At 63.3% G+C, this 84,184-nt stretch carries 77 protein-coding genes, 1 tRNA gene and 5 pseudogenes; 42 read left to right on the forward strand and 41 right to left on the reverse strand.

The genetic code is table 11. The features are described from left to right. Positions 1-132 precede the first annotated feature (132 nt). The 4 genes and pseudogenes from OKC30_RS01315 to rsmC form a co-directional block, all read right to left on the reverse strand. Positions 133-218 (reverse strand) — tRNA-Leu (locus tag OKC30_RS01315). Between the two features lie 116 nt (positions 219-334). Then, positions 335-1,795: a glycogen synthase GlgA gene (gene glgA, locus OKC30_RS01320; RefSeq protein WP_160836670.1), complete on the reverse strand. Its 1,461-nt coding sequence runs from the start codon at positions 1,793-1,795 to the stop codon at positions 335-337. Further along, positions 1,785-3,005: pseudogene (glgC, locus tag OKC30_RS01325) on the reverse strand (glucose-1-phosphate adenylyltransferase); the annotation flags it as partial. The gene glgA and the pseudogene glgC, both read right to left, overlap by 11 nt. A 147-nt stretch (positions 3,006-3,152) precedes the next feature. Next, entirely contained in the window at positions 3,153-4,181 is a 1,029-nt protein-coding gene (gene rsmC, locus OKC30_RS01330) for a 16S rRNA (guanine(1207)-N(2))-methyltransferase RsmC (RefSeq protein ID WP_160836666.1), read from the reverse strand. A gap of 277 nt (positions 4,182-4,458) precedes the next feature. On the opposite strand from rsmC, the gene dapA reads away from it, so the two are divergent. From dapA to OKC30_RS01345, 3 genes are all read left to right on the forward strand, one after another. Beyond that, on the forward strand, positions 4,459-5,331 hold the full coding sequence (dapA, locus tag OKC30_RS01335; protein WP_039040606.1) for a 4-hydroxy-tetrahydrodipicolinate synthase: 873 nt from the start codon (positions 4,459-4,461) through the stop codon (positions 5,329-5,331). Positions 5,332-5,426: 95 nt separating this feature from the next. Beyond that, positions 5,427-7,073 (forward strand): sensor domain-containing diguanylate cyclase, encoded by a 1,647-nt coding sequence (locus tag OKC30_RS01340; RefSeq protein ID WP_160836664.1) that lies wholly within the window; start codon positions 5,427-5,429, stop codon positions 7,071-7,073. Between the two features lie 182 nt (positions 7,074-7,255). Next, positions 7,256-7,846 (forward strand): HAD family hydrolase, encoded by a 591-nt coding sequence (locus tag OKC30_RS01345; protein WP_128341788.1) that lies wholly within the window; start codon positions 7,256-7,258, stop codon positions 7,844-7,846. Between the two features lie 136 nt (positions 7,847-7,982). Here the strand turns inward: OKC30_RS01345 and hfq are convergent, their stop codons facing one another. After that, a complete protein-coding gene (gene hfq / locus OKC30_RS01350) occupies positions 7,983-8,342 on the reverse strand; it encodes an RNA chaperone Hfq (RefSeq protein WP_039040603.1) in 360 nt (119 codons plus the stop codon). A gap of 176 nt (positions 8,343-8,518) precedes the next feature. On the opposite strand from hfq, the gene OKC30_RS01355 reads away from it, so the two are divergent. The 3 genes from OKC30_RS01355 to OKC30_RS01365 are packed head-to-tail and all read left to right on the forward strand — an operon-like array spanning position 8,519 to position 11,998. Then, a complete protein-coding gene (locus OKC30_RS01355) occupies positions 8,519-9,790 on the forward strand; it encodes a paraquat-inducible protein A (protein ID WP_160836662.1) in 1,272 nt (423 codons plus the stop codon). After that, positions 9,783-11,429, forward strand: a complete 1,647-nt coding sequence (gene pqiB / locus OKC30_RS01360) for an intermembrane transport protein PqiB (RefSeq protein ID WP_160836660.1) — start codon at positions 9,783-9,785, stop codon at positions 11,427-11,429. The genes OKC30_RS01355 and pqiB overlap by 8 nt, the downstream gene beginning before the upstream one ends. Beyond that, entirely contained in the window at positions 11,429-11,998 is a 570-nt protein-coding gene (locus OKC30_RS01365) for a PqiC family protein (RefSeq protein ID WP_160836690.1), read from the forward strand. The genes pqiB and OKC30_RS01365 overlap by 1 nt, the downstream gene beginning before the upstream one ends. Before the next feature lie 55 nt (positions 11,999-12,053). Here OKC30_RS01365 and ompA read toward each other — a convergent pair whose 3' ends face one another. Together ompA and OKC30_RS01375 are read right to left on the reverse strand one after the other, a co-directional pair. Further along, positions 12,054-13,085, reverse strand: coding sequence for a porin OmpA (gene ompA, locus OKC30_RS01370; RefSeq protein ID WP_160836658.1), 1,032 nt, complete (start codon positions 13,083-13,085; stop codon positions 12,054-12,056). Between the two features lie 279 nt (positions 13,086-13,364). Next, a complete protein-coding gene (locus OKC30_RS01375; protein ID WP_160836656.1) occupies positions 13,365-14,372 on the reverse strand; it encodes an SGNH/GDSL hydrolase family protein in 1,008 nt (335 codons plus the stop codon). A 234-nt stretch (positions 14,373-14,606) separates the two neighbouring features. Between OKC30_RS01375 and OKC30_RS01380 the strand changes: the two genes are divergently transcribed. Further along, positions 14,607-14,987 (forward strand): YgiW/YdeI family stress tolerance OB fold protein, encoded by a 381-nt coding sequence (locus OKC30_RS01380; protein WP_039040598.1) that lies wholly within the window; start codon positions 14,607-14,609, stop codon positions 14,985-14,987. Between the two features lie 57 nt (positions 14,988-15,044). On the opposite strand, the gene mltC is transcribed toward OKC30_RS01380, so the two are convergent. The 5 genes from mltC to OKC30_RS01405 all read right to left on the reverse strand — a co-directional run bounded on the left by mltC (position 15,045) and on the right by OKC30_RS01405 (position 20,116). Continuing rightward, the gene (gene mltC / locus OKC30_RS01385) at positions 15,045-16,148 is read right to left on the reverse strand and encodes a membrane-bound lytic murein transglycosylase MltC (protein ID WP_010675743.1); all 1,104 of its coding nucleotides are present in this window, start codon (positions 16,146-16,148) and stop codon (positions 15,045-15,047) included. A gap of 119 nt (positions 16,149-16,267) precedes the next feature. After that, on the reverse strand, positions 16,268-16,540 hold the full coding sequence (locus OKC30_RS01390) for an oxidative damage protection protein (protein WP_010675742.1): 273 nt from the start codon (positions 16,538-16,540) through the stop codon (positions 16,268-16,270). Further along, positions 16,537-17,622 carry an A/G-specific adenine glycosylase gene (gene mutY, locus OKC30_RS01395; protein ID WP_042014850.1) on the reverse strand — a complete coding sequence of 362 codons (1,086 nt, stop codon included), beginning with the start codon at positions 17,620-17,622 and terminating at the stop codon, positions 16,537-16,539. Before mutY ends, OKC30_RS01390 begins: the two co-directional genes overlap by 4 nt. A gap of 167 nt (positions 17,623-17,789) precedes the next feature. Further along, positions 17,790-18,473, reverse strand: coding sequence for a GspB family T2SS assembly factor variant ExeB (gene exeB / locus OKC30_RS01400; RefSeq protein ID WP_042882413.1), 684 nt, complete (start codon positions 18,471-18,473; stop codon positions 17,790-17,792). After that, positions 18,473-20,116: an ExeA family protein gene (locus OKC30_RS01405; protein WP_160836654.1), complete on the reverse strand. Its 1,644-nt coding sequence runs from the start codon at positions 20,114-20,116 to the stop codon at positions 18,473-18,475. Before OKC30_RS01405 ends, exeB begins: the two co-directional genes overlap by 1 nt. A 229-nt stretch (positions 20,117-20,345) precedes the next feature. Here OKC30_RS01405 and OKC30_RS01410 point away from each other — a divergent pair, with 229 nt between their 5' ends. Further along, on the forward strand, positions 20,346-21,584 hold the full coding sequence (locus tag OKC30_RS01410) for a multifunctional CCA addition/repair protein (protein ID WP_045522083.1): 1,239 nt from the start codon (positions 20,346-20,348) through the stop codon (positions 21,582-21,584). 320 nt (positions 21,585-21,904) lie between these two features. On the opposite strand, the gene OKC30_RS01415 is transcribed toward OKC30_RS01410, so the two are convergent. Then, positions 21,905-23,170: an inorganic phosphate transporter gene (locus OKC30_RS01415; protein WP_010675737.1), complete on the reverse strand. Its 1,266-nt coding sequence runs from the start codon at positions 23,168-23,170 to the stop codon at positions 21,905-21,907. Positions 23,171-23,195: 25 nt separating this feature from the next. Continuing rightward, positions 23,196-23,876, reverse strand: a complete 681-nt coding sequence (locus OKC30_RS01420; protein WP_010675736.1) for a TIGR00153 family protein — start codon at positions 23,874-23,876, stop codon at positions 23,196-23,198. A gap of 169 nt (positions 23,877-24,045) precedes the next feature. On the opposite strand from OKC30_RS01420, the gene OKC30_RS01425 reads away from it, so the two are divergent. After that, the gene (locus OKC30_RS01425; RefSeq protein WP_160836652.1) at positions 24,046-24,999 is read left to right on the forward strand and encodes a CYTH domain-containing protein; all 954 of its coding nucleotides are present in this window, start codon (positions 24,046-24,048) and stop codon (positions 24,997-24,999) included. Positions 25,000-25,076: 77 nt separating this feature from the next. On the opposite strand, the gene OKC30_RS01430 is transcribed toward OKC30_RS01425, so the two are convergent. From OKC30_RS01430 to hslR, 7 genes are all read right to left on the reverse strand, one after another. After that, positions 25,077-25,547, reverse strand: coding sequence for a glycine zipper 2TM domain-containing protein (locus tag OKC30_RS01430; RefSeq protein WP_010675734.1), 471 nt, complete (start codon positions 25,545-25,547; stop codon positions 25,077-25,079). Positions 25,548-25,678: 131 nt separating this feature from the next. Further along, the gene (locus OKC30_RS01435; RefSeq protein WP_041211723.1) at positions 25,679-26,131 is read right to left on the reverse strand and encodes a GNAT family N-acetyltransferase; all 453 of its coding nucleotides are present in this window, start codon (positions 26,129-26,131) and stop codon (positions 25,679-25,681) included. A gap of 137 nt (positions 26,132-26,268) precedes the next feature. Then, on the reverse strand, positions 26,269-28,071 hold the full coding sequence (locus OKC30_RS01440; RefSeq protein ID WP_160836650.1) for an aminopeptidase P family protein: 1,803 nt from the start codon (positions 28,069-28,071) through the stop codon (positions 26,269-26,271). A gap of 33 nt (positions 28,072-28,104) precedes the next feature. Continuing rightward, positions 28,105-28,770: a GntR family transcriptional regulator gene (locus OKC30_RS01445; protein WP_270666064.1), complete on the reverse strand. Its 666-nt coding sequence runs from the start codon at positions 28,768-28,770 to the stop codon at positions 28,105-28,107. 173 nt (positions 28,771-28,943) lie between these two features. Then, complete coding sequence (gene pckA / locus OKC30_RS01450) at positions 28,944-30,569, reverse strand: phosphoenolpyruvate carboxykinase (ATP) (RefSeq protein ID WP_069784268.1); 1,626 nt, start codon at positions 30,567-30,569, stop codon at positions 28,944-28,946. Between the two features lie 149 nt (positions 30,570-30,718). Beyond that, positions 30,719-31,603, reverse strand: a complete 885-nt coding sequence (gene hslO, locus OKC30_RS01455) for an Hsp33 family molecular chaperone HslO (protein ID WP_160836648.1) — start codon at positions 31,601-31,603, stop codon at positions 30,719-30,721. A gap of 104 nt (positions 31,604-31,707) precedes the next feature. Then, complete coding sequence (gene hslR / locus OKC30_RS01460) at positions 31,708-32,106, reverse strand: ribosome-associated heat shock protein Hsp15 (RefSeq protein WP_010675728.1); 399 nt, start codon at positions 32,104-32,106, stop codon at positions 31,708-31,710. Positions 32,107-32,322: 216 nt separating this feature from the next. Between hslR and exeC the strand changes: the two genes are divergently transcribed. The 12 genes from exeC (at position 32,323) to exeN (ending at position 43,928) form a co-directional block, all read left to right on the forward strand. Beyond that, a complete protein-coding gene (exeC, locus tag OKC30_RS01465) occupies positions 32,323-33,171 on the forward strand; it encodes a GspC family type II secretion system variant ExeC (protein ID WP_420359757.1) in 849 nt (282 codons plus the stop codon). 21 nt (positions 33,172-33,192) lie between these two features. Further along, positions 33,193-35,247 (forward strand): GspD family T2SS secretin variant ExeD, encoded by a 2,055-nt coding sequence (exeD, locus tag OKC30_RS01470; protein ID WP_010675726.1) that lies wholly within the window; start codon positions 33,193-33,195, stop codon positions 35,245-35,247. Continuing rightward, positions 35,247-36,752 (forward strand): GspE family T2SS ATPase variant ExeE, encoded by a 1,506-nt coding sequence (exeE, locus tag OKC30_RS01475; RefSeq protein WP_041211720.1) that lies wholly within the window; start codon positions 35,247-35,249, stop codon positions 36,750-36,752. Before exeD ends, exeE begins: the two co-directional genes overlap by 1 nt. A 1-nt stretch (position 36,753) precedes the next feature. Continuing rightward, entirely contained in the window at positions 36,754-37,974 is a 1,221-nt protein-coding gene (gene exeF / locus OKC30_RS01480) for a GspF family T2SS innner membrane protein variant ExeF (protein ID WP_045522076.1), read from the forward strand. A gap of 151 nt (positions 37,975-38,125) precedes the next feature. Next, the gene (exeG, locus tag OKC30_RS01485) at positions 38,126-38,557 is read left to right on the forward strand and encodes a GspG family T2SS major pseudopilin variant ExeG (RefSeq protein ID WP_010675723.1); all 432 of its coding nucleotides are present in this window, start codon (positions 38,126-38,128) and stop codon (positions 38,555-38,557) included. A gap of 47 nt (positions 38,558-38,604) precedes the next feature. Further along, entirely contained in the window at positions 38,605-39,168 is a 564-nt protein-coding gene (gene exeH / locus OKC30_RS01490; protein WP_160836644.1) for a GspH family T2SS minor pseudopilin variant ExeH, read from the forward strand. 74 nt (positions 39,169-39,242) lie between these two features. After that, entirely contained in the window at positions 39,243-39,587 is a 345-nt protein-coding gene (exeI, locus tag OKC30_RS01495) for a GspI family T2SS minor pseudopilin variant ExeI (protein WP_010675721.1), read from the forward strand. Between the two features lie 44 nt (positions 39,588-39,631). Further along, positions 39,632-40,273 (forward strand): GspJ family T2SS minor pseudopilin variant ExeJ, encoded by a 642-nt coding sequence (exeJ, locus tag OKC30_RS01500; protein WP_160836642.1) that lies wholly within the window; start codon positions 39,632-39,634, stop codon positions 40,271-40,273. 89 nt (positions 40,274-40,362) lie between these two features. Continuing rightward, entirely contained in the window at positions 40,363-41,388 is a 1,026-nt protein-coding gene (gene exeK / locus OKC30_RS01510) for a GspK family T2SS minor pseudopilin variant ExeK (protein ID WP_104452241.1), read from the forward strand. 112 nt (positions 41,389-41,500) lie between these two features. Beyond that, entirely contained in the window at positions 41,501-42,685 is a 1,185-nt protein-coding gene (gene exeL / locus OKC30_RS01515) for a GspL family type II secretion system protein ExeL (RefSeq protein ID WP_080767872.1), read from the forward strand. After that, on the forward strand, positions 42,682-43,173 hold the full coding sequence (gene exeM, locus OKC30_RS01520) for a GspM family type II secretion system protein ExeM (protein WP_010675717.1): 492 nt from the start codon (positions 42,682-42,684) through the stop codon (positions 43,171-43,173). The genes exeL and exeM overlap by 4 nt, the downstream gene beginning before the upstream one ends. Beyond that, positions 43,170-43,928, forward strand: a complete 759-nt coding sequence (exeN, locus tag OKC30_RS01525) for a GspN family type II secretion system protein ExeN (RefSeq protein WP_160836640.1) — start codon at positions 43,170-43,172, stop codon at positions 43,926-43,928. Before exeM ends, exeN begins: the two co-directional genes overlap by 4 nt. A gap of 48 nt (positions 43,929-43,976) precedes the next feature. Here exeN and OKC30_RS01530 read toward each other — a convergent pair whose 3' ends face one another. Then, complete coding sequence (locus OKC30_RS01530) at positions 43,977-44,786, reverse strand: helix-turn-helix transcriptional regulator (protein WP_128312964.1); 810 nt, start codon at positions 44,784-44,786, stop codon at positions 43,977-43,979. Positions 44,787-44,931: 145 nt separating this feature from the next. Between OKC30_RS01530 and tyrS the strand changes: the two genes are divergently transcribed. After that, positions 44,932-46,197: a tyrosine--tRNA ligase gene (gene tyrS / locus OKC30_RS01535; protein WP_160836638.1), complete on the forward strand. Its 1,266-nt coding sequence runs from the start codon at positions 44,932-44,934 to the stop codon at positions 46,195-46,197. On the opposite strand, the gene OKC30_RS01540 is transcribed toward tyrS, so the two are convergent. After that, the gene (locus OKC30_RS01540) at positions 46,192-47,097 is read right to left on the reverse strand and encodes a LysR family transcriptional regulator (RefSeq protein ID WP_270809515.1); all 906 of its coding nucleotides are present in this window, start codon (positions 47,095-47,097) and stop codon (positions 46,192-46,194) included. The two genes, tyrS and OKC30_RS01540, sit on opposite strands and share 6 nt — an antisense overlap. Before the next feature lie 116 nt (positions 47,098-47,213). Here OKC30_RS01540 and OKC30_RS01545 point away from each other — a divergent pair. Continuing rightward, positions 47,214-48,318 (forward strand): annotated as a pseudogene (locus OKC30_RS01545) (NADH:flavin oxidoreductase). A 79-nt stretch (positions 48,319-48,397) separates the two neighbouring features. Here the strand turns inward: OKC30_RS01545 and yrfG are convergent. After that, on the reverse strand, positions 48,398-49,066 hold the full coding sequence (yrfG, locus tag OKC30_RS01555) for a GMP/IMP nucleotidase (protein WP_160836636.1): 669 nt from the start codon (positions 49,064-49,066) through the stop codon (positions 48,398-48,400). Between the two features lie 147 nt (positions 49,067-49,213). Between yrfG and nudE the strand changes: the two genes are divergently transcribed. The 3 genes from nudE (at position 49,214) to OKC30_RS01570 (ending at position 52,359) form a co-directional block, all read left to right on the forward strand. Further along, positions 49,214-49,822 (forward strand): ADP compounds hydrolase NudE, encoded by a 609-nt coding sequence (nudE, locus tag OKC30_RS01560; RefSeq protein WP_160836634.1) that lies wholly within the window; start codon positions 49,214-49,216, stop codon positions 49,820-49,822. A 44-nt stretch (positions 49,823-49,866) separates the two neighbouring features. Further along, positions 49,867-50,679 (forward strand): 3'(2'),5'-bisphosphate nucleotidase CysQ, encoded by an 813-nt coding sequence (cysQ, locus tag OKC30_RS01565; protein ID WP_270661784.1) that lies wholly within the window; start codon positions 49,867-49,869, stop codon positions 50,677-50,679. 411 nt (positions 50,680-51,090) lie between these two features. After that, a complete protein-coding gene (locus OKC30_RS01570; protein ID WP_029314815.1) occupies positions 51,091-52,359 on the forward strand; it encodes an aromatic amino acid transport family protein in 1,269 nt (422 codons plus the stop codon). Positions 52,360-52,750: 391 nt separating this feature from the next. Here OKC30_RS01570 and OKC30_RS01575 read toward each other — a convergent pair. The 3 genes and pseudogenes from OKC30_RS01575 to metJ all read right to left on the reverse strand — a co-directional run. Beyond that, positions 52,751-52,999, reverse strand: a pseudogene (locus tag OKC30_RS01575) (tRNA-binding protein); the annotation flags it as partial. Between the two features lie 84 nt (positions 53,000-53,083). Next, positions 53,084-53,842, reverse strand: coding sequence for an AraC family transcriptional regulator (locus OKC30_RS01580; RefSeq protein ID WP_160837677.1), 759 nt, complete (start codon positions 53,840-53,842; stop codon positions 53,084-53,086). A gap of 35 nt (positions 53,843-53,877) precedes the next feature. Then, on the reverse strand, positions 53,878-54,201 hold the full coding sequence (gene metJ / locus OKC30_RS01585; protein ID WP_005327165.1) for a met regulon transcriptional regulator MetJ: 324 nt from the start codon (positions 54,199-54,201) through the stop codon (positions 53,878-53,880). Positions 54,202-54,424: 223 nt separating this feature from the next. On the opposite strand from metJ, the gene metB reads away from it, so the two are divergent. Together metB and OKC30_RS01595 are read left to right on the forward strand one after the other, a co-directional pair. Continuing rightward, entirely contained in the window at positions 54,425-55,603 is a 1,179-nt protein-coding gene (gene metB / locus OKC30_RS01590; protein WP_052815522.1) for a cystathionine gamma-synthase, read from the forward strand. Continuing rightward, positions 55,603-58,056 carry a bifunctional aspartate kinase/homoserine dehydrogenase II gene (locus OKC30_RS01595; protein ID WP_270666062.1) on the forward strand — a complete coding sequence of 818 codons (2,454 nt, stop codon included), beginning with the start codon at positions 55,603-55,605 and terminating at the stop codon, positions 58,054-58,056. Before metB ends, OKC30_RS01595 begins: the two co-directional genes overlap by 1 nt. A gap of 67 nt (positions 58,057-58,123) precedes the next feature. On the opposite strand, the gene OKC30_RS01600 is transcribed toward OKC30_RS01595, so the two are convergent. Further along, positions 58,124-58,813, reverse strand: a complete 690-nt coding sequence (locus OKC30_RS01600) for an LrgB family protein (protein ID WP_010675703.1) — start codon at positions 58,811-58,813, stop codon at positions 58,124-58,126. Continuing rightward, the gene (locus OKC30_RS01605) at positions 58,806-59,207 is read right to left on the reverse strand and encodes a CidA/LrgA family protein (RefSeq protein ID WP_039040574.1); all 402 of its coding nucleotides are present in this window, start codon (positions 59,205-59,207) and stop codon (positions 58,806-58,808) included. The genes OKC30_RS01600 and OKC30_RS01605 overlap by 8 nt, the downstream gene beginning before the upstream one ends. 128 nt (positions 59,208-59,335) lie before the next feature. Between OKC30_RS01605 and OKC30_RS01610 the strand changes: the two genes are divergently transcribed. Continuing rightward, complete coding sequence (locus OKC30_RS01610) at positions 59,336-60,211, forward strand: LysR family transcriptional regulator (protein WP_039040573.1); 876 nt, start codon at positions 59,336-59,338, stop codon at positions 60,209-60,211. Between the two features lie 15 nt (positions 60,212-60,226). On the opposite strand, the gene OKC30_RS01615 is transcribed toward OKC30_RS01610, so the two are convergent. The 3 genes and pseudogenes from OKC30_RS01615 to OKC30_RS01625 form a co-directional block, all read right to left on the reverse strand. Further along, positions 60,227-61,003, reverse strand: coding sequence for a substrate-binding periplasmic protein (locus OKC30_RS01615; RefSeq protein ID WP_244058995.1), 777 nt, complete (start codon positions 61,001-61,003; stop codon positions 60,227-60,229). Positions 61,004-61,040: 37 nt separating this feature from the next. Next, complete coding sequence (locus OKC30_RS01620) at positions 61,041-61,919, reverse strand: hypothetical protein (protein WP_234888594.1); 879 nt, start codon at positions 61,917-61,919, stop codon at positions 61,041-61,043. 66 nt (positions 61,920-61,985) lie between these two features. Next, positions 61,986-63,241, reverse strand: a pseudogene (locus OKC30_RS01625) (aminotransferase-like domain-containing protein). A 252-nt stretch (positions 63,242-63,493) separates the two neighbouring features. Here OKC30_RS01625 and OKC30_RS01630 point away from each other — a divergent pair. Genes OKC30_RS01630 through OKC30_RS01640 form a run of 3 tightly spaced genes read left to right on the forward strand, consistent with a single transcriptional unit; the run spans position 63,494 to position 65,174 of the window. Beyond that, positions 63,494-63,961: an OsmC family protein gene (locus OKC30_RS01630; RefSeq protein ID WP_160837683.1), complete on the forward strand. Its 468-nt coding sequence runs from the start codon at positions 63,494-63,496 to the stop codon at positions 63,959-63,961. A gap of 18 nt (positions 63,962-63,979) precedes the next feature. Further along, the gene (locus OKC30_RS01635; protein WP_069651919.1) at positions 63,980-64,417 is read left to right on the forward strand and encodes a rhodanese-like domain-containing protein; all 438 of its coding nucleotides are present in this window, start codon (positions 63,980-63,982) and stop codon (positions 64,415-64,417) included. 28 nt (positions 64,418-64,445) lie between these two features. After that, entirely contained in the window at positions 64,446-65,174 is a 729-nt protein-coding gene (locus OKC30_RS01640; RefSeq protein WP_160837703.1) for a GNAT family N-acetyltransferase, read from the forward strand. Positions 65,175-65,299: 125 nt separating this feature from the next. Here OKC30_RS01640 and ybaK read toward each other — a convergent pair whose 3' ends face one another. Then, positions 65,300-65,770 (reverse strand): Cys-tRNA(Pro) deacylase, encoded by a 471-nt coding sequence (gene ybaK, locus OKC30_RS01645; protein ID WP_010675694.1) that lies wholly within the window; start codon positions 65,768-65,770, stop codon positions 65,300-65,302. Between the two features lie 181 nt (positions 65,771-65,951). On the opposite strand from ybaK, the gene OKC30_RS01650 reads away from it, so the two are divergent. Beyond that, positions 65,952-67,433 carry a GGDEF domain-containing protein gene (locus tag OKC30_RS01650; protein WP_160837685.1) on the forward strand — a complete coding sequence of 494 codons (1,482 nt, stop codon included), beginning with the start codon at positions 65,952-65,954 and terminating at the stop codon, positions 67,431-67,433. Positions 67,434-67,599: 166 nt separating this feature from the next. On the opposite strand, the gene ppc is transcribed toward OKC30_RS01650, so the two are convergent. Next, on the reverse strand, positions 67,600-70,233 hold the full coding sequence (ppc, locus tag OKC30_RS01655; protein WP_010675692.1) for a phosphoenolpyruvate carboxylase: 2,634 nt from the start codon (positions 70,231-70,233) through the stop codon (positions 67,600-67,602). A 213-nt stretch (positions 70,234-70,446) separates the two neighbouring features. Continuing rightward, positions 70,447-71,592 (reverse strand): acetylornithine deacetylase, encoded by a 1,146-nt coding sequence (argE, locus tag OKC30_RS01660; RefSeq protein WP_201933081.1) that lies wholly within the window; start codon positions 71,590-71,592, stop codon positions 70,447-70,449. Positions 71,593-71,853: 261 nt separating this feature from the next. Between argE and argC the strand changes: the two genes are divergently transcribed. From argC to argH, 5 genes are all read left to right on the forward strand, one after another. Beyond that, entirely contained in the window at positions 71,854-72,861 is a 1,008-nt protein-coding gene (gene argC / locus OKC30_RS01665; RefSeq protein WP_010675690.1) for an N-acetyl-gamma-glutamyl-phosphate reductase, read from the forward strand. 23 nt (positions 72,862-72,884) lie between these two features. Continuing rightward, positions 72,885-73,664, forward strand: coding sequence for an acetylglutamate kinase (gene argB / locus OKC30_RS01670; protein ID WP_010675689.1), 780 nt, complete (start codon positions 72,885-72,887; stop codon positions 73,662-73,664). Positions 73,665-73,688: 24 nt separating this feature from the next. Then, on the forward strand, positions 73,689-74,606 hold the full coding sequence (locus OKC30_RS01675) for an ornithine carbamoyltransferase (RefSeq protein ID WP_160837689.1): 918 nt from the start codon (positions 73,689-73,691) through the stop codon (positions 74,604-74,606). Between the two features lie 56 nt (positions 74,607-74,662). Continuing rightward, entirely contained in the window at positions 74,663-75,898 is a 1,236-nt protein-coding gene (locus tag OKC30_RS01680) for an argininosuccinate synthase (RefSeq protein ID WP_010675687.1), read from the forward strand. A 202-nt stretch (positions 75,899-76,100) separates the two neighbouring features. Next, entirely contained in the window at positions 76,101-77,486 is a 1,386-nt protein-coding gene (argH, locus tag OKC30_RS01685; protein WP_113977620.1) for an argininosuccinate lyase, read from the forward strand. 105 nt (positions 77,487-77,591) lie between these two features. On the opposite strand, the gene OKC30_RS01690 is transcribed toward argH, so the two are convergent. Beyond that, positions 77,592-78,485: a LysR substrate-binding domain-containing protein gene (locus OKC30_RS01690; RefSeq protein WP_160837691.1), complete on the reverse strand. Its 894-nt coding sequence runs from the start codon at positions 78,483-78,485 to the stop codon at positions 77,592-77,594. A 96-nt stretch (positions 78,486-78,581) separates the two neighbouring features. On the opposite strand from OKC30_RS01690, the gene OKC30_RS01695 reads away from it, so the two are divergent. The 4 genes from OKC30_RS01695 (at position 78,582) to OKC30_RS01710 (ending at position 80,682) form a co-directional block, all read left to right on the forward strand. Continuing rightward, positions 78,582-78,908, forward strand: coding sequence for a carboxymuconolactone decarboxylase family protein (locus OKC30_RS01695; protein ID WP_010675684.1), 327 nt, complete (start codon positions 78,582-78,584; stop codon positions 78,906-78,908). Continuing rightward, complete coding sequence (locus OKC30_RS01700; RefSeq protein ID WP_010675683.1) at positions 78,899-79,291, forward strand: tautomerase family protein; 393 nt, start codon at positions 78,899-78,901, stop codon at positions 79,289-79,291. Before OKC30_RS01695 ends, OKC30_RS01700 begins: the two co-directional genes overlap by 10 nt. After that, positions 79,288-79,812 (forward strand): DUF4865 family protein, encoded by a 525-nt coding sequence (locus OKC30_RS01705; protein ID WP_160837693.1) that lies wholly within the window; start codon positions 79,288-79,290, stop codon positions 79,810-79,812. The genes OKC30_RS01700 and OKC30_RS01705 overlap by 4 nt, the downstream gene beginning before the upstream one ends. 234 nt (positions 79,813-80,046) lie before the next feature. Then, positions 80,047-80,682 (forward strand): FMN-binding negative transcriptional regulator, encoded by a 636-nt coding sequence (locus tag OKC30_RS01710; RefSeq protein ID WP_160837695.1) that lies wholly within the window; start codon positions 80,047-80,049, stop codon positions 80,680-80,682. A gap of 73 nt (positions 80,683-80,755) precedes the next feature. Here the strand turns inward: OKC30_RS01710 and OKC30_RS01715 are convergent, their stop codons facing one another. From OKC30_RS01715 to OKC30_RS01735, 5 genes and pseudogenes are all read right to left on the reverse strand, one after another. Beyond that, positions 80,756-81,217 carry a hypothetical protein gene (locus OKC30_RS01715; RefSeq protein ID WP_160837697.1) on the reverse strand — a complete coding sequence of 154 codons (462 nt, stop codon included), beginning with the start codon at positions 81,215-81,217 and terminating at the stop codon, positions 80,756-80,758. Between the two features lie 199 nt (positions 81,218-81,416). Beyond that, positions 81,417-81,629 (reverse strand): hypothetical protein, encoded by a 213-nt coding sequence (locus OKC30_RS01720; RefSeq protein ID WP_043154852.1) that lies wholly within the window; start codon positions 81,627-81,629, stop codon positions 81,417-81,419. 94 nt (positions 81,630-81,723) lie between these two features. Beyond that, the gene (locus OKC30_RS01725; protein WP_010675679.1) at positions 81,724-82,062 is read right to left on the reverse strand and encodes a DUF1294 domain-containing protein; all 339 of its coding nucleotides are present in this window, start codon (positions 82,060-82,062) and stop codon (positions 81,724-81,726) included. Then, positions 82,059-82,650 (reverse strand): annotated as a pseudogene (locus OKC30_RS01730) (sugar O-acetyltransferase). The gene OKC30_RS01725 and the pseudogene OKC30_RS01730 overlap by 4 nt, the downstream one beginning before the upstream one ends. Positions 82,651-82,739: 89 nt before the next feature. Next, positions 82,740-83,999 carry an MgtC/SapB family protein gene (locus OKC30_RS01735; RefSeq protein WP_160837699.1) on the reverse strand — a complete coding sequence of 420 codons (1,260 nt, stop codon included), beginning with the start codon at positions 83,997-83,999 and terminating at the stop codon, positions 82,740-82,742. Positions 84,000-84,184: the final 185 nt, after the last annotated feature.

Below are 84,184 nucleotides of genomic sequence, written 5' to 3' on the forward strand. Positions count from 1 at the left end.
GAGAGGGACTCGAACCCTCACACCCGGGGGGCACTAACACCTGAAGCTAGCGCGTCTACCAATTCCGCCACCTTCGCACATCGGGTTATCAGTCTGAATTTACATGCCGCCTGATAAGAGCATGTTGCAGTATGGTGCGAAGAGAGGGACTCGAACCCTCACATCCGTGGGACACTAACACCTGAAGCTAGCGCGTCTACCAATTCCGCCACCTTCGCATCACTGCGGTGGGGGATTCTATAGAGTTTTGGGGGGGCGTCAACAGCCAAAGGGGACTTTTTTCGCTGTTGACGGATAAAGGCGTGCCAAGGGCACAAAACTTCAGCAATCGGCGTCAGACGGTGGCCAGCGCATCCTGATACATCTGTTCGTACAGGATGACGGAGTCTGCCCAGTCGAAGCGGGTGTTCATGGCGTGGTGCTGCACACGGGCAAACTGCTCGGGATCCTGCAGGTAGTAGAGCAGGCTGCGGCGCATGGCATCGAGCAAGGTGCTGGCAGTGGGATCGTTGAAGCAGAAGCCGGTTGCGTGCTCCGGGTCGGCATCCCAGTCCACCACTGTATCTTTCAGGCCGCCGACGGCCCGCACCAGCGGCAGGGTGCCATAGGCCAGGCTGTACATCTGGTTGAGTCCACACGGTTCGAACAGGGAAGGCATCAGGAAGAAGTCGGCACCCGCTTCCACCAGATGAGCGAGCCGGTCGTCATAGGTGTTGATGAAGGCGAGCCGGTCCGGGAATTGTTGCGCCAGAGTCTGCAACTGAGCTGCGAGGGAGGGATCTCCCGAGCCGACGATCACCACCTGCACCTTGTGATGCAGAAACTTGTCCAGCACCGGCAGTAGCAGGTGAACGCCCTTCTGCTCGGTCAGCCGGCACACCATGCCATAGATGGGCAGATCCACCACCGGCAGGCCGGTTTCCTGTTGCAGGCTCTGCTTGCAGATGCGCTTGCCGGCCAGGTTGTCGACGTCATAGGTAGCCGGCAGAAAGTCGTCGAACGCCGGATCCCAGTCCTGATAGTCACAGCCGTTGAGGATGCCGCGCAGATCCGCCGCCCGCTGCTGGAAGATGCTGGCCATGCCGTGGGCACCTAGGTGAGTCAGCAATTCGCTGGCATAGTTGGGGCTGACCGCGTTGATCTTGTCGGCATAGAGCACGCCGCATTTGAGCAGGTTGACGTGGCCGTAGTCGTAGCTGATGCGCTGTTCGTAGTCGGCAATCTCGGGCACGGCCCAGAACTGCTGGCGCTCGAATACCCCCTGAAAGGCCGCGTTGTGAATGCTGATCACGCTGCGGGTATGCTGGAAGAAAGGGTTGTGGGCGTGACGGGTTTTCAACAGCAGCGGCAGCAGGCCGGTGTGCCAGTCGTTGCAGTGGGCGATGTCGGGAGCGAAACCCAGCTGTTCGCACGCATGCAGGGCCGCCGCGGCCAGAAAGGCAAAGCGCTCGCCGTTGTCCGGATAGGCCTGGTTGTTCTCGGCATAGAGCTGGGGGCGGTCGAAATAGTGCGGGCAATCGAGCAGATAGACGCAGATCCCGTCCAGTTCCAGCTGATGGATGCGATAGCTGATATCACTGCGATCCTGGGGGGTGGGGAGCCAGCGCGAGGCGAGGAGGGTGGCCTCGTCCCGGCGCTTGATGGTCTTGTAGAAGGGCATAATGATGCGCACATCGTGCCCCTGACGGGCGAGATGCTGCGGCAGGGCCTTGGCCACATCCGCCAGGCCCCCGGTCTTCACCAGCCCCTCAACCTCCGAGGCTACAAACAGGATTTTCAGTGGGTTAATAGCCAACTCTTGCTCCCTTAGGTACCACGACGATACCGCCTTCGGATACGGTAAACCGCTCTCTGTCATGGTCCAGATTCTCACCGATCACGGTGCCGGGTGCAATTTCAACGTTTTTGTCGATGATGGCGCGGCGAATGGAGCAACCTTCGCCGATTCTCACATCCCCCAGCAGCACGGATTCACTGATGTGGCTGCAGGGGCCTATGTTGCAGCGAAATCCCAGTATGGATCGCTGGATCTGGCTGCCCTGAATGAAGCAGCCACCGGAGATCAGGGAGTTGGCGATCTTGACCTTGCAGTCGTCGGTATCGATGAAGGTGGCGGGGGGCAGGGGCGGGTAATGGGTGTGCAGCGGCCACTTGCGATTGTAGAGAGAGAAGGGGGCATCGTCGGCCACCAGGTCCATGTGCGCCTGCCAGTAAGAGTCGAGCGTCCCCACATCGCGCCAGTAGACATTGGGCTTCTCGCCCGGGATCACGTTGGTGCTGTAGTCGTAGACATAGACGGGGGCACGGGGGAACAGGCTGGGAATGATGTCCTTGCCGAAATCGTGACTGGAGTTCTCCTCGGCGGCATCCCGCTTGAGCTCCCGATAGAGGGCCTCGGTCTCGAAGATGTAGTTGCCCATGGAGACCAGCGCCTGGGTGGGATCCCCGGGGATGTGTTTCGGGTGACGGGGCTTTTCTTCAAAGCCAATCATGCGCCCTTCCTGATCAACCTCGATCACCCCGAAGGCGCTTGCTTCCTCGATGGGCATGCGCAGGGCAGCGACGGTCAGGGCGGCCGCTTTCTGCTTGTGGAAGCTCACCATCTGGCTCACGTCCATCTTGTAGATGTGATCGGAGCCGAAGATGCAGACGTGCTCGGGGTCGGAGATCTCGATGAAGCGCAGGTTCTGGTAAATGGCGTCTGCGGTGCCGTCATACCAGCGTTTGCCCATTCGCATCTGGGCCGGAATGGGGTCGATGAAGCGATCCGTGATGCCGACGATGTTCCAGCCCTTCTTCATGTGCAGGTAAAGGGACTGGGACTTGAACTGGGTGAGTACATAGATGCGCAGGAAGTCGGCGTTGACGAAGTTGTTGAGCACGAAGTCGATCAACCGGTAACTGCCGCCAAAGGGTACGGAGGGTTTGCTGCGGGTGGTGGTCAGCGGTTGCAGTCGGGTACCTTCACCGCCTGCCAGTATCATGGTGAGTATGCCTGCCATCGTCGTTCTCTCCCTGAGATCATGATGTTGAAAAGGTTTTCATGTCGCTGCGAAAAAAACATCCCTAAAGGGGAGGTAAACGTTTTCTTGGCACCTTAACAGATCCCGTCTGGCACTCTCTACTTGTTTTATTACAACCGTTGCACTTCTTTAAACTTTGCTCAGATAGACCTTGAATTTGGCATCGCCCGCGATCACCTCGGTCTGTTTGAAGTGCGCATCCAGTATAGGCTGGTATCGCAGGAAGGCATTGGCGACTATGGTCAGGGCGCCATTTGCGGTCAGGTACTCAGGTGCCTTTGCCAGGAAGGTTTCGGTGGCGGCGTAGAAGGTCTTGAGCCCGGCATGGAAGGGGGGATTCGAGACAATCTGTTGGAATGTTTCGGCAATGTCGGAATAGACATCGGAGGCATGAACACGTCCGCTCAGACCGTTGACCGCCAGGGTTCGGCGGCTGGACTCCAGTGCCAGTGCATTGATATCCACCATGGTGACGGCCAGGGCCGGGTTGCGCTTGGCCAGCACGGAACCGATGACGCCGGCGCCGCAGCCAAAGTCGAGCAGCTTGCCCGTCACGGGGGGGAGGCTCGCCAGCAGCATCTGGGTGCCGAGATCCAGGCCGTCTGCACTGAAGACCCCGGGCAGGGCCATGACGGTCAGGGTGGTGTCGCCCGCCTGGCACTCATAGCGACTGAACCAGGCGTCCAGCTCGAAGGGGACGACCGGTTTGTCGAGCGTGCCGTGGTAGAGAGAGCAGCGGCGCGCAGAGTCGCGCTTGATCGGTTTCTCGCCATAAGGTGCCAGCAGCTTGTCTGCTCCGTTGATGCCGCCCCGGTTCTCGCCGGCGAGGAACAGGTCGGCCCCGCTTTCGAGCAGCGGCGTCATCATGGCCAGCAGGTATTGCGCCTCGGCCTTGGCCTTGGGCATCAGCAGCAGCAGGGCATCGAATCGGGGGGCGCCACCCAGCTGGTGATCGAACAGGATGGCGTCTCCCAGAGCGGCCTGCTGGGTGCGGTAATAGCAGTAATCCGTGGTGAAGACGGTCAGGCTTTGTGCCAGCTCGGCCAGTTGACGAGGATAATCATCCTCCAGGGCACCGCACACCAACAGCCGCTTGCCGACAAAGAGGGCTTGGTTACGTTCCAGCATCTGACTGACGGCACTGACAGGACGGCTCATTGGGTCTCTCCACGCATTTTTGGGCGGCCATTATACATGGCCGCTTTCGCCTTGACATTTATGCCGTGTTCCCGAAATATGCCCAGATGCCTATTTACCCAGAGATGATGCAATGCGGTCATGCGTATCGAAACGAAAGCATAAACACAGCCTGACAATCGGGCCTGCTGGCGTGCGCGCGTAACCTCTCATCCCTGAGACGATTCAAGCCCCGGTAGCGACTCCCGTACCGGGGCTTTTTATTGACCAATCCATCTGTTTAGGAGAAGGAAATCCCATGTTTCAAGGTTCGATAGTTGCCCTGATCACCCCATTTCGACAGGGCCAGCTGGACGAGGCCGCACTGGCTCGCCTGGTGGAGTGGCACATAGAGCAGGGAACCCATGGCATAGTGCCGGTCGGCACGACCGGGGAGAGCCCGACCCTGACCCACGATGAGCATTGCCGCGTGGTGGAGCTGGTGGTCAAGCTGGTGGCCGGGCGCATTCCCGTGATCGCAGGTGCAGGCTCCAACAACCCGGTTGAAGCCATTGAATACACCCGCTATGCCGAGCAGATGGGGGCGGATGCCACCCTGCATGTGGCCGGTTACTACAACCGCCCCAATCAGGAAGGGCTCTATCACCACTTCAAGGCGGTGCACGACGCCACCACCAAACCCATCATCGTCTACAACATTCCGCCCCGCGCCATCGTTGACGTGCAGCCGGCGACCCTGGCCCGTCTGGCCGAGTTGCCGCGCATTGCCGGCGTGAAGGATGCCACCGGTGATCTGGCCCGCCCCTGGGTTGAACGCCAGCTCATCAAGAAGCCGTTTGCCTGGCTCTCCGGTGAAGACGCCACCGCCGTGGCCTACAACATCGGTGGTGGCCAGGGTTGCATCTCGGTGACGGCCAACGTGGCCCCCAAGCTGGTGGCCGAGGTGCAGAACCTGGCGCTGGCCGGTGAGTGGCAAGCTGCCCGCGAATTGCAGGACAAGCTCATTCCGCTGCACCAGGCCATGTTCGCCGAGCCGAGCCCCGCAGGGGCCAAGTATGCGGTCTCCCTGCTGGGTCTGTGCAGCGAAGAGTGCCGTCTGCCGGTGATGCCGCTCTCCGAGGCCACCCGCGAGCGCATCCGCAGTGCCATGCAGGCATTGAATCTGTTGTAAAAACTGGGCTCTGGATCTCGCTTTTGATTGCCCGGTCAATTAATGGCCGGGCTTTGCCGATATACTCGCTTGGATACAACCAAGGATGATTTGGCATGCAGGAATGGGATCCGGAGCACTTCACCAGTTTTGAACATCTCTGTGAAGTGACCTTATCTGCGGTCAGGGAAAAAACAGAGGCTGAACAGATCTATCTGTGGCTGCGTGCTCCGACGCCCCAGCTCTATCACTATCGCCCGGAACAGGGTCTGCTCTGCCTGAGCGCCGACATCCTCTCTTCCCTCGAGTTGCCCATCCTCTTCATCGAACGTTCCCTTGCGCTCGGCCAGTTGCTGGTGGAGCCCATCGCGCCGACCCGTACCATCTGGGAGCGGGAGAGCGTCGAACCCGAGACCCCGCGCCTGCGCGCCAGCTTCCCCCTCAAGCGTCACAAGGGGCTGGAGGCCGTGGTCTATCTGGAAACCCGCCGTCGTCTCGATCGCCTGCCAAGACGCCAGCAACAGAGCATCCAACTGCTCATGCATTATCTCGCCGCCGAGCTCGAGAGTCGGCGACTCGCGGGACAGGTGGATCTGGAGCGGGATCAGCGGCTCCACACCCAGGCAGACCTCGTGCGCAGCCAGGCCCTGCAGGACTCTTTCCTCAGCATGCTGCAGGCGCTGCATCAGGTGGGGGTCAAGCTCTCCCGCTGCGAGAGCGAGGATCGTCTGCTGCACGACGCGGTGGCACTGGCCCGCCAGGAGTTGCAGTTCGATCGCATCGCCATCTTCCTGACTGACAGTGAATTCAAGACCATGCACGGTACCTGGGGTACCAACGAGGCGGGTGAGCTCATCGACGAGCGCCATTTCATCAGCCCCATTCCGGATCACCCCACGGTGCAGGAGGCGCTGCGTCGCAAGGACTATGTCCTGGTGCTGGAGGACACGCCTCTCTATTACGAGAAGCAGGAGGTGGGTCGCGGCTGGAACGCCATGGTGTCGCTCTGGGACGGGAGTACCCCCATCGGCTGGATCGCCGCCGACAACCTGCTCTGGCGGCGCCCCCTCAAGGCGTATCAGAGCGAGATCTTCAAGCAGTATGCCGCCGTGCTCTCCCAGTTGCTGATCCGCCAGCGCACCCAGGAGAAGCTTGAGCGCTTCAATCGGGAGCTGGAGCTGAGGGTGCAGGAGCGGACCCGGCAACTGGCCGATACCAACCGGGCGCTGGAGGAGGCCAACCGGCGCCTCTCCCTGCTGTCTCTGGAAGATCCCCTGACTGGCATCGCCAACCGCCGCCAATGGGACATCACCATGGAACGGGAGTGGGAGCGGGCTCGCCGCCATCAGGGGGTGCTGGCGGTGCTGATGATCGATGTGGACGAGTTCAAGTCCTACAACGATCACTTCGGCCACGGCAAGGGGGATCAGTGCCTGCAGCGGGTGGCGGCACTGCTGCAGGACACCGAGCGGCGGCGCACCAACCTGGTGGCCCGCTATGGGGGGGAGGAGTTTGTCATCCTGCTGTGTTCACCGCAGCCGGGAGAGGCGGAGCGGCTGGCGGAGCAGATCCACCACGGCCTTGACGCCTTGCAGATTCCCCATCCGGCCTCCCGGGTGGCGGCGACACTCACCGTCAGCATCGGGTTCAGCTATCTGGTTCCGTCATCGGACAAGGAGTGGCAAACCCTGACCGAGCAGGCGGATCAGGCACTCTATCACGCCAAATCACAAGGGCGGGCCTGTACCCTGGCCTATCGCTGACACCTGCGTGGAGGCTGCCTGCCCGGCATCAGATCCATGCTGATCTGTATACGTGCGGGCTTTCAGATCCACGCCGCCCTGTATAAATGAGGTGGCAAGCGTTTCTCGCCATCTGGCGCATGGCGATGCGCCCGCGCTCTGGCTAGAATGAAGGCCCATTTTTCACAGACAGATCCTGCACCATGACCCTATCCGGATTTCAAGGCCTGGTTTTCGACCTCGACGGCACTCTGGTGGACTCCATGCCCTTGCACCTGGCCGCCTGGGAGCACACCGCCCGCGAGTTTGGCTTTCGGTTCGACGCCGACTGGTTTTATGAGCTGGGAGGCATGCCCAGCCGCAAGATAGCCCTGCTGGTGGCCGAAGTGCAGCAGATCGCGCTGGATCCCCTGGTGGTGACACGCTGCAAGACCGAACACTATGTCGCCAACCTGCACAAGGCCACCCCCTTCCCGGCCATGCTGGATCTGGTGGAACGCTATCACGGCCGGATCCCCATGGGCATAGGGACAGGCTCTCCCCGTATCAATGCCGAAGCGGTGCTGCGCAACACAGGGCTGGATCGGTATTTCCCCGTGGTGGTCACCGCCGACGACGTGGAGCTGCACAAACCCCATCCAGACACCTTCCTGCTGGTGGCGCGACGCCTGGGGATCGAGCCCGGTCAATGTCTGGTGTTCGAGGACACGGGCATAGGCGCACAGGCCGGTGAAGCGGCCGGCATGCAGGTCTGCATGGTCAGAGAGGGAAAACCGGTCGGGTTGACCTGCTGAGTGACGAAGACGAGCGGGTCAACAACCGGCTCGGGAGAGAAGCCCCACTCTCATACGGGACAGGCGAAACATGAGAGTGGGGAGCAGATGTCACTGGCTGACGCAGCAACACCGTCAGGATGGGCGGGGGCGAGATTTACTGCTCGCTGCCACCACCCTGGTTGTCGTCATAACGGCTGGGGGCGCCATGGGGGCGCGGCGCCATGGAAACCCGTGGCTTGCGGGCTCGCTGGATGCTGACGGCAGGACGGCCGGAGTGCATGGCAATGGTGGAAATCTTGGCCTTGTAGACCAGTTGCTGATTGCCATGGGCATCGGTCAACAGCACGCTGTACTGGTCAAAACCGCTGATGGTCCCCTCCAGCTTGATGCCGCTCACCAGGAAGATGGCGACCTGGCTACGGTTTTTGCGCAACCAGTTGAGGGCAGAATCTTGCCCGTTCCCGAGGGAGAAGGCCTGCTCGATAGTGGAGTAGCTTGGGGATTCAGTTGTCATAAATTATTGTCCCGCGGAAAAAAAGTGGCGTTTGATTGTGCTAAATGGTCACTGCCTTGTCAAAGTCATTCTCACTCCCGGGCAGGATGGACAACGACAGGGCTGGTCGGCAGGGGCCGCTGCTGCAATAATTGGCGGCTCTGGCCCCGTGGCGGGCCTCATGCTGGGGTCTTATCTTGCATCCGGTTTCACACCAACATCCACCCACCTATACCCATGACGCGACCGCCTGCGAAGAGTGTGACCTGCTGGTGCCGGCCACCGAGCTGGCCGTGGGGGAGACGAGCAGTTGTCCGCGCTGCGGCCATACCCTGACTCGTCATCTGCCGGAGCAGGAGCGCAGGCCCATCGCCTATGGCTTTGCGGCCATCATCATGTTCGTGCTCTCCAACGCCTTTACCTTCATGTCGTTCTCGGCCAAGGGGGTGGGGCAGGAGATGACCTTCCTGCAGTGCATCACCACCCTGGTGGATCAAGGCTACCTGTTCCTCGGGGCCGTGCTGAGCATTACCCTGATCGGGTTGCCGCTGGTCTATATCGGCTCCATCATGCTGGTGCTGTGGCGCCTGGACAAGGAACTGCACAGCAAGGCCCTGCGCTCCCTTGGCCGCCTGCTGTGCCGGATCAAGCCCTGGCTGATGGTGGACGTCTTCCTCATCGGGGTGCTCATCTCTCTGGTCAAGCTGATGGGGATGGCCGACATCAAGATGGGGCTGTCGTTCTGGGCGTTCGTTGGCTACACCCTGCTGCTCATCAAGATGATCTCCTCCCTGGATCGGATGTGGCTGTGGCAGCGGCTGTTCGGCCCGACGGCGGCGAGGGAGCTGGATCCCGAGGAGAGCGCCCTGTCGTGCGGTCTGGTGGGCTGTCACATCTGCGGCGCCCTGAACGAGCAGGATGCCCATAGTTGCGTTCGCTGCGGGGATCACCTGCACAGCCGCAAGCCGGGTGGTCTGAACCGCACCTGGGCCCTGCTGATCACCTCGGTGATCCTCTATGTCCCAGCCAACCTGTATCCCATCATGGACACCGTATTCCTGGGGGATGACAGCCCCTCGACCATCATGGGCGGGGTGGTGCTGCTGTGGGCCATGGGCTCCTACCCCATTGCCGCCGTCATCTTCTTCGCGAGCGTGGTGGTGCCGCTGGTGAAGATCCTGGCGCTGCTGTGGCTCTGCTACGTGGTGCAGCGCGGCCAGGGGACATCTCCCCTCGGCAAGCTCAAACTCTATCGCATGACCGAATTTGTGGGGCGCTGGTCGATGATCGACGTCTTCGTGGTGGCCATCCTGGCCGGTCTCATCCGGCTCGACAATCTGATGACCATCTACCCTGGCCCTGCGGCCGTCGCCTTTGCCGGGGTCGTACTGGTCACCATGGTGGCTGCCATGAGTTTCGATTCCCGCCTGATCTGGGATTTACAACAAGGAGAACGCGAACGTGAGTGAGCGTAAGACAAGGTGGAAACCGGGCTCTGATTTTATGAGTTCGGCTGCCGCTATCTGGATGGTGCCCTTGCTGGCGCTCTTCATCGGCGCCTGGATGCTGTTCCAGCACTGGTATTCACAAGGGCCGAGCTTCACCCTGACGGTGGCGACCGCCGAGGGCATAGTGGCGGGCAAGACGGTGATCCGTTCTCGTGAAGTGGAGGTGGGCCGTATCGAGACGGTGGAGCTCAGCGAGGACTACAGCCATGCCGTGCTCAAGGCTCGCCTGACCAATGCCGCCGCCGGCATGCTCAAGAAAGACAGCCAGTTCTGGGTGGTCAAGCCCAGGGTCGGGCGTGAGGGCGTTTCCGGTCTTGGCACCTTGCTCTCCGGTGCCTATATCGAGCTTTCTCCCGGCAAGAAGGGCAGGGCGCGAAGCGAATACGCCATGCTGGACAGGCCACCCCTGGCATCCCTGGATGCCAAGGGATTGCGGCTCTCCCTGTCCAGCCGGGATGCCAACGCGCTGGGCGCGGGTTCCCCCATCAGCTATCAGGGATTCACCATCGGCCAGGTCGAAGAGACCAAGTTCCTGCCCGAGAAGAGCGAGATGCAGTACCAGCTCTTCATCAACGCGCCTTATGACGTCCTGGTGAGCAGCAACTCCCGGTTCTGGTTGACGCCCGGCTTCGAGGTCTCCATGAGCAGCGAGGGGATGAAGGTGAAGATGGACTCGCTGGAGAGCCTGATCAACGGCGGCATCACCATGGGGCTGCCTCCCGGCTGGCTGCCGGGGGAGCCGGTGAAACAGAACGACGAGTTCGTGCTGTTCAAGGACGAGGAGAGCGTGCTGGCCGGTAGCCTGGATCAGTTCATCGACTATGTCTTCCTGTTCGACAATGATGTGGGCGGGCTGCATCCCGGCGCGGCGGTACAGTATCGCGGCATCCGGGTCGGTACCGTCATTTCGGCTCCCTATCTCATCGACGACAAGGGCGTCCAGCTGTTCAAGAGCCGACAGATCCCGGTGTTGGCGCGCATCGAGGTGCAGCGTCTCTCCCACCGTTATGCCAATGCGGAGAAGGAGCAGTGGCGGGCCCTGTTCAACAAGCAGTTCAAGGAAGGGCTGAGGGCCAGCCTCAAGACCGCCAGCCTGCTGACGGGGGGCAAGGTGATCGATCTGAACTTCTATCCGGATGCGCCTGTCTATCAGCCGCTCAAGATGGCGGGCTATCAGGTCTTCCCGACCGCCCAGGCCGGGCTGGATCAGATCGAGCGCAAGGTGAACCTCATCCTCGACAAGTTCGTCGACATGGACATGGCCACCACCCTCACTCAGGTCAACAGCACCCTGATGACGCTGGACAAGACGCTCAAGCATGTCAGTGCCGTGAGTGCGAATCTGGAGCAGTTTACCGGTCAGCAGTCGACCCAGCAGTTGCCGGCCTCCCTCAACCAGAGCCTCAAGCAGTTGCAGGAGACGTTGCAGACCTATGATGCCGGTTCCCAGACCAATCAGGAGCTGCGTCAGTCGGTGCAATCCCTCAACCAGCTGATGAGCGAGTTGCAACCTCTGGTCCATTCACTGAACGAGCAGCCGAGTTCGCTGATCTTTGACCGCGCTCGTCCGCGGGATCCCGAGCCCAAGCGAGGAAAATGATGAAAAAACGGATGATAACGCTGGCCTTGCTGGGCCTGCTGGCGGGATGTGGCAGTGCGCCGACGACGCTGCATTACTATTCGCTGGATGCCGACACGGCGCCGTCGAGTGTCACCACGGCGCAGCCGCAGCACCAGTTGGTGCTGCGCCCCGTCGCCCTGTCCGGTCAGCTTGACCGGATGAGCCTGGTCTATCAGCTGGAGGGAAAGGAGCTGCACTTTGCCGAGTACCATCGCTGGGCAGGTTCCCTCGATGCCCAGTTGAACCAGTTGACCCTCAATGGCCTCTCCAGCCGCTTGCCTGGCTGGGTGGTGCGTCAAGACGGGGCCCGCAAGGGGCCTGTGCTGAGCATCTCGGTCGAGCGTTTCCAGGGGCGGCACGACGGCCGGGCCCTGCTTAGCGGTCGCTGGCGCCTGCTGACGGAGGAGGGGGTCGTGTTGAGAGATGTTCCCTTCCAGCAGGAGCGGGTGCTGCCTGCCGATGGGTATGGCGCCCTGGTGAACGAGCTGGGGCAGGGCTGGCAACTGTTGCTCGATCAGATTGCGGCGGATGTGCGCACGCGCATCTGAGGAAGCATAAAAAAAGACGGGAGGCCATGGCCTCCCGTTTTGTTTGGGGTCGTCGTTATTGCTGTACTTCCGAGACGCCCTGTACCTTGACCTCTACCCGGCGATCCGGGGCCAGGCAGACGATCAGCTCGCGCTTGGATTTGCTGGTGCAGCTGTCGCCGGTGACGGGAGACTGCTTGCCACGCCCTTCCACATTGACCTTGCCGGCAGGCAGGCCCTTGCCAATCAGGTAATCGGCCACGGTCCGGGCACGCTGCTCGGACAACTTCTGGTTGTAGGCCTCGGAACCGATGCGGTCGGTATAGCCGATGACGGTGGCCGACCCGTCTTTGGGCCTGACCTCTTCAATCTGGCTGTAGAGGGTATCCAGCGCCTGCCCGGCCTGGGGTTTGAGGGTGGCCTTGTTGAAGTCAAACAGCACGTCCGAGCTCAGGGTGAACTGCTTGTCGACCATCACGGGCTCGGGCGCGGGGGCGGGAGCTGCGACCGGCAGAGCCGGTGCAACCTGACCGAAGCGGTAGACGGCGGCCAGGGAGAGCAGGCCGTTGTCCATGCGCAGGCCGGTATCGTCACGGCTGCCATACGGGGTGCTGTACTGGTATTCGAGGCGGGCTGCCCAATCCAGGCTCAGGGCATACTCCGCACCGAGCGCGCCGACGAAGGTGAAGCGGCTGTCGTTTTCCAGCTGATCGCTGTCGGTCCAGCCATAGCCGCCCCCGACACGGCCGTAAAGGTCCAGATTGTCCGCAACCGGGAAGCCCAGTTTCAGCGTGAGCTGGGCCAGCTGGGCTTGCACGGAGTCATTGAAGGCCGCGCCATTGCGGGTGCCGCTGTACTTGAGCTTGCCAAGGTAGTCATAACCGAGTTCGACACCCAGATTCTGGTTGATCTGGTAACCGGCGAACGCACCGGCGCCGACTTCATCGTCGTCTTTGTCGGTGATGGCGATGGCGTTGCTTTCATCGACACCGTAGAAGTTGGACCAACCCAGTTTGGCACCGCCATACCAGGTGTTGTCTTGTCCGGCTGCCTGGGCGTTGGCCGCAAGCAAGCCTGAAACCAGCAAGGTAATCAGTGTTTTGTTCATAGATGCCTCTGCAATCTTGTGTGTGGGGAGCGCGAATTCATGTCGCCTCGCCTCGTGGGTTGGGCCTGTGTTCGACCACAACACGTTTAAACGTAGCTCGCTTTTCTCGATCTACAAGCAACTGATATAAAACATATTGTGATATCCATCTGCATCATAGTGGAGACAGAAGACCGCCGGGGAACCGTGACTCGAATCTGTGATGGGTGTCATATGGGGTTGCTTGCCCTTGTCGGCAAGAGGGCCGGCGAAGCGCCGGCCCTGGCAGGATGGCCTCCGTTATCGAGGGAGGAATTCGTACTCCTGTTCGATGAAGGCGGCAGCCCGCTCGCTCAGGGCGGCGTGTACCACTGTGGTGGGGTGGACCTGGTCCCAGAACATCTTGCCTTCACAGTTCAGCTCGCCCGCACTGCGGCGCGCCATGGGCGTTGCGACGGCCTGAGCCAGCAGGGGGTTGCCGGCGATGGCAAGGCGCTCCTCGGGATTGAAGGGGGCCAGCCGACTGTCGGTGGCGGCGCTGCGGGAGGCGAACGGCTTCCACACATAGCCGCCGCCATAGCAGGCGTGCTCGGTGTCGCTCAGGCCGAAGTTCTGCGGCTCGCGCAGCATCTCGGCGAACTGCTTGTCGATCTCGAACAATTTCACCATGCCGGTGGGAGCCAACTGGCGTGCCAGGTTCAGCAGCAGCTGGTTGTGGTAGGCGGAGACATGGCTGGCTGCCTCGACCACTTTCTGGCTGCGGGCCGAGGGGTTCTGGCCCAGATCAGGCAGGTTGAACAACAGAATCTGCCTGGCACCGTTCAATACCATGCGGTTGGCCGCATCGCTGATGGCGTCGCGCACCCGCTTGGCATCCTGCTCGGTGTTCCAGCCATAGGCCAGGTAATCGTTGGCACCGACCCAAAGGATCACCAGATCGTCGGGCTTGAAGCCATCCTTTTGCAGGAACTGGGTCACCTCGTAATCCAGGTTGTTGATGACCTGATACTTGGGATTCCAGGAGATCTTCTTGTAGGCCACGGCAGTGGCGCCCCCTTCCGCCTCGTTGGCGATGGCGAGGCCCGGGAAGTGCTGGGTGAGCTGCTCCAGCCAGACCGGGCCGTTGGAGAAGCGGCCCTGATGGTAGGGCGGGCTGGAGGGGAGGTAACCGCGCATCTTGTCGTACATCTTGCCGGTATCGGAGAGGCTGTCGCCGAACATCACGATGCGGGAGAAGGGGGGACGCGTCTCGGCGGCATGGGCCGTGAGGGCGAAGAGTCCCAATAAACACAAAAGCCATTTGTTCATGTAGCTGTTCTCATGGATGGGGCAGGACGGGCCTGCGGGCTGTTCCTCAATGGCGGCGGGCTGGGAACCCGCATGGCCAGGTGAAAAGGTATCCACTCGAATACATTTTTGCAGCATGCCGTGGCCATTTAATCGCTTGCGATCACATCACTCCTCCCTGAATGGGGAGGCTTCACGTTTGTTTCACGCGCCCCCGGGCAAGATGCCCTCATACCGCAAAGACAGGAGCATGAAATGAACAACGCAAAAGCAATCGCCCTGGTGGCCCTGATGTCCGTCTCTTCCTTCGCCATGGCGGCCTACACCGGCCCCAAGGAGCAGAACAAGGTATCGGTCGCCCAGTTGAAAGACGTGGCCGATGATCAGTGGGTGACCCTGGAAGGCAAGCTGGTCAAACACCTGGGTGGCGAAAACTACCTGTTCCGTGACGACAGCGGCGAGGTGGAAGTGGAGGTGGACGGTGACGTGTGGCGCGGTACCGAGGTGGGCCCTGACGATCTGATCCGCGTGCGCGGCGAGGTGGACCACAGCTGGAACAAGACCGAAGTCGAGGTGGAACACCTGGAGAAGGTGGGGGCAGCGCCCCTGAGCAAGGGCGGCTTCATCGCCAAGTAAGCTTTCAGGCCACAGTAAATGAGAAGGGCGCTCCAGGAGCGCCCTTCTTGCATGCCATCAGCCAGCCCGGCTTGCGACGGTTCGCTTGAACCCCTTCTCGGCCTGATTGACCTTGTAGAGATAGCGGCGAGCCTCTGCCTTGGGATGTTGTTCGGTCAGTACCTGATAGACGGCCTCGGGGGAGAGGCGGTTGATCATGCCGGGGGCCGCCTTGCGATCGTTGGAGAAGGTGTTGAGCACCCCTCCCGCACCACCGTTGTAGGCGGAGATCACCGCATAGCGGCGGGACTGGGGATCCTGGATATCCGCCAGATAGACGGTCTGCAGCAGGTGCAGGTAGGCGGTCCCCACATCGATGTTGTAGGCCGGATTGAACAGATCTTCCCTGGTCGGCTGGCCATCCTTGCCCTTGACCCTCACATAGACATCCCGCCCAGCGGTAGCCGGGATCACCTGCATCAGGCCATAGGCGTTGGCGTGGCTGACCGCATAGGGGTTGAAGCTGCTCTCGGTCTTGATCACCGCGTAGATGAGACTCTCGGCGACCCCGTACTTGCGGGAGGCGTCGCGGATGATGCTGGCGTATTTGTAGCCGCGCCTGTCTTCGTGGTTGGCCACCATGGGAATGTCGATGAAGAAGATGTTGCGGATCCCGAGGGTGCGCTTCTTCATCGCGTTGGCGATCAGATAGTCGGCATAACGCTCTGCACGCCAGCTGGAGCGGATCGCTTGTCCCTGGTTGTCCAGCACCTGGCCATAGAGGAAGGGCTCGCCACCTGGCATGATCTCACGGTCCGAATAGAGGTCGACCTCTGCCGGATCGTCCGGGGTCAGCAGGGTTTCGATGATGGCGCGACGCAGGTGGGCGCGGGGATCTAGACCCGAGACGGTCTCCACCATGATGTGACCGCTGGAGAAATCGATGTGGGCGCGGCTCTTGTACTGATCCGTGTATTTGACGTAGTCAAACTTGCCCGCGAACAGCGCCTCGCGCCCCCATATCTCGTTCACGTTATGGGAGAGCGCACTGATCATGTGTTCAAAACCGCGCACGTCCTTGCCGTTGACCAGATCATCATCGCCACTCCCGCTGGTCTGGGGTGTGGATGAACAGGCAGAGAGAAACAGCAGGGCGCACAGCAGCCCAAAAAAACGACCCATAAGATCCTCAAACCGGGCGGTGGGGCCGCCCGTCACTGACTGGCCTGAGCCAGGATTGGTGTCACCCTGCGGCATATTGACGACTCAGGGGGACGCTGGCCCTTTGACTCGATCCCCGCTCACTGGCTGGGAGGGGTGTAACCGTCGATCTGGACTTCACCCGCGTCGAACAGATAGCTGACCATCTCTTTTTCCAGCAACTGGCGGTGCTCGAGATTCATCATGTTCAGCTTCTTCTCGTTGATCAGCATGACCTGCTTCTTCTGCCACTCGGTCCAGGCTTCCTTGCTGATGTTGTCGAAGATCCGCTTGCCGAGTTCACCGGGGTAGAGTTGGAAATCGAGACCCGGCGCTTCTTTCTTCAGGCGCAGGCAAAATACGGTACGGCTCATGTTGACCTCTGTGGTTGCAAGTCTGGTTGTAAGTCCGGGTAGGCGAGCAGACGGGCCGTGGCCGCCGCCAATCCCACCTCGGCAGGATGGCGTAAGTTATACCAGAGTCGGGTATCCGCTTCCATGAGCAGGGGGGCGGGCGGAACAGCCATTTCGATCAGCAAAGGGCGGATATCGAGGTGGAAGTGGCTGAAAGTGTGACGAAATCCAGCGAGCTCCTGATAGGCGGCATCCTCCAGCCCCAACTCCCGCAGTCGTCCGGTCACCTCGGTGAGGGATTCCACCTGCGGGAAGCAGTAAAGCCCGCCCCAGATCCCTTGCGGCGGACGCTTCTCCAGCAGCAGCTGATCGCCGTGGCGGATGATCAGCATAATGCCGTTGCGTGCCGGAATGCTCTTCTTCGGCTTGCTGTGAGGGTAGGCGGTGGGGTTGCCCTGCGACAGCCCCTGGCAATCGGCCTGCACCGGGCAGCGCTCGCAGGCGGGCTTGCTGCGGGTGCAGACGGTGGCCCCCATGTCCATCATGGCCTGATTGTACTGGGCCACCCCGACGCGCGGGGTGAGGCGGGTCGCCAGCTCCCAGAGATCGTGCTCGACCTGCTTCTGGCCCGGCCAGCCCGCCAGCGCCAGCCAGCGGGTGAGTACCCGCTTCACATTGCCATCCAGGATGGCGTGGGGCTGGCCCAGAGAGAGGGAGAGCACGGCCCCGGCGGTGGAGCGACCGATGCCGGGCAGGGCCATCACCTCTTCCAGTTGTTCCGGAAAGAGGCCGCCGTGCAGATCGCGGATCTGCTGGGCAGCCTTGTGCAGGTTGCGCGCGCGCGCGTAGTAGCCAAGCCCGGTCCAGTGATGCAGCACCTCGTCGATGGGGGCGTTGGCCAGGGCCAGCACGTCGGGGAAGCGGGCCATGAACCGCTCGTAATAGGGGATGACAGTGGCAACCTGGGTCTGTTGCAGCATGATCTCGGAGACCCAGACCCGGTAGGGGGTCTTGTCCTGCTGCCAGGGCAGGGTCTTGCGGCCGTGGATCTGGTACCAGTCCAGAATGCGGGTGGCGAAGGTGGTGTTGTCTGAGTGGCTCACAGTGTGCTCATGTTCTGATGATAAGTCCGCCCGCCATCAGGAGGGCGATCCCCGACCCGGCGCATGGCAATGGTCGAGTGTAGGTTATTGATTAAAAAGGGGAGCTCTCGGGCTCCCTCAGAATGGGCGGTGACCCTCCCGGGGGAGGGCCACCGGATGCCGGCAGATCAGCCGCGCCAGTCTTGCAGCGCCTTGAGGCTGGCATACTGGCCGTCGACCTGCAGGACGATGTAGTCCTGGGCGATGGCTGCCAGGATGACACCGGGGGCTATCTCATTCCCCTCGCGCCACTCCCGTCCATTGAGCACGACGGCCCGCTTGGCCGGGTCGGAGGAGTAGTTGTGGGCACCATAGGTCAGGGACGGTACCTGCTGTTTCAGGGCCGGGGCCAGGGCGCCGAGGGGGATGGCACTGGTCTGGACCTGAGCCTGGGGCGCACTCTCTTCCACCAGCGGCGTGTTGTTGAGGGCGGCCATCAGCCGTTCTGCCAGACTCTGTCCCCCCTGGTTTGCGGTAGTCGCAGCCGGGGTTGCGGCAGGTCTTGGAGCGACCACGGGCTCCGGCAGGGGGGGCGGCAGCGGCCGGGTGATCATGGGCCTGGGTTCGACCCGCACGAAGGGGGGAGTCACCACTTCCTTCACTTCGACCTGCTGTTCCACGGGTTTGAGGTGATAGAGGTGCCAGCCATAGTTGGCGGCGGCGCCCATCACCAGGGCCAGGGGCACCAGGGCCCACCAGATCCAGCGGCGGTTGGGCTCCTCTTCCTGGCTCACGGGCAGACCCATGAGCGGCATATGGGGGGTGAACTGGGGTTGGTCGGCCCGGCGCAGGGCCTTGAGCAGGGTGGACATCAGGAGGCCTCCTCGACCATGGGATCCGTCTCATCATCCGCCACGCTGTCGAGATCGACCGGCGTACTGGCTCGCAGGGATTCATCCTCCAGCCTGGGCATGGGTTCGCCGGAGGCCACATTCAGCCGCAGCAGGGTGTTGCTGCCGGCGATGCCGTCCGGGGTCAGTCCCTGCTCGCGCTGGAACTGTTGCAGCTTGTTCTTGAGAGTGGCATCGAATCGACTCACCTTGCGATCGGGTTGCTGCATGGCGCGGCTAAGGGCGTTGTCCAGCCACTGCACCTGGGCAGCCCCGGCATTGCTCGCGATCAGGGGCACGTTGCCCCTGGGCATGCGCCAGAGCAGGGTGTAGCTGCCGCCCCAGGCGTCGGAGAGCCACTGCCTGTCCACCTGCCAGCTCTGGTTGCCGATGAGCAGGGAAGCCTTGTCCGCCCCCAGGCTGACCAGGGTGGCGTAATAGAGGCCGCCGGTCTCGTCGGTGAGACTGATGAGGGCCGGGTATTGCAGCGCCTGCAATTGTGCCAGGGAGGCTTCTCCCTCCTGGCAGCGCAGGCCCGCACGGGGGGCATTGTCGCAGGTTGCCTCCTCCAGCTCGGCCTGGTAGCCCCATACCTTGTAGAGATTCTGCATGGCGACGTCCGGCTCCAGCGCCTGATTGATGGCGCGGGTCAGCTGGGCTTGCTGCTCCGGCGTGTCATCCACCTTGACCGGTACCTCGACCTTGACCAGGGGGCGGGTTGGGAAGAATCCGAAGAATTGCCAGCCCCACCAGCCGGTGGCGACCAGCAGGGCGCCCACCAGGGCGACCGTGAGGCCGGATTGCCAGCTTCCCTCGTCGCGAATGCCGCTCACCTCATACGCGGACTGGCTGATGTCCCCGTGCACTATCTTGTGGCTGCCACGGGCGAAGGCGGCGATGAGGGCGCGGTCGCAGATGAGGTTGATGAGACGGGGAATGCCCCCGGAGAGGCGATGCAGGGTCTGGATGGCCCTGGGGGTGAAGATGGGCTGGACGCAGCCTGCCACCTGCAACCGGAAGCGGACATAGGCATCCACATCCTGGCGCGACAGCGGCAGCAGGTGATAGCGGGCGGTGATCCGCTGCGCCAGCTGGCGCAGCAGGGGCTGGCGCAGCATCTGTTGCAGCTCGGGCTGGCCGATGAGCACCACCTGCAGCAGTTTCTTCTCGTCTGTCTCCAGATTGGTGAGCAGTCGCAACTGCTCCAGCACGCCGGGCAGCAGGTGCTGGGCTTCATCCACCAGCACCACGCTGCGCTTGCCTGCCGCCAGATTCGCCAGCAGATGATCCCGGATAAGGTCGAACAATTGCTTGAGGCTGGCCTCTTCGCCGTAGGGCAACTGGAATTCGTCGCAGATGGCGGCCAGCAGATCCCGCTCGGTCAGAGAGGGATTGAGGATGTAGGCGATCTCGGTGTCGGCGGGTAATTGCTGCAGCAGACAGCGGGAGACGGTGGTCTTTCCCGTACCCACTTCCCCGGTCAGCAGCACGAAACCACCACCGTCCTGCAACCCGTAGTTGAGGTGGGCGAGGGCCTCCCCGTGACGCTCGCTCATATAGAGGTATTTGGGGTTGGGCGAGATGGAGAACGGGGGCTCCGACAGACCGAAGAACTGTGTGTACATAAGGATCCATTCCATTGTTATGGGCGGCAGGTTAAAGCCTCCCAAAAGGGATGTCAAAGACCCGGATACCATAAGGGGAGCTGGCTCGAACCACGGGCTGACTCACCCAGGACGATGGCGGAAAGCGGCCGCCCGGCCGAGTGATGACGAGCCCGGTGCGGCGGGGGCACATCGTCTCTCTTGGCCAAAAGCGGTATCATCGGGGCAAGTTTATCGAGGGAGAGTGCGCGTGCAGATTTATCTGGTAGGAGGGGCGGTACGGGATCGCCTGTTGGGATTGCCCCAGGGGGATCGGGATCACCTGGTGGTCGGCGCCACGGTGGAGCAGATGCTGGGTCTCGGATTCACCCAGGTGGGCCGAGACTTTCCGGTCTTTCTTCACCCCAAAACCCAGCAGGAGTACGCCCTGGCGCGCACCGAGCGCAAGCAGGGGCAGGGTTACACCGGCTTCGTCTGCCATGCCGCCCCCGAGGTGACGCTGGAGCAGGATCTGCTGCGCCGGGATCTCACCATCAACGCCATCGCCGAAGATGAGGACGGGCAACTGCACGATCCCTACGGCGGCGTGCAGGATCTGGAGGCGCGGTTGCTGCGCCATGTCTCGCCGGCCTTTGCCGAGGATCCCCTGCGCATCCTGCGGGTGGCGCGCTTCGCCGCCCGTTTCCATGCCCAGGGGTTCGTGGTGGCCCCCGAGACGCTGGGGCTGATGCGCGAGATGACGGAGGCTGGAGAGCTGGCCCACCTGACCCCGGAGCGGGTCTGGAAGGAGCTGGAAAAAGTGCTGCTGGGGCCGACACCCCAGATCTTCTTCGAGGTGCTGCGCGAATGCGGCGCACTCAAGGCGCTCTTCCCCGAGCTCGATGCCCTGTTCGGGGTGCCGGCCCCTGCCAGATGGCACCCGGAGATCGACACCGGCATCCACACCATGATGGTGCTGGCGCAGGCATGTCGTCTCTCCCCCGAACTGACCGTGCGCTTCGCGTCCCTCTGCCACGACTTTGGCAAAGGGCTGACTCCGCCCGCCTTCTGGCCGAGCCATCACGGCCATGGCCAGAAGGGGTTGCCGCTCATTCGGGATTTTTGCGAGCGCTTCCGGGTGCCGAACGAGTGTCGCGATCTGGCGCTGCTGGTGAGCGACCTGCACACCCATATCCACATTGCCTTCGAGCTCAAGCCCGCGACCCTGCTCAAGGTATTCGACAAGGCCGATGCCTGGCGCAGACCGGAGCGCTTTGCCCAGCTGCTCGATGCCTGTCGCGCCGACTTCCACGGTCGTACCGGCTTCGAAGAGAAGGTCTACAGTCAGCCGGACTATGTCGCCGAGGCCCTGGAGGCGGCGCAGGCTGTGCCGGTCAAGGAGATAGTGGCGGCAGGCTTCAAAGGGGAGGCAATCCGCGAGCAGCTTGCCAAGCGGCGGCTCGATGCCATCAGCCGGGTGCGCGACGAGTGGACCTTTATCGAGGAGTAAACGCCGCAGCCGATCGACGCTCAATCGACGGCGTGATATGGGCGAAGCATAAAAAAGCCCGGGTCAATGACCCCAATGCTGTTCACTTAAGAGAATTTGAGTTCCAGTCCACGTAGTATCAGGGCTAAAAATGAGGGAGGCATGATGCCTCCCTCTTTCTATTGCAAGCCACGCTGGATAAAGGCTGAAGGAACATCGACTGGAAACAGCCTTGCTCCCCCAACTCAAGTCGCATTTATGAATAATTAGTCAAAAATGTGCTTATCTGAACAGCATTGCGGGTCAATGACCCGGGCTTTTTGTCGTGCGGCGTAGGCTGCTCAGGAGAAGCAGGCCTGCAACACGTAGAAGATGGCGATGGCCAGGATGGCGCCCGCGGGCAGGGTGATGACCCAGGAGACCACGATGTTGCGCAGCACGCCCAGGTTCAGGGCCGCGATGCCCCGTGCCAGACCAACGCCCATGACGGCACCGACCAGGGTCTGGGTGGTGGAGATGGGCAGACCGGTGCCGGAGGCGATCACCACGGTGGCGGCGGTGGCCAGCTGGGCGGCGAAGCCACGGCTCGGGGTCAGGTGGGTGATGCCGGTGCCGACGGTCGCCATCACCTTCTCGCCCATGGTGGCAAGACCGATGACGATGCCGATGCCGCCAAGGGGCAGGATCCACCAGGCGATGTGGGAGCTGCCGCCGATCTCGCCGCCGGCCGCCACGATGGAGGCGACTGCAGAGAGCGGACCGATGGCGTTGGCCACGTCGTTGGAGCCGTGGGCGAAGGCCATGGCACAGGCGGTGATGATCATCAGGATGCCGAACACCTTCTCCACGTTGGCGAAGTGCATCTTGCTGTCATCTTTCGGGTTGTACTGCTGGCCGCGGATATAGATCCAGCCGGCAAACGCCACCGCGATGGAGATGGCGACGGAGAGCAGGACGCCCTCGCCATTGCTCAGGTGCAGACCGACGTGGGTCAGCCCCTTCTTGATGGTGACCAGGCAGATGACCAGGGACGTCAGGAACATGTAGAAGGGGACATAGCGCTTGGCGTTGTCCAGGGGGTTGTCCGTGTTGAAGATGAGCTTCTGCACGCTGATGAACATGAAGTAGGCGATGATGCCCGAGATGGCCGGCGTGATGATCCAAGAGCCGACGATGCCGCCAAACTTGTTCCACTGTACCGCTTCCGGACCTATGCTCACCACGGCGAAGCCCACGATGGCGCCGATGATGGAGTGGGTGGTGGAGACGGGCCAGCCGAAATAGGAGGCCAGGATCAGCCACAGACCCGCAGCCAGCAGGGAGGCGATCATGCCGAGCACCAGCAGATCCGGCGTGTCGGCAAAGGCGTTGCTGTCGATGATGCCGCTGCGGATGGTGGCCGTCACTTCGCCACCGGCCAGATAGGCACCGGCAAATTCAAAGATCATGGCGATGATGATCGCCTGACGGATGGTCAGGGACTTGGTGCCGACCGATGTGCCCATGGCGTTGGCGACGTCGTTCGCACCAATGCCCCAGGCCATCAAAAAGCCGAACAAGGCCGCCACGAGCACCAGGGTGGTGCCGTAATTTGCGATAATGTCCATTAGTAGTGTTTACCCAGTCAGTCGATTACGAACGAGCCAGCATCAATTCCAGACGGGCGCCAACGCGCTCTGCCTGATCAGCCAGGTCACCTACCCATTCGAGGATCTTGTAGAGGAACATAACGTCGATCGGATTGTATTTGTGCTCAACGGCTTGCAGCTGTTGGCGCAGTCCGATCTGCATGGTGTCAGTATCGTCCTCGATGAGATCCAGCTGGTGGATCATCTCGGCAACCATTTCAACTTCACGTCCTTTAAAGCCGGTTTCAAGCAGCTCATCGAGTTCTCCGATGGCTTTTTCGGCTTGGGCGGTCGCATCGATACAGCGTTTGAGATAGGCCATGAAATCGGCGCGCATCTCGGTGGGGAATTCCATCTTGCGGCCAAGCATGCGACCGGAAATATCCTTGGCACGGTTGGCAATCTTGTCCTGCTGGGTCAAGAGCTCCAGCAGATCGGTACGGGCGACCGGCAGGAACAGGCCGCGGGGGAGTTTCAAGCGGATTTCGCGCTTGAGGATGTCCGCTTCTTTTTCCAGCTGGGCGATCTGTTGCCGGATCTTCTCGGCATCTTCCCAGCGGTCTTCGGCAACGGCATCAAAGAAGGGAATGAGCTGTTCGCAGCACACGTGAACCTTGACGATATGCTTCTGCAGCGGCTTGATGGGGGACTTGGCAAAAAGACCCAAAATAGTATTTACTGGCATGGCCAAACCTGTGTCGGTGAAAAAACACTCGATACGATTTTATGAGGGGCGCATGGTAACCGAACTGTGCCATCAATAAAACCGTGAATTAATCGTGAACTGTCGCTGGCATTATATCCTCGCGACCCTGAACATGCCCCCCAAAGTTGCCCGCCAGCCCGGAATGACTATGCAAACTGAGATCGAGATAAAGTTTTTCGTCACCAGCAATATTCAAGAATCCCTATCCAACCTTCTGAATTCACTAGAAATTATCTCTTCCAATCAAGCCGCTCTTGGCAACGTCTATTTCGACACGCCCGATCTGGGTTTGCGTGGGCTCGAGATGGGGTTGCGCATTCGTCGCAGCGATGATTTTTCCGAGCAGACCATCAAGTGCCGGGGGCAGGTCGTGGGCGGATTGCACGCCAGACCCGAGTACAACACCCCGGTAGAGGGAACCATTCCGACCCTGTCTGCCTTTCCTACCGATATCTGGCCGAGTCTGGCGGTGCGCGATGAACTCCAGAGCCGTCTGGTGGCCCAGTTCAGCACCGATTTCCTGCGCCGCCACTGGCTGATCGCATTCGGAGATGCCGAGATCGAGCTGGCCTGGGATCAGGGGGAGATTGCCGGTGTCCTGGGGCGTACCGGGATCGACGAACTGGAGCTGGAGCTGAAATCCGGCGATGCCCGCGCCCTGTTCACCCTGGCGAGCAAGCTGGCGGCGCAGGGAGGATTGCGGCTGGGTGCCCAGTCCAAGGCGCAGCGCGGATACAGGCTGGCTGGGCTTGGCAAGCCACTGGCCGTGCAGCCCCTGCAAAGGATTGAGGGCAAAGATCAGAAGGCCAGCATTACCCTGGGTCTGCAGCACTGGCAGCATCATGAGCAGCTCTGGCTCGAGAGTGGCGATGCTGGCGAACAACAACGGGCGCTGCATGCCCTGCTCGAGGGGGTATCCCTGGTTGCCGAGGCGGCAGGCACGCTGACGGTGCCACCCTCCTGGCTGGCCGACCTGCAGGCGCAACAGCGTCTGATGATGCAGGTGGCCGGGGATCGTGCATCATTGCATGCCCTCTTCCACCATGCCGACCTGGTGGGCCTGCAGTTGTCCATCGCGGCCTGGCTGCATCTGGGGGAGTGAATCCTCGGTGGTGCAGAGCGCAAAAAGGTGAGCCCGGGCTCACCTTTTTTATGGCAGTTGCACCTTGAGTGGCGCTATTAGTTCACCACGGCCACGTTGATGGTGCCGTTGCCCTGGGTCATGCGGACCCGGGCACCAGGCACAAAGGTGGGGCTGGCCTTTTGTACCACCACGATGGATTCGCCGTTCTCTTTCTTGATCTCGAGCTCGACCCCGTCTACCTGGTTGAGTTTGTCCCCTGCCGCCTTGCCGGCCGCCGCACCCGCAATGGCGCCACCGGCCGCCGCGATGTCACTGCCACGACCGCCGCCTATGGTGCTGCCGAGCAGGCCGCCGACCACGGCACCGCCAATGGTGCCGATCAGGGAGTTCTCATCGGCCTGGATCTTGACGGGGCGGGTGGAGAGGATGGTGCCATAGCTGACGGTCTGTACCTGCTTGGCGCGATCCTTGGTGTAGACATCGCCGGAGTAGACGTCGCTGTTGGCACAGCCGGTGATGGCGGTGGTGGCCGCCAGCAGGGTGACGAGAGCAATACGTTTGAACATGATGGGCCTCCTGGGCGGGCATCGGATTAATATGGTGATGAATTGCACTTTACGCCAACCAGATTGCGCATTAAACCCGCAAAGTGTAACCAATTATGTGGCCGGAAGACTCCCGTGCCGGTGGTGGATGGTCAGATCAGGGCTTTTTCCAGCAGCAGGCGATCCTCGCCCGGCCCGAAGTAGCCTCTCTCTTCTGCCAACTGCTGATAACCCAGCCTTAAGTAGAGGCGCTGGGCCGGATTGGCGGGATCCACGGTCAGCCTCACCCGGGCAACCTGCAAATGCGCCAGAGCCTGCTCCACCTGCAACATCATTTGCTCGGCCAGGCCGAAGCCGCGCGCTTCGGGACGCACCGCGAGGGAGAGCAGCCAGCCCTGCGACCGATCCTGACCAAGCCCCCCCAGGGCATAGCCCATCAGCCGGCCTTCCCGCTCCGCGACGACCAGCAGTTCCGGCCACAGATCCATGGCCTGGCGAAAGAAGAAACCGGGGTAGACATCCTCGCCGAAGACATCGGCATCTATCTGCCAGATGGCGTGCATGTCGGCGTGGGTGGCAAGGCGCAATACGGGGGACGAGTGCATCGGGGCTCCTCTCATCGGGTCTCTGCTGCGGGGCAGCCAAAAAGGAGGCACAGGGTAGAAGGGGCGGGGAGTCGATGCAAGGGGGGCATTTGTGGCATGCCGCGGATAAAGAAACAGGGCCCGCAGGCCCTGTGTCATCAGAGGAGGCTGGTCGCCTGCTCCAGCCAGGCGAGATCCTCGCCCTCCAGCAGCGGGCTCAGACGGCGGTAGACCTCCGCATGGTATTCGTTGATCCAGCGGAACTCCGCCGGGCTCAGCAGGCTGCGATCGATGAGGCGGATATCGAACGGCACATAGGTCAGTCGCTCGAAGCCCAGCATCGTCAGCTCGCCACGGGCTTCCTGCTCGGTCACCACCACCAGGTTTTCACAGCGGATGCCGAAGGCATTTTCCCGGTAGTAGCCCGGCTCGTTGGAGAGCACCATGCCCGGCTGCAGGGCCACCAGGCTGCCCTTGGGGGCGATGCGCTGCGGACCTTCGTGCACGCTGAGGAAGTGGCCGACCCCGTGGCCGGTGCCATGATCGTAGTTGTAACCGGCCTGCCACAGGGGCATGCGGGCCAGCACGTCGAGCTGGATGCCGGCAGTGCCACGGGGGAAGCGGGCCTGATCCAGGGCAATATGACCCTGCAGCACCCGGGTAAACATGGCCCTGTGCTCGTCGGTCACCTCACCCACTTTGACGGTGCGAGTGATGTCGGTGGTGCCGTCCAGGTACTGGGCGCCGGAGTCCACCAGATAGATGCTGTCCTGGCCGAAGGCGCGCGGGGTACCGTTGGTGTGGCGGTAGTGGCACATGGCGGCGTTGGGGCCGAGTGCCGAGATGGTGTCGAAGCTCGGCTCCACATAGTGCTCCTGCTCGTGGCGGAAGGCTTCCAGCTGGTCGGCCAGGGTGCCTTCGTCCACACCGTCGAACTCGCCGCTGGCGATCAGCCGATCCAGCCAGGCCAGGAAGCGGGTGACGGCAACGCCGTCGCGCAGGTGGGCGGCACGCATGCCGGCCAGCTCCACGGGGTTCTTGCACGCCTTGGGCAGCATGGTGGGATCCTGGCCGGCCACCAGAATGGCACCCGCCTCTTCCATCACGAGCTGGGTCCAGGCGTTGGCGGTGTTGGGGTCGGCCAGCACCTTCTGCTGATCCTCGCCGATGCGCTGCAACACGTCACCCAGCTTGTCGATGGGGTAGACGGAGACATCCTGCCCCACGTGCTGGCTGAAGGCGAAGCAGTCGATCTTGTCGGTATCGACGAAGAAATCCATGGTGGTGTTGGCGTAGAGCACCGCAAAGCCCAGCACTACCGGCAGACGTTCCACGTCGCGACCACGCAGGTTGAGCAGCCAGTTGATGGGCTCGGCCTGGGTCAGCAGCACCGCATCCAGCCCGCGCTTGCGCAGATCGCTGGCCAGCATTTCGCGCTTGGCCTGGCTGGACTGGCCCGCCAGCTCCTCGCTGTAGAGGATGACAGGGCTCTTGGTCGGGGCGGGACGATCGCTCCAGTGCAGATCGATGGGGTTCTCGTCGATGCGCACCAGCTCGATGCCGCGCTCGGTCAGCACCGCCTTGGCATTGTGATACCAGGCCAGGCTGTGCAGGCGGGCATCGAAACCGACCCGGGAGCCTGAGGGCAACTGCTCCGCCAGCCACTGCACGTGGGGGTCTTCATTGAGGTGGAGAAACTCGAACAGCTCGGCCGGCGCCTGCATGCGCGCCTGCACGGTATAACGACCGTCGATGAACAGGGCCGCCCGATGCGCCATGATGATGGCGAGCCCGGCGGAGCCGTTGAAACCCGTGATCCAGTCCAGCCGCTCGGCATAGGCGGGAATGTACTCCCCCAGATGCTCGTCGTCGTGGGGAACGATGAAGGCGTCCAGCTCCAGCGTGGCCAGTGTGGCCCTGACCTGGGCGACGCGGGTTTCAATAATCTCGAAATGGTTCATGTCGTTATTGCCAGCTTGTGGTGATGTGAGTGTTCATTGATGGTGGCCGCTTGCCAGGATCTGTCTGATCGACTGGCCTGCCGCCTCGATGTGTTGCTTGAGCAGTACCACTGCCTCGTGCTTGCGCCGGGTGCGGCACAGTTCAAGGAGTCGGGCGTGCTCCCGCTCGGCCTTGTCCACGCCGCCTTGGGCGAACAGCAGTTCGAAACGCACATAGCGGTCGCAGCTCAGATTGATCTGGGCGATCAGTTCCAGTGCCTGGGGGCGATTGGCTGCCTGGTAAAGGGTGGCGTGAAAGCGGTGATTCAACTCGGCCCAGTGTTCGATCTGGGTGCCAGACTCCAGCGCCAGATCAAACTGGGCGAGGATGGCTTGCGCCTGGGCGAAGGTCTCCTCCGTCATCAGGTCGACAGCGTGGAACAGGGTATCGGCTTCGAGCAGTGCCCGCAAATAAAAGAGCTCCTCGATGGCCGAGGCATCCAGCATGGTCACCACGGCGCCGCGATGGGCCTCGAACTTCACCAGCCCCTGGGCTTCCAGTTGCATCAGGGCTTCCCGCACCGGGATGCGGCTCACCGCCAGCTCCTTGGCGATGGCGTCCTGGCGCAGGGGGGCGCCCGCAGCAAACTCGCCACGCAATATCCGGCCGCGGAGGTTCTCCATCACCATCTGGGTTCGGGTCTTGTAAGGTGGGGTCATGCTGGGGTCACGGGCAGGTTGCAAAATTGTATATTGTATAAAGTTTGGCTGAATCTAACGCGCAAGGGCCGTCAAGGCAAGGCTTGGCGGGAGCCATATGCCGCGCATCGGCCAAAAAAATACCGGCCAGCAGGGCTGACCGGTACGGGATTGTGAGACGCGAGGCGCGTTTCTTACAACTGCGGGCCCGCCGCGACCAGGCGTTTGCCTTCGTCGTTGTCGGTGAAGCGCTCGAAGTTCTTGATGAAGCGCCCGGCCAGATCGGCCGCCTTGGCATCCCACTCGGCCTGGTCGGCGTAAGTGTCTCGCGGATCCAGTATGGCGGGGTTGACGCCCGGCAGCTCGGTCGGCACTTCCAGGTTGAACACCGGCAGTACCTTGGTCGGCGCCTTCTCGATGGAACCATCCAGGATGGCGTCGATGATGCCACGGGTATCCTTGATGGAGATCCGCTTGCCGGTGCCGTTCCAGCCGGTGTTGACCAGATAGGCTTCAGCCCCTGCCGCTTCCATCCGTTTCACCAGCTCCTGGCCGTACTTGGTCGGGTGCAGGCTGAGGAAAGCCGCGCCGAAGCAGGAGGAGAAGGTCGGGGTCGGCTCTGTGATGCCGCGCTCGGTACCGGCCAGCTTGGCGGTAAAGCCGGACAGGAAGTGGTACTTGGTCTGCTCCTTGGTCAGCTTGGCGACCGGGGGCAGCACACCGAAGGCGTCTGCGGTCAGGAAGATCACCTTGGTGGCGTGACCCGCCTTGGAGACCGGCTTGACGATGTTGTCGATGTGATAGATGGGGTAGGAGACCCGGGTATTCTCGGTCCGGGAACCGTCGTCGAAGTCGATGGTGCCATCGGCGGCCACGGTCACGTTCTCCAGCAGCGCATCGCGGCGGATGGCGTGGTAGATGTCCGGCTCGGCCTCTTCGGAGAGCTTGATGGTCTTGGCGTAGCAGCCCCCTTCGAAGTTGAACACGCCGTGATCATCCCAGCCGTGCTCGTCATCGCCGATCAGCTGACGCTTGGGATCGGTGGAGAGGGTGGTCTTGCCGGTGCCGGAGAGGCCGAAGAAGATGGCCACGTCCCCATCCTTGCCCACGTTGGCGGAGCAGTGCATGGAGGCGATGCCGCGCAGGGGCAGGAAGTAGTTCATCATGGAGAACATGCCCTTCTTCATCTCGCCACCGTACCAGGTGCCGCCGATGAGTTGCATCTTCTCGGTCATGTTGAAGGCGACGAAGTTCTCGGAGTTGAGACCCTGCTCCTTCCAGTTCGGGTTGGTGCACTTGGCACCGTTCATCACCACGAAGTCCGGTTTGAAGGCCTTCAGCTCCTCTTCGCTCGGGCGGATGAACATGTTCTTCACGAAGTGCGCCTGCCAGGCCACCTCGGTGATGATGCGCACCGCCAGGCGGGTGTCCGGGTTGGCGCCGCAGAAGCCGTCCACCACGAACAGACGCTTGCCGGAGAGCTGTTTGGTGACCAGCCCTTTCAGATGTGACCACACTTCCGGGGTAATCGCCTTGTTATCGTTTTTACCCTGGTCAGACCACCACACAGTATCCTGGGTAGTGGCATCTTTGACGATATATTTATCTTTAGGTGAGCGGCCGGTGAAGATGCCGGTGTTGACGTTGACGGCGCCAAGCTCGGTGACGACGCCACGCTCGAAGCCCTCAAGGTCTGAGCGGGTCTCTTCAGCGAAAAGCTGCTCATAGGAGGGGTTGCGAACGATTTCCTGGCTGTTTTTGATACCGTATTGGTCCAGCTTCAGTTGTTGGGCCAGGGTGGGTTCTACCACGATTGTCATTGTATTCTCCTGGGTTCAGAGGTGTGTAGGGTTCTATCTGACGTTCATGCTACCACCTAGGTGGTAGTTTTTAGCGATCGCCATCAAACTTTATAAAATAGGGTATTTTTTTGTTATTTAAGTTAAAGGCGGGTTTTGCCCGCCTTTGATTAGTGTAACTGGTTTACATCATTACCGGGAGCCCTGCTGAACAGGGTTTCGATGTCTATCCCGTCGAATTCGTAGTGGGCGCCGCAGTAATCGCAGTGCATGTCGATCTTGCCGAGCTCCTGCACCATGGATACCGCTTCTTCCTTGTCTATCTGCAGCAAGGCCCCTTCGCAACGGGCGCGGGAGCAGGTGCAGCGGAACTCGATGGCCTGGGGATCGAACACCCGTACCTTGTCCTGGTGGTAGAGGCGGTAGAGGATCTCTTCCGCGTCCAGACCGAACAGCTCTTCGTCCTTGATGGTGGTGGTGAGCTGGACCAGGTGGTCGAAATCTTCGCTGTGATCCTCGCTCTGGGCCGGCAGCTCCTGCAGCAGGATGCCCGCAGCACGGGGCTCGCCCTCGTGGTGGCCGGTGCGGATCCAGAGGCGGGTGGCGAGTTGTTCGGACTGGGCGAAGTAGTGCTCCAGACAGGCCGCCAGGGTGTCGGCCTCCAGGGCGATGATGCCCTGATAGCGCTCTCCCTGATCCGGGGTGATGGTTATGACCAGATGGCCGTTGCCGATCAGGCTTTGCAGCTTGCCGTCCGTCGGCAGTTCCCCTTCGTAGCGTGCCACGCCGCGCAATTGCTGGTTGTTGTCGCCGTTGATGACGGCCAGACGTACCGGACCGTCCCCCTGCAGCTGCACCGTGATGGAGCCTTCGAACTTGAGGGTGGCGGTCAGCAGGCTGGTGGCAACCAGCAGCTCGCCCAGCAGGTGCTGCACCTGTACCGGGTAGTTCTGGGCGTCGATGATGTGGCGGTAGGTACGATCCAGCTGGACCAGCTCCCCACGCACTTCGTACTCTTCGAACAGATAGCGATACAGGAGGTCTTGGTTACTCATCATGGTTTCCTAGGATGTTCTTGGGGGAAAATAAACACATTGTTAAACAGGTGGTTAGGAACTAATTCCTCCACCTGTCGTCATAAAGGGGCCACAGACGCGGATTAGGATTGCTTGACCCGGATAAGCTGGCGTCGCTCCTGCTTGTCAGGTCGGCGCTCCGGGCTTGGGGCAAACTGGCTGTTGAAGCGGCGGGCTTCGCTGTTTTCGGCCCGTTTCTTCAGGCTGGCCTCTGTCTCTTCATAGAGTTGCTGGGCCAGCGGGGCGGATTTGCGCTGCTCGCTCACCTCGAGCACCCGCACCTCCCGCTCGTCCTGGCCTTGCCAGAATCGCACCAGGGCGCCGACCTCGACCGCCTTGCCCGGCTTGGTGCGCTGGCCGTTGTAGTGCACCTTGCCGCCGTCGATCTGATCCCGCGCCAGACTGCGGGTCTTGTAAAAGCGGGCGGCCCACAGCCACTTGTCGAGACGGACCTGAGTGCTGCTTTGTGCTGGATTCGACATGGATCGGCTCCGGGATGGCTGAAAAGGTGCCTGATTATACCAGAGGCGGGCCCCGGGATAGAAACAGGGGGCATCCGGGTGTGACGGAAACTGAATTTTCACCCCTTGGTCCCATCCGGTCGGTTGTCTCTGGGTCCATTGCCGTACACAATAGCCAACCGACTTGGATGCCAGACAATTTTGAGAAAGATGACGCTACCGTTCAGGGATGATTTGTTGACTTCCCTTCTGGCTCGCTGCAAGGCCATGCCACTCTCCCGTTTCAGCCAGCCCCTGTTCTGGCTTCTGCTGCTGTTGCTGGCCCAGCAGTGTGCCGTGCTCACCTGGCGCCTGTACGAACTGGCCCAGCACGCTCCCCTGACCCCCTGGCAACCCTCGGTCACCTCGGTGCAGGGGAGTGGCGGCGATCGCCTCGATCTGGGCAACCTCAGCCGCCTCTCTCTCTTTGGCAAGGCGCTGCAACCCCAGGCGGACAAGGCGGCAGAGACGGTGGCGGCGGATGCCCCGAAAACCCAGCTCAACGCCCAGCTCAACGGGGTGCTGGCAAGCTCGGATCCCGCCAAGTCCATCGCCATCATCGCCCACAACGGGACACAGAACTCTTACGGCATCGGGGACTACATCGACGGTACCCAGGCCAGGATACGCCAGGTGTTTGCCGATCGGGTCATCATCGCCCGGGACGGCCGTGACGAGACCCTGATGCTGGACGGGGAGGAGTATGGCAAGCCCCTGCCCAAACCGGCCCGCCAGGAGGGACTCTCCTCCGTGCGCAGCGAACTGCTGGGCAACCCGGGCAAGATCACCGATTACCTCAATATTTCTCCGGTCCGGGTGGACGGTCGCATGACCGGCTATCGCCTCAACCCGGGTCGCAATCCGGAACTGTTCAATCAACTCGGACTGGTCGCCAACGATCTGGCGGTCAGCATCAACGGCCTGGATCTGCGTGACAATGCCCAGGCCATGCAGGCGATGCAGCAGGTGGCGGGCGCCACGGAAATGACCGTCACCGTCGAGCGGCAAGGACAGCTCTACGACGTCTATGTCGGCTTGTCAGAATAATGAATTGGAGTAGCACCAAGAATGACAAATAAAGGGAAGGGCTGGCGTCTGGCCACCATGGCGGCAGCCTTGATGATGGCCGGTTCTGCCTGGGCCACCGAGTATTCCGCCAGTTTCAAGAACGCCGACATCGAGGAGTTCATCAACACGGTCGGCAAGAACCTGAACAAAACCATCATCATAGAGCCATCGGTACGCGGCAAGATCAACGTGCGCAGCTATGACCTGCTCAACGAGGATCAGTACTACCAGTTCTTCCTGAGCGTGCTCGACGTTTACGGCTTTGCCGTGGTGCCCATGAACAACGGCGTGCTCAAGGTAGTGCGCTCCAAGGATGCCAAGACCTCGGCCATCCCCGTGGTGGATGACACCAACCCCGGCGTGGGTGACGAGATGGTGACCCGGGTGGTACCGGTGCGCAATGTCTCGGTCCGTGAACTGGCCCCCCTGCTGCGTCAGCTCAACGACAACGCCGGCGGCGGCAACGTGGTCCACTACGAACCCTCCAACGTGCTGCTCATCACCGGCCGCGCCGCCGTGGTCAACCGCCTGGTGGAGGTGGTTCGCCGGGTGGACAAGGCGGGGGATCAGGACATGGACGTCATCAAGCTCAAGTTCGCCTCCGCCGGCGAGATGGTGCGGCTGGTGACCAATCTCAACAAGGATGGCAGCAATCAGGGGGCCAACGCCTCGCTGCTGCTCTCCCCCAAGGTGGTGGCCGACGAGCGCACCAACTCCGTGGTCATCAGCGGCGAGCCCAAGGCCCGTGCCCGCATCATCCAGATGGTGCGCCAGCTCGACCGGGATCTGCAGAGCCAGGGCAACACCCGGGTCTTCTACCTGAAATATGGCAAGGCCAAGGATCTGGTGGACGTCCTCAAGGGGGTCAGCTCCAGCATCGCCGCCGACAAGAAGGGCGGGGCGGCTGCCACGGCCACGGGCGGCGCCAGCATCGGCGGCGGCCAGCTCGCCATCTCCGCCGACGAGACCACCAATGCCCTGGTGATCACCGCCCAGCCGGACGTGATGGCCGAGCTGGAGCAGGTCATCGCCAAGCTCGACATTCGTCGTGCCCAGGTGCTGGTGGAGGCCATCATCGTCGAGATATCGGATGGTGACGGCATGAACCTCGGGGTGCAGTGGGCCAACACCAATGGCGGCGGCACCCAGTTCACCGACACCGGTCTGCCCATCGGCTCCCTGGCCATCGCCGCCAAGGATTACAAAGACAACGGCAACACCGACGGCCTGTCATCCCTGGCGGGTAGCTTCAGCGGCATGGCGGCAGGCTTCTATCACGGGGACTGGGCGGCGCTGGTGACGGCGCTCTCCACCAACAGCAAGAACGACATCCTCTCCACCCCGAGCATCGTCACCATGGACAACAAGGAAGCCTCCTTCAACGTCGGTCAGGAAGTGCCGGTGCAGAGCGGCTCCCAGAGCTCCACCACCAGCGATCAGGTGTTCAACACCATAGAGCGCAAGACGGTGGGGACCAAGCTGGTGGTGACGCCCCAGATCAACGAAGGAGATTCCGTGCTGCTCAACATCGAGCAGGAAGTCTCCAGCGTGGCACAGAAGCAGGCGACCGGGACCGCCAACCTGGGCCCCACCTTCGATACCCGCACCGTGAAGAACGCCGTTCTGGTCAAGAGCGGCGAGACAGTGGTGCTGGGTGGCCTGATGGACGAACAGACCCAGGAGCAGATCTCCAAGGTGCCCCTGCTCGGGGACATTCCGGTGCTGGGTTACCTGTTCCGTTCCTCCAAGACCTCCACCGCCAAGCGCAACCTGATGGTCTTCATCCGCCCGACCATATTGCGTGACGCCAATGTCTACTCCGGGGTCTCCAGCAACAAGTACACCCTGTTCAGGGCCGAACAGCTGAGCCGGGCTGCGGAAGAGGGCTATGCCACCTCGCCGGCTCGCCAGGTGCTGCCCGCCTATGGCCAGGACGTGATGATGTCCCCCGAGGTGCAACAGCAGATCCAGAGAATGCAGGCCCAGCAGCAGGCGACCGCCACCGGCGTGCGCGCCCAGGTGCAGGAGCAGCCCTTCGTGCAGAGCAAGCCCTGATGGCCGCCTACCAGCTCGATGGCAGCGAGCTGCCGGCTCCCCTGCCGGAACTGCCGTTCGCGTTTGCCCGCAACTTCGGGGCCATCCTGACCGAGCGCCAGGGTGCCCCGGTGCTGCTCTGTCGTCAGGGGATCTCCCCCCAGACCCTGCTGGAGGTGCGCCGGGTGGCGGGCTGTGCCTTCGCGGTGGAGCAGCTTGGCAACGACGAGTTCGAGACGCTCCTGATGGCCCACTATCAGCGTGACTCCTCCGAGGCGCGTCAGCTGATGGAGGATCTCGGCAACGAGATGGACTTCTTTGCCCTGGCCGAAGAGCTGCCCCAGAGCGAGGATCTGCTGGATGCCGACGACGACGCCCCCATCATTCGCCTCATCAATGCCATGTTGAGCGAGGCGATAAAAGAAGAGGCGTCCGACATCCACATCGAGACCTTCGAGCGGGCCCTGGTGATCCGTTTTCGCATCGATGGGGTGCTGCGGGAGATCCTGCGCCCCCATCGCAAACTCGCCTCCTTGCTGGTGTCGCGCATCAAAGTCATGTCGCGCATGGACATCGCCGAGAAGCGGGTGCCCCAGGATGGCCGCATCTCACTGCGCATCGGCGGCCGGGCGGTGGACGTGCGGGTCTCCACCATGCCCTCCAGCTACGGCGAGCGGGTGGTATTGCGATTGCTCGACAAGAACAACGTGCGCCTCGAGCTCAAGCAGCTCGGCATGACGCTGGCCAACCGCAACATCATCAGCGAACTCATTCGCAAGCCCCACGGCATCATCCTGGTGACGGGCCCGACCGGTTCGGGCAAGTCCACCACCCTTTATGCGGCCCTCTCGGAGATCAACTCCCGGGATCGCAACATCCTGACCGTCGAAGACCCCATCGAATATGACCTCGAAGGGGTGGGCCAGACCCAGGTCAACAGCAAGGTGGACATGACCTTCGCCCGGGGCCTGCGCGCCATTCTGCGCCAGGATCCGGACGTGGTGATGGTGGGGGAAATCCGTGACCTCGAGACCGCCCAGATCGCGGTGCAGGCATCCCTCACCGGTCACCTGGTGATGTCGACCCTGCACACCAACACCGCCATCGGCGCCATCACCCGGATGCGGGACATGGGGATCGAGCCCTTCCTGCTCTCCTCGTCGCTCCTGGCGGTACTGGCCCAGCGGCTGGTGCGCACCCTCTGCCCGGATTGCCGCGCACCGCACCCTGTCACCGAGCAGGAGCGTCTGGCCATGGGCATCGAGCTTGCGCCGGATCAGCAGATCTGGCGTCCGGTGGGCTGCGAGCAGTGCAACCACACCGGCTATCGCGGCCGGACCGGCATCCACGAGCTGGTGGTGGTGGACGAAGCGGTGCGCGAGGCGATCCACAGCGCCAGCGGCGAGCTCGCCATCGAGCGGCTGATCCGGGGTCACACCCCCAGCATCCGCCGCGACGGCATCGACAAGGTGCTCAAGGGGCAGACCAGCCTCGAAGAGGTGCTGCGCGTGACCCGGGAAGACTGAGATGGCGGCATTTGAATACAAGGCCCTCGACGGCAAGGGGCGCAACAAGAGCGGCGTGCTGGAAGGGGATTCTGCCCGCCAGGTGCGCCAGCTGCTGCGCGAGCAGGGGCTGACCCCCCTCGAGGTGAACGAGACCACCGAGAAGGCCAAACGGGAGGCGAACCGCTTCGTGCTGTTTCGCCGTGGTGCCTCCACCTCGGAGCTTGCCCTCATCACCCGCCAGCTGGCGACCCTGGTGGGGGCCGGTCTCACCATCGAGGAGGCCCTCAAGGCGGTCGCCGAACAGTGCGAGAAGGCCCACCTGCGCAGCCTGGTGGCGACGGTGCGCAGCAAGGTGGTGGAGGGGTATTCCCTGGCCGATTCGCTGGGGGCCTTCCCCCATGTGTTCGACCAGCTGTTCCGCTCCATGGTGGCGGCCGGCGAGAAGTCCGGTCACCTGGAGAAGGTGCTCAACCGTCTCGCCGATTACACCGAGCAGCGCCAGCACATGCGCACCAAGCTGCTGCAGGCGATGATCTATCCCATCGTCCTCACCCTGGTGGCGGTGGGGGTCATCTCCATACTGCTCACCGCCGTGGTGCCCAAGGTGGTGGCCCAGTTCGAACACATGGGCCAGCAACTGCCGGGCACCACCCGCTTCCTCATCGGCACCAGCGAGCTGTTGCAGCACTACGGCCTCTGGTTCCTGTTGCTCCTTGGCATTGGCGGCCTGATCTGGCGCTGGTGGCTGACCGACGACAAGCGTCGTCGTCGCTGGCACCAGGTGATACTGCGCCTGCCGGTGATCGGTCGGGTCAGCCGCGGTCTCAACACCGCCCGCTTTGCCCGCACCCTGAGCATCCTCAACGCCAGCGCCGTGCCCCTGCTGGAGGGAATGAAGATCGCCGGCGAAGTGCTCTCCAACGACTATGCCCGCATGCGCATCGGTGAGGCCACCGAGCGGGTGCGGGAGGGGACCAGCCTGCGCAAGTCGCTGGATGAAACCAGAATTTTTCCGCCCATGATGCTGCACATGATCGCCTCGGGCGAGCAGAGCGGCGAGCTCGACAGCATGCTGGAGCGGGCGGCGGACAACCAGGACAGGGAGTTCGAAACCCAGGTGAACATCGCCCTCGGGGTGTTCGAGCCCATGCTGGTGGTCTCCATGGCCGGGGTGGTGCTGTTTATCGTGATGTCGATCCTGCAGCCGATCCTGGAGCTCAACAATATGGTGAATTTGTAAGGTTCGGACGTTCGAATAGGCTTCGCTATTCGAACCTACCAATCCAATCAACTCCGTAGGTTCGATGAGCCGACAGGCGTCATCGAACGATCGAGGTTTAACAATTTATCGTTGATGGTTCATGCCATCTCATTTCGTGAGGGAGTAAGTCATGCAAAAGCGTCGTCAATCGGGTTTTACCCTGCTGGAAGTGATGGTGGTCATCGTGATCCTGGGGATCCTGGCCAGCCTGGTGGTGCCCAACCTGATGGGCAACAAGGAGAAGGCGGACCAGCAGAAAGCGGTCTCCGACATAGTGGCGCTGGAAAACGCCCTCGACATGTACAAGCTGGACAACAACCGCTACCCCACCACCGAGCAGGGGCTGGATGCCCTGGTCAACAAGCCGACCGCATCCCCTGAGCCGCGCAGCTACCGCGAAGGGGGCTACATCAAGCGCCTGCCGCAGGATCCCTGGGGCAACCAGTACCAGCTGCTGAGCCCGGGCCAGTTCGGCAAGATCGACATCTTCTCCATGGGGATGGACGGCGAAGCCGGGACCGATGACGACATCGGCAACTGGAACCTGAAGGACTTCCAATAAGTGATTCCGCCGCGTCGTGCTCACTGCGTCCCCCCGGGGCTGCCTGAATGAAGGCGGCGTCTTGGGCCCGTCACCAGGCCGGTTTTACCCTGCTGGAAGTGTTGCTGGTCGCCATGTTGATGGGACTGGTGGCGACCGCCGTCACCCTCAGCATGGGGGGCGCCAGGGGGGATCGGGAGCTCGACAAGCAGGCGCGCCGCTTCATGGCGACCCTGCAGCAGGCCCAGGAGTATTCGGTCATGGATGGCAGGCTGCTGGGGCTGCGGGTCGAGGAGAACGGCTGGCAGTTTATGTCCCGGGATCCCAAGGATCGCAAGTGGCGCGCACTGACCGGTGACAAGCTGCTGGGGCCGGTGACGTTGCCGGAGGGGATGACCCTGGCGGCGGAGCTGGAAGGTTTCAACTGGCGCACTGCGTCGGACGAACGCCAGGAGCAGGGTCGGGACGAGCGTGAGCGGACACCCCAGATCCTGGTCTTTCCGGGGGGAGAGCTCTCTCCCTTCGTGCTGACCCTGAGCCAGCAGGACGAGGATCTGCACTACCTGCGCACCGTCAGGGGGGACGAGTTCGGTCGTCTCTCCCTGTTGCAGGATGAAGAGGAAGAAGAGTGAAGAGCGCCAGGCCCGCAGGGGGCGCTCTAGCGCGTCGCACCGCTCTGTCGGGCGGCCCCGCCCGGGGACGCGGCATGACGCTGCTGGAGGTCATGGTGGCCCTGGCGGTGTTTGCCATCGCCGGGCTGGCGGTGATGAAGACCGCGAGCGAACACCTGGCCGGTCTCAATTATCTGGAGCAGAAGACCCTGGCGACCTGGGTGGTGGAGAATCAGCTGGTGCAGCAGAAGCTCGAAGGCAAGTGGCCGGGAGACAGCTGGGTGGAAGGGGACGAGGAGATGGCCGGGCAGACCTGGTACTGGCGCTATCGCGGCGTCGCCACGGCGGACAGCAACTTCAGGGCGCTGGACATGGAAGTGCGCACCGCGCCCAAGGCCGACAGCCCGGTGGCCATGATCCGGACCTATCTCAGCCGATGAACATTCATCAACGTGCGTCCATGATCCGGAGCCGGTGTCAGCCGATGCTCCAGAGCAACACCCGCCCATCGCACCACCGCGGCTTTACCCTGCTTGAGATGCTGGTGGCCATCGCCATCTTCGCCACCCTGAGCCTGGGGGCCTATCAGGTGCTGCAAGGGGTGCTGACCAGCGACGAGGTGGCCAAGCGCAAGGAGGCCCGCCTCTCGGAACTGCAGCTCGCCTTCAGCCTGCTGGAGCGGGACGTCACCCAGATGGTGCCGCGCAGCGGTCGCATCGACGGCGAGAACAACAAGGTGCTGCTGGCGGCGTCCCGCTTCGGCCAGCAGAGCGACGATTGGGGCATGGCCTTCATTCGCGGCGGCTGGCTCAATCCGGACGGCATACTGCCACGCTCCGGCCTGCAACGGGTGGGTTGGCGTCTCAAGGGGCAGACCCTGGAGCGGTTGAGCTACCTCTATCCGGATCCGGCCATTGGCACCGAGCCGCGCATTCAGCCCGTGCTGACCGGCGTGACGGCGCTGCGCCTCTATTTCTACGACAAGGGACAGTGGAAGGAGGAGTGGACCCAGCGCGACCTGCTGCCCTACGGGCTGGCGGTGGAGCTGGAGCTTGAAGACTACGGCACCATCCGCCGCCAGTTCCTGATCGGTGCTGGTGGCCAGAGGGCAGAGAATGGTAACTGATCGTCGTTTTCCCCTGTCCGTCACGGAGGATGACGGCACTATTCGACGTCGCCAGTTCCTGATCGGTGCTGGTGGCCAGCGAGCGGACAATGGCAATTAAGCGCGGCCGGGGCCGATCCCGCACTACACTGGGCCGCCAGGGGGGTATGGCCCTGCTGGTGGTGCTGCTCATCCTCGCGGTGATGGTGATCGTCGCCAGCAACATGAGTGGCCGCCTGCAACTGGAGCTGCGCCGCACCGCCAACCTCACCCTGGGCAAGCAGGCCTGGTGGTATGCCATGTCGGCGGAGGCCCTGGTGATCAAGGTGCTGAACCAGGACTTCAAGGACGACCCGGATCGGGTGAGTCTGGGACAGAACTGGGCGCGGGAGGACGGGGTCTTCCCGGTGGAGGATGGCACTCTCTCGGGCCGGGTGCGGGATCTGCAATCCTGCTTCAACCTCAACAGCCTGAGCGTGCCCCTCAAGGAGGGGGAGAACGGCGACGATCTCGAGGCCCAGCCTTACCAGTTCAAGGTGTTCCGGGCCCTGCTCGCCCAGCTCGAGGTGGATGATTACGAAGCGGTACAGCTGACGGACGCCATCCGCGACTGGACCGACAAGGATACCCAGCTGGTCTCGAGCAACGGGGCCGAGGATGCCTACTACGAGGGACTCAATCCCCCCTACCTGGTGGCTAACCAGCGGATGCTGGGCACCGACGAATTGCGGGCAGTGCGCGGGGTGAGCGCCAGCCTGTACGCCCGGTTGGCCCCCTATGTGTGCTCCCTGCCCAATGACAAGCTGGTGGTGAACATCAACACCATCCGGCCGGAGCAGGCGGCCCTGCTGGTGGGGCTCTACCAGGGGAAGATCGGGCTGGACGATGCCAAGCGGGTGCTGACCAGCCGCCCCAAGAAGGGGTGGAAGAACAAGCAGGAGATGACGGAGCAGTTGCAGGTTCAGCCGGGTGCCATCACCGGGCTGGATGGCGCCCTGGACATCAAGAGCAGCTTCTTCGAGGCCCGCCTGCTGGCGGAGGTGGGGGAGACCCGCGCCAGGCTTGAGACCGTCTTCCAGCGTGGCAAGGACAACAAGCTGGTGATGCTGCGTCGCCTGAGCGGCGGCGCCGAATAACAAGGGGGCGTGGGGCGGTTTCAGCTGACCTGCGCATCCCCCGATTGGACTGCAACCCATGGCTGTGCGCCCGCCCCCTGAGGGAGGTGCGGGCATGGCAGGAGAGACATTAGTGAGCGAGAGTCTGGTCATCCGTCTGGGGACCAATGCGCAGCAGCCAGTGCACTGGCTGGTCTGGTCGGCGCAGGAGCAGGAGATCATCGCCTCCGGCATCCTGGCCTCGGCGCACGCCCTCGGCGAGCTGCAGGAGCGTGCCGGTGGTCGCCCCGTGGTGACCCTGGTGCCCGGCAGCGATCTTATCTTCCGGCGGGTCAATCTGCCGGGCAAATACAGCCGCCAGAGTGCGGCGGCCCTGCCCTATCTGCTGGAGGAGCAGATCGCCTCAGACGTGGACGATCTGCACCTGGTGGTGCTCGGCCATCAGGGCCGCGAGGTGGATCTGATGGCGGTGGACAAGGGGAAGATGCACTCCTGGCTCGGCTGGCTGGAGCAGGCAGGGCTCAAGACCTTGCACCTGCTGCCCGACGTGCTGGCGCTGCCGCTCGCCGCCGATGGCTGGTCAGCCCTGCAACTGGGGGAGGAGTGGCTGGTCCGCCAGGGCCCCCGTCAGGGCATAGTGGCGGAGGAATCCCTGCTGGCCATGCTGCTGGCAGCGCAGACCGAACCCGTCACCCTTCACTGCCATACTCCCATCCCCGCCATGGCGGCGGGCAACTGGCAGGGGGCTGACCCGGAACTGCCCATGCTGTTGCTGGCGAAAGGGGCGCTGACCTGCCAGGCCAACCTGTTGCAGGGGCCCTATCGTCCCCAGACCGAATACGCCCGCTACTGGTTGCAGTGGCGCAAGGTGGCGGTGCTGGCAGGCGTATTGTTGCTGGTGGCCCTGGTGCAGCGCGGTGTGCATCTGCACCAGCTGGCGGAACAGGACAAGGCCCTCAAGGCGGAGATCCGGCAGGTCTACACCCGGATCTTCCCGGGGGAGACGCGTATCGTCAACGTGCGCAGCCAGATGACCCAGCACCTCCAGCAGTTGGGGCAGGCTCCGCAGGATGGCGTCCTGTTGCTCCTGACCGAGCTGGCCCCGGTGTTTGCCGAGGTGCCCGGCCTCAAGCCCGAAGTGCTGCGCTTCGATGCAGCCCGGGGCGAGCTGAGGTTGCAGGTGACGGCCCCCGGCTTCACCGAGATCGAACGTTTCCGCGAGCTGGCGGGCAAGCGCTTCGAGGTGCAGCAGGGTGAGGTGCGAAGCACCGAAGGCAAGGTCGAAGGGGCGCTGGTGCTCAAGGGGAGGTCGTCATGATGGACAAACTGCAGAGCTGGTGGCGTGGCATCAGTGCCCGCGAGCAGCGGCTGGTGGCGGTGGGGGGCAGCGTGCTGCTCATCGGGCTCTTCTACTGGGCGATCTGGCAGCCGGTGGCAAATCGCATTGCCGAGCGCGAGCGGCAGGTGGTGAACCAGCAGCAGACCCTGGCCTGGCTCAAGGAGAAGGGACAGGAGGTGCTGGCGATGCAGGGGGGACAGGGGCGCCAGATCGATACCGGCGGTACCCTGGACGGTGTGGTGAACCGCACCGCCTTCAACCAGAAGATCAAGATTGCCCGCTTGCAGCCCCAGGGTCAGGAGCTGCAGGTATGGATAGACACGGTGCCGTTCGATGATCTGCTGATCTGGCTTGCGACCCTCTCGGATCAATACGGCGTCCAGGTGCAGATCATCGAGCTGGCCCGCGAGGGGCTGGCCCCCGGGCTGGTCAAGGTCAGACGTTTGCAGTTGAGTCGTTCCCAATGAAGCGAAAAATAGTGATCGCCAGTCTCTTCCTGCTGGCCTATCTCGGTTTCCTGCTGGCCCAGTTGCCTGCATCCCTGGTGGTGCGCCATCTGCCGCTGCCCCCCAATCTGGTGCGGCTGGAGGGGGTGAGCGGCACCCTCTGGAGCGGTCAGGCCGCTCGGGTGCAATATGCCAGCGAGTCCCTCACCCAGTTGCGCTGGGATCTCGATGGCTGGTCCCTGCTGCGGCTGGCGCCCGAGGTGTCGGTGCGCTTTGGCGAGCGCAGCGGACTCAACGGGCAGGGGATCCTGGGTTGGAACGGTGCTGCTTTCGGGCGCGACATCACCCTCAATGCGCCGGCCCCCTGGGTGCTGGAGCGGGTGCCGATGAGACCTCCCTTCCCGCTGACGGCGGCGGGTCAGTTGCAGCTCAAGATCGACCAGTTTGCCCAGGGCACTCCCTGGTGTGACAACCTTTACGGGGATCTTCACTGGTATGACGCGCAGGCGGACACCCCGGCGGGCAAGCTGACCCTGGGGGATCCCGAGATCACGCTCACCTGTCTCGACTCCCGGCTGGTGGCCGAGATCAAGCAGGGCTCGGAGGCGGTGCAGGTGCTGGGCAAGCTGGAGTTGCAGGCCAATCGCCAGTACCTGTTCCAGGGCACCCTGAAACCGGGTCCCGAGCTGCCGGACCAGATGAAACAGGGGCTCCCCTTCCTCGGCCAGCCCGATGGGCAGGGGCGCTTCCCGCTGCGTTATCAGGGCCGCATCTGACGGCGTTGCCCATGGTTTGAACCACCCCGCCCCGGCGGGGTGGTGTCGTTATGGGGGCGCGCCGGCTGGCGCCGTGATGAGGTGATTGAGGAAGAAGCTGAACAGCTCGGCCCGGGAGTGCAGGTTCAACTTGGCGTAGAGATGCTTGCGGTGATTCTTCACCGTGCCGCTGCCGATGCCGAGCGCACCGGCAATGGCCTCGGTATCCAGCCCCTGCAACAGCAAACCCGCCACCTGGCGCTCCCGCCGGGTTAGCTGATCTCCCCCCACACTGGCGATAGCCTGCTCCACGGCTCCCTTGAGGTCAGTGCCATCTGACCTGGCCGGGCTGCGGGCCAGGCGGGGTGTCTCTTCCCGCCAGTGCTGGCGACACAGGGAGTGGACCAGCGGGAACAGTGCCTCCAGCCTGACCAGCTCGTCACGGCTGAGGGAGCTGCGCTTGTCGAGGCGGCCCAGAAACAGCATCAGGGTGAGGCCGCCGCGCACCGGCAGGATCAGCCCCACCTCTTCCTGCCAGCCGGTGGCCTGATAGAAGTGGTGGCGATACTCGGGGTCGAGCCGCCCCCGCGACACCTGCGCCAGGGTCCAGACCCCGGCACCCAGCCCCTGCTCCAGCGCCTGCATGAAGGGATCCTGACTGAAGTGGCGGGTGAGGTAGCGGTCGAACAATAGGGCCCGCTGATGATGCAGGTTGTCGTAGAGGTAGACGGGGCGCAGCCCCACCCCGAGCAGCAGGGCACAGTCGAACGCCACCTGTTGCTGGATGAGGCGCACCAGGGCTGCCGGGAAGCCGCTGCCGTGCAGGGCATCGACGGCGGCGGTCAGGCTCAGGGTATCCGTGGCAGGAGACGGGGGCATGGCGATGGGCTCCGGGTCAGGGAATGGTTTCCCCACGATGGCAGGATGCTAGCACGGGAGTGGCAAAACTGTCCCCTGGGGGACATATCTGCCAGCACTGCAAACGGCGAGGATGGCCCTCTTTCTCTTGCTGTTGGAGCCCCCCATGACAAATCCTCACCTGCTCGATGAGCTGACCCAGCGCGGCCTGGTGGCCCAGAATTCCGACCCGGTGGCGCTGGCCGACCATCTTGCCACTCCGCGCACCGTCTATTGCGGCTTCGATCCCACCGCTGGCAGTCTGCACATCGGCCACCTGGTGCCACTGCTGATGCTGCGCCGCTTCCAGCTGGCGGGCCACACCCCAGTGGCTCTGGTGGGCGGGGCCACCGGCCTTATCGGCGATCCCAGCTTCAAGGCAAGCGAGCGCACCCTCAACAGCGCCGAGACGGTGCAGGGCTGGGTCGCCAGCCTGTCGGCCCAGATAAGCGCACTGTTGCCGGCGAGCGACGGGCTGGAGGCGCCGCTGCTGGTCAACAACGCCGACTGGATGGGGCAGATGTCCGCCCTCGATTTTCTGCGGGACATCGGCAAGCACTTCTCGGTCAACGCCATGCTGGCCCGCGAATCGGTGCGCCAGCGCCTGGCCCGTCCGGATCAGGGCATCTCGTTCACCGAGTTCTCCTACGCCCTGCTGCAATCCCAGGACTTCGCCGTGCTCAACCAGCGCCTCGGCTGCACCCTGCAGATCGGCGGCAACGACCAGTGGGGCAACATCACCAGCGGCATGGACCTCACCCGCCGCCTCCATCAGGCCCAGGTCTATGGCATGACGCTGCCGCTCATCACCAAGGCCGATGGCACCAAGTTCGGCAAGACCGAGGGGGGCGCTATCTGGCTCGACCCGGCGCTCACCTCCCCTTACGCCTTCTACCAGTTCTGGCTCGGCACCGCGGACGAGGATGTCTACCGCTTCCTGCGCTACTACAGCTTTGTGCCGCTGGCCGAGATTGAGACGCTGGAGGCGGAGGATGCGAAGCGGCAGGGGCGCAAGCTGGCCCAGCAGGTGCTGGCGGACGAGCTGACCGAACTGGTACACGGCAAGGGGGCGCTGGCGGCGGCGCAGCGCATCAGCGAATCGTTGTTCAGTGGCGAGGTAGCGCGCCTTGGGGAGAGCGATCTGGCCCAGCTGGCGCAAGATGGCATGCCAAGCAGCCCCATCAAGGGGGAAACGGATCTGGTGACCCTGCTGGTGGAGTGCGGCCTGGCCAACTCGAAGCGGATCGCCCGCGAGCTGCTGGCGGCGGGGGCCGTCAGCGTCAACGGTGCGATCCGCCGGGATGAGCCGCTCACCGCCGACGATCGGCTGTTCGGCCGCTACCTGCTGCTGCGCCGGGGCAAGAAGCAGTACCACCTGGTGATCCGCTCATGAAGGGGTGAGCGCCTCGATGACGTAGTCGAGGAAGTGGCCGACCAGGGCCGACTCGGCCCGGCGCTGGGTATAGAGGGCGTAGAAATAGGCCCCCTTGGGGCGATAGTCCGGCAGCACTTCGCGCACCACCCCCTCGGCCAGCTCGGCCGCCACCAGGTAGCGCGGCAGGCGGGCTATCCCCAGTCCCTGGCGCATCCCCTGGTGGACAGCCTTCTTGCTGCTGAAGGCCAGCTCGCCCGCTACCTCGAGAGGGATCTCGCGCCCCTGGGCAAGCAGGGGCCAGCGCTCGTGGCGGCCGTACTCCTGGCTGCGGGTGATGAGGCTGTGCTGGTGCAGATCCTGCGGTGTGGTGAGGGGCGGGTGGCGGTCGAGGTAGTCGGCGCTGGCGCAGAGCACCAGATCGTCCACCGCGATGGGGCGCGCCAGGTAGGGCTGGGTGCCGAGCTCAGTGCTGCGAAACGCCACGTGCAGGTTGTCGCGCAGCAGGTCGGCCGGGGTATTGCTGAAGTCGGCGATGATCCGCACCTCCGGGTGGTCGGCGCGAAAGCGCAGCAGCACCGGAGTCAGCACCACTTCTCCCCAGAGATCCGGCGCCGTGATGCGCAGCTCCCCGCACAGTGCCGAGCGGCGGCTCTGCAGGCCGTCCAGCAACTGCTCGTGCAGGGCGATCATCTGGTCGGCCTGGCGGTAAGCGAGCTCTCCTGCGTCGGTCAGTTGCACCCGGCGGGTGGTGCGACTCAGGAGCACGCTGCCGAGGCTCTGCTCCAGGTGGCGCAGATCTTTTGACGCCTTGCTCGGGGTGATGCCGAGCTGGGCCGCCGCCGCCGCGAAGGATCCGCAGCGGACGATGGCGACCAGCAGGCGCATCAGGTAGAGGGTGTCGAGCTTGTGGTGACTCATGAGGGGTGGCCTATTGTGTCTTGCTGGGAATGAATGTCTTGCTTGTGTGCCTGATTATATCCTCCTGGCCCGGGTTTATAGTGGCCGCCATGCCATTGCGATCCCGGGAGAGGACGATGAACAAGACACTGGGCGACAGCTTCCACTTCGAGCGAGCCGGATTGCGGCTCAAGAACCGGGCCGTGCTGGCCCCTTTGACCCACAACATGAGCGGCGCAGGCGGTGATCCCGGCCAGGCCGAGCTCGACTGGCTGGCGCGCTGCGCCCGTGGCGGCTTCGGCCTGCTCATCGCCGCCGCCACCCAGGTGCAGCCCGGCGGGCGCTGCTGGGCGGGGCAGCCTGCCCTGATGACGGACGCTCAGCAGCAGGTCTTCACGGCCCTGGCCGACAGTGCGCGGCAGGCCGGGGCGCTGGCGGTGGTGCAACTGCATCACGGGGGGATGCGGGCTCTGCCCGAGCTGAACGACGGGGCGCCGGTCGGCCCGTGCGCGCTGGCGCCGGGCGGGCGTTACCCCCTCGGGGTCAAGGGGCTGAGCGAGGAGGAGATTCTGACGCTCATTGACGCCTTTGTGATCGCTGCCGAGCGGGCCCATGGTGCCGGCCTGCACGGGGTCGAGCTGCACGCAGCCCACCACTTCCTGCTCTGCAACTTCCTCAACCCCCTGCACAACCGGCGCACCGACCGCTGGGGGGGCAGCCTCGCCAACCGGGGGCGGATCCTGGTGGAGATAGTGCGCGGCATTCGCGCCCGTCTACCCCGGGGCGTCCTGGTCGGGGTGCGTCTCCCCCGAGAGCTATGCCCATATCCAGGGCATCGAACTGGCCCATCAGCTGGCGGTGGCGCGCCTGCTGGCGGACGAGGGGCTCGACTACCTGCACTTCTCCATGGGGGACAGATTCAAGGCGGTGGCGGGGGATCCCGACGGCGGCGCCCTGCTGGAGGCGGTAAGGGTCGGGTTGGCCGGGCGGGTGCCGCTCATGGTGGCGGGCAAGATTAGCGACGCAGATTCGGCGGAGCGGGCTCTGGCCGGCGGCGCCGATCTGGTGGCGGTGGGCACGGCGGCCCTTGGCAATCCGGACTGGATGGAACGGGTGAGCCGCGGCCTGCCTCTGCATGCAGCCCCTTTCACGGCGGCGCACCTCACGGAGGTTGGCTTCACCCCAAGCGTCCTCGACTACCTGGCCAGCATGGGGGTGCTGGCCCCGCGCGATGCGGCCTGAGGGCTTTCATGAACGGTATGCGCTCGGCAGGCTGTTGAGCTGATGTGACAAGGCCCTCGTGAAGAGGGCCTTGTGCGTGTCAGGCGCCGAGAGGGAGCAGGTCGGCGTAGTCCTCGAGCGCCGGGAAGTGCTGGAAGGTGAGCGGCGGCATCTGGCTGTCGGGGTGACGGATGCCGAACTGGTGGGCAATGCCGAACTCGGCCGAGGCGGCCAGGATACGCTCGCTGTCATCCACGAAGAGGGTGCGGGCCGGGTCGAACGCCAGCCGCTCTGCCAGTGCCTGCCAGCAGTGCTGGCTCTCCTTCGACCACCCGAGCTCATGGGTGCTCACCATCAGATCGAGGTGCTGGGCGAGGCCGAGGCGTGCATCCTTCACCGACAGACTGGCGGGATGGGCATTGGTGAAGAGTACCACCTGCTTGCCGGCGGCCTTGAGTGCGGCCAGGAAGGGAATGACGTTGGGGCGCCACTGGATCTTCTCCAGGATCTCCTGTTTGAGGGCGCGGATGTCGAGCCCGAGCGTCCGGGTCCAGTAATCCACGCAGTACCAGTCGAGCGTGCCGTTGACCGCATGATAGTGAGTGTCTATCTGCGCCTTCGCCTCGGCCAGCGGCAGGCCGAGTCGCTCGGCGTAGCGCGCCGGCACCAGTGTTTGCCAAAGATGGCTGTCAAAATGGAGATCGATCAGGGTGCCATCCATGTCGAGCAACACGGTATCAATCTGGTGCCAGGGCAGGGGAGTCGACATGGGGCCTCGCGATGTCTGTGGTGATGGGAAAAACGGGGCGCATTATAACGGATTTTTCAGACATCTTTCCCCTCTTTGCCCCGTGGTGTTCGGCAGGGGAGTCGTTTACTCTTGAAACACGATTTTTTAACGAGCAGTCAGCCCCCGATGAGCGATCCCCACAAGCGCAATCCCGTCCACCTCAGTGTCGAGACCATGGCCCATGACAAGAGCAAGCCGGAGATCCTCAAGGCCGAGATCGTGGCCGAGAGCCGGCTGTTCAAGGTGGAGTCCCTTCACCTGAAATTCTCCAACGGCGAGGAGCGGGTCTACGAGCGGATGCGCGGCGGCAATCGGGGTGCCGTCATGGTGGTGCCCCTGTTCGATGCCCACACCCTGCTGCTGGTGCGCGAGTACGCGGCGGGCACCCACTCCTACGAGCTGGGTTTCCCCAAGGGATTGATAGACCCCGGTGAAGATGCCTTCGAGGCGGGCAACCGGGAGCTGATGGAGGAGGCGGGCTTCGGGGCGAGCAGCCTGACCCTGCTCAAGCAGGTGTCGCTGGCGCCGGGGTATTTCTCCAGCCGGATGGACATCTTGCTGGCGCGGGATCTCTACCCCGAGCAGCGGGTCGGTGACGAGCCCGAGCCTCTCGAGGTGATCCCCTGGCCCCTCAACCGGATCGACGAGTTGCTGGCACGACCGGACTTCACCGAGTCGCGCAGCATCAGTGCCCTGCTGCTGGCCAGCAAATGGCTGGCGGAGCAGGGAAATTAGCCCGCAGAGGGTCTGTTTGGCAATCAGAGGCAGAGGTAAGCACCATGCAGGAGTTGTTGGCCTGGATACCCGAGGTCAAGGAGATCGCCCGTGAGGCGGGCAGGATCCTTCACGAGATCTATCGCGGCGGTCAGTTCGAACGCCAGTTGAAGGAGGATGCGACCCCGGTCACCAGTGCCGATCTTGCTGCCGATGCCTACCTCAAACAGGCGCTGGCGGCGCTCACTCCCCACGTTCCCGTGCTGACCGAAGAGGCGGCCGACATCCCCTTCAGCCAGCGTGCGAACTGGCGCCAGTACTGGCTGGTGGATCCCCTCGATGGCACCGGCGAGTTCATCGCCGGTGGCGGCGACTTCGCCACCCTGATCGCCCTGGTGCGGGACAATGTCCCGGTGCTCGGGGTCATCTACGCCCCCGAATCCGATCTGCTCTACTGGGCGGTGCGTGGTCACGGCGCCTTCAAGGAGGCGAACGGCGAGAGCCGCCCCATCAGCGCCATCCATCATGAACACGATCAGCCTGACTCCCTGGTGGTGGCCATCAGCCGCCGCCAGAAACTGGAGAACCTGACCCGTCGTCTCAACCCGGCCATCCACTACGAGCTGATCCCGCTCGGCTCCAGCTCCCTCAAGTCCTGCCTGGTGGCGGAAGGCGTGGCGGATTGCTACGTGCGCCTGGGCCCCACCGGGGAGTGGGATACCGCTGCCGCCCAATGCATCGTGGAGGCGGCAGGGGGCCGCATCCTCAGCCTGGCGCTGCAACCGCTGAGCTACAACGAGACCGAGTCGCTGGAGAACCCGGACTTCATCGTGATGGGGGACCCGGATCTCGCCTGGGGTCGCATTCTGGCCCACTGACGGGTCGACCAGCTCGCAGAGAATGCAATCAGGCGACCACAGGGTCGCCTGATTGCATTGGTGTGATCCACTGGCTGGTTACGGGGATTTCAGGGAGATTCGCTAGTGATGGCGATAACGGCAGTGGATCATCACATCCAATCTGTCTGCACTGGCATAATTTTCAGTTAATTCTGAAAACATGCATTTCATCGAAACAAAAAATCGGCGTGGGTTTTAATTTTGGTTTTATATTCCTAACTTTTGGTTTGTATCAGGATTAATTGAATAATTCGGGGTGAGATTTCCTCCCAATCTCACTGGTGGAACAGGGCTTTGCCAGTGAGATCTGCCAGCCTCCACTTTTGAGAATTAAATGCTAAAGGAGCACAATGTTTTTAGATTTTAATACTACGTAAAAGTGATTTATCGATGAGTTTATCTGCAGACGTCTCGCGGGAGCTGTCCGGTTCCCCCTCCACCATGGCCAGCACCGGCTGGCGTCGCCACGACACCCACTGGGTCATCAGCCTGTTCGGCACCGCCGTCGGCGCCGGCATTCTGTTCCTGCCCATCAACCTGGGTCTGGGGGGGATCTGGCCCCTCATCATCGTCGCCGTGCTGGCCGGTCCCATGACCTTCCTGGCCCACCGCGGGCTGGCGCGTTTCGTGCTCTCGTCGTCGCGCCCCCAGGCCGACTTCACCGAGGTGGCCGAGGAGCACTTCGGCAAGATGGCCGGGCGCCTCATCTCGGCGCTCTATTTCCTCTCCATCTTCCCGATCCTGCTCATCTACGGTGTCGGGCTGACCAACACGGTGGAGAGCTTCATGGTCAATCAGCTCGGTCTGGCCTCCCCGGATCGGGTGATGCTCTCCGGTGTGCTGGTGTTCGCCATGATCGCCGTGATGCTGGCCGGCGAGAAGGCGATGCTGCGGGCCTTCGCCGTCATGGTCTACCCGCTGGCGGCGATCCTGCTGGCCCTCTCCTGCTACCTCATTCCCCAGTGGCAGTGGCCGGAAGTGACCGCCTTTGAAGGCACCAGCTTCCTCAACACCGTCTGGCTGGCGCTGCCGGTCACCGTGTTCGCCTTCAGCCACGCCGCCGCCATCTCGGGCTTTGCCAACGTGCAGCGCCGGGAGTACGGGGAGCAGGCCGAAACCAAGAGCGGCCTGATCCTGCGCAACACCACCGTCATGCTGGTGGGCTTCGTGCTCTTCTTCGTCTTCTCCTGCGTGCTGAGCCTCTCCCCGGCTCAGTTGGCCGAGGCCAAGGCCCAGAACGTCTCCGTGCTCTCCTATCTCGCCAACATCACCGACAACCCGGTGATCGTGACCCTGGGGCCGCTCATCGCCTTCATCGCCATCAGCTCCTCCTTCCTCGGCCACTTCCTCGGTGCCCGCGAGAGCCTGAAAAGCCTGATCGCCAAGCCCACCGGCCTGCCGCTGGCGAAGGCGGACAAGCTCGGCATCGCCCTGATGTTCTTCGCCATCTGGGGCGCCGCCATCATCAACCCGGGCATTCTGGGGTTGATGGAGACCCTCTCCGGCCCCGTCATCGCCATGATCCTCTTCATCATGCCGGTGGTGGCCATCTACAAGGTGGAGGCGCTGGCCCGCTTCCGTCACCGTTGGGTCAACGGTTTCATCCTGCTGACCGGTGCCCTGGCGGTCTCGGCCCTGCTGTTCAGCCTGCTGAAATAAGCCAGGCCGTCAGCATCAAACAAGAGAGGCGACCCCGGGGGTCGCCTCTCTTGCTTCTGCTCTCTGGTTGCCTTGCCGTCGTCTCACCCCAGCTTGGCGCCGTTCTCCACCGCCTGCTCGGGGATGACGATCAGCACGGCGCCATCCGGGCGATAGAAGCCGGTCAGCAGAAACTCCGACTGGATGGCAATGCTGTTCAGATAAGCACATTTTTGACTAATTATTCATAAATGCGACTTGAGTTGGGGGAGCAAGGCTGTTTCCAGTCGATGTTCCTTCAGCCTTTATCCAGCGTGGCTTGCAATAGAAAGAGGGAGGCATCATGCCTCCCTCATTTTTTTAGCCCTGATACTACGTGGACTGGAACTCAAATTCTCTTAAGTGAACAGCATTGCGACTGGATGGGGCCTATCTGCTTGGGGGGAAAGTTCACCACGGCGACGATCTGGCGGCCCACCAGATCCTCCGGTCGATAGAGGTCGGTGATCTGGGCGCTGCTCTTGCGCACCCCGAGCTCGGGGCCGAAATCCGCCCACACCTTGTAGGCGGGGCGGCGCGCCTCGGGGAAGGGCTCGACCCGCACCAGGGTGCCCACCCTGAGCTCCACCATCTCGAAATCCTGCCAGCTTATGGTCTGCATCTTGGCTCCTCGTTGCCCATACCTTGCATGAGCCTCAGCATGCCTCGAGTGCCCGGGGATTGTCTTCGGCAAAGAGCCGACCGATTACGGCAGGCAGCCGTTTTGCCGGCGCCAGAGGGAAGGGGTCAGTCCGGTTTCGGCCAGGAAGCGCTCGGCAAAGGCTCCCTGGTTCTGATAGCCGCAGCGGCTGGCCACTTCGCCGACGGGCAGCCGGGTGCGAGCGAGCAGGGTGCGGGCCAGCGCCATACGCCGCATCCTGAGGTAGTGGGAGACGCTCGTGCCCACCTGCTGGCGAAAGGCGTGTTTGAACTGGCTCAGGCCGAGGCAGGCGATGGCGGCGAGTTCCTCGTTGGTGAGGGGGTCTGCGAGGTGGGCTTCCATATGACGCTGCACCTTGGCGATACGAGGGGCTATGCGGGGAGCGACGGCGGGGCCCATGCCGCGTCCCTCGGTCAGCAGCCCGAGCCACACCTGATCCATGCCGGCCACGTGGCGCCCCTCGGCCACCATGCGGTGCAGGAAGGCGAGGTAGTGGCGCTGGGCCTCATCCAGCTCGACGAAGGGGTGGTCCCCCAGGGCGGCCGGCAGCCAGTGGCTCTGCTGCACCAGAAACACGTGCGCCGGGTCGGCGGCGTAGGCGTGGCGAAGGCCAGGGGCGATGATGCAGGCAAAACCGGGGGCGAGGCGACATCCCCGACCCTGCACCTCGATCTCGAGGGGGCCGACGAGGGGGATCACCAGCTGGGCGTGGTCATGACTGTGGCTCTGCATGTCGCTCTGGTAGTGACGCAGGCTGAAGGGGGAGGCGGCAGATAAGCATGACGCGGCACCGGGCCGCGTCATTGAAAGGGATGCATCGTTTGCCATGGGCAGCCGCATTACTCGGCGTCGAAGTCTTCGATCTCTTTGCCAAGGGCTTCCATGATGGCGCGGGCCTCGGCGGGGACGCTGTCCGGGTGATCCTTGCGCAGGTCGTCGTCACAGGGCAGCGGCTGGCCGGTGAAGGCGTGCAGGAAGGCTTCGCAGAGCAGCTCGCTGTTGGTCGCATGACGCAGGTTGTTCACCTGGCGACGGGTGCGCTCATCGGTCAACACCTTCAGCACCTTGAGCGGGATCGAGACGGTTATCTTCTTGACCTGTTCGCTCTTCTTACCGTGCTCTGCATAGGGGCTGACGTAGTCGCCGTTCCACTCTGTACCCATGTTCCACCTGTAGTCGTTTGGCCGTGAGCGCGGATTTTAACCCTTAAGGAATTCAATGGCAATCCAACAGCAAAGCCATTTAGACGTCTAGAAGTGTTGACGGCTTTTTTAAGGTGGCGTAGTGTGGTGCACCATGGGCCGGCAGTCCGGCCAGCGAAAATGAGAGCGGGGCTGGACGACCCACGAGGCGGACCGGCTCCGGCAACCCATCAAGGAGAGTGACATGACCCACAAGGCCACCCTGGCGGTACGCACCGGGATTGAGACAGATACGCAGCACGGTGCCGTGGTGCCCCCCATCTACCTCTCCAGCAACTACACCTTTGCCGACTTTGGCGAGCCCCGTCAATACGACTATGCCCGCTCCGGCAACCCGACCCGCACCAATCTGGCGGATGCCCTGGCGGCCCTGGAAGGGGGGGCCGGCGCCGTGGTGACCGGCACCGGCATGGGGGCCGTTCACCTGGTGACCACGGCTCTGCTCAAGGCGGGGGATCTGCTGATCGCCCCCCACGACTGCTACGGCGGTACCTGGCGCCTGTTCGAGTATCTGGCGGCCAAGGGCCACTACCAGGTGCAGTTCGTGGATCAGGGAGACGAGGGGGCGCTGGCCGCCGCGCTGGCCCAGAAACCCGCACTGGTGTGGGTGGAGACCCCCTCCAATCCGCTGCTGCGGGTGGTGGACATCGCCGCCATCGCCGAGGCCTCCCACGAGGTGGGGGCCCAGGTGGTGGTGGACAACACCTTCCTCTCCCCCTTGCTGCAACAGCCCCTGGCCCTTGGTGCCGACGTGGTGGTCCACTCCACCACCAAGTACATCAACGGCCACTCCGACGTGGTAGGGGGGGTGGCGATCGCCAAGGATCAGGCTCTTGCCGACTCCCTGGTGTGGTGGGCCAACTGCCTGGGGCTCACTTCCGGTGCCTTTGACTCCTACCTCACCCTGCGGGGCCTGCGCACCCTGGCCCCGCGCCTGCGCACCCATCAGGAGAACACGGATCGCATCCTCGCCTTCTTGCAGCAGCAGCCGCTGGTCAAGCGGATCTATCATCCCAGCCTGCCGAGCCATCCGGGCCACGACATTGCGCGCCGTCAACAGTCCGGCTTTGGCGCCATGCTAAGTTTTGAGCTCGATTGCAACGAGACGGGGCTGCGCGCCTTCCTCGCGGGACTGCGCCTCTTCTCGGTGGCGGAGTCCCTCGGCGGGGTGGAGAGTCTGGTGGCCCACCCGGCCAGCATGACCCACAGGGCCATGACCCCTGCGGCCCAGCAGGCGGCGGGTATCAGTGCCCAGTTGCTGCGCCTGTCGGTGGGGATTGAACACGGTGAGGATCTGGTGGCCGATCTGGCCCAGGGGTTTGAACAGGCGCAGTTGGCACAACAGGCAGAGCAGGTGAAGTAATGGAACAACAACAAGGAGAGTGTGTGGTGGCAACAGAGGCAGTCTTCAAGCGGCGCCATGTACACAAGTTCGGCGGCAGCAGCCTGGCGGATCCGGTCTGTTATCGCCGGGTCGCCAGCATCGTCGAGCAACAGGTGGGGGGCAACGAGCTGGTGGTGGTCTCCGCCGCGGGCAAGACCACCAACCGGCTGATCCAGCTGGTGGAGCTGGCGGAAGCGGGGGATGAGGCCGCAGGCGAAGCCATCACCGCCCTGTACGCCTATCAGCAAAGCCTGATCGACGGCCTGCTGGAAGGGGAGCTTCACCTCGATCTGAGCCAGCAACTGACGGGCGACATGCAGCTGATCGCCAAGACCCTGGAGGGGCAGTTTGACCGCTTCGAGCGCAACGGCCTGCTCGCCTTTGGCGAGGTGTGGTCCGCCCGCCTGCTGGCTGCCCTGCTCACCAGCCGGGGTGAGGCGGCCGCCTGGCTCGATGCTCGCAGCTTCCTGCGCGCAGAAGACGGCGCCCTCATCAAGGTGGATACCGCCCTCTCCAGCGAGCTGCTCAAGGCCCGCCTGGCCGAGCACGCCGGTCGCATCGTGGTGACCGGCTTCATTGCCGCCGACATGGAGGGGCGTTCCCTGCTGCTGGGGCGCAACGGCTCCGACTACAGTGCCAGCCTCCTGGCGGCGCTGGCGGACGGCGAGTCCACCACCATCTGGAGCGACGTGGCCGGGGTCTACAGTGCCGACCCGCGCCGGGTGAAAGAGGCTCGTCTGCTGGAGCGCCTGAGCCTGGCCGAGGCCAACGAGCTGGCGCGCCTGGGCTCCTCGGTGCTGCATTCGCGTACCCTGCAGCCGGTGGCCGACAGCCGTCAGCGCCTCACCCTGCGCTGCAGCTACAATCCGGACGAAGGCTGCACCCACATCCTGCGCCGTGCGCCCCGCTCCGGCGGTGCCCGCATCGTCTCCTCGGTGGATCAGATAGCCCTCATCGAGCTCAAGGTGCTGCCGCAGACGGACTTTGAGCAGACAGTGGCGGCCATCGAGGCCCATCTGGCCCGCCATCGCCTCCATCCGCTCACCCTGCAGCGCCAGCCGGATCGGCGGGTCCTGCGTCTGGCCTACACCCTGGAGGTGGCACAAGGGGCCTTCGAGGTGCTCCGTGACTTCCAGTTGCAGGGCAACTTTACCGGCCTCATCCAGAAGGAGGGGTTCAGCCTGGTCGCCCTGGTGGGAGCCGGCGTCACCGACAATGCCGAGCAGTGCCACCGTTTCTACCAGCTGTTGGCGGATCAGCCTCTGGAGTTCGTGCAGGTGGCCAAGGACGGCCTGAGCCTGGTGGCCGTGCTGCGCCAGATCGTGCTGGAGCCGCTGCTCATCGCTCTGCACAGTGCCCTGTTCAGCCGCCCGACCCGGGTCGGGCTGGTGGTGTTCGGCAAAGGCAATATCGGTGGTCACTGGCTGGGGCTCTACGCCCGCGAGAAGGCGCGCCTCGAGCATGAGCTCAATCTGGCGCTCACCCTCTACGGGGTCTTCGACTCCAAGGGCGGGCTGCTGGACGAAGAGGGGCTGGATCCCCTCAAGGTACAGGACAACTTCAATCCCAAGCCGCTCATCTGGCCGGAGCTGCTCTCCCAGCTGGAGCAGCACAGTTTTGACTCCCTGATCGCGCTCGACATGACCGCCAGCGAGACGGTGAGCCGCTACTACCCGGACTTTGCCCAGCTCGGCATCCACATCATCGCCGCCAACAAGTTTGCCGGTGCCGCCGACAGCGAGTTTTACCAGCGCATCAAGCAGACCTGCCGCGACCATCAGGTGCAGTGGCGCTACAACGCCACCGTGGGGGCCGGGCTGCCCATCCAGTCCAGCATCCAGATGCTGCGTCAGAGCGGTGACCGCATCCAGGGGGTTTCCGGCATCTTCTCCGGCACCCTCTCCTGGCTGTTCCAGCAGTATGATGGCACTCGCCCCTTCTCCGAACTGGTGGACGAGGCGTGGCAACACGGCCTGACCGAGCCGGATCCCCGGGAGGATCTCTCCGGTCAGGATGTGCGCCGCAAGCTGCTTATCCTGGCGCGGGAGGCGGGCTTCGAACTCGACTCCGCCGACATCGAGCTGGAGAACCTGGTGCCGGTGGTCCTGCGCAAGGTGAGTGCGGATCAGTTCATGGACAGGCTCAAGGAGCTGGATGACCCTATCCAGACCGCCTTCGAGGGGGCGCGCCGGGTCGGCAAGGTGCTGCGTTATGTCGCCCGCTTCGAGCACGACGGCAAGGCCCGCGTCGGGCTGGAGGCGCTGGAGCCCCATCACCCGTTTGCCAACCTCTTGCCCTGCGACAACGTGTTCGCCATCGAGAGCGACAGCTATCGCACCAACCCCCTGGTGATCCAGGGGCCGGGAGCGGGCCGGGAAGTGACGGCCGCCGCCATCCAGTACGATCTCTGGCAGATCTGCGCCAGCCTCTGAGGCTGCGTGACACGATGCAATGAGAAGAGGCGCCCCAGGGCGCCTCTTCTGTTATCGGGTAGTGGAGTTACCAGAACAGCCGGCCCAGGAGGGGGGCGAGCAGCACGGTGGCCATGCCGGCGATCATCATCACCATGCTGGAGACCACCCCCTCCTCGTTGCCCATCTGATAGGCCCTGGCTGTCCCGGCCCCGTGGGCCGAGGCACCAAAGCCCGCGCCCTTGCCAAGGCGGCTGCGGATGGCGAGCACGGTGAGCACGCTTTCTCCCACCGCCATGCCGATGACGCCGGTCAGCACCACGAACAGGGCGGTGAGATCGGCGTTGCCACCCACGGAACGGGTCGCCTCCACCGCGAAGGGGGTGGTGATGGATCTCATGGCCATGCTGCGTTGCAACAGCTCGGAGAGGTTGAGCCAGCGGGCCAGCAGCACTGTGCTGCCCACCGCCATCACCACGGACGCCACGACCCCGACCGAGAGGGAGAGCCAGTGGCGGCGCATCAGCTGGCGATTCTCGTAGACGGGCACCGCGAAGGCGACGGTGGCAGGGCCCAGCAGCCAGAGCAGCCAGTGGGATTCGGCCATGTAGTCCCGGTAGGGAATGTGGAACAGCATCACCACGGCCACCAGCAGGGTGGGGGCCAGCAGCAGCGGCATCAGGGGCAGGATGCGCTTTTTGCCATAGAGCCACTTGCTGGCGTAGTAGAAGAGCAGGGTCAGGGCGAAGCAGAGCAGGCCGAGCAGGGTGTCAGACATGGCGGCGACTCCGGCGGGCCAGCTTCAGCTCGAGGCGATAGACCCTGTCCACCACCAGCGCCGTGGTGCCGAGCACCAGCACGGTGCTGACGATCAGGACCACCATGATGCGCCACCCCTCCTGCAGCAGCAGCTCCTGATAGTTGACCACGGCCACTACGGCAGGGACGAAGAAGAGCAGCATCTCCGCCAGCAGCCAGCGGGCCCCGGCACTGAACCACTGGGCCTTGACCACCCCGAGCAGGATGCAGACCAGCAGCAGCAACATGCCGGTGAGGTTGGCGGGCAGGGGCAGGTGCAAGGTGCGCACTGCGATGTCGGCCAGCAACCAGATGGCCGCCAGCAGGGCGATTTGGAAGGGGGTTTGCAACCAGCGAAGGCAGAGGGTTTTCATGGCAAGCGTCTTTCTGTGAACCTGCTCACAGTATAGAGAGGGACCAAACCTGCAAAAAATGAATTTAAATTATCAAAATCATGCCAAAGAGGCATGATTTAGCCAGCCATCCCCGTCAAGAGAGCACCATGGATATTCGAGCCCTGCGTTACTTCGTCGAGCTGGTGCGGGAGCAGAGCTTCACCCGCGCCTCCGAGAAGCTGTTCGTCACCCAGCCCACCATCAGCAAAATGATCCGCAACATGGAAGAGGAGCTGGGCCAGCCCCTGCTGAGCCGGGTCGGCCGCCGCTTCACCCTGACCGACAGCGGCCAGGTGCTGTTCAATCGGGCCCAGACCATCCTGGCGGAGATGCAGCAGCTGGAGGCGGAGCTGGCGGATCTGCAGAGCCTGCAATCCGGGCGTCTTGCCCTCGGCATCCCGCCCATGGTGGGTCATGTCTATGCGGATCTCATCCGTACCTATCGCAGCCGCTACCCCGGTGTGGAGCTCTCCATCGTCGAATATGGCGGGCGGCGCATCGAGCAGGCGGTGCTGGCGGGGGAGCTGGATCTCGCCATCACCATGCTGCCGACCAGGGAAGAGGGGGCCCTCTGCGCCCTGGATCTGGACAGTTACCCCATCCGGGTGGTGCTACCGGACCTGCCCCGCTGGCGAGAGGGGGGCGAGATCCGGCTGGAGGCTCTGCGGGACGAACCCTTCCTGCTCTATACCCAGGCCTTCACCCTGAGCGAGCGGCTGGAGCAGGCCTGCGAGCAAGCCGGGTTCGTGCCCCAGGTGGCGGCCCGCAGCAGCCAGTGGGACTTTCTCACCGCCATGGTGCGAAGCGGCATGGGGGTCGCCTTCCTGCCGGAGCCCATCTGCCGGCGGCTGACGCCGGACGGGCTGGTGTTGCGCCCTCTGGCCCCGGCGCTGAGCTGGCGACTCGGGGTGATCTGGCCAGGGGATCGCTACCTCTCCCGCACCGCCGAGGCCTGGCTTGCCCTGTGCCGCGAGCAGGGCTGAGGAGCGGGTCTGGGGTTAGGGGGTCCCCGGTGACGCCATGCCTGTGACGAAGCGGGCATAGGCTGCGGAGTGTCGCACCTCCTCAATCTCGTCCCACACCTGTTGGCTGAGATCGGGGTGGGCCTGATGGAAGGGGTGGGAGAAGATGAGGTAGTAGGGTTTTTCGACCAGGGGAGGGGTGATCCGCTCGAGTGTGGCCTGCAACTGCGGGTGGGCGGCCAGGGTCCGTTCTGCGACCCCGGTTTGCAGGGCGGCGGCAACGGCGCGCTGCATCGCGACCTTCTTGAGCAGGATCAGTGGTTCCCTGCTGGAGTCATCCACCCTGACACCGCTCTCCCGCAGTTGGGCGACGATGGAGAAACCGGACTGCGCCGCAATGACGCCAGGGGCGACGAGCTGCCGGCCATCCCAGCGAACCTGTCCGCCTTTTGGCTGGTAGAGGCTGTAGCTCTCGGTGAGCAGGCGCTTGGCGGGATCAGGTGCTCCGTGTCGCATGGGATAGACCCCTATGGTGCGAGCACGCTCTTCGCTGTAGCTCAGCTTGACGGCGGCATCGAGCTGGCCCTGGCTGACGAGGGAGAGGCAGCGTTTCCAGGGAAGGGGGGTGAGAATGATGGGATGCCCGATCCGGTTTGCCACCTCCTTGAGGTGGAACTGCACTATCCCCTCGCCGGACATCAGCAACCAGGGAGGCGAATCGCTGTTCTCCATGCAGGCACGAATGCTGCCGGGGGCGGCCATGACGCAGGTCGGCAGCAACCAGAGCAGCAGCGCCAGACAGAAAGTGCGCAAGGGGAGCCTGCCTGACAGGGGAGAACCGGCGAGCCAGTCAGGGAGCGATGCCAAAGTCATCCCTCATCGGGTCATAGAGATAGGAGCGGTAGTCGGTGCTCTCGTCGGGCAACTGCGGGTTGGTCAGCCGGAAGATCTGGCGTGAATCGAGCCGGGCAAAGACCAGGGAAGGCTGGAAATGTTGGCGCCAGAGGCGCTGCAGGGAGCCATCTTTCCAGGCCAGTTGCAGGCCGCGCAAAAGGCGCTCGCGCTCCTTGCTGTAGGTGGCGTGGCTATAGAGGGAGTGGATGAGCGGATAGAAGAGGGCGACATGGCTATCCACGGTCAGCCCCGGCAGGCCGGGTCTGTGGTTTTTCCACTCGCTCAATATCTCGTTGGCACCACGGCAGAAGGGATCGATCCGGCCACGGGCCACCAGGCGAAACAGTGACTCATAGTTATCCACCTCCTGCACCCTGAAGCCGTTGTAGCGAAGGATGTCGGCATCCCGCCAGCCTGTGCCCACCCCTTGCGTGAACTGCTGCAACTGGGACAGGGTGTGAACCCCGGCCAGGGCCTGGGCACTGCCGACAAAACAGACCCGGTAGCCGAGCACGCCCAGATCGATGGGGAAGGGGACCAGGCTGACACCGGGTTGAGGGATCTCCTGGGGCCAGCTGTCGACGATGAAGAGGGCATTCTTGCCCGGCGTTTGCACTTCGAGCCGCATCCTCGCCTTGTTCATCCTGATGGCGTCGAGCAGTTCATAGTCGCCGTAATCGGGCCGTGTTTTCTCCAGCGCCAGCTGCATCGCCGCCCGGTAATAATTCATGCGGACATCCTGTTGGGTTTCCCCGGTGATCAGGGTGAAGCGGGTGGCCGCCATCGTGAGGGACGGGAGGGAGAGGGCGAGCAAAAGGAGCAGGATTCGATGCATCTTGACCGGGTTCGGCAACGGGATTGTGCCCAGTATAGACGGGCCATTCCCGTCGACACAGCGCTATCAGGCTCTGGCAGATCTGACCTCTTGAGAAGGGGGGCATGCGGATTTCATCAAGAGACCCAGGCGACGACAGAGTTGGCGCAGCGTCTGGTTGTCGAGGCAGCCAAAGCCGAGCAGCCACCCCTCCAGCGTCGGCGGGCCCAGGTAGAACTGGCCCAGATGACGCAGCCCCAGCCCGCAGGCGTTGGCGGCATCGGTCCAGCGCGCCTCGCCACCGGGGGGCAGCAGCACGGCGCACTGCAGGCCGGCGCCGCTGTGGATGGGGGTGAGCCCCGGGCAGTGCTCGGCCAGTTCCGCCAGCAGCAGATCCCGTCTGCTCTGGTAGAGGAGGCGGCTCTGGCGCAGGTGGGTGGCGAAGTGCCCGCCCCGGATGAAGTCTGCCGTGACCGCTTGCTGCAACTGGTTGCTGTGGCCGTCGACGGCGGCCCGGGCGCGGCAGAAGGAGTCCATCAGCGGCCTGGGCAGCACCAGGTAGGCGAGGCGCAGCGAGCCGAACAGCACCTTGCTGAAGGTGCCCACATAGATCACCCGCCCCTGGCCGTCGAGCCCCTGCAGGGCGGGCAGGGGACGCTGATCATACTGGTACTCCCCGTCGTAATCGTCCTCCAGGATCCAGGCGCCGTGACGCTCTGCCTCGGCCAGCAGCGCCATGCGGCGGGGCAGGCTCATGGGGACGCCAAGGGGGTACTGGTGTGCCGGGGTGCAATAGATGAGGCGCGGCGCAGGATGATCCCCATGAGGGTTGAGCCCCTCTTCATCCACCGGCACCGGATGCACCCGGGCACCGGCGCTCTCCATGGCGGTGCGAGCCCCGGGATAACCGGGGTCTTCCACCCAGACGGTGTCACCGGCATCGATGAGCAACTGGGTCGCCAGCAGGATCCCCTGCTGGGAGCTGGTGAGGATCAGGATCTGATCCGGCTCGCACACCACGCCGCGGGACTGCACCAGATAGCTGCTGATGGCGGCGCTGACTGGGGCGGGCGCGGCGCGGGGCGCACCGCCGCCAGGGCGACAAAGCTGCCGGCGCCCACCTTGCGCACCAGATACCCCTCCGCCTCGAGCCGGCCATAGGCCAGTTCCACCGTGCTGCGGGAGATACCGAGATCCCGGGCCAGGAGGCGGCTGGCGGGCAGGCGGCTGTGCAGGGGCAGGTGGAACGCCAGGATGGCCTCGCGCAGGGTACGCACCAGTTGTTCGTGCAGGGGCAGATCCCCTTGCTGCTGGCTGGCGAAGAGCGTTGGCAGAACGGTCATGGTGTGATCCCGTTGGCGCGGGGGTTGCGCCCCTTTCGAGGCAGGGATCCTGCCCGCAGGGCATGGCGCGGCTGTGGGGCTGGCGACCGACGGGCAGAGCGGGTGGGGTGGATGGTCATGGTGGCGGCTCGATGAAATTGGTCTGCCCATATTGGCAAAATTGGTCGGCGTGGCAAGGCCATTTTGTCGCTACATTGATGGTCACAGGGTGGCGCCAGCGGGCGGCACGGATTGGCAACACAAGGAGTCTGCATGTCGGAATACAGTGCCACCATCAGTTGGCAGCGGGGGGAGCACGAGCCCTTCGTCGATCAGCGTTACAGCCGGGCCCATGAGTGGGCGTTTGATGGCGGGGGCAGGGTGCCGGCCTCCTCCTCTCCCCATGTGGTGCCGCTGCCTTACTCGGTGGCGGAACATGTAGACCCGGAAGAGGCGTTTGTGGCGGCCCTGTCCAGTTGCCACATGCTCATCTTCCTCTGGCTGGCGACGAAGGCGGGCTATCGGGTAGAGAGCTACCGGGACGAAGCGGTCGGCATCATGGCGAAAAACGGACAAGGTCGCCTCGCCATGACCCGGGTCACCCTGCGTCCCAGGGTGATCTTCGGGGGAGAGCAGGAGCCCGCCCTGGCGGATCTGGAGCAGTTGCACCACCAGGCTCATGAGGAGTGCTTCATCGCCAACTCGGTCAACACCGTCGTCACCACAGAGATCGTCATCTAGTCATCAGGAGCGTTCAGGATGAGTCATGTATTGAGCACAGGGGTGGCAGGGGCCGCCGAAGCCAGCGCCTTTTTCGAGGCCCAACTGAAGTTTCGTACCGATCCGGCGGATCTGGCCGCCGATCTGCTGGCCGGGGTAGCGGGCATCGTGGTCATCGATACCCGCTCCCCCGCACACTATGCCGAGGGGCACATTCCCGGCGCCATCTCCTTCCCCCACAGGACCATGACGGCGTCGACCACGGCGGTACTGGACCGGAACCTGGTGTATGTCTGCTATTGCGACGGCATCGGCTGCAACGGTTCGACCCAAGGGGCCTACAAGCTGGCGTCCCTCGGGTTTGAGGTCAAGGAATTGATAGGGGGTCTGCACTGGTGGCGTCAGGACGGTTTCGCCGTCGCCACGGGCAGTGAGCCCGGAGTGCTGCTGGAAGGGGGAATTGCCTGTGCCTGTTGAACGTTGCAATGAGGGGGGCGACGCCTCTCTGTCCGGCGCCGCCCTTTTCAACGACTTTGGGCAGCCTCTGGGGCGTGCGCTGCCAGAATGGCGCGGCGCCGAGTTCCCTCCCCACCGTGCACTGCATGGCTGGGGCTGTCGTCTCGAGCCCCTTGATCCCGAGCGCCACCTGGGGGATCTGTGGCAGGCATTCAGTGTCGACAGCGGGGCCATGTGGACTTACCTGACCAGCGGCCCTTTCGCGGACGAGGCCGCCATGGGGGTCTGGATGCGGGAGGTTGTCACCAAGCGGGATCCCCAGTTCTACGGTATCATCGACGAGGGGAGCGGACGGGCGCTGGGGCTGGCGAGCTACCTGCGCATCGATCCCCTGGCGGGCAGCATCGAGGTGGGCTGGCTGCACTTCTCCCCCGCCATGCAGCAGTCACGGCTGGCGACGGCGGCCATGGTGTTGATGATGGCCAATGCCTTTGCCCTGGGATACCGGCGCTACGAGTGGAAGTGCAATGCCCTGAACCTGCCTTCGCGCCAGGCGGCCCTGCGCCTGGGCTTTCACTATGAGGGGACCTTCCGTCAGGCGCGGGTGGACAAGGGACACAACCGGGATACGGCCTGGTTCTCCGTCATCGACAGCGAGTGGCCCGCCCTGAAAGGGTGCTTCGAGCGCTGGCTGGAGGACGGCAACTTCGACCATGCCGGGCGTCAGCGTCGCCGACTCTCCGAACTGACCGCCGCCTGCCGCTCTGGGGCGTGTTGAGGGCGACAGATCACCCGCCGGGACGGGGTGGTTTCCGGTCGGGTTCCTTGGGCGCTTCGCACACAAAGCGCCAGATCCGACATCCAGACGCAAGAGGCGCCAGTCATGGCGCCTCTTTTGTTTGTTCAGTCGTGGTGATCGCCGATGGGGGCCGCAATCCAGTTCATCAGCCGGACCATGTCCCCGGGGGCCACGCCGACCGAGAGCCCCCGCTTGCCACCGCTCACCAGGATCTCGTCGAAGGCCATGGCGGAGTCGTCCAGCACGGTGGGCAGCAGCTTCTTCTGGGCCAGGGGGCTGATGCCGCCCACCTTGTAGCCGGTCAGCTTTTCGGCTTCCGCCGGCTTCATCATCTCCACCTTCTTGAGTCCGGTGGCCTTGGCGAGCTGCTTGAGGCTGCACATGCCCGAGGAGGGTACGATGGCCACCACCGCCTGCTTGTCGTGATGGGCGAGCAGGGTCTTGAACACCTGCGCCTCGGGCAGGCCCAGCTGGGTAGCGGCATGTTTGCCGAAGTCGTCGTGGGCTTCGCACTCGTAGGGGTAGAGCCTGTGGGGGATCTTGAGCTTTTTCAGCAAGTTGATGGCGGGTGTCATGGGGTCTCCTCGAACCGTGGCAAGGCCAGACAGTCTGCGCCCGGGAGCCGGATGTGGCAAGAACCAGTCTTCACACCCAATCGGGGCCTGTGTTAGCGTAACCGGGTGCCGGATCCTATGATTTGGGCACTTGTCCCCGCATTCCAATGCAATGCGCCGGCGATCGAAAGGAATCGTAGGCATGAATACCACAGCACTTTGCGCTCGCGATATCGACGCGATGGATCGATATGAGACCCTTGCCAGGCTGACCGCCCTTGATCGGGCCTATGGCATGGTCGAGTTCGATCTCGATGGTCGCATGGTGTCGGTCAACCCCCTGTTTTGCGACATGCTGGGCTATCCCCCCGAAGCGCTGGTGGGCCAGTCCCATCTCATGCTGTTGCCGCCGGATCTGCAGGCGGAGCATGATCTCTTCTGGCAGAAGGTATTGGGTGGCGAGATCCAGTCGGGGGAGTTTCGCCGGGTCAGGCAAGGTGGCAGCCCCCTCTGGCTCCATGCCACCTACATGCCCGTGAGCGACGAGGCCGGCACCCTGCTGGGGGTGGTCAAGCTGGCGCACGACATTACCTCGGCTGTGATGGCCAAGCAGCGGGTCGAGCAGCAGAGCCAGCTGTTTGACATCGTGGTGGCCGCGCACCAGAGTTTTCTGCTCGATCGCAATCTCGGCTCCGCCTGCGATACCGTCTTCGAGCGCCTGCTGAGCGTGAGCGAGAGCTCCTATGGTTTCATCGGCATCATCCAGTACGAGGATGGTCGTCCCAGTCTCTATGTCCCCTCCATCTCCAATGTCTCCTGGGACGAGGCGACCCACGCCTGGTATGAGCAGCAGCGCCAGAGTCGGGGCGGGCTCATCTTCAGCAAGCTCGACAACCTGTTTGGGCACGTGGTGACCCACAATACCCTGGTGTGCTGCAACGATCTGCCGAGCCATCCAGCCAGTCGCGGTGTCTCCCCCCGTGGTCATCCGCACCTGGAGAGCTTCCTCGGCATTCCCATCCGCCACAAGGGAGAGGCGATCGGCATGATCGCTCTGGCCAACCGCCCGGGTGGCTTTGACGAGACCCATGTCAGCCTGCTCGAGCCCCTCACCACGGCCCTTGGCACCCTTATCCACGCCCGCAACCTGGAGGACGAGCGCAGCCGCATGGAGCGGGTGCTGCGCTTCAACGCCGAGCACGATTTCTTGACCAAGCTGCCCAACCGCAGCAGCTTCTTCCAGCAGGCCAACGTGCTGCTGGATCACGTCCAGCACCATCCCGCCGAAGGGGAGGCCTGCTGCCTGGCCTTGATAGATATCGACTTCTTCAAGCAAATCAATGATGTATATGGACACCTTGCCGGAGATGCCGTGCTGGCGTCGCTGGCGGGGCTCCTGATGCAGGCGGTGCGCAGCAAGGATCTGGTGGCGCGCTTTGGCGGGGAGGAGTTCATCTTGCTGCTGCGGGGCACGACCCTTGAGGAGGCACACAGCATCATGGAGCGCATCCGGCATCAGGTGGAGCAGCACACCTTCCTGTACCAGCACCAGGCGATCACCGTCACCATCAGCGTGGGGATCACGCCCTATCAGATGAGTTACAGGCGCATGGATGACTGGCTTCAATGCGTGGACCAGCGACTTTACGAGGCAAAACGTCGGGGTCGCAACCAGGTCTCCTGATGAGAGGCCATATCGCGAAATAAAACAGGGCGCCATCATGGCGCCCTGTTTGTTGTGGATGTTTTTTTCCCTTAGAGGGGGCTGTGCTGGCGGCAATATCGGGATCCCCGTGCCCGGCAGAGATGAAAAAGGGCGCCGGGGCGCCCTTGTTTGCAACGGTCCGGGATCAACCGGTGTTGCGCATGCCGGCGGCGATGCCGGCGATGGTGACCATCAGCGCCTGATCCAGCTCGGGGTGCAGGGTCTCCGGGTGGTTGCGGGAGCGATTGAGCAGCTCGGCCTGCAGCACGTTGAGCGGGTCTGTGTAGGGGTTGCGCAGCTTGATGGACTCCTTGATCCAGGGCTGATCGTCCAGCAGGTCGCCCTGCGGGCGCAGTTTCAGCACCACTTCGATGGAGTCGGCAAGCTCCTGACGCAGCTGCTTGCCGAGTGCCCACAGGTTCTCCGGCACCAGGCGGGTGTCATAGTATTCCGCCAGCCAGAGGTCGGCCTTGAGGAACACCATCTCCAGCATCTCGAGACGGGTGCGGAAGAAGGGCCACTGGCGGCTCATCTCGTCCAGCACGCTCTTCTGGCCGTCGTCGATGGCCTGTTGCAATCCCTTGTGGGCGCCGAGCCAGGCCGGCAGCATCAGCCGGTTCTGGGTCCATGCGAAGATCCAGGGGATGGCGCGCAGGCTCTCGACACCGCCGTTGGGCTTGCGCTTGGCGGGGCGGGAACCGAGCGGCAGCTTGCCGAGCTCCATCTCCGGGGTGGCAGCACGGAAGTAAGGTACGAAGTCCGGGTGACCGCGCACGATACTGCGGTAGTGATCGCAGGAGACAGACGCCAGCTGCTCCATCACGGCGCGCCAGCTCTCTTTCGGCTTGGGCGGCGGCAGCAGGTTCCCCTCCAGCACGGCGCTGGTGTAGAGGTTCAGGCTCTGGATGGCCACCTTCGGCAAGCCGAACTTGAAGCGGATCATCTCCCCCTGTTCGGTTACCCGCAGGCCGCCGCGCAGGGATCCCGGGGGTTGCGACAGGATCGCCTGATGGGCGGGGGCGCCGCCACGGCCGACGGTACCGCCGCGGCCATGGAACAGGGTGAGGCGGATGTTGTTGGCTTCAGCCAGCGCCACCAAGGATTCCATGGCGGCGTACTGGGCCCAGCCTGCGGCCATCATGCCCGCATCCTTGGCGGAGTCGGAGTAGCCGATCATCACGTACTGACGGCCCTGGATGTAACCGCGATACCAGTCCACCGACAGCAGGCGTTCCATCACGGCGGTACCCGCCATCAGGTCTTCCTGGGTCTCGAACAGCGGGGCAACCGGCATGCGGAACTTGCAGCCAGCTTCCTTCAGCAACAGCTGGACCGCCAAGACATCGGACGGGGCACCGGCCATGGAGATGATGTAGATGCCGAACGCATCGGGGTCGTGCTGGGCGATGACGCGACAGGTGTCGATGGTCTCGCGGGTCTCGGCACTGGGATCCCAGTCGCTCGGGATGAGGGGGCGGCGGGAGTTCAGCTCGCGCAGCAGGAAGGCCTGCTTGTCCTCTTCGCTCCACTCGGCGTAGTCGCCCACACCCAGGTAGCGGGTCAGCTCGGAGAAGACCTGGCCGTGACGCTCGCCATCCTGACGGATGTCCAGCTTGACCAGGTGGATGCCGAAGCAGGCCAGCTTGCGCAGCACGTCCAGCAGCATGCCGTCGGCGATGTTGCCCATGCCGCAGGCGTGCAGGGAGTGGTAGCAGAGCTCCAGGGGCTCGCGCAGCTGGGCGGTGCTCTTGACCAGATCCCGGCTCTCGCTCGCCTGGCCCTGTACCTTGGCGGTCAGGTACTCCTGGGTCTCGCGCAGTTGCTCGCGCAGCTCGCGTACCAGGGCGCGATAGGGTTCCGGGTTATCACCGACCCGGGCACGCACGGCGTCAGTGCAATCGGCCATGGAGAGCTCGGAGGTGAGCTCCTTGATGTCCTTGTAGAACAGGCTCACCGCCATCCAGCGGCCCAGCTCCAGCACTTCGGCGGTCACCTTGGCGGTGACGAAGGGGTTGCCGTCGCGGTCACCGCCCATCCAGGAGGTGAACTTGACCGGCGCGGCGTCCAGCGGCAGCCGCACACCCAGATGGTGTTGCAGGCGCTCGTCCAGATTGCGCATGAATTCGGGGATGGCCGGCCACAGGCTGTTTTCCACCACGGCGAAGCCCCACTTGGCTTCGTCCACCGGGGTCGGGCGCTGTTCGCGGATCTCGTTGGTGTGCCAGGCCTGGTTGACCAGTTGCTCGATGCGACTCTGGATCTTGTCCCGCTCGCGGGGCAGCAGATCGGAGAGTTCCAGGGCCTCGAGGCAGTCGTTGAGCTGCACGTGCTTGTGGATCAGGGTACGACGGGTCACCTCGGTGGGGTGAGCGGTCAGCACCAGATCGATGTCCAGCTCGCGCACGGCCTGGATGATGGCCTCCTGGGACAGGTTGGAGGCTTTCAGCTTGTCGAACATCTGCTCCAGCGGGTCCGGGGTGCAGACCTGCTCTTCGCAGCGACGGGAGATGGTGTGGAACTGCTCCGCCACGTTCGCCAGGTTGAGGAACTGGCTGAAGGCACGGGCCACGGGCAGCAGTTCGTCATCGGAGAGGGTACGCAGGGTGTCGAGCAGGCGCTCTCTGTCAGCCTCGTTCCCCTTGCGGGAAGACTTGGCCAGTTGGCGAATGGTCTCAATCTTGTCGAGGAAGGCCTGCCCCTGATGATCCTTGATGGATTTACCCAGCAGTTGGCCCAACATGCCTACGTTGGCCCGTAGTGCGGCGTACTTTTCGTTCATTCCACATCCTTATTTTGTTGGTGCCTCCTGACCTTCCAGGCGGGAGGCGACCTCACTTATTGTTGTGCGATTACAACATATGCTCCGTCATCTTAGGGGGACAATCTACCCAGATTGTCTGCGCAAGGTCAAATAACAAGCCGATTCAGAACATGTATTTTCCTCACCTGTCCCAAGGCGCCTGTCATGTAACTTACTTACATCCCTGTTTGGCTAGACGCAGAAGCGCCGGAGCAGGTGCTGCAGCACCGCCGTGGTCGGTTTGACGAACGACAGATCCAGGTATTCATCGGGCTGGTGGGCCTGGGTGATATGGCCTGGGCCCATCACTATGGTCTCGCAACCCAGCTGCTGGATAAAGGGGGCTTCGGTGCAATAGTTCACGGACTCGGCGGCCCGGCCGCTCGCCTTTTCCGCCTCCCGCACCAGCTCGGAGTCATCCTGGCAGGCATAGGCCGGAATGGGTTCGTGCAGGTGCTGCAGGTGCAGGCAGCCGGGCTGGTGGATCTCGATGGGGGAGAGCGCCTCTTTCAACATGCCCATCAGCTCGTCGGGGCCCACCTGCGGGGTGGGGCGCATGTCGATGTGCAGCTCGCAGCAGCCGCAGATGCGGTTTGGGCTGTCGCCCCCCTGGATGTAGCCGAGGTTCAGGGTGGGCTGGGGCACGGCGAAGCGGTGATCCGCGTACTTCTCCTTCAGATCCCGCTGCAGCTTGAGCACCTGACCCATGGCCTTGTGCATGATCTCCATGGCATTGACGCCGTTGGCGGGATCCGAACTGTGGCCGCTTCGGCCTGTGATGCGAATGGCTTCCGACATGTGGCCTTTGTGGGCCACCACGGGCACCAGCCCGGTGGGTTCGCCGATCACCGCGTAGTCGGGTTTGAGTTCGGCTGCGGCGGCGATAGCGCGGGCCCCGGCCATGGTGGTCTCTTCATCGGCGGTGGCAAGAATGCGCAGCGGTTTGCTCAGGGTCTTGAGGTCGACCTCCTTGAGCGCTTCCACGATAAAGGCGAAGAAGCCCTTCATGTCGATGGTGCCGAGCCCGTACAGGCGGTTGCCCTCTTCGGTCACCTTGAAGGGGTCTTTGGTCCAGGCTCCTTCATCGAAGGGAACCGTATCCGTGTGACCTGCGAGCAGCAGCCCCCCTTCTCCCTGACCATAGGTTGCCACCAGGTTGAACTTGCCCGGCAGATCCGGCAGGGCCGTCACCTCGCACTGGAATCCAAGCTGGCCGAACCAGTCGGCCAGCAGCCGGATTACCGCCTCATTGCTCTGATCCCAGCGAGTATCCGTGCTGCTGATAGAGGGAATCGCAATAATATTCTTATAAAGTGAAAAAAAATCCAGTTTGGCCATCAGCTCCTCCTTGCGTCCCCGGAGTGTTTCTGTTAGAAAATACAAATGCAAAGTGAGTGCATGAATATTCTATTCGAGTGCTCATCGACAAGGCCTCTAGTTGTAAGGGAAAGTTAATGTTCTGTCACCTGATCTGTAACCGACGACGCATATCCGCCTGAATTGCCCCTCCGCACTCGTTGCATTAAAGGGGCGATAGCCGACCCCTTGCACCGCAGCACCATGCTGTGAATTTCGAACCCAGACTTGGAATACTCAAACATGCTTAAGACCGTTATCGTCGGTGCCAGTGGCTACGCGGGGGCCGAACTGGCCGCTCTGGTCCAGAACCATCCACAACTCGAGCTGTTCGGCCTCTATGTTTCCGCCGGCAGCCAGGACGCCCACAAGCGCTTCTCTTCCCTGCATCCCCAGTGGGTGGGCAAGCTGGATCAGCCGCTGCTGCCCCTGGACGAAGACGGCATGACCCGGATCCTGACCCAGGCCGATCTGGTGGTGCTGGCCACTGCTCACGAGGTGAGTGCAGAACTCGCGCCCAAGTTCCTGGCCAAGGGGTTGCCGGTGTTCGATCTCTCCGGTGCCTTCCGGGTCAACGATCAGCAGTTCTACTCCTCCTTCTACGGCTTCACCCACGAGAATGAGCAGTGGCTGGAGCAGGCCGCCTACGGTCTGGCCGAGTGGAATGCCGATGCCGTCAAGGCCGCTCAGCTGATTGCCGTGCCGGGATGCTACCCGACCGCCTCCCTGTGCGCTCTCAAGCCGCTGCAACAGGCCGGGCTGATTGCCCAGGGATGGCAGCCCATCATCAATGCGGTTTCCGGCGTCTCCGGGGCCGGTCGCAAGGCCGCCATCAACACCAGTTTCTGCGAAGTGAGCCTCAATCCCTACGGCACCTTCAATCACAGGCACCAGCCGGAGATCAGCCACCACCTCGGCAAGGAGGTGCTGTTCCAGCCCCACCTCGGCAACTATGTGCGGGGCATCCTGGCCACCATCTATGTGCAACTGGCAGAAGGGGTGACGCCGACCCAGGTGGATCAGGCCTACCTCAAGGCCTACGAAGGCAAGCCCCTGGTACGCCTCACCGGCCAGATGCCCTCCATCCGCGGCGTGGCGAGCACGCCCTACTGCGACATCGCCTGGCAGCAGCAGGGCAACATGCTGGTGGTGGTTTCTGCCATCGACAACCTGCTCAAGGGGGCCGCCTCGCAAGCCATGCAGTGCATAAATATCAAGTTTGGTTTTGAACCGGCCACCGGCCTGATTTAACGCTTTAAGAAAGGATCGAGAAGATGGACAAGCAGACGCTGGTAATCAAGTTGGGTGGTGCCCTGATCGAGAACGACGAGGCCCTGACCGCCCTGTTCGCCACCCTGAAGACCTTCCTGGATGATCAGCACCGTCCTCTGGTGCTGGTGCACGGTGGTGGCTGCCTGGTGGACGACCTGCTCAAGGGGCTGGGCATGACCTCCACCAAGAAGAACGGCCTGCGGGTGACCCCGTTCGAGCAGATCCCCGTGATTGCCGGTGCCCTGGCCGGGACCGCCAACAAGATGATGATGGCCAAGGCCATCTCCACCGGCATTCCTGCTGTGGGTCTGTGCCTCGCCGACGGCGGTCTGTGCCAGGTGACCCAGCTCGATCCGGATCTCGGTGCGGTCGGTGACTGCAAACCGGGCAACCCGGCGCTGGTGGCCGGCATCCTGGGGCAGGGCTTCCTGCCGGTGGTGAGCTCCATCGGCATCACCGCCGACGGACAGATGATGAACGTCAATGCGGATCAGGCGGCCACCGCCATCGCCGAAGCGCTGGGCGCCGATCTGGTAATGCTGTCGGATGTGAGCGGCATTCTGGATGGCAAGGGCAAGCTGGTGCCGCAACTGGACAAGCAGAGCGCGCTGGACCTGATGGAGAAGGGCGTTATCACGGACGGCATGGCCGTCAAGGTGAAAGCCGCCCTGCACGCCGCAGAGACCCTGGGCAAGCCGGTCTGTGTCGCCAGCTGGCGCTACCCGGATCAGCTGCTCAAGCTGCTGGCTGGCGGCGCTGTTGGCACCCAGGTCACCCTCTGATCTCCACCGGGAAAGGACAATCCGATGCAACATCTTCTGAAAGACAGTGATTTAAGCAAGGCCCAGATCGAGGCGCTGCTGGCGCTTGGCAAGGCGGTCAAGGCCGATCCGAAGAAATACAGCCAGGCCCTGGCGGGCAAGAGCGTGGTCACCCTGTTCGAGAAGCCCTCCCTGCGCACCCGGGTCACCTTCGACATCGGCATCGCCAAACTGGGTGGTCACAGCGTCTATCTGGATCAGCAGAACGGGGCGCTCGGCAAGCGGGAGTCGGTGAAGGATTTCGCCAGCAACCTGTCCCGCTGGTGTGACGCCATCGTCGCCCGGGTGTTCGATCACCAGACTCTGGTCGAGCTGGCCGAGTTCGGCTCGGTGCCTGTGGTCAACAGCCTGTGCAACCTCTACCACCCCTGCCAGGGGCTGGCGGATTTCATGACCATCAGCGAGCACTACAGCGACCTGTCCAAGGTGAAGCTGGCCTATCTCGGCGATGGCAACAACGTGAGCCACTCCCTGCTGCTGCTGGGGGCGACCCTCGGTACCGATGTGACCCTGGTCTGCCCGAAAGGCCATGGCCCGGATACCCAGATCTTCCTGCAAGCCCAGGGGCTGGCAGCTCAATCTGGCGCGACCATACATATCAGCGATGATGTCGCGGATATCGAAGGCTTTGACGTGGTTTATACCGATACCTGGGTTTCCATGGGTGACAACACACCAATGGAGCAGGTAAAAGATATCTTCATGCCTTATCAGATCAACCAGGCCCTGCTCGATCGGACCGGCATCCAGCACGTGCTGCACTGCCAGCCGGCCCACCGGGAGCTGGAGATCACCTCGGAGGTCATGGACGGCCCAGCCTCCCTCATCATGGATGAGGCAGAAAACCGGATGCATATCCAGAACGCCGTGCTGCTGACCCTGTTCGGACAGGGCCAGAAGTAATCCGGCAACCGACCCGGAATCACCCCTTTTTATCGAATCATCACGGAGAGAAGTAAATGAGCGGAATCAACAAGATCGTACTGGCTTACTCGGGCGGACTGGATACCTCGGCCATCATTCCCTGGCTGAAGGAGCACTATGACGCTGAAATCATCGCCTTCGTTGCCGACGTGGGCCAGGAGCGTGACGATCTGGAAGGGATCGAGCAGAAGGCCATCGCCTCCGGCGCGGTCAAGTGCATCGTCAAGGATCTGCGGGAAGAGTTCGTCAAAGAGTATGTCTACCCGACCCTGAAGACCGGCGCCGTCTATGAAGGCACCTACCTGCTGGGCACCTCCATGGCCCGTCCGGTGATCGCCAAGGCGATGGTCGAGGCTGCCCTGGCAGAAGGGGCTGATGCCATCTCCCACGGTTGCACCGGCAAGGGCAACGACCAGGTTCGGTTCGAAGGGGCGGTGGCTGCTCTGGCGCCCCAGCTGAAAGTGATCGCCCCCTGGCGGTTGTGGGACATGCGTTCCCGGGAAGATCTGCTGGCCTATCTGGAAGCCCGCAACATCCCCTGCAAGGCGACCCTGAAGAAGATCTACAGCCGCGACGCCAACGCCTGGCACATCTCCACCGAGGGTGGCGAGTTGGAGAGCACCTGGAACGAGCCGTCCGAAGCCGTCTGGCAGTGGACCGTCTCTGCAGAGGATGCCCCGAACGAGCCGGAATACGTCAAGCTGACCGTGGCCAAGGGCGAAGTGGTCGCCGTTGACGACCAGCCGCTCAGCCCGCACCAGATCCTGACCACCCTGAACGAGCGTGCCGGCAAGCACGGTGTGGGCCGGATCGACATCACCGAGAACCGGATGGTGGGCATGAAGTCCCGTGGCTGCTACGAGACCCCGGGTGGTACCGTGATGGTTGCCGCACTGCGCGCCGTGGAAGAGCTGGTACTGGACAGACCGACCCGCGCCTGGCGGGAAAAACTCGGCGCCGAGTTCTCCCACCTGGTGTATGACGGTCGCTGGTTCACCCCGCTGTGCAAGGCCATTGTCGCCTCCGCCAACGCCATCGCCGAGGAGCTCGACGGTGAAGTGGTGCTGAAGATGTACAAGGGTCAGGTCACCGCGGTGCAGAAGAAGTCGCCGAACAGCCTCTACTCCGAAGACTTCGCCACCTTCGGTGCCGACGAAGTGTACGACCAGAGCCATGCCGAAGGTTTCATCCGTCTCTACACTCTGGCGAGCCGGATCCGCGCCATGAAAGAGCAGCATCAAGCCATCGGTGGCGACCATACCCACGGCTAAGCAAGCGCTATCACCCGTTGATTCGAGGGGGCATGGCCCCCTCTTTTACAGGCAGAGAGGCCCTTTGCCATCCTCATCGGGTGTGACAAGAGCGGCTGCGCCCTGGCCGCTTCTGTGAGATAACAGGCTCGCAGAAAAACAGGGCAAGATTTCAAGTTCGACGGCGCAAGGCGCCGCCGACAACGCATTCAAGGAGAGCAGTATGGCACTTTGGGGTGGACGCTTCAGTCAGGGAGCCGATAGCCGGTTCAAGCAGTTCAACGATTCGCTGCGGTTCGACTACCGTCTGGCGGAGCAGGATATTCAAGGCTCCATGGCCTGGGCCAAAGCGCTGGTCAAGGTGGGCGTGTTGACCGAGGGTGAGCAGGCCAAGTTGCAGCAGGCGATGGAGGTACTGCTCGCCTCCGTGCAGCAGGATCCCCAGCAGATCCTGAACTCGGACGCCGAAGACATCCACTCCTGGGTCGAGAGCCAGCTCATCGACGCCGTCGGCGCCCTTGGCAAGAAGCTGCACACCGGTCGCTCGCGCAACGATCAGGTCGCCACCGACCTCAAGCTCTGGTGCAAGGCACAGGGTGAACTGCTGCTCGGCTCCATTACCGCCCTGCAACAGGGGTTGGTGGCCTCCGCCCGTGCCAACCAGGCCGCGGTGCTGCCCGGTTACACCCACCTGCAGCGGGCCCAGCCGGTCACTTACGCCCACTGGGCCCTGGCCTATGTGGAGATGCTGGAGCGGGACCATTCCCGGCTGCAGGATGCCCTCAAGCGCCTCGACACCAGCCCGCTTGGCTGCGGCGCCCTGGCGGGCACCGCCTATGCCATCGACCGGGAGGCGCTGGCGCTCGACATGGGCTTTAGCGGCGCCACCCGCAACAGCCTTGATTCGGTGTCCGATCGGGATCACGTGGTGGAGCTGATGCACGTGGCGTCGCTGTCCATGACCCACCTGTCGCGGTTTGCCGAAGACCTTATCTTCTACAACACAGGTGAAGCCGGTTTTGTGGAGCTCTCCGATGCGGTGACCTCAGGTTCCTCACTGATGCCCCAAAAGAAGAACCCGGACGCGCTGGAGCTCATTCGTGGCAAGACCGGCCGGGTGGTCGGCGCCCAGATGGGCATGCTGATGAGCCTCAAGGCGTTGCCGCTGGCCTACAACAAGGACATGCAGGAAGACAAAGAGGGGCTGTTCGACGCCCTCGATACCTGGCACGACTGCCTCGACATGGCGGCGCTGGTGCTCATCGATCTGAAGGTCAATGGCGAGCGCACCAAGGCGGCGGCCCAGGGCGGTTACGCCAACGCCACCGAGCTGGCGGACTATCTGGTGGCCAAGGGCATTCCGTTCCGCGAGGCTCACCATATCGTCGGCGAGACCGTGGTCTATGCGATCCAGGTGAAAAAGCCCCTGGAAGAACTCTCCCTCCCCGAGTTCCAGCGCTTCAGCCCCGTGGTGGGGGAGGATGTTTACCCGAACCTGGAGCTGGAAGCGACTCTGGCCAAGCGGGTCGCCAAAGGCGGCGTCGCCCGCGAGCAGATCGAGGGCGCATTGGTCGCCGCCGAAGCCTGGCTGAGCAAGCGGGCGGGTTAAGCCAAGCGGCTCGCCATGGGAATTAGAAGGCAGAACGGCAACCCCAGGGTTGCCGTTTTTTATGGGCACGCCTCGGCGCCGTGGGGCGCGTTGACCAGGCGCTGTTCAGCCCCTGTGTCCGGCGCTGGCATGATGCACGGCGTCCGTGAGCAGTCGTTGCAACTGGCATCTGGCCTCGTCGGTTTCATGGCTGGCGGCGAGCAGCACCACCCCCAGGGTGCCCGGTGAGGGCAGCACACCGCCGAGGGTGGCGAGACTGGCCGGCATGCCGATGGGGGAACGCACCGTGATCCCGAGCCCGGCCTGTACGGCGGCCCAGATCCCGCCCAGGCTCTGGCTGGTGAAGGCGATCCGCCAGGGGATCCCGGCATCGTCGAGGGCGCGGATGGCCCGTGCCCGCATCAGGCAGGGGGCATCGAAGAGCACCAGGGGCAGGGGCTCCCCGCGCGCGAGCAAAGGGGCGAGGTCCCACTCGGGGTGGGCAATCCAGGCCAGTTGCACCACCTCGATGAGGGGAAGATCCTCCCGCTCTCCCTGTGGCTGCCAGGCGAGAGCCATGTCGAGGGTGCCCTCCCTGATCCCCTGCACCAGGGCCCCGTTGCGATCGATGCGGGTCGTCATGCGCAGGGCCGGGTGCTGGCGACAGAGGGGCCCCAGCACGGCGGGGAGCAAAGATTCGCCGAAGTCCTCCTGCACCCCGAGCCGGATCTCCCCTTGCAGCAATTCCCCTTTGAGGGCGAGCACGGCTTCGTCATTGAGCGCCAGCAGCCGCTTGGCGTAGCCCAGCAGGCGCTCACCGCTGGCTGTCGGCACCAAGTGACGTCCCTGCTTCATGACCAGATCGGTGCCGCACTGTTGTTCGAGTTTTTTCAACTGGGCGCTGACCGCCGAGGTGGAGCGGCACAGCCGCTGCGCCGCCAGCGCAAAGCTGCCGCACTCCAGCCCCAGCACGTAGCTGCGCAGGGCATCGAGATCCAGGCTGGGGGGAAGGGGTGACATAACTATCCTTATAATCGGGATGATTGGTCTTGAATATTTCGATTTTTTAAATTGTAGCAGTGAGGGAGAGTGGCTTCATCCACCAAGGAGATTGCCATGACACCCGATGTTCCCGATCGCGCCACCCTGGCGCAGCTTGCCCCCCGACTCGCCCGACTGGCGGAAGAGACGCTGTTTGGCGATATCTGGCAGCGCCCCACCCTCTCGGCCCGCGAGCGCAGCCTGATCACCCTGGCCATCCTGGCGTCACTGGGCCGGGTGCAACAACTGCCCTGGCATATTGCATTCGCCCGGCAAAACGGCCTGTCCCGGGATGAGCTGGAAGAGCTGTTCACCCATCTTGCCTTCTACGCCGGTTTGCCCGCCGCAGTGACGGCCGTGGGCTATCTGCCCCCCCGCGAGGAGGTGACCCCATGCCGCTGACCCGTATCACCCTGTGCGAGGGGATGAGCGACGCACACCTGCAACAACTCAGCGCCCTCTACCACCAGACCCTGGTGGAGGTGTTCGAGGTGCCGCCGAAGGATAAATTCCAGATCCTCGAGATCTTGCCTGCCAGTGCGCTCATCTATGACCCCCACTACCAGACCGGCCGCCGGGACCAGGGTTTCATCCTCTTCCAGATCCTGGCGGGCAAGGTGCGCAGCACCGCGACCAGGGAGCGGCTTTATGCACGTCTCGCCGAGCGCCTTGAGGCCGAGCTTGGGATCCACCCCGACAACCTCATGGTGGTGATCCAGCAGACCGATGCCGAGGCGTGGAGTTTCGGCCAGGGCCGGATGTTCAGACAGGAGGTGGCCTCATGATCGCCATGCACTACCGATTCACCCTGCCCGCAGACTACGACATGGCGCTGATCGAGCAGCGGATCGCCAGCAATGGCGCCAGACTGGACGGCTTTCCCGGTCTGTTGTTCAAGGCCTATCTCTACAGCCGTCAGGACGATGGGACCCTGCCGGGGCAGGAGAACCGCTATGCCCCCTTCTATGTGTGGCACAGCGCCGAGGCGATGCACCGATTCCTGGCAAGCGAGGGATTCGCGGCACTCACCCGGCATTTCGGCTGGCCCCGCATCGAGACCTGGCATCTGGTGCGGGCGCCGGATCCGGCCTCCCTCGACGGGGCTTGCATGGCCAGGCTGCGGCGCACCAAGGTCACTTCCCACGGCGAGCTTGCCGACCTGCACGGCGAGGCCATGGTGAGCGGCTGGGATCTCACCCGATGGGAATGGCTGGAGGCGGATTTGCTCCCGTCCTTCTCATCGCCCTTGCCTGGCGGGGGCGAGATCTACCGTATTGGCTATCTGGCGAAGGGGGGAGGGGTGTAAAGCGGAATTATCTTTGTCATTGAGGTTATTTTCTCATTCACTTGGGCTGTTAAAGTGATATTTGCATCGTGAACATATGGTGTTATATCGCGCTTGTGGATGATGATGTGGAATTGCGTTCACCTGCTGCAATGAACTGGCTCAGTGGGGCACATTCAGGGTGACGGCCCGCGCCGGGCAGGCATGATCCCGCTGCAATGCGTATGGACGCGTCAACCGGATCAAGGAGTTCCCATGTACCTGCCACCCCATTTCGCCGTTACCGACCCCGAGGCGCTGCACCAGCTGATGCAGGCGCACCCTCTGGGGGCCCTGATCACCTGTGGTGAAGGGGGGCTGGATGCCAACCATCTGCCGTTCGAGTTCGATGGGGAGCAGGGGGCCCACGGTGTGCTGCGGGCCCATGTGGCCCGCAACAACCCGCTCTGGCAGGAGGTGAAAGACGGCGATGAAGTGCTGGTGATCTTCCGCGCCGCCGAGGGTTATATCTCCCCCAGCTGGTATCCTGGCAAGCAGGTGCATCACCAGCAGGTGCCCACCTGGAACTATGCCGTGGTGCACGCCCATGGCCGTATCCGGGTGAGGGACGATGCCCGCTTCGTGCGTCGCTTGCTCGCGGCCCTGACCCGTACCCACGAGGCGGGAGAGTCCATTCCCTGGAAGATGGCGGATGCACCGAGAGACTATCTCGAGACAATGGTGCAGGCCGTGGTGGGCATAGAGATCGAGATTGAGCGGCTGGTCGGCAAGTTCAAGCTGGGTCAGAACAAGGAGGCGGCGGATCGCCTGGGAGCGGCCAATGCCCTGCAGGATCGCGGGCAGAGCGCGCTGGCCGGCGCCATGCTGAACCCGCCCCCTTCACAGTCCTAGCGTGACATCTTGAGATTCGGCCCGACAAAAACGGCAACCGTCTGGTTGCCGTTTTTCATGGTTCCACTCCCGCTCACGCGCTGGCATTGAGCAGCTTGCCTACGCCTTCCCCCGGGCCCTGGGGCAGGGTTTGCTTGAAGGCATAAAGCAGCTGATCAAGGTTGAGGTCGCTGTTGCCGAGGGAGCCCTTGAGGGTGTCGAGCTCGCTCTGCAGCGCATCGAGGCGGGTGCTCTGGGTGCCGTCTGCCAACTGGGTGCGGGCGGCATCGATGGCCTGGGGCAGCGACTGGCCCGAGGATTCCTGGCCCAGGGTCTGCATCAGCGCCCCCATGAAGTGGTTGATGGCAGGGCGGTTCTGCTCGCTGTCAGCCTCCTGGATGCCAAGGCGCTGGAACAGGCTCTGCACCGTGGGGGCAAGGTGCTCTTCCTGCACGGCAGGCTCGGTCTGGGCGGGCGGCGTGCCGTCGCCCAGCAGCTTGCTGCCGAGCTTGATGGCAAGGGAGGCGAGGGGAAGCAGGGTGCCGATGGCGATCATGATGTCACTCTCCGTACGACTGATGTCATGACGGAGCAGGGAACGGGCCAGCTTGGCGAGCATTCAGCCGAAAAATGGCAGGGGATTGATCCTGCTGTAAATTTCGTTTTGCCAGGCAGAGGGCGAGCGGGTGCGAACGGGGGCGGCGGCAAACCCTTGCAGCCCGGGGGCTGGTTGGTTTGCCACCCGGCTTGCCGGATCAGAGATCCTTGAACGGGCGGCGTTTCTCCTCCTCGATGACGATGGCCTCCAGATTGGCGATGCGCTCCTGCAACTCCTTGATGATCATGTCCTGCTTGCCAAGACGGTCGGTAATGCGGGCATCCCCCATCTGGTAGCGGGCGCGCTTGGTGAGATAGCTGAACGACACGCTGATAAAGACGATCAGAACGATACCTGTCCACATGGTCATGAATGACTCCTTTCAATATTTGAACGAGAGGATCTGTCTCCCGTGCTGTCGTTGTCTCATACCCAACCTTGGGCGGCAATGCCTGCCTGGTTGTTCAGAGCGGCCAGATCGGCCAGCCGAGCCAGATCCCGAGTAGCAGCAACTGCCCCCAGACGATGGCCCAGAACCGCAGGCGGTAGCTCCCTTTCTGGGTCTTGTGGCGCAGCCACTGGCGGGCGACCAGGGCGCCGGGCCAGCCGCCGCACAGCTCAAGCAGATGCAGACGGGCCTCGGGCACGCGCCAGCCACCACGAATGGCCTGGCGCTTGTCCCAGGCGTAGGCAGCCAGGGTCAGCAGGCTCATCAGCAGGATCAGGGCCAGCGGCCACCAGTTCGCATCCCGCACCCCGAGCCAGCCTGCCCAACCCAGGGGCAGCAGGGCAAGGGCCATCATGACAGGCACGCCGGATCCCGGGTCTCGCCCGGGTGTAGCGTGCGGATCACCCGGGCCGGGTTGCCCACCGCCAGGGAGTCCGCCGGGATGTCCCGGGTGACCACGGCGCCAGCCCCTATGATGGAGCGGGGCCCTATGGTGACGCCGGGGCAGATGATGGCCCCGCCGCCAATCCAGCAGTCATCGCCTATCCGCACCGGCTTGTTGTAGGCGGTCCAGTTGCGTCGCTCCAGATGATCCAGGGCGTGGGTGGCGGTGTAGATCTGTACGTTGGGGGCCAGCAACACATGGTTGCCGATGTGCACCTCGCCCACGTCGAGTATGGTGACGTTGAAGTTGAAGAAGGTCTTCTCGCCGATGTGGATGTTGCGGCCGAATTCGCAAGTGAAGGGGGGGGCTGATCCAGCAGGAGTCAGGACAGTGGGCGAAGAGGTCGCGGCAGATCTGCTGGCGCAGGACGTGATCCCCCGCCGGTGAGGCGTTGAGCCGGCTCAGCAGCGCCTGGCCGCGAATGCGGTCGTTCGCTATCTCCTCGCTCTGGCTGTCCAGGGCGCCCCCCGCCAGTACCTTGTCCCAGTCGCTTGCCATGGTCATCTCCTCCTGCTGCAAGAGGGGGCAGTATACGCGACAAGGGGAAAGGGTGTCAGAGTGCCGGGCCCGTCAGGTGATCCCCGTCATCATGTCATCAGGACAAGGGGCAGGATGAGCAGGATGGAGACGAGGTAGGGGAGCAAGACCCGCCGCCCCAGGCTGCGTCCGCCAATCACCAGTGCCAGCACCCCTTTCACCAGGGAGTTGACCAGCCCGGCGAGCAGTATGCCCCTGGCCGCCACCTCCAGGGCCAGCTCCTTCTGGGCGAGCTGGGAAAGGGAGAGGGTGATGGCGTCCACGTCCGTGATGCCGGAGACCAGCGACAGCAGATAGACCCCGGAGTTGCCCACCTTGCTTTGCAGCAGGGTGGCCATGAAGCCGATGAGGGCGAGCAGCAGACCGAACTTGATGGCGGTGGCGAGATCCAGCGGGTTGCGGGTTTCGGGCTGTACCGGGCCGTCCGGCATCTCTTCCCGCTGGCGCCAGAACCAGAAGGCAAAGCCGTAGACGATGGCTGCCAGCAGCAGCAGGGGGGCGGCCAGACGCAGGGCCAGCTCTCCGTGGATGATCAGCACCAGTGCCAGCAGCCTGAGCCACATGGTGGCTCCCGCCAGCAGAATGCCGGTGGCCAGCAGCCGCTCCAGCCCTCCCTGCTCCTTGTTGAGGCGGGCAAATTGCAGGGTGAGGGCGGTGGAGGAGGCGAGCCCCGCCAGCATGCTGGTGAGCACCAGCCCGGAGCGGGTGCCGAGCAGGCGCACCGCAAAGTGACCACAGAACGAGATGCCAGCGATCACCACCACCATGAGCCAGATCTTGAAGGGATTGAAGGCATTGAGGGGACCCATCTCGGCATCGGGGAGCACAGGCAGCAGCACCAGGGAGATAAGCAGAAAACGCAGGGTGGCGTGAAACTCCATTTCGCTCAAGAACAGCATCCCCTGCTGGATCTTGCCCTTGAGCCCCATCAGGAGGGCCGCCAGCACGGCGCAGGCCACCGCCTCGCTCGGGCTCTGCAGCACCGACATCAGCCCCAGCAGATAGGTGAGCACCATGGCCACCGAGCTGGTGAGACCGAACTCCCCCTGCCAGCGCAGGGCCAGCCAGACCGAGAGGCCGCACCCCGTCACCACGGTCAGCAGACCGAGCAGGGCCAGCCAGGGCCCCAGGGTGGGCAGCAGCAGGGCGCAGACCCCGCCGAGCAGACCGATGAGGCCATAGGTGCGCATCCCGGCGATGCGCTGGTTGTCTCCGAGCTGGCGCACCTGCCAGCCCCGCTCCAGCCCGATGATGAGCCCGATGGCCAGGGACACCAGGGCGCCGTAGACGGGCTCGGCCTCTATCCACATGGGTTTCTCCTCCCGCTGCCGTTTCAGTGAGGATGGCACAGGGCATCCCGGGGCAGGGGGAGCTGGCTCACAGAGCGGGTGTCCCGCCTGCCGGGGTCTTGCAAACAAAAAAAAGGTTCATCGCGGCTTTCCGGGGAAGGCCGCCTTGATTTTCAGAAAAAAGTATTCTGAGTCCCTAAATCCAT

Origin of the sequence: Aeromonas sp. QDB18, assembly GCF_027705325.1 — a bacterium.
In the GTDB taxonomy this organism is placed as follows: Bacteria; Pseudomonadota; Gammaproteobacteria; order Enterobacterales; family Aeromonadaceae; genus Aeromonas; species Aeromonas caviae.

Coding starts and splice junctions, on each gene's coding strand:
- rsmC (WP_160836666.1), bottom strand. CDS start 4,181: ATGAGCCGTCCTGTCAGTGCCGTCAGTCAGATGCTGGAACGTAACCAA.
- dapA (WP_039040606.1), top strand. CDS start 4,459: ATGTTTCAAGGTTCGATAGTTGCCCTGATCACCCCATTTCGACAGGGC.
- OKC30_RS01340 (WP_160836664.1), top strand. CDS start 5,427: ATGCAGGAATGGGATCCGGAGCACTTCACCAGTTTTGAACATCTCTGT.
- OKC30_RS01345 (WP_128341788.1), top strand. CDS start 7,256: ATGACCCTATCCGGATTTCAAGGCCTGGTTTTCGACCTCGACGGCACT.
- hfq (WP_039040603.1), bottom strand. CDS start 8,342: ATGACAACTGAATCCCCAAGCTACTCCACTATCGAGCAGGCCTTCTCC.
- OKC30_RS01365 (WP_160836690.1), top strand. CDS start 11,429: ATGAAAAAACGGATGATAACGCTGGCCTTGCTGGGCCTGCTGGCGGGA.
- ompA (WP_160836658.1), bottom strand. CDS start 13,085: ATGAACAAAACACTGATTACCTTGCTGGTTTCAGGCTTGCTTGCGGCC.
- OKC30_RS01375 (WP_160836656.1), bottom strand. CDS start 14,372: ATGAACAAATGGCTTTTGTGTTTATTGGGACTCTTCGCCCTCACGGCC.
- OKC30_RS01380 (WP_039040598.1), top strand. CDS start 14,607: ATGAACAACGCAAAAGCAATCGCCCTGGTGGCCCTGATGTCCGTCTCT.
- mltC (WP_010675743.1), bottom strand. CDS start 16,148: ATGGGTCGTTTTTTTGGGCTGCTGTGCGCCCTGCTGTTTCTCTCTGCC.
- OKC30_RS01390 (WP_010675742.1), bottom strand. CDS start 16,540: ATGAGCCGTACCGTATTTTGCCTGCGCCTGAAGAAAGAAGCGCCGGGT.
- exeB (WP_042882413.1), bottom strand. CDS start 18,473: ATGTCCACCCTGCTCAAGGCCCTGCGCCGGGCCGACCAACCCCAGTTC.
- OKC30_RS01405 (WP_160836654.1), bottom strand. CDS start 20,116: ATGTACACACAGTTCTTCGGTCTGTCGGAGCCCCCGTTCTCCATCTCG.
- OKC30_RS01415 (WP_010675737.1), bottom strand. CDS start 23,170: ATGGACATTATCGCAAATTACGGCACCACCCTGGTGCTCGTGGCGGCC.
- OKC30_RS01420 (WP_010675736.1), bottom strand. CDS start 23,876: ATGCCAGTAAATACTATTTTGGGTCTTTTTGCCAAGTCCCCCATCAAG.
- OKC30_RS01425 (WP_160836652.1), top strand. CDS start 24,046: ATGCAAACTGAGATCGAGATAAAGTTTTTCGTCACCAGCAATATTCAA.
- OKC30_RS01430 (WP_010675734.1), bottom strand. CDS start 25,547: ATGTTCAAACGTATTGCTCTCGTCACCCTGCTGGCGGCCACCACCGCC.
- OKC30_RS01435 (WP_041211723.1), bottom strand. CDS start 26,131: ATGCACTCGTCCCCCGTATTGCGCCTTGCCACCCACGCCGACATGCAC.
- OKC30_RS01440 (WP_160836650.1), bottom strand. CDS start 28,071: ATGAACCATTTCGAGATTATTGAAACCCGCGTCGCCCAGGTCAGGGCC.
- OKC30_RS01445 (WP_270666064.1), bottom strand. CDS start 28,770: ATGACCCCACCTTACAAGACCCGAACCCAGATGGTGATGGAGAACCTC.
- pckA (WP_069784268.1), bottom strand. CDS start 30,569: ATGACAATCGTGGTAGAACCCACCCTGGCCCAACAACTGAAGCTGGAC.
- hslO (WP_160836648.1), bottom strand. CDS start 31,603: ATGAGTAACCAAGACCTCCTGTATCGCTATCTGTTCGAAGAGTACGAA.
- hslR (WP_010675728.1), bottom strand. CDS start 32,106: ATGTCGAATCCAGCACAAAGCAGCACTCAGGTCCGTCTCGACAAGTGG.
- exeD (WP_010675726.1), top strand. CDS start 33,193: ATGACAAATAAAGGGAAGGGCTGGCGTCTGGCCACCATGGCGGCAGCC.
- exeE (WP_041211720.1), top strand. CDS start 35,247: ATGGCCGCCTACCAGCTCGATGGCAGCGAGCTGCCGGCTCCCCTGCCG.
- exeF (WP_045522076.1), top strand. CDS start 36,754: ATGGCGGCATTTGAATACAAGGCCCTCGACGGCAAGGGGCGCAACAAG.
- exeG (WP_010675723.1), top strand. CDS start 38,126: ATGCAAAAGCGTCGTCAATCGGGTTTTACCCTGCTGGAAGTGATGGTG.
- exeH (WP_160836644.1), top strand. CDS start 38,605: ATGAAGGCGGCGTCTTGGGCCCGTCACCAGGCCGGTTTTACCCTGCTG.
- exeI (WP_010675721.1), top strand. CDS start 39,243: ATGACGCTGCTGGAGGTCATGGTGGCCCTGGCGGTGTTTGCCATCGCC.
- exeJ (WP_160836642.1), top strand. CDS start 39,632: ATGCTCCAGAGCAACACCCGCCCATCGCACCACCGCGGCTTTACCCTG.
- exeK (WP_104452241.1), top strand. CDS start 40,363: ATGGCAATTAAGCGCGGCCGGGGCCGATCCCGCACTACACTGGGCCGC.
- exeM (WP_010675717.1), top strand. CDS start 42,682: ATGATGGACAAACTGCAGAGCTGGTGGCGTGGCATCAGTGCCCGCGAG.
- exeN (WP_160836640.1), top strand. CDS start 43,170: ATGAAGCGAAAAATAGTGATCGCCAGTCTCTTCCTGCTGGCCTATCTC.
- OKC30_RS01530 (WP_128312964.1), bottom strand. CDS start 44,786: ATGCCCCCGTCTCCTGCCACGGATACCCTGAGCCTGACCGCCGCCGTC.
- tyrS (WP_160836638.1), top strand. CDS start 44,932: ATGACAAATCCTCACCTGCTCGATGAGCTGACCCAGCGCGGCCTGGTG.
- OKC30_RS01540 (WP_270809515.1), bottom strand. CDS start 47,097: ATGAGTCACCACAAGCTCGACACCCTCTACCTGATGCGCCTGCTGGTC.
- yrfG (WP_160836636.1), bottom strand. CDS start 49,066: ATGTCGACTCCCCTGCCCTGGCACCAGATTGATACCGTGTTGCTCGAC.
- nudE (WP_160836634.1), top strand. CDS start 49,214: ATGAGCGATCCCCACAAGCGCAATCCCGTCCACCTCAGTGTCGAGACC.
- cysQ (WP_270661784.1), top strand. CDS start 49,867: ATGCAGGAGTTGTTGGCCTGGATACCCGAGGTCAAGGAGATCGCCCGT.
- OKC30_RS01570 (WP_029314815.1), top strand. CDS start 51,091: ATGAGTTTATCTGCAGACGTCTCGCGGGAGCTGTCCGGTTCCCCCTCC.
- OKC30_RS01580 (WP_160837677.1), bottom strand. CDS start 53,842: ATGACGCGGCCCGGTGCCGCGTCATGCTTATCTGCCGCCTCCCCCTTC.
- metJ (WP_005327165.1), bottom strand. CDS start 54,201: ATGGGTACAGAGTGGAACGGCGACTACGTCAGCCCCTATGCAGAGCAC.
- metB (WP_052815522.1), top strand. CDS start 54,425: ATGACCCACAAGGCCACCCTGGCGGTACGCACCGGGATTGAGACAGAT.
- OKC30_RS01595 (WP_270666062.1), top strand. CDS start 55,603: ATGGAACAACAACAAGGAGAGTGTGTGGTGGCAACAGAGGCAGTCTTC.
- OKC30_RS01600 (WP_010675703.1), bottom strand. CDS start 58,813: ATGTCTGACACCCTGCTCGGCCTGCTCTGCTTCGCCCTGACCCTGCTC.
- OKC30_RS01605 (WP_039040574.1), bottom strand. CDS start 59,207: ATGAAAACCCTCTGCCTTCGCTGGTTGCAAACCCCCTTCCAAATCGCC.
- OKC30_RS01610 (WP_039040573.1), top strand. CDS start 59,336: ATGGATATTCGAGCCCTGCGTTACTTCGTCGAGCTGGTGCGGGAGCAG.
- OKC30_RS01620 (WP_234888594.1), bottom strand. CDS start 61,919: ATGCATCGAATCCTGCTCCTTTTGCTCGCCCTCTCCCTCCCGTCCCTC.
- OKC30_RS01630 (WP_160837683.1), top strand. CDS start 63,494: ATGTCGGAATACAGTGCCACCATCAGTTGGCAGCGGGGGGAGCACGAG.
- OKC30_RS01635 (WP_069651919.1), top strand. CDS start 63,980: ATGAGTCATGTATTGAGCACAGGGGTGGCAGGGGCCGCCGAAGCCAGC.
- ybaK (WP_010675694.1), bottom strand. CDS start 65,770: ATGACACCCGCCATCAACTTGCTGAAAAAGCTCAAGATCCCCCACAGG.
- OKC30_RS01650 (WP_160837685.1), top strand. CDS start 65,952: ATGAATACCACAGCACTTTGCGCTCGCGATATCGACGCGATGGATCGA.
- ppc (WP_010675692.1), bottom strand. CDS start 70,233: ATGAACGAAAAGTACGCCGCACTACGGGCCAACGTAGGCATGTTGGGC.
- argE (WP_201933081.1), bottom strand. CDS start 71,592: ATGGCCAAACTGGATTTTTTTTCACTTTATAAGAATATTATTGCGATT.
- argC (WP_010675690.1), top strand. CDS start 71,854: ATGCTTAAGACCGTTATCGTCGGTGCCAGTGGCTACGCGGGGGCCGAA.
- argB (WP_010675689.1), top strand. CDS start 72,885: ATGGACAAGCAGACGCTGGTAATCAAGTTGGGTGGTGCCCTGATCGAG.
- OKC30_RS01675 (WP_160837689.1), top strand. CDS start 73,689: ATGCAACATCTTCTGAAAGACAGTGATTTAAGCAAGGCCCAGATCGAG.
- OKC30_RS01680 (WP_010675687.1), top strand. CDS start 74,663: ATGAGCGGAATCAACAAGATCGTACTGGCTTACTCGGGCGGACTGGAT.
- argH (WP_113977620.1), top strand. CDS start 76,101: ATGGCACTTTGGGGTGGACGCTTCAGTCAGGGAGCCGATAGCCGGTTC.
- OKC30_RS01690 (WP_160837691.1), bottom strand. CDS start 78,485: ATGTCACCCCTTCCCCCCAGCCTGGATCTCGATGCCCTGCGCAGCTAC.
- OKC30_RS01695 (WP_010675684.1), top strand. CDS start 78,582: ATGACACCCGATGTTCCCGATCGCGCCACCCTGGCGCAGCTTGCCCCC.
- OKC30_RS01700 (WP_010675683.1), top strand. CDS start 78,899: ATGCCGCTGACCCGTATCACCCTGTGCGAGGGGATGAGCGACGCACAC.
- OKC30_RS01705 (WP_160837693.1), top strand. CDS start 79,288: ATGATCGCCATGCACTACCGATTCACCCTGCCCGCAGACTACGACATG.
- OKC30_RS01710 (WP_160837695.1), top strand. CDS start 80,047: ATGTACCTGCCACCCCATTTCGCCGTTACCGACCCCGAGGCGCTGCAC.
- OKC30_RS01715 (WP_160837697.1), bottom strand. CDS start 81,217: ATGATCGCCATCGGCACCCTGCTTCCCCTCGCCTCCCTTGCCATCAAG.
- OKC30_RS01720 (WP_043154852.1), bottom strand. CDS start 81,629: ATGACCATGTGGACAGGTATCGTTCTGATCGTCTTTATCAGCGTGTCG.
- OKC30_RS01725 (WP_010675679.1), bottom strand. CDS start 82,062: ATGATGGCCCTTGCCCTGCTGCCCCTGGGTTGGGCAGGCTGGCTCGGG.
- OKC30_RS01735 (WP_160837699.1), bottom strand. CDS start 83,999: ATGTGGATAGAGGCCGAGCCCGTCTACGGCGCCCTGGTGTCCCTGGCC.